Source organism: Nonomuraea indica, from assembly GCF_002850745.1.
Taxonomy (GTDB): Bacteria; Actinomycetota; Actinomycetes; order Streptosporangiales; family Streptosporangiaceae; genus Nonomuraea; species Nonomuraea indica.
Map to the genome: position 1 here is coordinate 224,055 of NZ_KZ559467.1, position 97,254 is coordinate 321,308.

86 protein-coding genes (1 of these 86 cut by a window edge) are annotated in these 97,254 nt (G+C 71.3%); 61 read left to right on the forward strand and 25 right to left on the reverse strand.

The window, feature by feature from the left end:
• The 5 genes in view from CXR44_RS05155 to CXR44_RS05175 are tightly spaced (at most 25 nt apart) and all read left to right on the forward strand, a layout consistent with a single transcriptional unit that may run on beyond the window.
• Window positions 1-1,998, forward strand: partial view of a TIM-barrel domain-containing protein gene (locus CXR44_RS05155; protein WP_101783722.1) — the 3' portion only. The gene continues 300 nt to the left of window position 1, outside the view; 1,998 of the gene's 2,298 nt are visible here — the last part of the coding sequence; its start codon lies beyond the left edge, outside the window; the stop codon is at window positions 1,996-1,998.
• A complete protein-coding gene (locus tag CXR44_RS05160; protein WP_101783723.1) occupies window positions 1,995-3,305 on the forward strand; it encodes an ABC transporter substrate-binding protein in 1,311 nt (436 codons plus the stop codon). Before CXR44_RS05155 ends, CXR44_RS05160 begins: the two co-directional genes overlap by 4 nt.
• 3 nt (window positions 3,306-3,308) lie before the next feature.
• Window positions 3,309-4,169, forward strand: a complete 861-nt coding sequence (locus CXR44_RS05165) for a carbohydrate ABC transporter permease (protein ID WP_101783724.1) — start codon at window positions 3,309-3,311, stop codon at window positions 4,167-4,169.
• Window positions 4,166-4,993, forward strand: coding sequence for a carbohydrate ABC transporter permease (locus tag CXR44_RS05170; protein WP_101783725.1), 828 nt, complete (start codon window positions 4,166-4,168; stop codon window positions 4,991-4,993). The genes CXR44_RS05165 and CXR44_RS05170 overlap by 4 nt, the downstream gene beginning before the upstream one ends.
• 25 nt (window positions 4,994-5,018) lie before the next feature.
• Window positions 5,019-7,907, forward strand: coding sequence for a glycoside hydrolase family 3 protein (locus CXR44_RS05175; protein WP_101783726.1), 2,889 nt, complete (start codon window positions 5,019-5,021; stop codon window positions 7,905-7,907).
• A gap of 31 nt (window positions 7,908-7,938) precedes the next feature.
• On the opposite strand, the gene CXR44_RS05180 is transcribed toward CXR44_RS05175, so the two are convergent.
• Window positions 7,939-8,118 (reverse strand): hypothetical protein, encoded by a 180-nt coding sequence (locus CXR44_RS05180; RefSeq protein WP_101783727.1) that lies wholly within the window; start codon window positions 8,116-8,118, stop codon window positions 7,939-7,941.
• Window positions 8,119-8,286: 168 nt separating this feature from the next.
• Here CXR44_RS05180 and CXR44_RS05185 point away from each other — a divergent pair, with 168 nt between their 5' ends.
• The 3 genes from CXR44_RS05185 to CXR44_RS05195 all read left to right on the forward strand — a co-directional run bounded on the left by CXR44_RS05185 (window position 8,287) and on the right by CXR44_RS05195 (window position 13,434).
• Window positions 8,287-9,492, forward strand: a complete 1,206-nt coding sequence (locus tag CXR44_RS05185) for an ROK family transcriptional regulator (RefSeq protein ID WP_101783728.1) — start codon at window positions 8,287-8,289, stop codon at window positions 9,490-9,492.
• 133 nt (window positions 9,493-9,625) lie between these two features.
• Complete coding sequence (locus CXR44_RS05190) at window positions 9,626-12,433, forward strand: glycoside hydrolase family 3 protein (protein ID WP_101784189.1); 2,808 nt, start codon at window positions 9,626-9,628, stop codon at window positions 12,431-12,433.
• The gene (locus CXR44_RS05195) at window positions 12,430-13,434 is read left to right on the forward strand and encodes a LacI family DNA-binding transcriptional regulator (RefSeq protein WP_101783729.1); all 1,005 of its coding nucleotides are present in this window, start codon (window positions 12,430-12,432) and stop codon (window positions 13,432-13,434) included. The genes CXR44_RS05190 and CXR44_RS05195 overlap by 4 nt, the downstream gene beginning before the upstream one ends.
• Before the next feature lie 118 nt (window positions 13,435-13,552).
• On the opposite strand, the gene CXR44_RS05200 is transcribed toward CXR44_RS05195, so the two are convergent.
• Window positions 13,553-14,932: a hypothetical protein gene (locus CXR44_RS05200; protein ID WP_180903190.1), complete on the reverse strand. Its 1,380-nt coding sequence runs from the start codon at window positions 14,930-14,932 to the stop codon at window positions 13,553-13,555.
• 135 nt (window positions 14,933-15,067) lie between these two features.
• Entirely contained in the window at window positions 15,068-16,819 is a 1,752-nt protein-coding gene (locus CXR44_RS05205; RefSeq protein WP_101783730.1) for an acetyl/propionyl/methylcrotonyl-CoA carboxylase subunit alpha, read from the reverse strand.
• 217 nt (window positions 16,820-17,036) lie between these two features.
• On the opposite strand from CXR44_RS05205, the gene CXR44_RS05210 reads away from it, so the two are divergent.
• The 3 genes from CXR44_RS05210 to CXR44_RS05220 all read left to right on the forward strand — a co-directional run bounded on the left by CXR44_RS05210 (window position 17,037) and on the right by CXR44_RS05220 (window position 20,978).
• Window positions 17,037-17,309, forward strand: coding sequence for a WXG100 family type VII secretion target (locus CXR44_RS05210; RefSeq protein ID WP_101783731.1), 273 nt, complete (start codon window positions 17,037-17,039; stop codon window positions 17,307-17,309).
• 111 nt (window positions 17,310-17,420) lie between these two features.
• Complete coding sequence (gene mycP, locus CXR44_RS05215) at window positions 17,421-18,560, forward strand: type VII secretion-associated serine protease mycosin (RefSeq protein WP_101783732.1); 1,140 nt, start codon at window positions 17,421-17,423, stop codon at window positions 18,558-18,560.
• Between the two features lie 111 nt (window positions 18,561-18,671).
• Complete coding sequence (locus tag CXR44_RS05220) at window positions 18,672-20,978, forward strand: protein kinase domain-containing protein (protein WP_101783733.1); 2,307 nt, start codon at window positions 18,672-18,674, stop codon at window positions 20,976-20,978.
• A gap of 58 nt (window positions 20,979-21,036) precedes the next feature.
• Here CXR44_RS05220 and CXR44_RS05225 read toward each other — a convergent pair whose 3' ends face one another.
• The 3 genes from CXR44_RS05225 to eccCa all read right to left on the reverse strand — a co-directional run bounded on the left by CXR44_RS05225 (window position 21,037) and on the right by eccCa (window position 26,617).
• The gene (locus tag CXR44_RS05225; protein ID WP_101783734.1) at window positions 21,037-22,197 is read right to left on the reverse strand and encodes a transglycosylase SLT domain-containing protein; all 1,161 of its coding nucleotides are present in this window, start codon (window positions 22,195-22,197) and stop codon (window positions 21,037-21,039) included.
• Entirely contained in the window at window positions 22,194-22,532 is a 339-nt protein-coding gene (locus tag CXR44_RS05230; RefSeq protein ID WP_144069864.1) for a hypothetical protein, read from the reverse strand. Before CXR44_RS05230 ends, CXR44_RS05225 begins: the two co-directional genes overlap by 4 nt.
• 86 nt (window positions 22,533-22,618) lie before the next feature.
• On the reverse strand, window positions 22,619-26,617 hold the full coding sequence (gene eccCa, locus CXR44_RS05235) for a type VII secretion protein EccCa (RefSeq protein ID WP_101783736.1): 3,999 nt from the start codon (window positions 26,615-26,617) through the stop codon (window positions 22,619-22,621).
• A gap of 245 nt (window positions 26,618-26,862) precedes the next feature.
• Between eccCa and eccD the strand changes: the two genes are divergently transcribed.
• Entirely contained in the window at window positions 26,863-28,218 is a 1,356-nt protein-coding gene (eccD, locus tag CXR44_RS05240; RefSeq protein WP_245898850.1) for a type VII secretion integral membrane protein EccD, read from the forward strand.
• A gap of 4 nt (window positions 28,219-28,222) precedes the next feature.
• Here eccD and CXR44_RS05245 read toward each other — a convergent pair whose 3' ends face one another.
• Window positions 28,223-28,669 (reverse strand): YbaB/EbfC family nucleoid-associated protein, encoded by a 447-nt coding sequence (locus CXR44_RS05245; RefSeq protein ID WP_180903191.1) that lies wholly within the window; start codon window positions 28,667-28,669, stop codon window positions 28,223-28,225.
• A 190-nt stretch (window positions 28,670-28,859) separates the two neighbouring features.
• Between CXR44_RS05245 and CXR44_RS05250 the strand changes: the two genes are divergently transcribed.
• The 3 genes from CXR44_RS05250 (at window position 28,860) to CXR44_RS05260 (ending at window position 30,504) form a co-directional block, all read left to right on the forward strand.
• Window positions 28,860-29,144, forward strand: coding sequence for a hypothetical protein (locus CXR44_RS05250; protein ID WP_101783739.1), 285 nt, complete (start codon window positions 28,860-28,862; stop codon window positions 29,142-29,144).
• Between the two features lie 10 nt (window positions 29,145-29,154).
• Window positions 29,155-29,997 (forward strand): WXG100 family type VII secretion target, encoded by an 843-nt coding sequence (locus CXR44_RS05255; RefSeq protein ID WP_144069867.1) that lies wholly within the window; start codon window positions 29,155-29,157, stop codon window positions 29,995-29,997.
• Between the two features lie 63 nt (window positions 29,998-30,060).
• Window positions 30,061-30,504, forward strand: a complete 444-nt coding sequence (locus tag CXR44_RS05260; RefSeq protein ID WP_101783741.1) for a YbaB/EbfC family nucleoid-associated protein — start codon at window positions 30,061-30,063, stop codon at window positions 30,502-30,504.
• Between the two features lie 31 nt (window positions 30,505-30,535).
• Here the strand turns inward: CXR44_RS05260 and CXR44_RS05265 are convergent, their stop codons facing one another.
• Both CXR44_RS05265 and CXR44_RS40025 read right to left on the reverse strand, forming a co-directional pair.
• Window positions 30,536-31,324, reverse strand: a complete 789-nt coding sequence (locus CXR44_RS05265; RefSeq protein WP_144069868.1) for a hypothetical protein — start codon at window positions 31,322-31,324, stop codon at window positions 30,536-30,538.
• A 49-nt stretch (window positions 31,325-31,373) separates the two neighbouring features.
• Window positions 31,374-32,675, reverse strand: coding sequence for a hypothetical protein (locus CXR44_RS40025; RefSeq protein ID WP_219601680.1), 1,302 nt, complete (start codon window positions 32,673-32,675; stop codon window positions 31,374-31,376).
• Between the two features lie 381 nt (window positions 32,676-33,056).
• On the opposite strand from CXR44_RS40025, the gene CXR44_RS05290 reads away from it, so the two are divergent.
• The 6 genes from CXR44_RS05290 to CXR44_RS05315 all read left to right on the forward strand — a co-directional run bounded on the left by CXR44_RS05290 (window position 33,057) and on the right by CXR44_RS05315 (window position 37,711).
• Window positions 33,057-33,422 (forward strand): WXG100 family type VII secretion target, encoded by a 366-nt coding sequence (locus tag CXR44_RS05290; RefSeq protein WP_180903193.1) that lies wholly within the window; start codon window positions 33,057-33,059, stop codon window positions 33,420-33,422.
• A 41-nt stretch (window positions 33,423-33,463) separates the two neighbouring features.
• A complete protein-coding gene (locus CXR44_RS05295; RefSeq protein ID WP_101783748.1) occupies window positions 33,464-33,799 on the forward strand; it encodes a hypothetical protein in 336 nt (111 codons plus the stop codon).
• Window positions 33,800-33,864: 65 nt separating this feature from the next.
• Complete coding sequence (locus tag CXR44_RS05300) at window positions 33,865-34,272, forward strand: hypothetical protein (protein ID WP_101783749.1); 408 nt, start codon at window positions 33,865-33,867, stop codon at window positions 34,270-34,272.
• Between the two features lie 11 nt (window positions 34,273-34,283).
• Window positions 34,284-35,747, forward strand: coding sequence for a WXG100 family type VII secretion target (locus CXR44_RS05305; protein ID WP_101783750.1), 1,464 nt, complete (start codon window positions 34,284-34,286; stop codon window positions 35,745-35,747).
• A gap of 31 nt (window positions 35,748-35,778) precedes the next feature.
• Complete coding sequence (locus tag CXR44_RS05310; RefSeq protein WP_101783751.1) at window positions 35,779-36,927, forward strand: hypothetical protein; 1,149 nt, start codon at window positions 35,779-35,781, stop codon at window positions 36,925-36,927.
• Window position 36,928: 1 nt separating this feature from the next.
• Entirely contained in the window at window positions 36,929-37,711 is a 783-nt protein-coding gene (locus CXR44_RS05315; protein ID WP_101783752.1) for a hypothetical protein, read from the forward strand.
• Window positions 37,712-38,146: 435 nt separating this feature from the next.
• Here the strand turns inward: CXR44_RS05315 and eccB are convergent, their stop codons facing one another.
• On the reverse strand, window positions 38,147-39,562 hold the full coding sequence (eccB, locus tag CXR44_RS05320) for a type VII secretion protein EccB (protein WP_101783753.1): 1,416 nt from the start codon (window positions 39,560-39,562) through the stop codon (window positions 38,147-38,149).
• A 129-nt stretch (window positions 39,563-39,691) separates the two neighbouring features.
• On the opposite strand from eccB, the gene CXR44_RS05325 reads away from it, so the two are divergent.
• Together CXR44_RS05325 and CXR44_RS05330 are read left to right on the forward strand one after the other, a co-directional pair.
• Window positions 39,692-40,093 (forward strand): hypothetical protein, encoded by a 402-nt coding sequence (locus CXR44_RS05325; protein ID WP_101783754.1) that lies wholly within the window; start codon window positions 39,692-39,694, stop codon window positions 40,091-40,093.
• Window positions 40,094-40,112: 19 nt separating this feature from the next.
• Window positions 40,113-41,504: a WXG100 family type VII secretion target gene (locus CXR44_RS05330; protein ID WP_101783755.1), complete on the forward strand. Its 1,392-nt coding sequence runs from the start codon at window positions 40,113-40,115 to the stop codon at window positions 41,502-41,504.
• 402 nt (window positions 41,505-41,906) lie between these two features.
• On the opposite strand, the gene CXR44_RS40030 is transcribed toward CXR44_RS05330, so the two are convergent.
• The 3 genes from CXR44_RS40030 to CXR44_RS05350 form a co-directional block, all read right to left on the reverse strand.
• Complete coding sequence (locus tag CXR44_RS40030; protein ID WP_219601681.1) at window positions 41,907-42,029, reverse strand: transposase; 123 nt, start codon at window positions 42,027-42,029, stop codon at window positions 41,907-41,909.
• 331 nt (window positions 42,030-42,360) lie between these two features.
• Window positions 42,361-42,786 (reverse strand): hypothetical protein, encoded by a 426-nt coding sequence (locus tag CXR44_RS05340; protein ID WP_101783756.1) that lies wholly within the window; start codon window positions 42,784-42,786, stop codon window positions 42,361-42,363.
• A 139-nt stretch (window positions 42,787-42,925) separates the two neighbouring features.
• A complete protein-coding gene (locus CXR44_RS05350) occupies window positions 42,926-48,460 on the reverse strand; it encodes an FtsK/SpoIIIE domain-containing protein (protein WP_245898852.1) in 5,535 nt (1,844 codons plus the stop codon).
• A gap of 835 nt (window positions 48,461-49,295) precedes the next feature.
• Between CXR44_RS05350 and CXR44_RS05355 the strand changes: the two genes are divergently transcribed.
• The 12 genes from CXR44_RS05355 (at window position 49,296) to CXR44_RS05410 (ending at window position 60,956) form a co-directional block, all read left to right on the forward strand.
• Window positions 49,296-49,961, forward strand: a complete 666-nt coding sequence (locus CXR44_RS05355; protein ID WP_101783757.1) for a hypothetical protein — start codon at window positions 49,296-49,298, stop codon at window positions 49,959-49,961.
• A gap of 1 nt (window position 49,962) precedes the next feature.
• Complete coding sequence (locus CXR44_RS05360; protein WP_101783758.1) at window positions 49,963-50,679, forward strand: CpaE/TadZ family protein; 717 nt, start codon at window positions 49,963-49,965, stop codon at window positions 50,677-50,679.
• Window positions 50,676-51,971: a TadA family conjugal transfer-associated ATPase gene (locus tag CXR44_RS05365; protein WP_101783759.1), complete on the forward strand. Its 1,296-nt coding sequence runs from the start codon at window positions 50,676-50,678 to the stop codon at window positions 51,969-51,971. The genes CXR44_RS05360 and CXR44_RS05365 overlap by 4 nt, the downstream gene beginning before the upstream one ends.
• Complete coding sequence (locus CXR44_RS05370) at window positions 51,971-52,813, forward strand: type II secretion system F family protein (RefSeq protein ID WP_144069871.1); 843 nt, start codon at window positions 51,971-51,973, stop codon at window positions 52,811-52,813. Before CXR44_RS05365 ends, CXR44_RS05370 begins: the two co-directional genes overlap by 1 nt.
• A complete protein-coding gene (locus CXR44_RS05375; protein WP_101783761.1) occupies window positions 52,806-53,726 on the forward strand; it encodes a type II secretion system protein in 921 nt (306 codons plus the stop codon). Before CXR44_RS05370 ends, CXR44_RS05375 begins: the two co-directional genes overlap by 8 nt.
• Window positions 53,726-53,947 (forward strand): Flp family type IVb pilin, encoded by a 222-nt coding sequence (locus CXR44_RS05380; RefSeq protein ID WP_101783762.1) that lies wholly within the window; start codon window positions 53,726-53,728, stop codon window positions 53,945-53,947. The genes CXR44_RS05375 and CXR44_RS05380 overlap by 1 nt, the downstream gene beginning before the upstream one ends.
• A gap of 41 nt (window positions 53,948-53,988) precedes the next feature.
• Window positions 53,989-54,381, forward strand: coding sequence for a TadE/TadG family type IV pilus assembly protein (locus CXR44_RS05385; protein WP_245898854.1), 393 nt, complete (start codon window positions 53,989-53,991; stop codon window positions 54,379-54,381).
• A 46-nt stretch (window positions 54,382-54,427) separates the two neighbouring features.
• A complete protein-coding gene (locus CXR44_RS05390) occupies window positions 54,428-54,796 on the forward strand; it encodes a TadE/TadG family type IV pilus assembly protein (protein WP_101783763.1) in 369 nt (122 codons plus the stop codon).
• Window positions 54,793-55,224, forward strand: a complete 432-nt coding sequence (locus tag CXR44_RS05395; RefSeq protein WP_245898856.1) for a TadE/TadG family type IV pilus assembly protein — start codon at window positions 54,793-54,795, stop codon at window positions 55,222-55,224. Before CXR44_RS05390 ends, CXR44_RS05395 begins: the two co-directional genes overlap by 4 nt.
• A gap of 1,100 nt (window positions 55,225-56,324) precedes the next feature.
• Window positions 56,325-59,051 (forward strand): BTAD domain-containing putative transcriptional regulator, encoded by a 2,727-nt coding sequence (locus CXR44_RS05400; RefSeq protein ID WP_101783764.1) that lies wholly within the window; start codon window positions 56,325-56,327, stop codon window positions 59,049-59,051.
• A gap of 373 nt (window positions 59,052-59,424) precedes the next feature.
• Window positions 59,425-59,871 carry a hypothetical protein gene (locus CXR44_RS38790; protein ID WP_144069872.1) on the forward strand — a complete coding sequence of 149 codons (447 nt, stop codon included), beginning with the start codon at window positions 59,425-59,427 and terminating at the stop codon, window positions 59,869-59,871.
• Window positions 59,868-60,956 carry a hypothetical protein gene (locus tag CXR44_RS05410; protein WP_101783766.1) on the forward strand — a complete coding sequence of 363 codons (1,089 nt, stop codon included), beginning with the start codon at window positions 59,868-59,870 and terminating at the stop codon, window positions 60,954-60,956. The genes CXR44_RS38790 and CXR44_RS05410 overlap by 4 nt, the downstream gene beginning before the upstream one ends.
• 252 nt (window positions 60,957-61,208) lie before the next feature.
• Here CXR44_RS05410 and CXR44_RS05415 read toward each other — a convergent pair whose 3' ends face one another.
• Both CXR44_RS05415 and CXR44_RS05420 read right to left on the reverse strand, forming a co-directional pair.
• Window positions 61,209-62,291 (reverse strand): aminotransferase class V-fold PLP-dependent enzyme, encoded by a 1,083-nt coding sequence (locus CXR44_RS05415; protein WP_101783767.1) that lies wholly within the window; start codon window positions 62,289-62,291, stop codon window positions 61,209-61,211.
• On the reverse strand, window positions 62,288-62,713 hold the full coding sequence (locus CXR44_RS05420; protein ID WP_101783768.1) for a RidA family protein: 426 nt from the start codon (window positions 62,711-62,713) through the stop codon (window positions 62,288-62,290). The genes CXR44_RS05415 and CXR44_RS05420 overlap by 4 nt, the downstream gene beginning before the upstream one ends.
• 309 nt (window positions 62,714-63,022) lie before the next feature.
• Between CXR44_RS05420 and CXR44_RS05425 the strand changes: the two genes are divergently transcribed.
• The 8 genes from CXR44_RS05425 (at window position 63,023) to CXR44_RS05460 (ending at window position 70,696) form a co-directional block, all read left to right on the forward strand.
• Window positions 63,023-63,826 (forward strand): IclR family transcriptional regulator, encoded by an 804-nt coding sequence (locus tag CXR44_RS05425; RefSeq protein WP_101783769.1) that lies wholly within the window; start codon window positions 63,023-63,025, stop codon window positions 63,824-63,826.
• 64 nt (window positions 63,827-63,890) lie between these two features.
• Window positions 63,891-64,847 (forward strand): thiamine pyrophosphate-dependent dehydrogenase E1 component subunit alpha, encoded by a 957-nt coding sequence (locus CXR44_RS05430; RefSeq protein WP_101783770.1) that lies wholly within the window; start codon window positions 63,891-63,893, stop codon window positions 64,845-64,847.
• Window positions 64,840-65,871, forward strand: a complete 1,032-nt coding sequence (locus CXR44_RS05435; protein WP_101783771.1) for an alpha-ketoacid dehydrogenase subunit beta — start codon at window positions 64,840-64,842, stop codon at window positions 65,869-65,871. The genes CXR44_RS05430 and CXR44_RS05435 overlap by 8 nt, the downstream gene beginning before the upstream one ends.
• Window positions 65,872-66,181: 310 nt before the next feature.
• The gene (locus CXR44_RS05440; RefSeq protein WP_144069873.1) at window positions 66,182-66,445 is read left to right on the forward strand and encodes a hypothetical protein; all 264 of its coding nucleotides are present in this window, start codon (window positions 66,182-66,184) and stop codon (window positions 66,443-66,445) included.
• Window positions 66,446-66,667: 222 nt separating this feature from the next.
• A complete protein-coding gene (locus CXR44_RS05445; RefSeq protein ID WP_144069874.1) occupies window positions 66,668-67,075 on the forward strand; it encodes a hypothetical protein in 408 nt (135 codons plus the stop codon).
• Window positions 67,076-67,079: 4 nt separating this feature from the next.
• Window positions 67,080-68,441: a hypothetical protein gene (locus tag CXR44_RS05450; protein ID WP_101783774.1), complete on the forward strand. Its 1,362-nt coding sequence runs from the start codon at window positions 67,080-67,082 to the stop codon at window positions 68,439-68,441.
• A 63-nt stretch (window positions 68,442-68,504) separates the two neighbouring features.
• On the forward strand, window positions 68,505-69,455 hold the full coding sequence (locus tag CXR44_RS05455) for an AraC family transcriptional regulator ligand-binding domain-containing protein (RefSeq protein ID WP_101783775.1): 951 nt from the start codon (window positions 68,505-68,507) through the stop codon (window positions 69,453-69,455).
• A 65-nt stretch (window positions 69,456-69,520) separates the two neighbouring features.
• The gene (locus CXR44_RS05460) at window positions 69,521-70,696 is read left to right on the forward strand and encodes an alpha/beta hydrolase family protein (protein ID WP_101783776.1); all 1,176 of its coding nucleotides are present in this window, start codon (window positions 69,521-69,523) and stop codon (window positions 70,694-70,696) included.
• A 66-nt stretch (window positions 70,697-70,762) separates the two neighbouring features.
• On the opposite strand, the gene CXR44_RS05465 is transcribed toward CXR44_RS05460, so the two are convergent.
• The gene (locus CXR44_RS05465; RefSeq protein ID WP_101783777.1) at window positions 70,763-72,835 is read right to left on the reverse strand and encodes a sensor histidine kinase; all 2,073 of its coding nucleotides are present in this window, start codon (window positions 72,833-72,835) and stop codon (window positions 70,763-70,765) included.
• A gap of 52 nt (window positions 72,836-72,887) precedes the next feature.
• Complete coding sequence (locus tag CXR44_RS05470; RefSeq protein WP_101783778.1) at window positions 72,888-73,568, reverse strand: response regulator transcription factor; 681 nt, start codon at window positions 73,566-73,568, stop codon at window positions 72,888-72,890.
• A 336-nt stretch (window positions 73,569-73,904) separates the two neighbouring features.
• Here CXR44_RS05470 and CXR44_RS05475 point away from each other — a divergent pair, with 336 nt between their 5' ends.
• From CXR44_RS05475 to CXR44_RS05515, 8 genes are all read left to right on the forward strand, one after another.
• Entirely contained in the window at window positions 73,905-75,122 is a 1,218-nt protein-coding gene (locus tag CXR44_RS05475) for a DUF418 domain-containing protein (protein WP_101783779.1), read from the forward strand.
• 80 nt (window positions 75,123-75,202) lie between these two features.
• A complete protein-coding gene (locus CXR44_RS41600; protein ID WP_281260246.1) occupies window positions 75,203-75,325 on the forward strand; it encodes a hypothetical protein in 123 nt (40 codons plus the stop codon).
• Entirely contained in the window at window positions 75,322-75,738 is a 417-nt protein-coding gene (locus CXR44_RS05485) for a DUF6463 family protein (protein WP_101783781.1), read from the forward strand. The genes CXR44_RS41600 and CXR44_RS05485 overlap by 4 nt, the downstream gene beginning before the upstream one ends.
• Window positions 75,739-75,784: 46 nt before the next feature.
• Window positions 75,785-76,606 carry an SDR family NAD(P)-dependent oxidoreductase gene (locus CXR44_RS05490; RefSeq protein WP_101783782.1) on the forward strand — a complete coding sequence of 274 codons (822 nt, stop codon included), beginning with the start codon at window positions 75,785-75,787 and terminating at the stop codon, window positions 76,604-76,606.
• 99 nt (window positions 76,607-76,705) lie between these two features.
• On the forward strand, window positions 76,706-77,248 hold the full coding sequence (locus CXR44_RS05495; protein ID WP_101783783.1) for a TetR/AcrR family transcriptional regulator: 543 nt from the start codon (window positions 76,706-76,708) through the stop codon (window positions 77,246-77,248).
• 298 nt (window positions 77,249-77,546) lie between these two features.
• Window positions 77,547-77,834, forward strand: a complete 288-nt coding sequence (locus tag CXR44_RS05505) for an antibiotic biosynthesis monooxygenase family protein (RefSeq protein WP_101783784.1) — start codon at window positions 77,547-77,549, stop codon at window positions 77,832-77,834.
• A 12-nt stretch (window positions 77,835-77,846) separates the two neighbouring features.
• Complete coding sequence (locus CXR44_RS05510; RefSeq protein ID WP_101783785.1) at window positions 77,847-78,488, forward strand: DUF2867 domain-containing protein; 642 nt, start codon at window positions 77,847-77,849, stop codon at window positions 78,486-78,488.
• A gap of 21 nt (window positions 78,489-78,509) precedes the next feature.
• Window positions 78,510-79,676 (forward strand): FAD-dependent monooxygenase, encoded by a 1,167-nt coding sequence (locus tag CXR44_RS05515; protein ID WP_180903194.1) that lies wholly within the window; start codon window positions 78,510-78,512, stop codon window positions 79,674-79,676.
• 59 nt (window positions 79,677-79,735) lie between these two features.
• Here CXR44_RS05515 and CXR44_RS05520 read toward each other — a convergent pair whose 3' ends face one another.
• Window positions 79,736-80,245: a winged helix-turn-helix transcriptional regulator gene (locus CXR44_RS05520; RefSeq protein WP_180903195.1), complete on the reverse strand. Its 510-nt coding sequence runs from the start codon at window positions 80,243-80,245 to the stop codon at window positions 79,736-79,738.
• A gap of 81 nt (window positions 80,246-80,326) precedes the next feature.
• Between CXR44_RS05520 and CXR44_RS05525 the strand changes: the two genes are divergently transcribed.
• The gene (locus tag CXR44_RS05525) at window positions 80,327-80,761 is read left to right on the forward strand and encodes a tautomerase family protein (protein WP_101783787.1); all 435 of its coding nucleotides are present in this window, start codon (window positions 80,327-80,329) and stop codon (window positions 80,759-80,761) included.
• A gap of 69 nt (window positions 80,762-80,830) precedes the next feature.
• On the opposite strand, the gene CXR44_RS05530 is transcribed toward CXR44_RS05525, so the two are convergent.
• From CXR44_RS05530 to CXR44_RS05550, 5 genes are all read right to left on the reverse strand, one after another.
• Window positions 80,831-81,340 (reverse strand): methylated-DNA--[protein]-cysteine S-methyltransferase, encoded by a 510-nt coding sequence (locus tag CXR44_RS05530; RefSeq protein WP_101783788.1) that lies wholly within the window; start codon window positions 81,338-81,340, stop codon window positions 80,831-80,833.
• A complete protein-coding gene (locus CXR44_RS05535) occupies window positions 81,337-82,860 on the reverse strand; it encodes a DNA-3-methyladenine glycosylase 2 family protein (RefSeq protein ID WP_101783789.1) in 1,524 nt (507 codons plus the stop codon). The genes CXR44_RS05530 and CXR44_RS05535 overlap by 4 nt, the downstream gene beginning before the upstream one ends.
• A gap of 176 nt (window positions 82,861-83,036) precedes the next feature.
• Window positions 83,037-83,978 carry an NYN domain-containing protein gene (locus CXR44_RS05540; protein ID WP_101783790.1) on the reverse strand — a complete coding sequence of 314 codons (942 nt, stop codon included), beginning with the start codon at window positions 83,976-83,978 and terminating at the stop codon, window positions 83,037-83,039.
• Between the two features lie 106 nt (window positions 83,979-84,084).
• On the reverse strand, window positions 84,085-84,285 hold the full coding sequence (locus CXR44_RS05545) for an acyl-CoA carboxylase subunit epsilon (RefSeq protein ID WP_101783791.1): 201 nt from the start codon (window positions 84,283-84,285) through the stop codon (window positions 84,085-84,087).
• On the reverse strand, window positions 84,282-85,868 hold the full coding sequence (locus tag CXR44_RS05550) for an acyl-CoA carboxylase subunit beta (RefSeq protein ID WP_101783792.1): 1,587 nt from the start codon (window positions 85,866-85,868) through the stop codon (window positions 84,282-84,284). The genes CXR44_RS05545 and CXR44_RS05550 overlap by 4 nt, the downstream gene beginning before the upstream one ends.
• A 36-nt stretch (window positions 85,869-85,904) precedes the next feature.
• Here CXR44_RS05550 and CXR44_RS05555 point away from each other — a divergent pair, with 36 nt between their 5' ends.
• The 3 genes from CXR44_RS05555 to CXR44_RS05565 all read left to right on the forward strand — a co-directional run bounded on the left by CXR44_RS05555 (window position 85,905) and on the right by CXR44_RS05565 (window position 90,969).
• Window positions 85,905-86,690: an ABC transporter ATP-binding protein gene (locus CXR44_RS05555; protein WP_101783793.1), complete on the forward strand. Its 786-nt coding sequence runs from the start codon at window positions 85,905-85,907 to the stop codon at window positions 86,688-86,690.
• The gene (locus CXR44_RS05560; RefSeq protein WP_101783794.1) at window positions 86,687-88,279 is read left to right on the forward strand and encodes a hypothetical protein; all 1,593 of its coding nucleotides are present in this window, start codon (window positions 86,687-86,689) and stop codon (window positions 88,277-88,279) included. The genes CXR44_RS05555 and CXR44_RS05560 overlap by 4 nt, the downstream gene beginning before the upstream one ends.
• A gap of 68 nt (window positions 88,280-88,347) precedes the next feature.
• On the forward strand, window positions 88,348-90,969 hold the full coding sequence (locus CXR44_RS05565) for a phosphoenolpyruvate carboxylase (protein WP_101783795.1): 2,622 nt from the start codon (window positions 88,348-88,350) through the stop codon (window positions 90,967-90,969).
• Window positions 90,970-91,022: 53 nt separating this feature from the next.
• Here CXR44_RS05565 and CXR44_RS05570 read toward each other — a convergent pair whose 3' ends face one another.
• Together CXR44_RS05570 and fdhD are read right to left on the reverse strand one after the other, a co-directional pair.
• Entirely contained in the window at window positions 91,023-92,144 is a 1,122-nt protein-coding gene (locus CXR44_RS05570; protein ID WP_101783796.1) for an epoxide hydrolase family protein, read from the reverse strand.
• Window positions 92,145-92,211: 67 nt separating this feature from the next.
• The gene (fdhD, locus tag CXR44_RS05575) at window positions 92,212-93,060 is read right to left on the reverse strand and encodes a formate dehydrogenase accessory sulfurtransferase FdhD (RefSeq protein WP_101783797.1); all 849 of its coding nucleotides are present in this window, start codon (window positions 93,058-93,060) and stop codon (window positions 92,212-92,214) included.
• 130 nt (window positions 93,061-93,190) lie between these two features.
• Here fdhD and CXR44_RS05580 point away from each other — a divergent pair, with 130 nt between their 5' ends.
• The 6 genes from CXR44_RS05580 (at window position 93,191) to bfr (ending at window position 97,117) form a co-directional block, all read left to right on the forward strand.
• Window positions 93,191-94,012: a biotin--[acetyl-CoA-carboxylase] ligase gene (locus CXR44_RS05580; protein WP_101783798.1), complete on the forward strand. Its 822-nt coding sequence runs from the start codon at window positions 93,191-93,193 to the stop codon at window positions 94,010-94,012.
• Window positions 94,013-94,046: 34 nt separating this feature from the next.
• Window positions 94,047-94,571 (forward strand): PH domain-containing protein, encoded by a 525-nt coding sequence (locus tag CXR44_RS05585; protein WP_101783799.1) that lies wholly within the window; start codon window positions 94,047-94,049, stop codon window positions 94,569-94,571.
• Between the two features lie 39 nt (window positions 94,572-94,610).
• Window positions 94,611-95,696, forward strand: coding sequence for an S-(hydroxymethyl)mycothiol dehydrogenase (locus CXR44_RS05590; protein WP_101783800.1), 1,086 nt, complete (start codon window positions 94,611-94,613; stop codon window positions 95,694-95,696).
• Window positions 95,696-96,316, forward strand: coding sequence for an MBL fold metallo-hydrolase (locus CXR44_RS05595; protein WP_101783801.1), 621 nt, complete (start codon window positions 95,696-95,698; stop codon window positions 96,314-96,316). The genes CXR44_RS05590 and CXR44_RS05595 overlap by 1 nt, the downstream gene beginning before the upstream one ends.
• Before the next feature lie 121 nt (window positions 96,317-96,437).
• The gene (locus tag CXR44_RS05600) at window positions 96,438-96,614 is read left to right on the forward strand and encodes a (2Fe-2S)-binding protein (protein ID WP_101783802.1); all 177 of its coding nucleotides are present in this window, start codon (window positions 96,438-96,440) and stop codon (window positions 96,612-96,614) included.
• Window positions 96,615-96,631: 17 nt separating this feature from the next.
• Window positions 96,632-97,117, forward strand: coding sequence for a bacterioferritin (gene bfr, locus CXR44_RS05605; protein WP_101783803.1), 486 nt, complete (start codon window positions 96,632-96,634; stop codon window positions 97,115-97,117).
• Window positions 97,118-97,254 lie beyond the last annotated feature (137 nt).

A 97,254-nucleotide genomic window follows, 5' to 3' on the forward strand; every position in this document is an offset into this window, starting at 1 on the left:
GTCGAGACCGAGCCCGGCGCGCCGATCGTCGTCGACGCCGGATCGCTGCGCGCCGAGATCAGCCTGTCGCCCTGGCACCTGCGGCTCACCGACGCCTCCGGCGCCACGCTGCTGGAGCAGGACCGCGGCCACACCGACATCAGCGGCCGGCTGCGCACGCTGCCGTTCGGCCGCTCGGCCGCCGGAGGGGTGCCGGTCGCGTACCACGAGAGCTTCGCCGCCCCGCCGGACGAGGCGTTCGCCGGCTTCGGCGAGTCGTTCGCGCCGCTGGACAAGCGCGGCCAACGGCCGGTCATGTGGAACTTCGACGCCTTCGGCGCCGAGTCGCAGCGGGCCTACAAGAACATCCCCCTGTACGTGTCGAGCCGGGGCTACGGCGTGCTCGTGGACAGCGGCGCGCCGACGGAGTTCGACATGTGCCAGTCGACGCACAGCGTGGTCCAGATCGTGGTGCCGGACGACGTGCTCGACTACTACGTGATCGCCGGGCCGACCCCGTCCGAGGTGCTGGACCGCTACGACGGCCTGACCAGCCGGCCGGAACTGCCGCCGAAGTGGGCGTTCGGCACCTGGATCTCCTCGGGATTCTTCGTGGACACCCAGGAGCGGGTGCTGGCCAGGGCGCGCACGATCAGGGAGAAGGGCATCCCCTGCGACGTGCTGCACCTGGACTGCTACTGGCAGACCGAAGGCCACTGGTCCGACCTGCGCTGGGACCCCGACCGCTTCCCCGACCCCGACGCGATGCTGGCCGAGCTGGACCGGATGGGGTTCAAGGTCTGCCTGTGGATGAACCCGTACGTCTCCCACCTCAGCCCGGCCTTCCGGGAGGCGGCCGAGGCCGGCTTCTTCCTGCGGACGCCCGGCGGCGAGCCGTACGTGGCCGACTGCTGGCACGGCTCCTACCCGCCCTGCGGGATCGTCGACCTCACCAACCCCGAGGCGGTGGCCTGGTTCAAGGACCTGCTCCGCCCGCTGCTCCGGCAGGGCGTGCAGACGTTCAAGACCGACTTCGCCGAGGGCGTGCCGCACGACGCCGTCGCCGCCAACGGCATGACCGGCACCGACCTGCACAACGTCTACACGCTGCTGTTCAACGACGCCGTCGCCGAGGTCACCCGCGAGGTCCACGGCCACGGCCTGGTCTGGGCGCGCTCGTCGTTCCTCGGCGGGCAGCGGCACAGCGCCCAGTGGGGCGGCGACACCTACACGAGCTACGCGGCCATGGGCAGCACGCTGCGCGGAGGGCTGGCGCACGGCCTGTCGGGCGTGCCGTTCTGGAGCCACGACGCCGGCGGCTTCACCGGCACGCCGACCGACGACCTGTACGTCCGGTGGACCCAGTTCGGCGCGCTGTCCCCGCTGCTGCGCCTGCACGGCACGACCAGCCGCGAGCCGTGGGAGTTCCCGGCCGTCGAGGAGCACGCGGTGGCGGCGCTGCGGCTGCGCTACCGCCTCATGCCGTACCTCTACTCGGCGGCGGTGGAGGCGGCGCGGACCGGCGCGCCGATGATGCGCGCGCTGTGCGTGGACTTCCCCGGCGACCCGGTGGCCTGGCAGGCCGACCTGGAGTACCTGCTCGGCCCCGACCTGCTGGTGGCCCCCATGACGGCACCGGAGGGGACGCGGCAGGTCTACCTGCCGGACGGCGAGTGGGTGGACTACTGGACCGGCGAGGTGCTCGCCGGCTCCCGCTACGTCCGCGTCACCAAGCCGTTGGAGCAGATCCCGATCTTCGTCCGCCACGGCGCCCTCATCCCGGTCGGCCTGCCGGGCGACACCGTGGGCACGCCGGACGCGATCACCCTTGTCGCCTTCGGGGCCGGCGACAGCCGCACACGGATCCACGACACCGATGGCGACACCGCGGTCGTGGCCACCCGGGACGGGGACACGCTGCGCGTGACCGCCACCGGGCCGAAACGGATCGCCGCGGTCGAGTTCGCCCCGGTAGCGGGTGCGCCCGGCCGGGCCGTCATCAGTCAGGAGACATCATGAGGAAGTCGAGGGGCGCCGTCAGGCTGGCCGCCGCGCTGACCGCCGGGGCGCTGGCGCTGGCGGCCTGCGGGTCGGGCGACGACAAGCCCGCCGCGAGCGGCGAGCCGCGCGTGCTCAAGCTGTGGCACTACGAGACCGCCGACAGCGCCATGGGCAAGGCGTGGGCGGAGGCGATCAGGAAGTTCGAGGCGAGCCACCCGGGCGTCACGGTGAAGTTCGAGGAGAAGGGCTTCGAGCAGATCCAGAAGACCGCGAGCATGGTGCTCAACTCCGACGAGGCGCCCGACGTCATGGAGTACAACAAGGGCAACGCCACCGCCGGCCTGCTGTCGAAGCAGGGGCTGATCGCCGACCTGAGCGAGGAGGCGACCAGGCGCGGCTGGGACAAGCTGCTGCCGGGCGGCCTCCAGGTGACCGCCAAGTACGACGAGCGGGGCGTCATGGGCTCCGGCAAGTGGTACGGCGTGCCCAACTACGGCGAGTTCGTGATGGTCTATTACAACAAGGACCTCTTCGACAAGCACGGCGTCAAGGTGCCGACCACGTTCGACGAGCTGACCGCCGCCCTCGACACCTTCGTCAAGGCCAAGGTGACGCCCATCGCCTCCGCCGGCGCCGAGTACCCGGCCCAGCAGATCTTCTACCAGCTCGCGCTGACCAAGGCGCAGCGGCCCTGGGTGGACGCCCTGCAGTCCTACAAGGGCAAGGTGGACTTCCACGGCCCCGAGTTCAGCTACGCAGCGCAGACCATGGCCGACTGGGTGAAGAAGGGCTACATCGCCAAGGACTCCGGCGGCATGAAGGCCGAGGACATGGGCGTGGGGTTCATGAAGGGCGAGTACCCCATCATGATCAGCGGTAGCTGGTGGTACGGCCGCCTCGCCTCCGAGATCAAGAACTTCGAGTGGGGCCACTTCCTGTTCCCCGGCGCCACCCTGTCTCCCGGCTCCAGCGGCAACGTCTGGGTCGTCCCCGAGAAGTCCGAGAACAAGGACCTCGCCTACGACTTCATCGACATCACGATGAGCAAGGAGATCCAGAACCTGCTCGGCAACTCCGGCGGCGTGCCGGTGGCCGCCGACCCGGCCGCCATCACCGACCCCAGGAGCAAGGAGCTCATCGAGAGCTTCAACAAGCTCACCTCCGCCGACGGGCTGGCGTTCTACCCCGACTGGCCCGCCCCCGGCTACTACGACGTGCTGGTCGCCGGCGTGCAGAACCTCGTCAACGGCAGCAAGACCCCCGACCAGGTGCTGGACGAGATCGCCGGGCCGTACGAGGACAACCTCGCCGACATCGGCGGTTAGCCCATGACGCGCACCAAGGGCTACTGGTGGTACCTCGCACCGAGCCTGGTCCTGTTCCTCGCCGTCATCGTGGTGCCGTTCCTGATGAACGTCGCCACGAGCTTCACCCGCTGGACGGGCGTCGGCACGCCGCGGTGGGCCGGGCTGGACAACTACGCCCGGCTCCTCGACGACGAGCGGTTCTGGCAGTCGTTCCAGCACAACGTGGGCCTCATCGTGGCCATGGCGATCGTGCCGACCGCGCTCGGGCTGGTGCTGGCCGCGGCGCTGTTCGACTGCATCGGCCGCTGGTTCGGCGCCCGCACGGCCGCCGCGCTGCGCGCCATGTACTACCTGCCGCAGGTGCTGCCCGTCGCGGTGGCGGGCGTGGTGTGGGGCTGGATGCTGCACCCCTCGTACGGGGCCGTCAACCAGGCGTTCGGGCTGCGGCTCGACTGGCTCGGCGACCCCGACCTGGCCCTGGCCACCGTGATGGCCGTCATGGTGTGGTTCCAGCTCGGCTATCCCGTCGTCATCTTCATGGCCGGGCTGCAGCGGGTGGACCCCGCCCTGCACGAGGCGGCCGAGATCGACGGGGCGTCGTGGTGGCGCAGGTTCTGGCACATCACGATCCCGCAGATCCGGCCGGAGACGTTCGTGGTGCTGCTGACCTGCACGATCGCCGCGCTGAAGGTCTTCGGGCCGATCTTCGTGCTGACCCGCGGCGGGCCCGGCAACGCCACCATGGTGCCGTCGTACTTCTCCTACCTGAACTTCTTCCAGAAGAGCAACGTCGGGTACGGCTCGGCCATCGCCACCGTGCTGGCCGTCGTCATCATCGTGGTGACGTTCCTGTTCCTGCGCGTGCAGGAGCGTGCCCGATGAGGGCGGCCGGGCCGGGCCGGTGGGCCGTGCTCGCGTCGCTCGCCGTGCTGGCCGTCGCGATGGTGTTCCCGTTCGCCGTCGTCGCGCTCAACGCGGTCAAGTCGCCCGCCGACTACAGCTCGGGCGGGCCGCTGAGCCTGCCGGACCAGATCCACCTGCAGGGCATCGTCGACTTCTGGAACCGCGTCGACTTCGGCGAGAAGCTGTGGAACAGCTTCGTGATCAGCGCCTCGGTGGCCCTGCTCGCGGTCGTGCTGTCGGTGCTCAACGCCTACGCGCTCGGCGTCGGCCGGGTGCGCGGCCGGCTGTGGATCCTCGTGCTGTTCCTCGTGGGCAACACGCTGCCGCAGGAGGCGCTGGCCTACCCCCTGTACTACCTGGCCAAGGAGGTGGGCCTCTACGACACCCGGCTGTCGATGATCATCGTCTTCACCGTGATCCAGGCGGCCTTCGGCACCTACCTGCTGAGCGCCGTCCTCGGCCAGTTCCCCAAGGAGATCCTGGAGGCCGCGTCGATCGACGGCGCGGGCCGCTTCCGGGCGCTGTGGCAGATCGTGGTGCCGATCAGCCGGCCCACGCTGAACGTCCTGGTGATCTTCTTCTTCATCTGGACGTGGAACGAGTTCTTCCTCCCCCTCGTGTTCCTCATCTCCAACGAGACGCAGACCGTGCCGGTCGCCCTCGGCGTCCTGCAGGGCGAGAAGTACATGGACGCCACCATGTCCAGCGCCTCGGCCCTGCTCGGCATCGTCCCGGCGGTCGCCTTCTTCCTCATCTTCCAGCGCACGCTCACCCGCGGCGTCACGGTCGGCGCCGTCAAGTAACCCCCCGCCCCCTGGAGCAGATCTCATGTCCCGACGCTTGAGGACCCCGGCGGTCCTCGCCCTCGTGCTCGCGGCGTCGCTGCTGGCCGCACCCCCGGCCACGGCCGACGACCTGCCGTTCCGCAACCCCGCGCTGCCCGTCGAGCAGCGCGTGAGCGACCTGCTCGGCCGCCTCACCCTCGCCGAGAAGCTGACCCTGCTGCACCAGTCGCAACCGGCCGTCCCGCGGCTCGGCATCCCGTACCACAAGAACGGCACCGAGGCGCTGCACGGGATCGCCTGGTCCAACGACCTGAACGACAACTGGAACCAGAAACTCGCCGCCGGCACCGTGTTCCCCCAGGCGGTCGGCCTGGCCAGCACGTGGGACCCCGAGCTGATCAGGAAGGTCGGCTCGGCCGTCGGCGACGAGACCCGCGGCTACAACGCCCAGAACCCGGCCCTGTGGGGGCTGCAGGTGTGGGCGCCGGTCGTGGACCCGCTGCGCGACCCGCGCGCCGGCCGCAACGAGGAGGGCTACTCGGAGGACCCGCTGCTCACCGGCGCGATGGCCACCGCCTACGGCAAGGGCCTGCAGGGCGACGACCCCTTCTACCTGAAGACCGCGCCGGTGCTCAAGCACTACCTCGCCTACAACAACGAGACGAACCGCAGCCTCACCTCCGCCAACCTCACGCCGAAGCTCAAGCGCGAGTACTACGAGCAGGCGTTCAGGACCGCCGTCAAGGCCGACGCCGCGACCGGCGTCATGGCCTCCTACAACCTGGTCAACGGGCGGCCCAACCACGTCAACCCCGACCTGAACGAGGTCGTCCGCTCCTGGACCGACCGGACCCTCTACAACGTCAGCGACGCGTGGGGCCCGCACGCGCTCACCGACGTGGAGAAGTACTTCGACGACAAGCCCGAGGCGTTCGCCGCCGTGCTCAAGTCGGGCCAGGACAGCTTCACCATCGACGGCAGCGACAGCGGCCCGCTGGTGACCCACCTCACCGCCGCCCTCGACCGGGGCCTCATCACCGAGGCCGACGTGGACAGGGCGGTCGGCCACGCGCTGACCATCAGGTTCCGGCTCGGCCACTTCGACCCGGACGGCGGCCCGTACAAGAAGATCACCGCTGACGTGATCGACAGCCCGGCGCACCGGAGGCTCAACCGGGAGACCGCCGCCAAGGCGGCGGTCCTGCTGCGGAACTCCGGCACCCTGCCGCTCAGGTCGCCCACCTCGGCCGCCGTCGTCGGACCGCTGGCGGACCGGCTCCACAGCGACTGGTACGCCGGAAGGATGCCCTACGAGGTGACCCCGCTCGACGGGATCAAGGAACGCGTCTCCGACGTCACCACCGGCACGGGCCTGGAGCGAGTCGCGTTCAGGCACCTGGACTCCGGCAGGTACATCACCGCCACCGGCACCGGCCCGGACGACAACGCCGCGCTGACCGACACCGCCCCCACGGCCGCCTCGCAGTGGGACGTCACCGACTGGGTCGCCGGCGTGTCCACCCTGCGCAACGCGGGCAACGGCAAGCTGCTCGGCGGCGACTGGCGCTCGCTGGACACCGACGACGACGAGCCCAGCGGCTGGTACGTGCAGCAGCAGTTCGCGCTGGAGCGCCAGGCCGACGGCTCGCACCTCATCAGGTACGCCGGCTTCGAGAACGCCGAAGGCTGGTACGGCCTGCCCGACCCGTACGTGACCGTCACCGCGGACGGCGCGCTGGGCCTGGCCCCCAAGGCGCAGGCGGCCCGCTTCGCCAAGGAAGTCGTCTCCGACGGCATCGCCGCCGCCGCCGAGCAGGCCCGCAAGGCCGACGTGGCCGTCGTGGTCGTCGGCAGCCATCCGTGGGTGCACGGCCGGGAGGTCCACGACCGCGACGACCTGCGGCTCGGCGACGGCCAGCGGCGGCTGATCGAGGCGGTGCGCGAGGCCAACCCCGACACCGTGGTGGTGCTGGAGACCAGCTACCCGGTGATCGTGGACGCGCCGACGCTGCTGTGGACCACGCACGCCGGCTCCGAGACCGGCCACGCCGTTGCCGACGTGCTGTTCGGCGACGTCAACCCGGCCGGGCGGCTCACCCAGACCTGGTACGGCGCCGACGAGCTGCCGAGCATCCTCGACTACGACCTGGTCAAGACCGGGATGACGTACCTGTACCACCGGGGCGACCCGCTCTACTCCTTCGGCCACGGGCTCAGCTACACCACCTTCGGCTATCAGGACCTGCGGGTGCGCGGCGACCAGGTGAGCGTCCGGGTCACCAACACCGGCAAGGTGCCGGGCGAGGAGGTCGTCCAGCTCTACACCCACCAGCAGCGCTCCCGCTTCCGGCAGCCGGTCAAGCAGCTGCGCGGTTTCCGGCGGATCGCGCTGGCGCCCGGCGAGTCGAAGACGGTCACCTTCCCGTTCAGGCGGGACGACCTGGCCGTGTGGGACCACACCCGCGGCAGGTGGGTCGTCGAGGCGGCCACCCACGACGTGCTCGTCGGCTCGGCCTCGGACCGCATCCGAGCCCGGACCACGGCGCGGATCGCCGGCGAGACCGTCCCGGTCCGGGACCTCACCAGGACCACCCGGGCGATGGACTTCGACGACTACTCCGGCGTGGAGTTCGCCGACGAGAACAAGGTCAGGGGCGACGTCGTGGCCGGGTCCGCGGGGGACTGGATCGCCTTCACCGGGGCCTCCTGGGGCTCGCGGCTGACGGCCTCGGTCTCCTCGGCGGGCGGCGGCTCCGTCGAGCTGCGCCGCGACTCTCCGGCCGGGCCCCTGCTCGGCACCCTCCGGGCGCCCGCCACCGGCGGCGTCTACCAGTGGGTCACGGCCAAGGCCGCGGCGCAGGCCGGGCAGGGAGACCTCTACCTGGTGTTCAAGGGAGACCTGCGGCTCAGGGACGTCACGCTCGCGCGCTGAATTCGTCGTGACTCCCAACTATTGACGCGCGTCACCGGCGCATGAGCCTCGGACCGAGGCTCATGCGCGAGGCGACGGTCAGGGTCCCCGCAGATCCGCTCACGCCCCGAAGGCTGTTCAGCATCCTGGCCGTCGCCGTCGTCGTGCTGGTGACGGCGGCGGCGGTGGTGCGGATGGCGCCGGTCTCGGCCGTCGCCTCCGACCCGTACACCTTCAGGATTGTCGGGGCAGCGCAGATCCCGGTTAGGATTAGTTCGTCTGCCCATCAAACAAATTAGAAGGGACCGTCGCCACAAGGGACCGTCCCGGTCACAGGTTGGTGAAGGGAGCCCGCGATGCGGCATGCTGGGGACACCTCCTGGCGGGAACGGGGCTGATTTTGATCACATCCACGACCGGCCCGCAGCCGGCCGACTTCGCCGACGTCCGGGCCACCAACCTCGCGGTCGTGCTGCGATTCGTGCGCGAGCACGCGCCGTGCTCGCGGGCGGACATCGCGGCGTCCACCGGGCTCAACAAGGCGACGGTCTCCAGCCTGGTCGCCGACCTGATAGACCGGCGGCTGGTGCGCGAGACCGGGCTGACGGAGAACCGGGTGGGCCGGCCGGCCACGATGCTCGTCCTCGACGGCTCGCCGTACGCGGCGATCGGCGTGGAGATCAACGTCGACTACGTCTCGGCCGTGGCCACCGGGCTGGCGGGGGAGCGGCTGCTGACCTGGCGGCGCTCGTTCGCCGGCGGCTCGTCGGTCAGCCAGGACGTGGCCGCCGTCGCCGCCGTCATCCGGCGCGTGGTGGGCCGCATGGTCAAGGAGGAGCGTCAGATCCTCGGGCTGGCCGTGGCCGTGCCCGGCCTGGTCGACGTCCAGGGCGTCGTGCGTTTCGCGCCCAACCTCGGCTGGCGCGACGCCGACATCAGCGGCGACCTGGCCAAGGCGCTGCGCGACCCGGGCTTCTCCGTCCAGGTCGACAACGACGCCAACCTCGCCGCGCTGGCCGAGCAGCGTTTCGGCTCGCACGCGGGAGCCGCCGACCTCGTCTACCTCACCGGCGAGATCGGTGTGGGCGCCGGCGTCATCCTCGACGGCCGGCTGCGCCGGGGCGCCCGCGGCTACAGCGGCGAGCTCGGCCACGTCCAGCTGGACCCCGACGGCCCGCCGTGCAGGTGCGGGCGGCGCGGCTGCCTGGAGTCGATGGCCGGCATCGCCGCCGTCCTGCGGCGCGAACCGTCACCCGCCGAGATCCAGGTCGAGATCGAGGAGGTCGTCCGGTCCGCCCGCGCGGGCGAGGCCGCCACCCTGAAGATCCTCGAATCCGCGGGCCGCGGCCTCGGCCGGGGCGTCGCCGTCATCGCCAACCTGCTCAACCCCGAGGTGGTCATCCTCGGCGGCTACTACGTGCCCCTCGCACCCTGGCTGCTGCCCGCGGTCCGCGACGAGATCGCCGGCCGGGTCCTCGCGCCGGGCGGCTGCGAGGTGGTCGCCTCGGCCCTGGCGCACGACGCCGCCGCGCTCGGCGGCGCGGCGCGGGTGCTCGACTCCGTCGACTCGGGCCACCTGCCCGGCGGCGCGTCACGCCTCACCTGACGTCACAGAAAGTCGCGACGCAGGTCTTGACCTCCGTCACACAGGCGGGCACCCTTCAGGAAACCCGCCGAAATTTCCGCGTAACTTCCCCGGCCGGTCGTCGAAGCGCTTCGACACTTTCAGAGGGATGGCCATGCACGAACCCTTCCGCGACCCCGACGTCCCGATCCCCGACCGGATCGCGGACCTGACGCGCAGGCTCACCCTGGAGGAGAAGCTCGCCCTGCTCCACCAGTACCAGGCGCCGGTCGACCGGCTCGGCGTGGGCCCCTTCCGCACCGGCACCGAGGCGCTGCACGGGCCGGCCTGGCTGGGCCCGGCCACCGTCTTCCCGCAGGCCGTCGGCCTGGCCACCACCTGGGACCCCGACCTGGTCCGCAGAGTGGGCGAGGCCACCTCGGACGAGGTGCTGGCCTTCCATCACAAGGACCCGGCCGGCGCGGGCCGCAACGTCTGGGCGCCCGTGGTCAACCCGCTGCGCGATCCGCGCTGGGGCCGCAACGAGGAGGGCTACTCCGAGGACCCGTGGCTGACGGGGCTGATGGCCACCGCCTATGCGCGCGGCCTTCGTGGGAGCGATTCCAAGGTGCTCAAGACCGCTCCCACGCTCAAGCACTTCCTCGGCTACAACAACGAGACCGACCGTTGCGTCACGTCGAGCAACCTGCCTCCGCGGGTCCTGCACGAGTACGAGCTGCCCGCCTACCGCCCGGCCCTGGAGAGCGGCGCGGCCGTCGCCGTCATGCCCTCCTACAACCTGGTCAACGGCCGGCCCGCGCACCTCAGCCCGCTGATCGAGCGGGCCCTGCGGGCCTGGGCGCCCGACGACATCCTCGTGGTCAGTGACGCCTACGCCCCCGGCAACCTGACCGGCCTGCAGCGCTACCACGACACGCTGCCCGAGGCGTACGCGCACGCCGTCCGGGCGGGGCTCGACAGCTTCACCCAGGACGACGACCGCGGCGAGGCGACGATCGGCCACCTGCGCGAGGCCGTCGCCCGCGGCCTGCTCGCCGAGGCCGACGTGGACCGGGCGGTGCGGCACACCCTGTCGATCAGGTTCCGGCTGGGCGAGTTCGACCCGGCGACGCCGTACGACGACATCACCGAGGAGGTCGTCAACCGGCCCGAGCACCAGGCGCTGGCCAGGGAGGCGGCCCGCCGGTCGTTCGTGCTGCTGTCCAACGACGGCCTGCTGCCGCTCGGCCCGGTGACGAGGATCGCGGTGATCGGCCAGCTCGGCGACACCCTCATGGAGGACTGGTACAGCGGCACCCTGCCGTACGCCGTCACCGCCCGCGCGGGGCTGGCCGAGCGGTGCGAGACCGTGTTCTGCGAGGCCGTGGACCGGATCACGCTGACGGCCGAGACCGGCCCGGTCACCGCCGACCCGGCCGGCGGGCCGCTGAGCGTCGGCGGACCGGCGGGTCCTGCCGGCGCCTTCGACCTGTTCGACTGGGGCGGCGGCGCCTACGCGCTGCGGGCCGTCGCCACCGGCAGGTTCGTCTCCGCCGACGACGGCATCCTCGTCAACGACCAGCCCGGCCCGAACGGCTGGGAGGTGCGTCAGACCTTCCGCCTGGAGGACCGGCCGCGCGGCGCGATCGCGCTGCGCCACATCTCCTCCGGCTGCTACGTCGGAGCGGGTGGTGACGGGGTGCTGCGCCTGGTGGACGACGCCGACCAGGCGCTCTGGCTGGGCCTGGAGGTCGTCAGGAGCGGCGCCGAGCAGGCGGCCGAACTCGCCGCGGGCGCCGACGTCGCCGTCGTCGTGGTCGGCGACCATCCGCTGGTCAACGGCCGGGAGACCGAGGACCGCACCAGCCTCGCCCTGGCGCCGGCGCAGGACGCCGTGGTCGCCGCCGTGCACGCCGCCAACCCGCGCACCGTCATGGTGATCAGCAGCGGCTACCCGCTCACCTGGACCAGCGCCGGCCTGCCCGCCGTGCTGTGGTCCGCGCACGGCGGCCAGGAGTACGGCCACGCCCTGGCCGAGGTGCTGTTCGGCGAGGCGGACCCGGAGGGCCGGCTCACCCAGACGTGGTACCACTCCGCCCAGGAACTGCCCGACCTGCTCGACTACGACATCATCACGGCCGACGCCACCTACCTGTACTTCCGGGGCAGCCCGCTCTACCCGTTCGGGCACGGGCTCAGCTACACCAGCTTCGACTTCGCCGACCTGCGGGTGACGCCGGCGGAGGCCGGGGTGACGGATGTGGTGTCGGCCGAGGTGACGGTGACCAACACCGGTCCCCGCGAGGGCGTCGAGGTCGTCCAGTTCTACACGCACCAGCAGCGCTCCCGGGTCAAGCAGCCGCTGCGCCGGCTGCGCGGCTTTGAGAAGGTGCGCCTCGCGCCCGGCGAGAGCCGCACCGTGCGCCTGACGCTGCCCGTCCGCGAGCTGGCCTTCTGGGACGTCACCCGGGGCCGGTTCGTCGTGGAGAGCGCCCCGCACCAGCTCATGGTCGGGCGCAGCGCGACCGACCTGCGGCTGAGCGCCCGCTTCGAGGTGGCGGGCGAGACCGTCCCGCCCCGCTCCGGGACGCTGGCGGCCGTGGACCACGACGAGTACGACGCCGTCGCGTTCGTGGACGCCGCCCGGGAGGACGGCGAGGCCGTCCGCTCGGAGGCGGAGGGCGCCTGGATCGTGTTCCGCGAGGTGGACCTGACCGGCGTGACCTCCTGCGTCCTGCACGCGGGCAGCGCCGAGGGCGGCGTCGTCTCGCTCCATCTCGGCGACCCGCTCTACGGGCCGGCGCCGGCCGCCTTCCCCGTCCCGCGCACCGACCGGTACGCCTACCGGGCGATAGAGGCGCCGCTTGCGCACGCGGCCGGAGTCCACGATCTTTATGTGGTGTTCGAGAACGACGGCATCACCCTGGCCCGCCTCGAACTCGACGGCGCCCCTGCGGGCGACGGGCCGGGAGGCGGTGCTTGAGCGGGCGCACGGTCACGATCGCCGAGGTCGCCAGGCACGCCGGAGTGGCGGTCAGCACGGTCTCCTACGTGCTCAGCGGCAAACGGACGATCTCGGCCGACACCCGCAGGCGCGTGCTCGACAGCATCAGCGCGCTCGGCTACCACCCCAACGCCGGGGCCCGCGCGCTGGCCAGCAAGCGCTCCAACGTCATCGCGCTGGTGCTGCCGCTGCGCGCCGGCATGCACGTGCCCGTGCTGATGCGCTTCGCCAGCGCGGTCGTCACCGCCGCCCGCCGCTTCGACCACGACGTCCTGCTGCTGACCGCCGACGAGGGCACCGAGGGCATCCGCCGGGTGGCCGCGAGCGCCCTGGTCGACGCGCTCGTCCTCATGGACGTCGAGCTGCACGACCGCAGGGTGCCGTTGCTGCGCGAGCTGGCCGAGCCCAGCGTGCTCATCGGCTTCCCCGCCGAGCGCGCCGGGCTGACGTGCGTCGACCTCGACTTCGCCGCCGCCGGCGCCCGGTGCGTCGCCCACCTGTCCGAGCGGGGGCACACCGAGATCGCGCTGCTCGGCGCCCCCGCCGTGGTCTACGAGCGCGGCACCGGCTTCGCCCGCCGGACCCGGGAGGGCTTCACCGACGCCGTCGCGGCGCACGGCCTCGACGGGGTGGCACTGCCGTGCGAGGAGACGTTCGACGAGATCCACGAGACCGTCGCCCGCCTGCTCGCCGACCGGCCGGGCCTGTCGGGCATGGTGGTGCACAACGAGGCGGCCGTCAACCACGTGCTCGGCTCGCTCCGCCAGCTCGGCAGGCGGGTGCCGGGCGACGTCGCCGTGGTCGCCATCTGCCCCGACGACGTGGCCGAACGGGCCAGCCCGCCGCTCACCTCGGTCCTCATCCCGGCCGAGGAGGTCGGCCGGGAGGCGGTCCGGCTGGTGATGGAGAAGCTGCGGGGCGCGCCCGTGCCGGAGGCCACCCTCCTCACCCCGCAGCTCACCGTCCGGGCCAGCACCTGACCCCTGTCAGGGGCCCAGCCGCCGGGCACGGGCTTGTAGCCCGCCCTACCGTCCGGACGAACGCGACGGGCGCGCCCCCCGGAGGGAACGCGCCCGATCGGCGGAGGAGACGGGACGGCTACCAGTCGCCGCCGCCGAAGTCACCGCCGCCGAAGTCGCCGCCGCCGAAGTCACCCCAGCCGCCACCGCCGCCGAAGTCACCGCCGCCGCCGAAGTCGCCGGCGCCCGCGTCGGCGTAGCCCTCCGCGTAACCGGCGCCGTAGCCGCCCATGCCCCAGCCGCCGCCGAGCATGCTGCCCATCATGGTGCCGATGAACATGCCGGTCATGATGTCGCCGAAGCCGCCGTAGTAGCCGTAGGCGTACGGCTGGTAGGCCGGACCGGCGTCGTAGTAGGGGCGACGCTGGCCGTTGACCATGACCTCGCGCATCTGCGGGTCGAAGCCGCGCTCCACCGCCTCGGCGTCGGCCTTGCAGGCGGGCACGTCGCGCACCGCCCCACCGGGCGGGGCCCAGCGCACGTCACGCACCGACGGGCCGTGCTGCGGGTTGAAGAAGCAGGGCGCGCGCCGCTCGGGCACCGGCTGGTTGTTGACCCGGGCCTTCACCACCGCGAGTGCGTAGCGGCCGTCCTCCAGCGTCTGCGTGACCTCGCGGACCTGGTCGGCCCGCTGCACGGCGGCGAGCTGCGTCTTGGACTTCTCGTAGGAGTCGAGCGCCTGCTGCCACTCGTCGATGTGCTGCCCACCCTGGCCGGCGAGCGTGACGTCGGTGTCGAGCGCGGTGATCTCCTCGCCGAACTTGGTGACGTCCTCCTCCACGGTCTGCTTGACCGCGGCGAGCTCCTGGGCCTCCTTGGCGGCCAGCTTCTTCTTCCGGTTCTTGGAGTAGAGGAAGTAGCCGCCGCCACCGGCCAGCGCGATGACGCCGAGGCCGACGAGCACGCCGGTGCCGCCGCCGCTGCCGCCCACCGGACCGGAGGTCAGCGCCTTGGTGCGCTGGTTGTCGGCGAGCAGGTTGACCCGCTCGACGAAGTCCTGCATGCCGGACACCACGTTGTCGTTGTGCCGGGTGGCGAGGTTGGCGGCCTGACCGGTCAGGCCCCGGCCGAAGTTGGAGACGGCGAAGAGCGACTTGCCGTCGAGCACGGCGATGGTCATCTCTCCGCTCTTGGCCTGGGAGGCCGCGGTGGCGAGCTGTTGCAGATAGGGTCCGGCGGCGGCGTTGCTGGGCAGCGTGCCGTCGGGCAGCGCGGCCACGTAGACGCTGACCTTGGAGTCCTTGAGCGTCTGGCGGATCTCCGACTGCTCCTCGGCGGTCAGCGGGGAGCCGGGCTGGACGAAGAGCGGGTCCTTCTGGTCCTTCCAGTGGGCCAGGACGGACTGCGCGTCGGGCGGAGCCGCGGCCGCCTGAACGGCGGGGGTGAGCGCGAAGACGACGAGTAGACCGGCGAACAGAGCCGCGATCGCGGCCCCCGCACGGCGCAGCGAATGGGTCATTGGCAGCTAGCCTCCTTCGCCCATGAGGACGAACGGGCGGTGGACAAAGTTCCTCACTTGGCACGCTACCCGCCTGGCGACTCCCAAGCGCGCGCTCCCGCCAGAGATCCTCGGTCCACGACGCCCGCAGTGCCGTCAAGCGTCCTTGATCTCGCAGAGAGTCGCGCCCGAGGTGACGGGCTGCCCCACCGCGGCGGTCAGGCCCGTGATGGTGCCCGACTTGTGCGCGGCCAGCGGCTGCTCCATCTTCATGGCCTCCAGCACCACGACCGTGTCGCCCTCGGCCACCACGTCACCGTCGGCTGCGACGACCTTGACGATCGTGCCCTGCATCGGGCTGACCAGCGCGTCGCCGCCCGCCGCCGCCTTCTTCGCGCCGCCCCCGCCGCGTCGCGGCCGGCGGGCGCCCGCCGGAGGCGCGGCGGTCGTGCCGAATCCCGCGGGCAGGACCACCTCCAGGCGCTTGCCGCCCACCTCGACCGTCACCGTCTCGCGCGCCGCCGGCTCGCCCTCCGGCCCCGCGACGTCGCCGGCGAACGGCTCGATCGTGTTGGCGAACTCGGTCTCGATCCAGCGGGTGTGCACCGAGAACGGCTCGGCGGTGAAGGCCGGGTCGGACACGACCGCGCGGTGGAAGGGCAGCACGGTCGGCATGCCGCCGATCTCGAACTCTGCCAGCGCCCGTCGCGAGCGCTCCAGCGCCTCGGCCCGGGTGCGGCCCGTCACGATCAGCTTGGCCACCAGCGAGTCGAACGACTGCGGCACCGTCATGCCCGCCTCGTAGCCGGAGTCGAGCCGCACGCCCGGCCCCGACGGCGGCCGCCAGGCGGTCAGCGTGCCCGGCGCGGGCAGGAAGTTGCGGCCCGCGTCCTCGGCGTTGATCCGGAACTCGATCGCGTGACCGCGCAGCTCCGGGTCGTCGTAGCCGAGCGGCTCGCCGGCGGCGACGCGGAACATCTCCCGCACCAGGTCGATGCCCGCCACCTCCTCGGTCACCGGGTGCTCGACCTGCAGCCGGGTGTTGACCTCCAGGAACGAGATCGTGCCGTCCTCGCCGACGAGGAACTCGCACGTGCCCGCGCCCACGTAGCCCGCCTCGCGCAGGATCGCCTTGGAGCTGGCGTAGAGCACCTCGACCTGCTCCTGCGTGAGGAACGGGGCGGGCGCCTCCTCCACGAGCTTCTGGTGCCGCCGCTGCAGGGAGCAGTCGCGAGTGCTGACCACCACCACGTTGCCGTGCGCGTCGGCCAGGCACTGCGTCTCGACGTGGCGTGGCCGGTCGAGGTAGCGCTCCACGAAGCACTCGCCCCGCCCGAAGGCGGCCACGGCCTCGCGAACCGCCGACTCGTACAGCTCGGCGACCTCGTCCAGGGCGCGGGCCACCTTGATGCCCCGCCCGCCGCCGCCGTACGCGGCCTTGATCGCGATCGGCAGGCCGTGCTCCTCGGCGAACGCCACCACCTCGGCGGCGCCCGAGACGGGGTCCTTGCTGCCGGCCACCAGCGGGGCGCCCACCTTCTGGGCGATGTGCCGGGCCCGCACCTTGTCGCCGAGCGCCGCGATGGCCTCGGGCGGCGGCCCGATCCAGATCAGGCCCGCGTCGATCACGGCCTGCGCGAACGAGGCGTTCTCGGAGAGGAACCCGTAGCCGGGGTGCACCGCGTCGGCGCCCGAGCGCCGCGCGACGTCCAGCAGCTTGCCGACGTCGAGGTAGGTCTCCCCGGCCGAGCGGCCGCCCAGCGCGTACGCCTCGTCGGCGACCCGCGCGTGCAGGGCGTCGAGGTCCTCGTCGGAGTAGACGGCCACGCTGGCGAGGCCGGCGTCCTTGCACGCCCGCGCGACCCGTACGGCGATCTCGCCGCGGTTGGCGATCAGAACCTTGCGCACCTGCGTCCGTCCTTCCTCCACCGGGCACTCAACCGGGCACTCAACGGAGTGTAAGCGCCGGGCTCCGTCCGGCCTCGCCTGGCCCTCGGCGTCCGGACGAGCCCTGACGAAGCCGGATGATCCTGCGCACGACCATAGCCGCTCGGCATAACCGAGGGCGATGGCCGGGGTGCCCGCCTAGGGTGAGCGTGCTATCCCGACGATCCAGGAGGCATGCATGGGCCAGAGCCTGCTCGGTGGCGACCCGGCAGAGATGCAGTCGATGGCAAGCCAGTTCACGCAGCAGTCGGAGGCGGTCCGCACCACCATGACCGCCCTCGACCGCGAGGCGGCGAAGGTCGGCACGGCCTGGACCGGCCCGGGGGCCGAACGTTTCCAGGGAGCCTGGCAGAACTACCGGACCGCGTTCCAGCGGATGACCGAGGAGCTCCAGGAGGCCGCGCGGGTCATCAACACCTACCGGGGCAACATCGAGTCCGCCACCCGCTGACCCGCGAACCGTGCGAGGCCCCGGCGCGAGCCGGGGCTTTTCGCTGTCCGGCTGGAACGCCCCTGGCGATCGACCGGAGCGGGAAACCCGGACAATATATGCTTCCCTGTCATGATCCATCGGGTCTTCCTCGCCTGCGCGCTCGCCGCCGGGTTCGTCGTCACTCCGGGTACCGCATGGGCCGAGCCCGTGCGGTGCAATCCCGAGAAGGGGTCGATGCAGGTCGCGGAGTCGTGGGCGCAGCGCCGGCTGAACGCGCGCAGCGTCTGGAAGCTGACGCGGGGCGAGGGGGTCACGGTCGCGATCGTCGACAGCGGTCTCGACCTCAGGCATCCGTCGCTGGCCGGAGCGGTGATCAAGCAGGTGGACCTCACCCGTACGACCCACCGCGACTGCATGGGGCACGGCACCGCGACCGCGGGCATCATCGCGGGGCGCTACCTGCAGGGCGTCCCCTTCCACGGGGTCGCCCCGGCCGCGCGGCTGCTCTCGTACAAGCAGACCAACGAGCAGGACGGCGACGTCGCCAAGCTGGCGGAAGGGATCATCGAGGCGGCCGACGCGGGGGCCGACGTCATCAACGTCTCGGTGCAGGCGAGCGACCAGCCCGATCTCAAGGCGGCGGTCCAGTACGCGCTGTCGCGCGACATCGTCATCGTGGCCGCGGCGGGCAACGTGGACAAGGGCGGGGTCACCTCGCCCGCCTATCCCGCCGCCTACGAGGGTGTGCTGTCGGTCGGCTCCGCCGCCCAGGACGGCAGGCTGTCCGACTTCTCCAACACCGGTTCGCGGGTCGGTGTGGTGGCGCCCGGCGAGAAGGTCACCAGCACCTGGACCGGGCGGTCGTTCCGCGGCGACCTGGAGGGGACGAGCTTCGCCGCGCCGTACGTGGCCGGGGTCGCGGCGCTGGTGCGCGCCCGGCACCCGCGGCTGACGAACGAGCAGGTGAGGCGGCGCATCGAGCGCACGGCCGACGGCGCGCACGGTGACGGCACGGGTGCCGGCATGGTGAACCCCCTGCTGGCGGTGACCGCGGTCCTGCCGTCCGAGCAGGTGGCGGTGGCGCCGCCGCCGGAGGTGCCGCTGCGGGGCGACCTGGTGGCCAAACGGCCGCCCGTGGATCAGCATGCGATCGACGTGGCGACCGGTGTCGGGGCCGCTGCCCTGGTCCTGTCGGGGCTCGTCCTGGTGCTGCGGATGGTGCTGCCGATGGGCAGGCGGCGGGGGTGGCGGCCGGGCCGCCAGCACTGAGGATGTCGATGTGGTGAACGTCCGTCAGGGCAGGCCGGAAACGGATGATTCCGGAGTGGCAGATTTGGTTCAATGACTCCTGAGTCATGATTTGTCACTGAAAGGGCGCCCATGAACTCCCTGAATCCGCGTGACCCTGAACAGTTAGGCGCTTACACCATCCTCGAACGGGTCGGCGAGGGCCCGCGCGGGGTCGTTTACCTGGGCCGCCGAGGCGAAGACGGAACCCCGTACGCGATCAAAGTGCTGCCGGCCATGCCGGACGCCGCGGACGTGGCTCAGCGCCTGAAGGGCGGCGAGCGGATTTCGAGCTCCTACGTCGCGCGCGTGATCGACACAGGCGTGTGGGAGGGACGGCCGTACGTCGTCCGCGAGCACATCGAGGGGCGTAGCCTCGCCGACGTCGTCCGTGACGAGGGACCGCTGTCCGGCGACGCGCTGGAGCGGGTCGCCGTCGGCGTGCTCACCGCTCTGACGCCGATCCACCTCGCGGGCCTCACCCACGGCGGCCTCACCCCGCAGAACGTGATCATGAGCGCGGACGGCCCCCGGGTCACCGACGCCGCGATCGGACCGCCGGTGGGCGAGGTCGGGTACCGCTCGCCCGAGCAGCTGAACGGCGAGCCGTTCGACGCCTACACCGACGTCTTCTCCTGGGCCTCGGTCGTGACGTTCGCCGCGACCGGCAACCCGCCCTTCGGCCAGGACGCGCAGGCCGTCATGAACGTCGAGCCCGACCTGGGCGAGCTGGCGGAACCGCTGCGCGGCGTCGTGCTGTCCTGTCTGGCCAAGCTGGTCGCCGAGCGGCCCACCACGTACACCGCGCTGCTGCGCCTGCTGGGCGACAACCACGCCGGTCTGCCCGGTGTGGTGCCCCCCGTCCCGATGCAGCCGATGGTGCCCCCGCAGGCCCCCGCGGGCGACACGGTGCTGCTGCCGCCCGGCCAGGACGCTCCGCCCCTGCAGGGCCTGCCGGTACCGCCGCCGCCCGTCGTCGCGCACCAGCAGGCGCCCCCGCCTCCCACGTGGGGACCGCCGCCGGCGGACGGCCAGGACCTGCCTCGGCAGACGTGGGCGGACAGTCCGGTGCAGTCGGCCGCCGCGCCGCGGCGCGCGTTCCCCGTCGGTCTCGTCGGCGCGCTGGGCGCCGTCGTGCTCGTCTCAGGGCTGGGGCTGTGGGGTGCGACCAGCTACGCGCCGAAGCAGACGCTGCAGTCGGCCGCCGCCCCGGGCGCCACGGCGACGGTCTCGTCCGCGGGTGCGGCCGAGGGGAGCGACGGTGGTCAGCCGGTCGTGCCCGGCGACGGCACGCAGCAGCAGCCGCCGGCTTCAGGTGAGCCCCAGGTGACCGTGCCGTGGGCGCAGACGCCCGATCCCACCTCGACCGGCGTGCTGCCGTTCGAGCTGCCCCGCGACGAGCCGACCGAGATGGCCGTGCCGGAGCTGAGCACCGTCCCGTCGCCGCTGCCGACGCAGCCCGTCATCCAGCAGCAGTATCCGACGCAGCCGGTGACGCAGCCCACGGGCCAGCCGACCGTCGCCCAGCCGACCGTGACCGCCACGGCCACGGCCACGGTGACGCCGACGGCCACGCCGACCCCGTCGAGCTCCCCGACGCCGGACGACCAGATCTCCGGCGAGCCGGTGCCCACCCGGTCGCACGGCAAGCCCACCCGGGACCCGGAGCCCACGTCCGAGCCCACGGAGCAGCCGAGGCCGAGCGACCCGCCGAGGCCGAGCGAGCTGCCGACGCGCAGTGAGCAGCCCGAGCCGACCGTGACGCCGTCGAGCCGGCCGACGACGGAGCAGCCGAAGCCGACCGTCACGCCGACCACTCGCCCGACCACCTCGTCGCCGAAGCCCAGCGTCACGGTGACGGTCAGGCCCACGGTCAGGCCGACGACGACGTCGCCGAAGCCGACGGTCAGGCCCACCACGACGTCGCCGAAGCCCACGGTCAGGCCCACCACGACGTCGCCGAAGCCCACGGTCAGGCCGACGACGACGTCGCCGAAGCCGACGGTGAGGCCCACGACGACGTCGCCGAAGCCGACCGTCAAGCCGACGACGGCCGCGCCGAAGCCCACCCAGACCAGGAACCCGCACACGCCGACGTCGGTGTGCGGATCCGGCTTCTACGTCCAGCGGCAGGGTTCGTTCGCGGGCGGCGTCACCTACCAGCTCTACAACAACTCCACCGGCGAGAACTGCGTGGTGACGATCAAGACCGCTGACATCGGCAAGGCGACGCCGGTCACCGCGACCCTGGAGATCCAGGGCGGCGGACGCCAGACCGACAGCGGCAACTTCGAGTACTACGCCGGCCCGGTGAAGATGCAGGGCAAGGGCAAGTGCGTCCGCTTCGAGGGCGGCGCCGGCTCCAGCCGGACCAGCGCCGACTGGGGCAACTGCGGCTGACCCCGCGCCCTCCGACGATGTGAGGACCCGCTCCCCGTGAGGGGGCGGGTCCTCCGTGTCAGTAGGGCCGGTAGCCGCCGCCGCTCTCGATCGACGCGATGCCGGGATGACGTCCCATGTCACCGTAACGGCTGTAGGTGTAGAGGACACCGGCGATGATGTTGTCCACCGGCTCCAGGATCTGCTTGTGGCCGGGCAGGCTGTGGGCGTTGAAGGTGGGCGGGATCGTCTGCATGAGGCCCTGTGACGGCACGCCGTTCTGGGCGTTGATGTCCCATCTGTTGATCGCGCTCGGGTTGCCGCCCGACTCGTGGAAGATGACGGTCCAGATGCGCTCGATGTCCTTGGGGTCGTTCGGATCCAGGTCGCTGACGTCGATGCCGCGCCGGCGCAGGACCCCGGCCATCTCCGGCGACTTGATGACGGTCAGCGCCTGCTTGATCCACTCCACCACCTCCGCCTTCGGGCGGGGCGTGGTGCCGCCCGAGGAGGTCCCGGTGTAGCCGTACGCGCCGGTGCCGCCGCCGGGGCCGTGGCTCCCCGAGCCGGTGGAGCCGCCGTTCTGGGCGAGCTGGGTCTTGCGGTACTCCTCGGGGGACACCGGCACCCAGCCGACCTTGTCGGCGACGAAATCCTGCTTGCCGGCGAACGGGATCCCGGAGAACAGGTTCGTGTCCTTGCCGAGCTGCTTGTTGATGTTGCTCAGCGCCGTGGACATGACGGTCTCGGCGGAGTCGAGGCTCTGCTGCGCGGTCTGCGCGAACGACGTGACCTTGGCGCCGATGTCGCGGTTGAGGTTCTCGGTGGTGGCCGAGGGGTCGTTCTTGGCCTGCGCGTAGGCGGTGCGGATGTCCCCGACCTGCTTGAGCAGGTCGCCGCCGAGGCGGTCGATGTTCTTCTTGGCCTTCTCCAGCTCGTCGGCCACGTCGTTGAGCGAGCCGGAGCAGGACACCAGCACGTCGTCCAGCGCCTGGCCGGCCTTGCCGTACTTGGCCATGTAGGTGACGAAGGCGTCGGCCGACTGGCCTCGCCACCAGTCGTCCACCCGCCGGACGGCGCCCGCGAGGACGTTCATGTTGCCCACGGTGTCGGCCCCGCCCAGCACCCACCGCGCGGCGATGCGCCTGATCTCGCCCGGATCCGCGTCCTTGACCTTGTCCATCACGTCGGTGAACTTCTTGCCGTTGGGCAGCTCGGCGATCTGGTCCCGCACGCTCACGACGGGTCCTGCACGGTGGAGCCCTGGTCCGCCTTCTGGATGTTGCGGCGCACCTGGTCGAGTGCCCGTTCGACGTCGTCGAGCCGTTCCCGGGCGGCGACGAGCTGGTCCGAGACCCGCTGCTCGACGTTGTTCAGCGCGGTGATCAGCCCGTCGGAGTCGGCGAGGTCGCCGAACAGGCGGGCCTCCTGTTTGGCCGGGAACGCGCCGCCGAACTCCGGCGCGCCCTTCTCCGCGGGTTTCCCGTCCTTGAGCTTGACCAGATCAACCGAACGGTCGTTGACTGCCTCCTGCAGCAGCTGGAGTGCCTTCTGACTCAGTGCGACGCCTCCCACCACGGGCCCCTTTCTGGCGGTTAGTGCGCGTTGTCGGCAAAGACGTTTGGTGATGTTACTCGTGTGACCTGGCATGCCTGAAGTGTTCAACTGCCCTCCTCCGGCGGAGCCGGGGGTGCGACGAACGCCGTCTGGGTCAGACGCGCGCCGGAACGCCGGTCCACGTAGTAGCCGCGGCCGGTGGGCAGGGGGTGCGGGCGCACGTTGCCGAACAGGTAGCCCTCGTCCTTGTTGCCGGACAGGATCACCGCAGGGCTCGCCAGGTCCTTGATCTTGGTGATGATCGGGTCGAACATGGCCCGGCCGACGCCACCCATCTGGCGGGCCAGCACCAGGTGCAGGCCGATGTCGCGGGCCTGCGGCAGCAGATCGGCCAGCGGCAGCAGCGGGTTGGTGGTGCCGGCCACCAGGTCGTAGTCGTCCACCACGATGTAGAGGTCCGAACCCTGCCACCAGCTTCGCGAGCGGAGCTGGTCGGCCGTGAGGTCGGCGGGCGGCAGCCGCTTCAGCAGCGCTCCCCGAGCGTTGTTGATCAGCTCGGTGGCGGCGGTGCTGGAGGCGGCGTAGCCGATCCGGTGCTCGGTGGTCGCCGTGTCCAGCAGCGAGCGGCGGTAGTCGATGACGATCATCATCGCCTCGCGCGGCGTCTGCCTGGACACGATGCTCTCGGCGATGAGCCTCAGCAGGTTGGACTTCCCGCTCTCCGTGTCGCCCACCACGATGAAGTGCGGGTCGGCATCGAAGTCGAGGATCACCGGCGCGAGCGCCGCCTCGTCGATGCCGAGCGCGATGCGCTTGGGAGCGCCCGGGTCCGCCGCCGCCAGCGTCTCGGCCGGCAACAGCGCGGGCAGCAGCCGCACCGGGGGCGCGGCCGGACCCTGCCAGGCGTCCCGTACGCCCTGCACCAGCGCGCGCACGCCCACCGCCAGGTCATCGGCGTTCTGCACGCCGTCGATCCGGGGCAGCGCCGACAGGAAGTGCATGCCCTCCTTGGTCAGGCCGCGGCCGGGCACGCCCTCCGGCACGGCCACGGCCGCCTTGCGATTGATCTCCGACTCGTAGGCGTCGCCCAGCTTGAACTCCAGCCGGGTGCCGAACAGGTCGCGGATGCCGGGCCGGAACTCCGACCACTTGTTGGTGGCCGCGACCACGTGGATGCCGTAGCCGAGCCCCCGCGCGGCAAGGTCCGTGATCACACCCTCCAGCGCCTCGAACTCCTGCCTGACCGTCAGCCAGCCGTCGACCACCAGGAAGATGTCGCCCCACCCGTCGCCCTCGATCTCCCCGGCGGCCACCATCCGGCGGTAGGAGGCGATCGAGTCGATGCCCATCTCGCCGAAGACCCGCTCGCGGTCCCGGAGCACTCCGGAGATCTCCGCGACCGTGCGGCGCACGCGGTCGGCGTCGAGCCTGCTCGCCACGCCGCCGACGTGCGGCAGCCCGTCCAGCGTGGCCAGCGAGCCACCGCCGAAGTCGAGCAGGTAGAACTGCACCTCGCGAGGGGTGTGGGTGAGCGCCATGCTGGTGATCAGGGTCCGGAGCGCGGTGCTCTTGCCGCTCTGCGTGCCGCCCGCGACGCCCACGTGGCCGGCCGCGCCCGACAGGTCCAGCCAGAACGGGTCGCGCCGCTGCTCGAACGGCCGGTCGATGATGCCGACCACCGCGTGCAGCCCGCCGCGCCCCGGCCAGCCGGGCGTGGACAGGCCCAGCTCGGGCGTGATCGACAGAGGGGGCAGCAGGTGGGCGAGGGTGGCCGGCTCGCTGAGCGGCGGCAGCCAGATGCGGTGCGCGGGAGGTCCGGCGCCCTTCAGCCGGTTCACCACGATGTCCAGGAGGCTGACCTGCGGGCCCTTCTCCGCGGCCGGCGCGATCTCCGCCTTCGGCTTCTCCACCTCGGGCACCGGCACGAAGGCCGGGGTGTACTCGACGACCTCGTGGATCGGCGCGTCGCCGTCGCCGGCCGCCGCCTGCCGAGGGTCGGCCTGGTACGGGCCCGACACGTACGCGGCCTTGAACCGCGTCATCCCGGAGGTGTCGAACTTGAGGTAGCCGTTGCCCGGCGCGGACGGCAGCTCGTAGGCGTCGGCCACGCCCAGCACCACGCGCGACTCCATGGCCGAGAAGGTGCGCAGGCCGATCCGGTAGGACAGGTGCGTGTCCAGGCCGCGGAGCCGCCCCTCCTCCAGCCGTTGCGAGGCCAGCAGCAGGTGCACGCCGAGCGAACGACCCAGCCGGCCGATCATCACGAACAGCTCGATGAACTCCGGCTTGGCCGTCAGCAGCTCGCTGAACTCGTCCAGGACCACGAACAGGGTGGGCATCGGCACGAGGTCGGCGCCCTGCTCCCGGGCCCGCTCGTAGTCGCGCAGCGAGGCGTAGTTGCCGGCGGCGCGCAGCAGCTCCTGCCGGCGCACCATCTCGCCGTGCAGGGCGTCGTGCATGCGGTCCACCAGCGGTAGCTCGTCCTCCAGGTTGGTGATCACCGCGGAGACGTGGGACAGCTCCTCCAGGCCGAGGAAGGTGGCGCCGCCCTTGAAGTCGACGAGGACGAAGTTGAGGATCTCCGAGGAGTGGGTGACGGCGAGGCCCAGCACCAGAGTGCGCAGGAGTTCGCTCTTGCCCGATCCCGTGGCGCCGATGACCAGCCCGTGCGGGCCCATCCCGCCCTGGGCGGACTCCTTGATGTCCAGCTCGACGACGCGGCCGTCGGCGCCCAGCCCGATCGGCACCCTCAGCTTGTTCCGGGCGGCGCGGGGCCGCCACACTTGCGCCGGATCGAGCCGGGTCGGGTCCATCACGCCGAGCAGCTCGGTCAACGTGGTGTTGGCCGACAGCACGTCCTGCACCTCGCCGCCGGCGGCGCCCGTGGACAGCCGCAGCGGGGCGAGCTGCCTGGCCAGCCCCTCGGCTCGCAGGTAGTCGAACCGGTCCGGGTCGCCCAGCCGGGTGGTGGTCTCCTTGCCCGCGTGGTCGATCTTGACCATGAAGAAGCCCTCGGGCTGGACGTCGAGCCGCAACGTGCTCCGCTCGTCGACCGGCCCGGCGCCGTCGGACAGGTCGATCACGGTCACGCCCTGGATGGCGTCCGTGCCGAGCTGGGAGTCGGCCGGCACGTGCCCGCCGTCGAGGATGAGCACGTGGTACGGCAACGAGTCGGCCGGCGCACCGGGCTTGAACCGGGCCCGTTCCTTCAGCTCGGCGCCGACGAGCCGGTCCAGCTCGGCGAGGTTCTCGGCCATGAGCCGGACCTGCCCGGCGGCGTCGCTCTGCTCCGGATGCAGGGCGTGCGGCAACCACTTGACCCAGTCCCAGTGCGGCATCCACTTCTCGTCGGCGCACACCATGATCCGCATGTCGTCGGGGGAGTGGAAGACCGTCATCTGCGCGATCATGGCCCGTACCAGGTCACGCATGGCCACGGGGTCGCCGCGCAGCTTGATCCGGGCGAACGAGCCGAGCGCCACGGCCACCGGCAGCCCGGCGACCGTGGAGTGGGCCCGGACGAACCTGCGCAGCGCGCCCGCCGTCAACGCGTCGAGGTCCTCGACCGGCTTGGAGTCCGGGGGCACGAGCTGGATCGCCAGCCGCTGCACGCCGGTGCCCAGCCGTACCGTGCCGAAGTCCTCGTCACGCGGGCGGCGCTCCCACAGGCGCGCGCTCATCGCCACCCACCAGAGCGAGTCGGGCGCGGGCCCGCTCCACTCCAGGGCCTGGCGCTGCTGCTTGGCGGCCCGCCGGGAGCGCTTCCTGGCCTGGGACAGATAGCGGAAGTAGTCACGGCGCAGGCCGTTGAGCCGGTGCTTGCGCTCGCCGGCCTGGCGGCCCATCTGGCCGATCGTCATGCCCACCATGGAGAAGGCGAACAGGCCGCTCGCCACGTACATGAGCGGGTTGCCGGTGCCCCCTGAGGTGAACATCAGCGCCATGGCCGCCCCACCCGCGATCATGGGCATGTAGGTCAGCGCCATCATGAAACCCTGGCCCTGGACCTCCGGTACCTCGGGCGGAGACTCGAGCAGGATCTCGCCGCGAGGCGGCTTGGGACTGGGGCGGCGCTCGGGGCGCCGCACGATGACGATGCTCACCCTGGACTTGCCCTCCTCGGGGGTCGGAAGACTTTCTTACCAGAGCACATGATCCGCTGTGTGCCCGATATGTTCGTCATGTCGTGTGATTCGTGGGAAAAAAGGGGGAATCAGTGAGGTCGCTGGCTCAAGGGCCCCATGGTCCCGTGCCACACGGTCCTGTGCCTCACGGTGCGGGGCCCCGCGGACCCGTCCCGCAGGGAGCCCTGCCCCAATCGGCCGCACCGCTGCCGCCGCTGTGCCACGTGACGATCGTGGCGCCCCGCAAGAGGGTGGACCTGGCGCTCCCCGTGGACATCCCGCTGCCCCACGTCATGCCGGGACTGCTGCGCGCGGTGGACGAGATCGGCGGCGACAACGCGGCCGGGCCGGGCTGGGTGCTGCAGCGGCTCGGCGGGGCGCCGTTCGACCTCGGCCAGAGCCTGGCGTCGATGGGCGTGCTCGACGGCGAGGTGCTCTACCTGCGGCCACGCGAGGCGGCGATGCCGCCGGCGCTCTACGACGACGTGGCCGACCTCGTCGCGACCGGCGTCCAGGAGCGGGCGGGCATCTGGGAGGGCAAGCACTCCCGCCGGCTCGGCCTCGGCGCCGCCTCCGCCCTGCTCTGGGTGGGGCCGCCCCTGCTGTTCATGGCCGGACCGCCATGGACGGTGACCGCCATCGTGTCGGGAGCCCTGGCCGTCCTGCTGGTCGCCACGGGGGCCATCATGTCGCGGGCGGTCGCCGACTCCTCGGCCGGCGTCCCGGTCGGCTACGCGGCGCTGCCGTACGCCTTCCTGGCGGGGCTGCTGGCACCGACGAGCGCCGCGGGCCTGTTCACGCTCGGCGCGCCGCACCTGCTCGCCGCGCTGGCCTGCACGGCGCTGATCGCCACGTTCGCGGGGACGCTCGTCTCCGACGGCGTGGTGGGGTTCCTCGGCACGGCCATCGCATCCGTGGCGGGTGCGATAGCCGCGGCCGTCGTCATGGTCTTCGGGCTGCCGGAGGCCGGGGTGGCCGCGATGACCGCCACCATCCTGCTGGCGTTCAGCCCGCTGATCCCGACCCTGTCGTTCCGCATCGCGCGGCTCCCGCTGCCCGGGCTGCCGACGAACGCCGAGGAACTCCGCAACGAGAACCAGCTTCTGGACGCTCCGGAGATCAAGGACCGGACCGTCCAGGCACGCAACTACGTCACCGGCATGATCGCCGGCCTGGCGCTGGTCGCCGGGGGCGCGCACTTCTTCCTGGCGCTCAACGGCCACTGGCTGGCCCGGGTCACGGCCGTGATCCTGGCACTGACGATCATCATGCGGGCGCGGGTGTTCGCCGGGGTGGGGCAGCGGCTGTGGCTGGTGTCCTCCGGAGTGGCGGGTCTCGCCACCCTGGCGATCTCGATGGGGTCGGGCCAGGGCAGCGTCATGGGTGCCGTCCTGGTGATCGGGCTGCTCTGGGCGGCGCTGATCGCCATGGGGATGGGAGTCTGGCTGCCGTCGGGCAAGCCGTCCCCGTTCTGGGGGCGTGCGGGTGACATCGTGGAGCTCATCCTGATCGCCGCGATGTTCCCGCTCGCGCTCGGCGTCCTGGAGGTCTACACCTGGGTACGCGGCCTGTCGGGCTGAGCCGTCACCATTCGGGACGGCGGCTGATCCGGTCCACGACCGCCGCGCTCGCGTCGACCGACCTCGCGAACGTCGACTGGACGTCCTGCAGCTGCCGCTGCAGGGCGTCCAGGTCCACCGCGGCCCGAGTCGCGTCGGCCCCGACGGCCAGGGTCAGCAGCTCCAGGCCCTGCCGCTGGACGTCCTCCTGAGCGGCTCGCACGGCCTCGCACACCTGCTCGGACAGCTCCTCGCTGCCCAGCCGCATGGCGCGCGGGTCTATCGCGACGCGACGGATCCCGCCGCCGTTGTCGACCTCCGCGCTCACCAGCTCGCTGCGGCTGCGTCCCGTGCCGGAGATCGCCTCCAGCTCCGCGGTGGCATCGGCCAGGCGGCGGACCGACTCCTCGCTCTCCCTCACCAGACGCTCGAGGTTCGCCGGATCGAGATCACCGGACGGGAAGTACGACATCGCAAACTCTCCTCGGATGAACGGGCACACCTGTCCATCCGAAGGCAAAGCGATCATGGTGAACCCGGAGGGAACGCCCCAGGTCCGTCGCGTGAAGTGATCGCTAACCCGGTCGGTGGGGGTGATCAGGTGACGTAGCGTGAGCCCGGACACTTGTGGGCTGGGGGACCGAATGGCACTGGATGTTCATGTGACGTCGCGCGGGATCGAGCATGTGGCGTCCCGCATCGGGGAGGAACTGCTCCCCGTCTTCACCACCCTGCGTGCCGCGGTGGACGACACGAACGTCCCCGCGCCGGGGTTCTCGGCGAGCGGCAACCTCGTGTTCGCCGACGTCTACCGCGACACCCAGCGGATGGCGGCCGACGTGCTGGACGACGCCGTGGAGGTCATCCAGGGGTGGCAGGACACGCTCATGGTGACTGCCCGGAACTGGCGGGTCGCCGAGGACATGAGCATCGTCAGATACCGGTAGAGGGGCGACGATGGCAGTCGATCCGCACGCGCGAGGGCTCCGGGTGCTCGGCGGAGGGGGCGCGACGGGCAGGGCCGCGGCCGGCGCCCCCCATCTGCGGCTGGTGCCGCCACCACCGGGCGGCCCGCCGCCACCCGGCCTGCAGGCCATGCGGTCGCTCGGGCGGATGTCGATCTACCTGGTGCCCGCGGCGGTGCTCGTCGCCCAGGCCTGGGCGAACGAGCGCGGCATCTCCCAGGCGGCCACCAACTGGGACGCGATGGGCAGATCCCTGGACGACGGCATCAAGTCGCTCATCCCCGACCTCAAGCAGGAACTGCGGAAGAACTGGCAGGGGCGGGACCAGGAGGCGGCCGAGGCCGCCATGACGCGCCTGTCCGGCGAGATCGGCAAACTTCGCCAGGTGCTCTCCAGCATCGGCTCGGTGACCGACGAGATCGGCAGCATCGTCCGGGGCTTCTGGGCGGACATGCTCTTCGTCGGCAGCACTCTCGCCGGCACACTCGTCGCGCTCCAGGTGCTCAAGCTCTTCCCGCACACCAGGGCGATCGCCATGGTGCGGGAGATGATGGCGGGCAAGCTCGCCCTCAGCACCAGCGCGCTGATGTTGGGCCAGCTCACCGTCATGCTGGGACTCGCCGCCAAGGCACTGTTGAACGAGGCGAAGAAGGCGCGTCAGCTCCAGGTCGTGTGGCCCACCGGCGCGGTGGCCATCGACTTCACCCAGGCACGGATCAAGACCGGTGGCCTCCCTCCGTTCCAGCGTCCGCTGGTCGCCGGAGAACTGCCGCCCGGCCACCAGAACTACGAGTGGGTGGCCCCCAAGCGCGAGCTGCCCACCACACCGTCCTGATTGCGCGGATGATCCACGAGCGCTACTTTGCTGCACGTTCATCACTCGCGGACGGAGCAGCCAGTGCAGGAGTTCGGGGACTTCGCCAACATCGACATCGACAAGCTTCTCAAGACCGCCGACGGGCAGTTCGCCCGCGTCGAGGAACTGCAGAAGACCATGGGCACCCTGGTCGGGCGGGCGCAGGACGACGACGGGCTCGTCACGGCCGAGTACGCCGCCGAGGGGCTGCGGGAACTCGACCTGCACCCCAAGGCGATGCGGCTGAGCTCCTCGGAACTGGCCGAGAAGATCAAGCAGGTGGTGCAGGAGGCCTCCGAGGACCTCCAGCGGAAGGTCAGCGAGGCGATGGGCGACGTCTTCGGCGAGGAGGACAACCCGATGCGCTTCATCAAGGACCCGGACGCGGCGCTGGAACAGGTCAGGAGTGCCGAGGCGGCCTACAACCGCACCTTCGAGGACGTCATGGGCGAACTCGACCGCATCCGCCGCCGCCTCGACCTCTGACGGAGCCCGGGCCGGGCGGCGGCGTGACGGCTCAGGTGGCCACGGTGTCGTTCGTGGGGCCGGGCGCCTGCACCGTCGTGTCCTCGGCGGTGGTGTCCCCACTCGTGGTGTCCCCGCTCGTGGAGCTGGTCGCGGGGCTGGGCGAGGGCTTGGGCAGGCCCGTCCCGGACGTGCTGTCCTGCGGGAGGCCCTCCAGGTACACCTGCGTGAAGTCGGGCGCCTTCTCCGGGGCGGTCTGCTTGGTCAACTCCTGCGCCATGTGGGAGGCGAGCATGTAGCCCGCTGCGGTGGCCACGCCCGCGCTGATCATCATGGCCTTGCGGTGCTTCGTGGCGAGCAGTCTCAGGCCGTTCAGGAACCCCTGGACGAACATGGCGGAGAGCCCCTGCACGCCGAGGGCGACCCCGAGGTTCAACTTGGAGATATAGCGGGCCGTGGCCCACATGGCCATGCCGGACGCGCCGGCGAGCGAGAAGACGGCCGCACCCTCCGACAGCTTGCTCAGGCCGCTGAGGACGTCCGCCACGCCCGTGTAGACCGCCTTGGAGTCGTCCTTGCGGGCCAGGAAGTCCTTCTTCACCTGCTGGAACTCCGGCCGGGACATCTCCTTCCAGTCCTCCTCCGGCACGTCCTTCTCCAGGGCGTCCAACTTGGCCTGGAACGCATCCAGCTTGGGCACGATCTTTCGCCATCTGTCCGACGCGTCCTGAATGTCGCTCGGGCTCGAATAGAGCGTGCCGATGAGCGTCGTCGCCATCGCACCCTTCGGGCCGAACGCAAGCTGGGAGTAGACCGTCAGGCCGATTGCTGTGAGGTACATGGTCGTGCCTGTGTCCTTGAGATCAGGCATGGTCGCGGCTCACCCTCCCCTAAGACTTGGCCGTGCTGGCCGCTTCGGCCGACTCGATGATCTTGGCGCCGTTGTGGAGCTGGTTGTTCCAGCCCTTGACCGACTGGTGTGCGGCGTCGACGTATCCGGCAGCGGTGTCCCGGACACTGCCGTGGGCGAAGGTGATCGGCAGCCCCAGCAGGCCGAACCCCGGGAAGCCGGTGGAGATCTGCTTGATCTCGGAGGTCAGGGCGTCCAGATCCTTGGCCACGTCGTGCTCGATCTTGTTGCCGAAGCTCTTCAGGGTCTCGGGACGGGCGTTGCGCCACTCGGAGGAGACGCCTTCGGCGCTGAGGTACTGGTCCCGTATCTCCTTCGGCGTCTGCTTCTTCCCGGTGTCCCCCTTGTTCTGGTCGCCGTTGTTGCCCGTCGGGCCGTTCTGACCGCCTCCGCCGGGGCCTCCGGTGCCGGTGGGGCCTCCCGTGCCGCTCCCACCTCCGGAGGGGCCTCCACCACCGCCGCCGCTGGGGACGGACGGCAGGTCGGCGCCAGGCGTGGTGGGCTCGCCGGAGTCACCCGGCTTGTCGGCGTCGGCAGGAGGCTCGGTGCCCGGAGCAGGCACGTCGGGCACGTCGGGCAGATCGGGCTGATCGCCCGGCTTCCCGTCGTCTCCCGGATCAGTGGGATCCGGGGTGCCGGGGCCGCCCGGCGAGCCGGGGTCGGTGGGATCCGGGGTCGTGGGGTCGCTCGGGTCGCTCGGGTCGTTCGGGTCCGTGGGGTCGTTCGGATCGCCCGGGTTGTTCGGGTCTGTGGGGTTGTTCGGATCGCCCGGGTTGTTCGGGTCTGTGGGGTTGTTCGGGTCTTCAGGGTTGTTCGGATCGCTCGGGTCGTTGGGGTCGTCGGGGTCTGTGGGGTTGTTCGGGTCGCTCGGGTCGGCCGGATTCGTCGGGTCGTTCGGATCGCCCGGGTTCGCCGGATCCTCGTCGCCAGAGCCGTCCTGGTCGCCGGAGTCGTCGTCGCTCTCCGGGTCCTTGGCCTCGTCGACCGTGTCGGGCTGACCGCCGGGACCGTCGCCGTCCTCGCCGTTCTCGTCGTCAGCCTCGCCGTCCTCGTCGGTGGGGGAGCCCTGCGCGGGCTCCTCCTCCTTGCCGTCGGACGGTTCCCACTGCGGATCCCCTTGGGCCGCCACCGGCTCGATCCACTCGGGATCGTCGTCGTCCTTCGAGGAGTCGGCGGCGGTCTCGGTGCCGCGCGCGTCCTCCATGCCCTGCGGGCGCTCACCCTGTACGGCCTGCCGCCCGTCCGCGAACTCGACGTCCTGGGCCAGAGTCTCGCTGGGCATACCCGTCATGGCAACAGCGGGGGACGACGCGCTCGCCCCCCAGTTGATCAAGCTGTCCACGTCCTGGCTCATGCCGCCGCCCTCCGTTGATCGCAGACGCTAGTGCAACGATGGGCGATCAGGACGCCCGCCCGCAAACCGCAACGTTCTGTTAACCGAAATTCCACGATCATCGTCAAGTGGCAGCAGGCCTCTGACCTGCGACTTTATAGAAATGTCGCTTTTGCGTCATCTATCTGTGATGTGCATGCCTGTTAGGCATGTTGCAAGTGATAGCTACCGTGCTCTTTGATTGTTTTCGTGCCGATCGTGCCCTCCGTCTGCTTGTGTGGACTCTGACGGTAGGTCGGTAGGCCCAACAAACCGGGGAGAGGAATCTCTGTGACGTACTACGGAGCCAGCCCAGAACAGGTCCAGAAGGCGGCGAACCTCGTCCAGGCCGCGGCCACGCAGATTCAAGGACTGCGGAAGGGGGTCGCCGGCACCGTGCAGGAGCTGCTCGACTCCGGGCCGGCCAAGTCGTGGCAGGGCGACGCGGCCGCCAAGTACAGGATGCACATGGCCCAGTGGGACCAGGGCGCTCAGCGGATCATCGACAGCCTGGAGCGCATCTACGACAACATGAACGTCAGCGCCGGGATCTACAGTGCTGCCGCCGCCGAGGCCGGGGACAACCTGAAGGTTCTCGGCGAGCACGTGGGAGCCAACGAGAACGCCGTTGACTCGCTCATCAACATCAAGGTCTAGGCCTGACCCGCCGCCTGGCGCCGTACGGAATGGAGATCGCTATGGCTGACAAGCTCCTGCATGACTTCACCCAGGTCAACTTCGCGCAGATGCAGCTCGCGCAGGAGGGCCTCATCAAGGTGGTGACCGAACTCGACCGGATCACCGACCAGCTCTACAAGGATGTAGCCGGCGTGCTCGCGGACGCCTGGTACGACGACGAGACCGGCCAGGGTGCCAAGTCGGAGTTCGACCGGGCTCGGGCGGTTTGGGACGCCCAGGAGAAGGAGATGGGCAACCAGCTCGCCCAGGCCGCCCAGGCCGTGGGCCTGGCCAACCAGAACTACATGAACGCCGAGCGGGCCGCCCGCGCTCTGTGGGCCGACCCGGGTAGGTAAGCCGTACTCGTCGACTCGGTCATCGCCACGAGGCGATGGCCGAGCACACGTCTTTACGGGGTGACATGACGCAGAAGGACGCAACCGAAGGCGGCCCGGACCCGCTCGACATCGACCCCGACTGGCCCGGACTCGACAGCAAGGCCACGCTGCACTACGAGGTGGGCAAGATGCGGGCGGTCGCCCGCGAGCTCCGAGCCGCCTTCGCAGGGTCAGACGGCAGCGGTAAGGGTCTCGACCACCACAAACAGCGTCTCCTGGACGAATGCCAGCTCTCGGAGGCGCACATCGGCACCTGGCACGACGCCAGCGCGTTCACCAAGACCGTCGGCGCCAACAGCGCCGGCACCAAGTTCAGCCAGGCGTACAGCGAATTCACCGAGGCCTTCGACAAGGTGATCAAGGCGATCGAGGCCAATGCCGACATCTACGCTCGTACGAACCAGCACAACGAGGGTGGCCGTGAGGCCTGAGGAAGGGCACCGTGGGTAGCCGGCGCAAAGTCCTCGTCATCCGTTCTTTCGAGGCGACGCCCGAGGGTAAAGAGGTCGAGGCGTCCAAGGCTGAGATCGAGCGGTTGCTCACCAACACCAGTCCCGCCGACGTCAGCAGCGCGGGCTCGGCCTACCGCGGCGCCGCGCAGGCGATCGACCGGGCCGTCGCCGCGCTGAACGAGCACGCGGCCACGCTCGCCAAGGCGTGGCGGGGCCCGGCCGCGGCCGAGGTGCAGAAGGCCATGCAGCTCATGCACGCCAGCGGCGTCGAGTTGTCCAGCAAGATGAAGATGATGGACGACGCCCTCGACGGCTACGCGCAGAAGGTGCCCGAGACCTTGGAGAAGGTCCGGAACATCCGCGTCGAGGCGACGAAGACCCCTGAGGGATCCGGTGGCGGCACCACCGGTAGCCCGTACCTGCAGCAGACGGACGCGCTGATCCCGCAGAGCGCCAAGACCGCAGCCGAGAACGCCCAGGCTCAGCGGGCGATGAAGGAGCTCAACGAGAAGATCGTCGAGCTGCTCGACGTCAAGGTCCCCATGGACGTGTCGTACGAGCTGCCGCCCGTCAAGGTCCCGTCGGCGCTCCCGTCGCAGAGCACCGTCGACATGAACGGCATCTCGCCCGGGTCCAGCCAGACGGAGACGGCCGGCTACGGCTCGGGCAGCCGCACCGGTTACACGGGCGTCGGCGACACGCGGGGCACGGGCGTCGGCGACGGCGGCGCAGGCTCGAACGGCGCGGGTTCGAACGGCACAGGTTCGCACGGCACGGGCCAGAACGGGACGGGCCAGAACGGCGCCGGCCAGCAGGACACGGGCCAGAACGGCACGGGGCAGAACGGCACGGGTCAGAACGGTACCGGCCAGAACGGCACGGGCACGGCCGGGACCGGCGGCAACACCGGCTCCGACGGGAGCGGTCCCGGCGGTGGCGACCCGAACGGCACCGGCACAGACGCGACGGACCCCACCGCGACGGACCCGGACCAGACCACCCGGCACCAGACGGGCGCCGATGACGGGACCGTGCCTTCGGTGATCGGCCGGGACGACCCCCGCCAGACGGAGGCGGCGAACTTCAACCCCTCCCAGGTGGCGCCGCCGTCGACGTTCACGCCCGCCACCACCCTGCCGACCGCCCTGCCGACCACGTCCATCCCGATGGCGACCACCTCGATGCCGCTCGTGCCGGCGACCGGAGTCACTCCCGGGGTTCCGGCTGTGCTGGGCGGGCCGAGCCAGTGGGGTGAGCAGGCCGGCGGCAACGCCGGGCCGCAAGGCCGTTCGGCGAACTCCGGCCACGGATCGATGTACCCGTTCCTGCCGATGGGGAGCGGCGCCGCGACGCCCATAGGCTCGGAGGATGTCACCGAATCCGGCGCGCACATGCCGGAGGACCGCGGCATCTGGACGGTCACACCCGACGTGACCGATCCGTACATCTGCTGAGCACCTGCGCCGGCGCCGAGGAGGGGGACCGATGCCTGAGAGCAATCCGTATTCGCTGGGCGATCTGAAGCCGACGGGCGTGGAGTCGTCCGGGGTCAAGTTCACCAAGGGGAGGCTGGAGGCCAACGGCAAGACCCTCAGCGGGGAGGGCGACAAGCTCGCCACGTTCGCCGGCCGTACGGGAGGCATCTCGACAGGGTGGATCGGCTACGGCGTGTCGGGTCGCGACTGCGACAACGCCCACGAGGAGTGCCGCACCCGGCAGGTGGACACGCTCAAGGTCGCCCAGCAGGTGCTGGAGTCGTGGCGGGAGGCGTTCAAGATCGCGGACGCCAAGTACGTCGAGGCGGACGAGCAGTCGACGCCCAACCCGTTGGACGACAACCAGATCCGCACGATGCCCGTCCTCAACGGCAACGGTCTCAACGGGTCCGGCCTGGACGGTTTCAACGGCAACGGGCTCAACGGCAACGGTCTCAACGGGTCCGGCCTGGACGGTCTCAACGGCAACGGGCTCAACGGCAACGGTCTCAACGGGTCCGGCCTGGACGGTCTCAACCCCAACGCGGGCATCCCCCCCACATCGTCGAACAACCCGAACGCGAACGGGCCCAACCTGCCGAACCCGGACCTACGGACCCCTGATCTGAAGAACCCGGACCTGCCGAACCCCGATGTGAAGAACCCGGACCTGCGGACCCCCGACCTGCAGAACCCGAACCTGCGGACCCCCGGCATCGACCAGCCCGGCCTGCCGACCGTGGACCCGAGCAAGGCCGGACTGGACGGTCTCCCCGACAGCACGAAGACCGACCTGGCCGGACTGGACCCGTCCACCCTGCAGAACCCGCAGGTTCGTGTCCCCGACGGACCGAACGGCGTGGACCCCGCCCGTGTCACCAACGGCGTTCCGGGCGGCGGCGCCTCGTCGAGTCCGGGCACGACCAGCGGCATGGGCAACGGCGCGGCGTCCGCGACGGCGGCGGGCATGCCCAAGCTGCCCGCCGGGGCGGCCATGGGCGGCATGGGCGGCATGCCGTTCATGCCGATGTCCCCCATGGGCGCCGGCGGGGACAAGGAGCGCGAGGGCAACGGCTCCGAACTGCTGCGCGGCGAGCCGGAGGACTGGGAAGACGAAGAAGGCGTGACGGCCGCCGTTCTCCGGCACGAGGGGGCCTGACATGGCAGAGCTGACCGGGGCGCGCAACCGGTTCATCGTCGCGGCGACGGTCTCCACCGCCTGCTCGCTGATCATCCGGAGGCCGCTCGCCTACGCCGTCGCCGTCGGCCTGGGCGTCATGGTGGCGGACCCGGACGGCATGCTCAAGGCGATGAAGGGATGGAAGACCACGGCGGAAGGCGGCGACACCGATGAGATCGAGCGCCTCGCCGAGTGGATGGTCGCCTTCAAAGACAAACTGAAGACGGACGCCAAGTGGGAGGGCGCCGCCTTCACGGCCATGGAGACCGCGGCCGACGGGTTCATCGAGGCGATCAAGGAACTTGGCACCGGGCGCAACGGCATCGGCGACACGCTCAAGTCGAGTGCTGAGCTCTACGACAAGCTGTCCTGGGTGGCGCTCGGGCTGATGTCGGCCATGGTGGTCTGGGCCGGCCTGGTGCTGGCGTCAAGGCTCACCCCCGGCACCTGGGCCCTCTCCCAGATCGCCATCAACGCGGGGCTCAAGGCCCTGTGGACCTCTCTCCGGCCGATCCTCTTCAAACTGGCGATCTTCGCCGGTGGCGTCTACGCCATCTACCAGGGCGTGTCCATGAAGAGCATGGAGCAGGCGACCAAGTTCCAGACCATGATGGCCATGCCCATCGAGCAGTACGGGCTGGGTAACGACCCCCGGACGGGTGCGTTGGTGCCCAAGACGATCCCCACGGACAGCAAGAACGGCATCGACACCAAGAACGGCGGCCTGCCCTCCGGGGGCAACATTCCCAGCAGGCCGGCCTGACCCCGCACCACGCCCCAGAACGACATCGGCCCGGCGCCCGCCCCCCGATCTGTCCAACGCGCCGGAGACCCGCAGAAAGCACCGCCACCACCCTTCACGCCGATCGGCGAGAGGCACCGCCACCACCGCGCGCCGCGCCTCGGCGAGAGGCACCCCCACCACCGCGCGCCGCGCCTCGGCGAGAGGCACCCCCACGACCGCGCGCCGCGCCTCGGCGAGAGGCACCCCCACCACCCCGGGCGTCCCGCATGGCACAAGGCGCCGCCATGCGGACCCCACAGAGCCCGCGCGCCCTCCCTACCGCCACATCCCCCGGGTCCCCCTGGCTGCCAGGGACACCCCCCGGGCTCGCGGCGGTCCTGCCCCGGCCGACGACGACCGAGGAGGGCAGTCCTCACCGCGACCCGGAGCGGGCACGCCCCCTCCCGCGGAGCCCTACTGGTTGACCTTCACCGGAGCCTGCGCGGCGGCAGGGTCGAGCCGCGACCCCTCCGGGATCATGTGCAGCAGCGGCGCCGGCAGCGGCGCCACCGCCGTGGCGTCGTATCCGAGCGTCTCCACCTGCGCCCCGGTCTGCAGCGGGAAGCGCCGGTTCTGCTCGGTCACCAGGTAGTAGGTGTTGACGGACCGCAGCTGCCCCTCGCCCGGCAGCAGCCCCACCACGGCGGCTCCGCCGTTCGGCATCACGATCTGGTCGAACTGCTCCTGGTTGCCCGTCGCCGGCGGCACCGGGATGCTGATCGTGGCCCCACTGGTGATCGTGGCCTTGGTCGAGCCGCGCTGCGTGTCCGCGTACACGGCGCACAGCGGGGCGTTCGCGGCGGGAGTGATCACCTTGGGCATCGTCGTCGGCAGCCCGCCGCCGAGCATCGACGTCTTGGACAGGGCCGCGTTCGCCGTGGCGGGATCGATGGTGATCGGCACCACCCGGCCCGAGCCGTACGCCTTCTTGCTGGCCGCGTCGTTGAGCAGCAGCGTCGCCTGCGTCACGGTGATGGGCGACAGCCCGTCCTTGAGAAGCACGTACCACCGGTCGGCCCCGCCGGCCATGCCGGGGGTCTGGAAGATCTGACCGATCCGCCGGGTGCGGTCATCAGGCCCGCGTACCGCCGCGCCGCGGTTCGGGATCGACGGGAACCTGAAGTCGCTCCCGTCCGGGATGGCGTTGATCCAGGCGGCGGGCACCTTCCTGACCACGGTGGCGCCGAGCGCGTTGATCCCCTCGCTGCCGACCTTCATCTTCTGGTCGCCCCAGATCACCCAGCCTTGCTGCTGCTCGTCGCGCACGACCATCGCGCCTTCGCCGATCGGCGTGCCGCCGACGTTCATGCCGCCCACCAGGGTCACGTACGTCTTTCCGACGCCCGCCGTGTCGGTCGTCTCGCCCACGCACACCGACCACGGCCCCTTGACGAGCTTGTCCTTGGCCGGCAGAGAGTCGGGCGCGCCCGGGATGCCCACGAGCGGGCCCCGGTCGAAGTTCGCCAGCGAGGCCGCCGAGACGTTCCGCACCTTCACGTCGGGCGTGTCGAGCAGGAGCCGCGCCGAGACGTAGTTGGCGACCGGCAGCAGCTTCTTCTCCTGCTGGCTGTAGACGTACTTCGCGCCGCTCTCGTCCTCGACCAGTAACTGGCCGGGGTCGGTCAACTTGGTCGCGTTGCCGGGTTTCAGCATGCCCCAGATCCCGAATCCCGCGGTCACCAGCACCGCGATCAGGATCCCGCAGAACATCGCCACCGTGTGCCGGCGCATCGGCGGCTCGGGCACATCCGGCTCCGCCTGCAGCAACGCCATGCCCAGACGCTGCATCATCAGGCGGTGGGCCTGGTAGAGGTCCTTCCGGGTCTGCATGCCGCTCCGTTCCTACTCAGGGTCCCGGAACATGTTACGCATGAGCGTATAGAGGGATATGTGAACTTCTGTACGTGATGGTGGTGATCCGAGTAAAGTTGCGATCAAGCACCTTGGGGAGGTTGTGTCGTGGCAATCGGAGAACACCGGGGCTGCGGGCAGAAGTGGCCCGGTCTGGATGCGGAGCGAGACGGCGTCAAATATCCGGATGAACCGAAGAAGCGCTTCGAGCAGCTCGCCACGCAACTCGAGGAAGCGCTGGACGACCTGCAGGGGTCGGGACGAGGCTCCCTGACCGACCTGACCACACAGGGCAATCTCTCCGGCTTCACCCAGCAGGTGCGGGCCATCGACCGCTGGGACGGCGGCCGTTCGTTCGCCGACACCCTTGACCTGGGCCACGACGAGCTCACCAAGATCTATGGCCAGGTCAACGAGAAGTTCGCCGTGGCCATCGCCCTGGTGCGGAGCGGCGGCGGCATCTTCCAGACGGGGGACGACGTGACCTTCCCCGGTTCCAAGCAGATCTAGGGCGGCTCAGGGCATCGTCATGGGTGACTCCACGAAGAAGACGCATTGGATCAAGACGAACTGTCCCACCTTCGGGTGCGAGACCGGTGGGCGAAGCGTGGCCGAGGTGAAGAACCTGTTCACCGCGCTCGACCCCGTCACCGTGCGGACGGCCGCCACCTCCTACACCGACGCCAGCGCCAAACTGGTCAACGCCCTCAATGCGATCGACGACGTGAGCGCCGAGCTGGCCAAGATCTGGAAGGGCGAGTCGTCCGTCAAGGCGCAGAAGGCCCTGCACCAGTTGCATGACACGATCGTCAACCTCGCCGCCGGGCTCGACCACATGGGCAAGCCTCTGGAGACGCTGAGCAGCAAGATCCGCGAGCACAAGGAGTTCGTGGAGAACGCGACCGCCACGTGGAGCAACCCGATCGGCGACCCGGGCAGCTGGGACGACTCCATGCCGGGCAGCTTCCGCACGATCGACAAGGGCTGGGAGTGGGGCTCGCAGGACGAGCTGGCCGGCCACCATCTCAAGGCGTTCACCGAGGACCTCAGGCAGATCCACACCCGTCTCCCCGACTATGTCGAGAAGGAACTGCCCGACATCGAGCCGCCTCAGGGGCCCCAGCCGGATCCCACGAAGGTCGACCTGAACGGCCCGCGCATCCCGGCCAACGTGAACCAGGCGGGTTACGACCCGTCCGACTTCAATCCCGGCCAGAACGGCAACGGGATCAACCAGTCCACGTACCAGGACCGCCCCACCACCGACCCACGCTTCCCGGACGGCTCCGACCGGCCGGGCTTCCCCGGCGGGACCGACGGGACGGACCCGAACGCCACCGACCCGAACGGCACGGACCCCAACGGCACCGACCCCAACGGCGTCGGCAACGGCACGGACCCCAACGGCAACGGCAACGGGTCGGGCATCGGCAACGGCGTGAACCCCACCGGCCGTCCCGGCATGCCGTCCACCGACCCGAACTTCCCGAACGGATCGACGACCGACGTGAACGGCAACACGGACCCGAACAGCAGGATCAACGGCAGCGACCCCCGCTCGACCTTCCTGTCCGAATCCCAGCCGCGATTCGACGGGACGCAGTTCGGCAATCCCGCGCCGACCACCACCCCGACCACCTATTCGAACCCGACCTCCTCCCCGACCACCTCGGGCACCACCCCGGTCGTGAACACCAACTACGGATCGGGCTACGGCAACGGCATGACCGCCGCCGAGGCGGCGGCCGCTCGTGGCACCAGCCTCGCCGGAACCACCGGCATGGGCGCGCCCATGGTCCCGATGGGTGGCGCCCCCGGGGGAGGCGAGGAAAGGACGAACGAGACCTCCACCTGGCTCAAGGAGGAGGACGACTGCTGGGTCGGCACATTCGACAACGTCGTCAACGACACGATCTGCTGACCCGCACCCCCACTGCCCCCGGCACCTAGCCCGGCCCCCGCGGGCCGGGCGCCCCCGCTCCTCCCGGCACCTCGCCCGGCCTCGCAGGCCAGGGCGCCCCTGCTGCCCCCGCCACTTCGCAGGCCTCCATCGGCCAGGTGTGCCCGCTGTTCTCAGCACCTGCTCGCCCTGCTCACACGGGCCAGCGTGCACCCGTTCCCTCCCAGCACCTCTCCTGGCCTCCACTGGAAAGGCGCACCCGCTGCTCCCGGCACCTCGCCTTGCTCCCGCAGGCCAGGGCGCACCCGTTCCTTTCCAGCACTTCGCCCCGCTCCTGCTGACACCCGCCGCCCCGGCCGAGGCCTCATCCAGAGACCCGGCCCACCTTGGCCGCTCGGCGCTGGTCGGGGCGTCCGAACGCAGTCATGGGCTGCCATCGACCGCCAGCACGATCCGTCCGTCGGCGACCCGCGGCAGCGGCAGAGCTGACAGCGACCGACGCAGCCGGGCCACCTCGATCTGGCCGCTGTTCAATCCGTCGTACAACGCACCATGACCGCCGATGCTCCGGAGCCAGCGCCAGATCCACCAGCGTCTTGACCGGCCCGTCGGTGCATGACACCGCCTCGGCCAACTCGAACAGTGCATCGGCCCGTGCGCTCAGACAGTCGTAGAAGTCGGTCCGGAAGCGGGACAACACGGCCAGGGACTCGACACGGACAGCCTCGTTCAGCCCACTCATCCTCACGGCCTTGGTAGTGATCGTCAGCGTCTTCAGCAACGCACATGATCAGGCCGAGGCCGTCTCGCTGTCCCGCGACCGGCCGAACCTTCGCCACGCTCGACGATACTGGCGGCGACAGATTCAAGGACCAGGTTAAGGGGCAGCAGCGCAGTCCTCACCGGTGTCGCCGATCATCACTTCCTCCAGTGCGATCAGATCGGCGTGGCTGACCGTCGGCGGCACTCCCTTCAGATGGCGAACACGCTTGACGAAGCACTCGTCCAGTGGCACGTGGTACCGCTCGACGTAGTAGGCCAGGTCGGAATGCCAAACCCATTCGCCATCCGTCAGCGCCGCCAACGGACCGATGTAGTTCGCTTCGGCAGCCAGCACATCGTGCGCCGCATCCCCCGACACCACGAACAGCGTCCCCGCCTGCAGATACCTCACTAGGAGAGCCTCATACTCCTCGCCCTTATCGCGTACGGCCGCACGCAGGGAAGGCCCGTCCGGGCGCCCATGAGGCAACTCCCGGAACTCGCCGAGAAGACGGTCCGCCCAAGAATGACGCTCGCTCATCGCCAGCAGCGTACTGATTCGTCCCCGCTCGGTAACTCTCAAACCCGTCCCAAAGCCGTGCGGACAGACCTGGTTGAACAACAAGCTGAGAGAGATCGCTGAGCTGCTCGCCGAGGCGCGCCTGCCACGACCTCGCCGATCAGAGATCTAGGACATCGTTTCCAGCGGACGTCTCTGGCAGGGCGGCCTGCACCGGGATGGTCGTGCCCGCCGATACCAGTAACCCGCGCCCAGGCGGGCCTCCGACAGAACCGCGGGGCAGCCGAATGTTGAAGAGGTCACCGTCGGCAGGGCTCTGCACGGACAGCAGCACCCCCGTACGGGACTTGCGAGCATCGGCCACGAACCCCCGGTAGGCCGTGGCCAGATCGCTCGTGGCCCCAGCGATGATCAACCCGTGCTCCCCGTCCCGGCCCGACCTCAGCACCTCCTCCAGCGCCAGCCCGAGTGGAGAGTCGGGGCTGACCAGCTCCGCATCGTCCACCAGCACCACATGCCGTTCCAGCCCCGCGACGAGATCCTGCAGCCCTGGCGCGTTTCCATCCAGAACCGCCAACGCGCCTCGCAGCGCGCGCAACGGACTGCGCCTCGGTGCAACCACAAGAACCGGGGTTCCTGACGACAGCAGGGACAGCGCAGCCGTGAGCAGCACCGACGACCGTCCAGACCGCGGCGGACCGGCGATCACAGCCCCGGGCCCCTGAGCCAGCAGATCGATCCCGACCGGCGCCAAGGCGTCACCACCGGCCCCGACCAGAGCCCACAGTGGCGATGGCGCCTCGAACCCGGGAACGAGTTCGAGCGCCTGACCCGCCGTGATCCGCATCGGCAGCGCATCCACCCGCAATGGCGGCTCCCCGTCCCACCACCAGGCTCCTCGGCCGCCACCGCGTATGCCGAGCCGTCCCTGAACCTGTCCGTCGTCGCCGGTCACCGAGGAACGATGCGGTGTCATCTCAGCCTCCGCCTCACCACCCGCCCGCGAACCACTCACCCAGTTGCCCGAGTCGTCCCCTTCGCCAGCCGCTGCCTCTTCGTTCGTATGGAGAGGGAGCCGGGAGGACGCGGTCTCTTGGCCGGTGTGAGCCGGTCGCGGAGAGCCCTCCCCATCGGCGTAGGAGGAGAGGCTGGGAGAAACGCCCCCCTCACCGGTGTGCAACGAGGGCGCGCCAGGCGCGGCCCTCCCGTCCGGGTGCACCGTGAGCTCGGCGGATGCGGCATGCCTCTCCCCGAGGGGGACAGATCGGACGCCCGGTCGTGCCGGATCGTTCCCACGGCCACCGGAGGCAGCGGAGCCGGTCCGCATCCCGTGGTGGGACCCGGTGGCCATGGCATGTCGCCGCGCACCGGCGGCCATGACACCACGTGTCATCGCCTGCAGGGCGGCGACCTGGGCCGGCCCTGCCGGATCGTCGGTGAGGAGGGCGATCTGACTTTCGACGATGCCGTGCTCACCCATCGACAGTGCACGGCCGGGTGGCATGGTCGACGGGAGCTCCTTGAGGGGGAGCCCGGCCAGCCCGTAGTCGGCCGGGTCCGCCAGCCGGAGAATCAGCCGATCTTCGAACACCGTCGAGACCTGTCCCAGCAGGCACGAGCGGTCGCCGGTCACCACGGCCCGCAGCCCGACGGCCGGCCCCTCCCGCAACAGCTGCAGGAGCGCCTCGGTCAACCTCCCGTAGTCGTAGCCCTCGAACGCGGCCACGTACCCCTCCCACCGATCCACCATGAGCACCAGCCAGGGCAGACGGTGGCCGCTCTGCCGATATTCGGCCAGGGAGGCGTGTCCGGCCTCGGCCAGCAGCTGCTGGCGACGCCCGACTTCAGCCCGCAGCCGGGCAAGCAGGCGTTCGACACGGTCGAGCTGGTCGCGGGTCACCACGGCGCCGCAATGCGGCATCGCCACCAGCGGCAGCAGCGCACCCGACCCGCAGTCGATCGCATGGACGTGCACGTCGGCAGGCGAAGCCTGCAGGGCGATCGCGCCGGCCATGGTCCGCAGCGCGGTGGACCTGCCGCTGCGGGACGCGCCGGCGATGAGCAGGTGGCCGCCGTGGGCGAGATCCAGGGCGAGCGGCTGCCGATCCTGCGTCCAAGGGCGGTCCGTGAGTCCGAACACCAGCGGCTCCACCTCGGCCCACGACCCGGGAGAGGCCAAGGCGGCTTCCCCGGGAACCCCGGGTGCCAGGCCGGCGGCCACCGTGTCCTGGCCGCCGTCGCCCGGCGGCCGGAGGACCAGGTGAGCGGGCAACGGCTCCAGCCACGGGCTCGGCTGCCGTTCCACCCTGGTCAGCCGGGCGGCCTCGATGAGCGCATCGGCGAGGAGCGACAGGTCGGTGACCGTCGACTCCTCCGCCGGCTGCCGGGGCGGAGGCAGCCCGCGGCCGAGCGACCTCCAGTCCATGTCGATCACCCGCACCCTGCGGGCGTCTCCGGGCACAGCGGCATGCGCGGCCCCGGCCATCGTCCGGAAGCCCGTGGCCGGACGACCACCCGCACGCGCTTGCCCGGCTGAGAACGAGCCATTACTGCCGGCAACGGCGGCCTGCGGGCTCCGGCCGCCGACGCGGGCCGTCTGGACTGCGGCCGCCGCACCCGCGCCCGACTTGACGTAACACCGGCCGGGCGTCGACTTGGAGATGTGGGCCGCGTCCGGCATGTCGATCACGTCCGCGGACTCCATCGGCTCGGTGACCCGGAGCGCGATGCGAAGGGAAGTGTTGGCCTGGATGTCGGCGGTCACCACGCCGGCGGGACGCTGCGTGGCCAGGATCAGATGGATGCCCAGCGACCGGCCCCGGCGCGCGATGTCGACCAGCCCCGCCACGAAGTCGGGCAGCTCGGCCACCAAGGCGGCGAACTCGTCGATGATCAGAACGAGGCGGGGCAGCGGCTCGTACCGCTTGCCCGTGGACCCGGCCAGGGCGGTGTAGTCGTCGATGTCCTTGGCTCCGGAGGCCAGTAGCAGGCGTTCCCTGCGCCGGATCTCGGCCGCCAGAGAGTCGAGCGCCCGTTGCGTCAGGTGACCGTCGAGGTCGCTCACCATGCCGACCGTGTGCGGCAGGCGTACGCACTCCTTGAACGCGGCCCCGCCCTTGTAGTCGATGAGGACGAACGTGAGCTGGTCGGGGCGGTTGGCCACCGCCAGGGCGGAGATCAACGTCTGCAGGAGCTCGGACTTGCCCGCGCCGGTCGTGCCGGCGATCAACCCGTGCGGACCGTCCACCGCCAGATCGACGGAGAACCGACCCTCGGGGCCGATGCCGATCACCGCCTCCGTCGACCCGCGTGCACGCCAACGCCCGGCGATCTCCCGGCCGGTCGGCACGCTCAGGCCGAGCAGGTCGAGCAGTCGCACCGAGTCGGGCAGGTTGCCGGAAGGGTCCTCCCTGCTGACGTCGCGGATGGGCGACAGCGCCCTGCCCAGCCGATCGCACCAGGCCGGCCCGACGAGGTCGGCCACGATCGGGCCGATGACGTCCAGACCGCCGCCGCGCAGCCGTACCAGGCCGTCGGAGCCGCACGCGGCGACCGTCGCGCACTCTTCGGGCAACAGCCGCTGGTCGTCGTCGATCGCGAGGGTGTAGACGCCTGAACGGGGACCCTGCCGCAGCACCTGGGGCATGCCCGGGAGCCCGCGCAGCGCCTGTGCGCCGTCCAGGACCACCAGCACGTCGAAGGGCCGCTCGTCATAGGTGGAGAACGCGGGCGTCTCCGGGCCACCGAGGTCGTCCCAGCCGGTGGGGATCTTGCCGAACTCGGGGATCGTGGTGTTCTGTCGTTCGTCGATGAGCGCGGCCAACTCGGCGACGCGGCGCGCCGCCGACTCCGGGTCGGCGCCGACCAGCGCCACGCAGTCCTCGCCGCCGCGCGGCGCGCAGTGCGGCAGCCAGCGCATCCAGCCCCAGCGTCGCTCACCGTCGCCGTGGGCGGAAAGGATCACGATCGCCAGATCGCGTGGGCTGTGCAGGGTGGCCGCCTGGCCGACCAGCCAGCCGGCCAGGCCGATCGCGGTGTCACGTGGACCGGTGACACCCGCGACGCCGAGGCGGCGCATGGCCAGGGCCACGGGCACGGCACGGCAGATCGGCGGGTCGATGGCGCCGCCCTGCTCCTCGGTGAGATCGAGATCGGCAGGCAGATCGGCGAGCCCCACCCGCAGGCGGAGGGCGTCGGGGTCATGGATGCGCCGCTCCCACAGCCGCCGGCGGGGACCCGTGGCCGTGAGCAGCACCTGTGCCGGATCCGGCGCTTCCGACCTGCGGACCAGCTCGTTGTGGGCCCGGGCCCGCTCGACCGCCTGCTCGTACGTCTTGAGCCGCTCCCTGTACTCTTTGATCGCTTTCTTGTGCTGCTTCTTGCCGTGGCGGCGGTCGCTCCACCACTGGCCGATCATGATGATCGGGGTCATCAGCGCGATCAGCAGGTAATACCACTGGCGCAGGGCGAAGGCCAAGGTCAGGCCGAGCGCGGCGGGCAGCAACGCGGCCAGCAATTGCAGCCGCATCCCCTCGGCCCGCCGAGGCTCACGCGGCTTCTCGAAGGCCCGCTGTCCTTCGGACGGGCGCAGCCGGGGAGGCCTGTTGTAGGCCACGCCGCCTTCGGGCCTGGGCGTGAGGTGGGCGTCCTGCGGCTCGATCGCGGTGAGGGCGAACACCGACGAGCCGCAGGTCAGCACGGCGTGCTCCGGCCAGTCGGCCTTTTCTGCGAGAGGCCGGCCGCCCAGCTCGGGAGGCGCCCAGGACCCCGACGACAGGGCGGCCGCTTCGCGCTCGGCCACCCGAGCGGTCAGCTCGGCGACCTCCTCGGCCCACCGGCCTTTGAGCTTGGGACGTGGCGTCTCCTCCGGCTGGTGCCTGCGGGCCGGCTCCACCGTGATCGCGGCAGCCGTGACGCGCATCGTCACGGCCTCGGGCGCGACGGCCGGATCGGCGACGGTGATCGCGCATCGGGGGTCGGACCCGATGACGTGAACGCCGAGCCCGAGCCGGTGCACCGCTCCGGCTGCGGGGCCGCCCACCACGCGCACTTCGGCGACCCCGCCGGGCTCGTCGACGATGGTGGCCCGCACCAGACGCGGGTCGAGCGTGACCTTGTCACCGTCGCGCAGCACCGTCCGGGCCGGAGCGCGAGGATCGAGGGCACGACCGTTGCGCCACAGCGTCGGCTCCTGCTCATCGGCCCCACCATCCCGCGCCGGGACGCTCCGCAGCATCGGGTCCCCCCGCCGCTCGGGTCTGTCGGCCCTGAAGGGCCCGGCCTCCTCGGGACGATGTGGTGAGGGGCCGCCTCCCGGCAGGCTCTTGCCGCCCTCATGCCGGGACGCGCGGAAGTCCCCTTTCTCAGAGGGGCGTGCGCCACGTGCCCGCCCGTCGAGGGGAGGGCGCTGCTCGGGGACATGCGGCTGGGCGTCTGCGGGCCTCGGCGCCGACATGCCGTACGGAGCACGCGCTCGGGTGAGCCGGACGACCTCGGCCAGCCGTGGCTGACCGCTGAGCGCCTCGCTCACCTCGGCGATGGTCGTGCCGTCATCGCCGTCGAGCACGATGTCACGGTCGCCCTGCTCGCCGAGCACGGTGAGCATGATCCGCATGTGCCGTCTCCTCGTCCGGATCTCGAGCGCCACGCTAGCGCCCGGTGTGAGATTAAGCCCGCGGGTTATCGGCAAACGCATGGAAGCCGTCGGTTGTGGATAACTCGGCCGGGCGAGGGCCGGCTGTGGATAAGTCATTCGACCTTGAGCGCCGGCGAGCTTAGAGTGCGGGCGTGGACTTCCGCTCGGGCAGGAGAATGAGACGGTCGCCGAAGTCCTGGGATTTGCGATCATCAAACCTTGCGTGACATGGACAAGCGACTCTCCAGTGCAGCTTAGGGCGATTTGGAGTGCGTTGTGTGGATATTGAGGATGAGGACTGGATACGGGCGCCCGAAACAAGGTGCTCGCCGACTGAGGCGCCAGTGGCTGCCATATGCCTGTGGCGGAGGGGTGCGGGCAGAAGCGTCAAGCAAGGGGAGTCGAGGCGAGACGTCGCACCGACGAGGGGTCTGACCTGCATCGGGCTGGCCGCCGGTCTCGCTCGGGGGCGGGTGAGGGTCGCAGAAGAGACGGGCGGCCGCCGGGCACGCTGCTGCCGGGCTGAGGACCGCCTGACGGCTACGACCTCGATCGGCCGATGTCCAGGGACGGCGAAGGCGGCAGCCGAGACAAGGCAGCCCGAAGTGAACGTGGGGACGACGATGGAAGCCGGGCGTCCAGCAAGCGCCCGCAAGGACGACTATGTCCCAAAACCGAAAAGCAAGGGGTCGAGGAGGCTGATGTGACCCTTGTGGCAGTTAGCCCTAAAAAGAGATGGCGTCAACTCGCTAGAAACAACAGGCATCGGTTATGACGAGTTGACACCATCCCACCTGCGAAACGAGCATGGTTCCTCGCATTCCAGCCCCGCCTGTGGCCATGGATGCACATAATGGCGTGAATTCGACAATTCTCTAATGGGAGCCCCCCACCCATGAGGACAAGCGAAAAGCCTGCCGTCGACACGGCAGGACTGTCCGGTCCGGCGTCGCGCAAGCTTCCCGTTCCGCCACGCGAGCGCAAGCCCGCCCTGGCGGCCCTCGCGGTGCTGCTCATCCTGGGCGGGGCGCTCGCCACGACACTGCTCGTGATGCGCAGCGGCGACCGGATCTCCGCGATCCGGGTGACGCAGCAGATCGGCGCCGGCCAGCAGTTCACCGAGCAGGCGATCGAAGAGGTGCAGATCGCCGACACCGGCATCGACTATGTCGACTGGTCCCAGCGGCAGCAGGTGCTGAAGAGCTTCGCCGCCGTGACGATCCTGCCCGGCACCCTGCTCACCAACAACATGGGGGTGCGGGCCAGCGCCGAACTGGGTCCCGGCAAGGCCAAGGTGGGGCTCGCCCTGAAGCCGGGACAGGCCCCTGCCGGGCTGCAGAAGGGCGACCGCGTCCAGGTGGTGCACGTACCGGCCCGTACGAGCCAGGCCGAGAGCCGGGTGCTGGCGCAGAGCGCGCTCGTCTTCAGCGTCGGCGAGTCGAGCCGGGCCGGCGGCAGTGGGCTGATCACGGTGATCGTGGACTCGTCGGTGTCGCCGGAAGTCCTCCGGTACGCCTCCAGCGGTGAGATCGCCGTGGCCGAGCTGCCCGGGGCTCGCTGACGTGGCGCTCATCGTGCTTGCCGCCGACAAGGGCGCGCCCGGGGTGACCACCGCCGCCACCGCGCTGGCCGCGGTGTGGCCGCGGCCGGTCCTGCTCGCCGAGTGCGACCCCGCGGGCGGTGACATCGCCTACCGGCTGCCATCCGCCGACGGCGGCGAGCTCAACCCGGGCAAGGGCCTGCTCACGCTGGCCGCGACGGCACGCCGCGGGCTCGAGCACGCCCAGATCCATCCGCACACGCAGAAGATCGTCGGTGGGCTGGACGTGCTGGCCGGCCTGACCCACGGGGAGCAGGCGGCCGGGCTCACCTGGCTGTGGGGGCCACTCGGCCGCTCACTCGCCGCGATCCCCAACGCCGACGTGATCGCCGACTGCGGACGGCTGGGCGGCCAGCCTCAGCTGGCCGATCTGCTGGCAGAGGCGGACAAGGTGGTGCTGCTCACCAGGGCGACCCTCGACCAGGTCGCCCACCTGCGCGAACGCCTGTCGATCACCAAGGCGCACGGCGTGGTGGTGATCGCCGACCCGCGCAGTTACCGCTCCTCGATCGACGACGTGCGCCGCATCGTGGGGCCGAGCGTGGGATTCGTGCACGGGCTCGCCTACGACCCCAAGGGCGCCGAACTGCTGCGCGGGCAATGGGGCGGCCGTCTCGACCGTTCGCTGCTGATCCGCACGGCACGCGATCTCGCGGGACGGCTGGTGAGTGAGCCATGATCGACCACGCGCTCGTCAAACGGTTCCGCCAGGAGGTGGGCGACCGCCTCGCCCACCAGCGCCGGCTCGATCAGGCCAACGGGCTGCCCGTGATGACCGGCGAGGACGAGAGGCAGTTCGCCAGGGCGCTGATCTCGCAGGTCCTGGAAGAACACGCGCGCAGCGAGATCGGCTTGGGCCGCACACCGCCCACGGCCGAGGAGGAGGAGGCGCTGGCGGCGGGCATCCACGCCGCGCTGTTCGGCGTGGGCCGTCTGCAACCGCTGCTCGACGACCCCGACGTCGAGAACATCGACATCAACGGCTGCGACAGGGTCTTCGTCAGCTACGCCGACGGCCAGGAGCTCATGCATGACCCCGTCGCCGAGTCCGACGAAGAGCTCATCGAGCTGATCCAGATCCTGGCCGCCTACTCCGGCCTGTCCAGCAGGCCGTTCGACACCGCCAACCCGCAGCTCGACCTCAGGCTGCCGGACGGGTCCCGGCTCAGCGCCGTCATGGACGTCACACTCCGGCCCGCCGTGTCGATCCGCCGGTCGCGGCTCGGCAAGGTGTTCCTGTCCGACCTGGTGGGCAACGGCACGCTGAGCGCCGAGATCGGCCGCTTTCTCACCGCGGCGATCCTCGCGCGCAAGAACGTCATGATCGCGGGTTCGACCAACGCCGGCAAGACGACCCTGCTGCGGGCCCTCGCCAACGAGATCCCGCCCAGCGAGCGTCTGATCACCGTCGAACGTGCCCTGGAGCTCGGCCTCGACCAGTTCCCCGAGCTTCACCCCAACGTCGTGGCCTTCGAGCAGCGCCTGCCCAACTCCGAGGGCCAGGGCGAGATCACCATGGCCGAGCTGGTCCGCAGGTCCCTGCGGATGAACCCCAGCCGGGTGATCGTCGGAGAGGTCCTCGGCGACGAGATCGTCACCATGCTCAACGCGATGACGCAGGGCAACGACGGTTCCCTGTCCACCATCCACGCCAACTCCAGCATGGAGGTGTTCAACCGCATCGCCACCTACGCGTTGCAGGCCGGCGAACGCCTTCCCATCGACGCCACCCACATGCTCATCGCGGGCGCCATCGACTTCGTCGTCTTCGTGGAGAAACGTAACGACTACCATCGCGGCGGCACCCTGCGCCGCTACGTCTCCAGCATCCGCGAGGTCAACGGCTGCGACGGCCGGGTCCTGTCGAGTGAGGTCTTCGTGCCGGGCCCCGACGGCATGGCCGTGCCGCACGCTCCCGTCTCATGCCTGCCCGAGCTGATCGCGCACGGCTACACCCCGGGAGGCTGGTGATGACGGCCCTGGATCCGCTGGCGATGTTCGCCGGCGCGGCCGCCGGAGGCGGGCTGTTCCTGCTCTTCCTCGCCCTGTACGGCATGCGCCCACGACCGGCCCAGCCGAAACGCCACCTCGTCAGGATGCTCACCACCCGCGCGGCCATCGCCGGCGTCGCGGCCACCGTCGTGCTCGTGGTGACGGGGTGGCCGGTCGTGGCGGTGGGGACCGTGCTGCTGGTGTTCGCCTGGCGCGGCCTGTCCGGCGGCGCGGCCGAGGAGCGCGACGCGATGCGCCGGCTCGAAGGACTGGCCGCCTGGACGGAGTCGCTGCGTGACACGATCGCCGGCGCGGCCGGGCTCGAACAGGCCATTCCCGTCTCGATCAGGGCCGCCGCACCGATGCTGAGGCCCCATCTGCGGGCACTGGTCGATCGGCTGCACACCAGGATGGCGCTCCCGGACGCGCTCGCCATCTTCGCCGACGACCTGGACGATCCTTCGGCGGATCTGGTGGTGGCCGCCCTGATACTCAACTCCAGGCTGCGCGGCCCCGGCCTGCGCGACGTGCTCGGCGCCCTCGCCGTGTCGGCTCGCGAGGAGCTCGACATGCGGCGTCGCGTCGAGGCCGAGCGCCGCTCGACCAGGCGGAGCGTCCAGATCGTCGTCATCACGGCTCTGGTCTTCGCGGCGCTGCTCGTCCTGTTCAATCCCTCGTACGTGAGCGAGTACGGCAGCCTGCTCGGCCAGGCGGTGCTCGTGGTCGTGGCCGGGCTGTTCGGCGCCGGCTTCGCGTGGATGCGGCGGCTCGCCCGCTTCGACAAGCCCACACGACTCCTGGTCGGAGGTGGCCATGGTTGAGGGTGTGCTGGCGGGCGGCGTGCTCGGATTCGGGCTGTTCCTGCTGCTGCGCGCGCTGTTCCCCGCCCGGCCTGGCCTGGTGGCGCGGCTGCTCGCGATCGAGGCCGTCCGCGAGGACGCGGGCACGCCGCGACTGCGCCTCGTGCTCCCCGACGAGGAGGTCAGCGCCTTCCGCCGTGGGCTCGGCGTGCGGCTCGCCCGCGTGTACGCGGCACGCGGATGGGAGGTGAGGTCCACCAAGGCCGACCTCGCACTGGTCGGCCGGTCGTTCGAAGGCTTCCTGGCCACCAAGGTGCTGCTGGCCGCCGCCGGGCTGCTCGCCTTCCCCGTGCTGCTCGGCTGGCTCTTCCTGATGGGATGGGGCACGTCCCTCGCGGTTCCGTTCTGGGCGGCCGTGGCCGTCGCGGTGGTCTTCTTCTTCCTGCCCGACCTGCAGGTCAGGCGGGACGCGGCGGCCAAGCGACGCGACTTCAGGCACGTGGTGGGAGCGTTCCTCGATCTCGTCTCGATGAACCTCGCGGGCGGCCGCGGCGTGCCCGAGGCCCTCCTGATGGCGGTCTCGGTCAGCGGCGACCAGCCCAACTGGGCGATGTCCCGCATCCGCGAGGCGCTCAGCGGGGCGCGGATCGTCGGCATCACCCCGTGGCAGGCGCTCGGTCAGCTCGGCGAGGAGATCAACGTCGACGAGCTGCGTGACCTGTCCGCCGCGCTCGGGCTGGTCGCGGACGACGGCGCCAAGGTACGCGCCTCCCTCACGGCGAGAGCGGCCACGTTGCGTCGCCGCGAGCTGGCCGAGATCGAGGGGCGGGCCGGCGAGCGTTCCCAGTCGATGCTCGTCGCCCAGTTACTGCTGTGTGCGGGGTTCGTGATCTTTCTCAGTTTTCCGGCCGCTATGAAGATGTTGGGGTCCTGATGAATCATCCCTGGATCGTCTACCTCCGCGCGTACCTCGGCGTACGCGTCCACCGCGCCCGTACTGCCCCCTCCAGGGGCGCCTCCGCCGTCGAGTGGGTGATCATCACCGCGATCATCGCCGGCGTCGCACTGGGCCTCGCCACGCTCATCAAGGCGCTGGTCGAACAGAAACAGAGCGACATCCAGAACAGCTTCGGCGGTGGCAACGGCGACACGTGATCCCGTCTCGCCTCCGGACACCTCGAGAGCGCGGTGCCACCGTGATCGAACTGGCGCTCCTCATGCCGGTCGTCCTCGCGGTCGTGCTGCTCATCGTGCAGGTCGCGCTCTGGTTCCACGGGCGTCAGGTCGCCGAGGCGGCTGCCCGGGAGGGGGCGAGGGTGGCCCGTTCCGCTCCGTTCGACTCGGGCTCCTGGGAAGCGGAGGCCAGCGCGAAGGCCACGGACATCGTCCGGGCCATCGGCCCGCGGTTGCTCGCCAACGCCACGGCGACCACGTCGGCCAAGGACCCGGACCAGCGGTTCGTCACGGTGCGAGGGAACGCGGTGCAGGTCGTGCCGTTGCTGCCCGAGCTCGCGTTCACGATCACGGCGACGTCCGGCGGCCCGGTCGAGTGCTTCCGGCCGGACAACGGGGGCGACGACTGTGAATGAGCGAGCTGAGCGCCGACGCGGGCGTGGGGCGGGGGAGAGGGGGTCGATGGCCGTGGAGACGGTCATGCTCGCACCCGTCTTCCTGCTGTTCCTCATGTTCCTGGCGGGCGCCGGGCGGCTCGTGGAGGCGCAGGGCGAGGTCAACGGGGCCGCGAGGGACGCGGCGCGGGCGGCCTCCGTGCAGCGCACGCTCGACGCGGCGGGCTCAGCCGCCGAGGCCGTCACGGCCGACGTGCTGCAGGGCACCTGCGGGCAGCCCGCGGTCGACCTGGGCGAGTCACGGTTCGAGGAGGGCGGTCAGGTGCACGCCGAGGTCACGTGCGAACTCGACCTGGGGTTCCTCGGCTTCGGCGCGACCAAGCAGATGACAGGCACGGCGGTGGTGCCGCTGGAGCAGTTCAGGAGGGTCGAGTGAAAGGCACGGTGGCACGGCGGGGCGAACGCGGCTCCATGTCGGTGTTCACCGTGCTGTTCTCCGTGGTGGTCTTCCTGCTGGCGGGGCTGCTGGTGGACGGCGGAGCGGCGATCAACGCGCGGCTGCGGGCCGCCGACATCGCCGAGCAGGCCGCGCGCGCCGGCGCCGACCAGATCGACGTCGACCACCTGCGTGCCACGGGCCGGACCAGGCTCCTGGACGAGGGACAGGTGTGCGGCCGGGCCGACGAGGTGACGGCGGCTCAGGGCGGTGACGGGGTCTCCGCGGATTCCTGCTCCGTGGAGCAGGGCGGCACTGCGGTCACCGTCACCGTGAACGTCACCTGGACGGCCTTCTTCCTCGGCGCGCTGGGCTTCCAGGGGTCCGAGATGCGGGGAGAGGCTACGGCCGGCCCCGAAGCCAGATGAGTCAGACCGATTCCAGCCACTTGGTGGATCAGGGAGCGATGAGCAACGACGCTGGACGCGAGAAGGGAGAGGCGATGCCGACGCGAGAGCCCGCGCGCCCCCACGGGCCCACGCCCGCGCACGACCGGCCCCGCCTCACCGGCCCGGACTCCGGTGGCGAGGAGGAACGGTCCCGCCTCGCCGGCCCTCCTGGCGAGGCCGGGCTGCCCGGTGCCGGCGGGCAGGGCGGCTCTGGCCCGGCTGACAGGCTGGGCGGTGCCGGCGCGGGGCCGGCGGCTCCCACAATGCCTGCGGCTCCCACAGCCTCGGGGGCTCCCACGATGCCTGCGGCTCCCACCGCCTCGGCGGCTCCCACGATGCCTGCGGCTCCCACAGGCTCGGCGGCTCCCATGATCCCCGCGGCTCCCACCGCCTCGGGGGCTCCCTCGGCCTCCGCGGTTCCCACGGCCTCGGCGGGTCTTGGGGGCTCCGCGGGGTCCGGCGGATCTGCGGCTCCCGGCGGACGGGCGGCTCCCTATGGTGGGCGAGCCGCCCGGCCTTCGGGCAGGACCTCCCGCTTCGCCAGGGATGCGGCCTACTTCCTGGAGGGGCCGGCGGCCGACGCCGGCAGAGCGCCCGCTGAGTCGAGAAGCGGGACGCCTGGTCGCGAGGAAGCGGCTGGGGATGGGAGCTGGCCAGTCGGTCCTGAACGGTTCGAGGAGAGGGTGCGGCCTGTCGGTCCTGAGGCGGTTGGGGATGGCAGGCGGTCCGTCGGTCCTGAACGGTTCCAGGAGAGGGTGTGGCCTGTCGGTTCTGAGGCGGTCGGGGATGGGAGGCGGCCTGTCGGGCCCGAAGGGTCGGGGCTGGGCGCTCGGTCCTTCGGTGCGGAAGGGGCGAGAAGGCCGGTGGGTCCGCCGGCTGGGGCCGTGGGACGTTCCGCTGGAGAGGTGGACGGCGGTGGTCGCCGGGGGCGGTACGTGGACGGGCCGCGGCCGGTCGGTCAACGGCCGGGGCCTACGGCGCGGGCGGAGGCCGCGGGCCGCCGCCCGGCAGGCGCGTACGGGCGGAGGGCCGGGCCGGCGCCGCCCGTACGGATCCCGGCCAGGCGGACCGCCGGGGACGTGCTGGCCGGGATCGGGGCTCTGGTCGTGCTGGTCGCCCTCGTGGGGGGTGTGCCGTACGCCCTGCTGACGTTCGTCGGCCCGCCGGTCGCGCCGGAGCTGCTGGACGTGGACCTGCTGTTCAGCCAGGTCGGGCCGTCCACGATCGTCGCCGTGCTGGTGCTGCTGGTGTGGCTTGCCTGGTTGCAGCTGTTCGCCTGCGTGGTGGTCGAGGTGTACGCCGGGGTGCGGCGGGTCGGGATGCCGGCCAGGGTGCCGCTCTCCGGCGGGACGCAGGCGCTGGCCAACCGGTTGGTGTCGGCCGTGCTGCTGCTGTTCACCGCCGGAGCGGTGGCGGTGCCCATCGCCAGGCTGGGCGCCCCGGCGCCCGCGGCCCCGCCCATGACCGCCGTAGCGTACAGCGCGCCGGTCGTCGAACAGGTGCTGGAGACCCAGCGGACGAAGAAGGTGTACGTGGTGCAGCCGCCGCACGGCCGCCACCACGAAAGCCTGTGGGAGATCGCCGAGAAGTGCCTCGGCGACGGGCGCCGATATCCGGAGATCTTCCGGCTGAACCAGCACAAGGAGCAGCCCGACGGCGCCCGGCTGCGGATGGCCGACCTGATCAGGCCCGGCTGGGTCCTCGACATGCCGGACGACGCGCGCAACGTCCACGTCGTCCCTGTCACGCAGGCCCGGGCCCAGACGTTGCGGGAGCATCCCGGGAAGGCGGCCACCACGGGACGGATCGCCGACAGGGCGGAGCAGACGGTCAAGGAGGAGCTCGGCAAGCGCCTGCCCGGGCAGGAGAGCCCCGACCGGCAGGGCGCCGGGGAGACCAGAGCGGACAGGCAGGGCGCCGGAGAGGCCAGAGCGGACAGGCAGGGCGCCGGAGAGGCCAGAGCGGACAGGCAGGGCGGAGGGGAGACCCGAGCGGACGCGGGCAGGGCGGCGGACCAGTACGGCAGCGGCCTCGACCTGGTCGACTTTCTCGCGGGCGCGTCGCTGGCCGCCGCGGGCCTGCTGGCGGCGCTCGGCAGGCGGCGGCGTGAGCAGCTGTGGCGGCGGGCGTTCGGGCGGCGGGTGGTGCGTCCGCGTGACGACGCCGCCTCGGCCGAGGTCGCGCTCAGGATCGGCGCTGACGCGCCGGGCACTCGCATCCTCGACGTGGGCCTGCGGTTGCTGGGCGCCGAGCTGGCCGCGCAGGGGCGTACTCCGCCGACCGTCTACGCGGCGCATCTGTCGGCCCGCAACCTCGACCTGTGGATCCACCCGCCCGACGGCGACGCCCCCGAACCCTGGACGGTCCAGGACGGCGGTCAGGTGTGGCGACTGGCCGCGCACGAGGGTCGGCTGCTGACCGAGAGCCCGACGGGCGGGGCGCCGTACCCGGGCCTGGTGTCGCTCGGCACCGACGCGGGCGGACGGGTGCTCGTCGACCTGGAGGCGGCGCAGGGTCTGATCAACATCCGGGGCCCCCAGACGACCGCGGCCCTCGCCGCGCTGGCCGTCGAGCTCGCCACCAACCGCTGGTCGGACCGCATGCGTGTCACGCTCGTCGGCTTCGGCACCGAGCTGACGGCGATCGCCCCCGGCCGCGTCCGGGCGGTGGGGGGCCTGGCCGAGGTGCTGCCCGAGCTGGAGGCGGCCGCGGCGCCCCGCCAGGAGGTGCTGACCGGCCGCGTCACCGGGAGCCCGAGGGTCGCCCACTACCTGCTGTCGGCCGTGACCCCCACGCACGACGAGGCACGCCGGCTGGCGCTGCTCGCCCGGCGGGACACAGCCGGGTACGTGGTGGCCGGTGACGTGCCGCACGCCACCTGGACCCTGGAGATCACCGAGGACGGCAAGGCGAAGATCGCCGAGCTGGGCTTCGAGGTGACCGCCCAGCTGCTGCCGCGCCGCCACTACCAGGCGCTGATCGACCTGTTCCGGACGGCGGAGAGGATGGACGGCGAGCCGCTGTCGCCGGCACGGCCGCTGGAGGACCTGCACCCGCCCGAGGTGGAGATCAGGTTGCTCGGCCCCGTCGAGATCGCCGGCCTGGGACCGCTGGAGGAGGGCCGGATGGGCCTGGCGGCGGAGATGCTGGTGTACCTGGCCACCCATCCGGGAGGGGTGCATCCTGCGGTGCTCGGCGGAGTGCTGTGGCCGCGCGGCGTGCAGACCATGGTCAGGGACGCGGCGATCGGCAGGGTGGCCGACTGGCTGGGCCCCGAACACCTCCTCGTCGACGACGCCGGCCGGTTGAGCCTCGGGCCGCGGGTGCGCACCGACTGGGCGCTGTTCCGGGAGCTCGTACGTCGTGCGGAGCGTGACCCGACCGCGCGGGTCCTGCTGCTGGAGCGGGCGCTCGGCCTGGTGCGCGGTCCGTTGCTGAGCGGGCGCCCGGCCGGCCGGTACGCGTGGCTGGCCGCGGACGACCTGGAGTACGACGTCACGGCGCTGGTGGCCGATGTCGCCCACCGGTTGTGCGAGATACGCCTGCACCAGGGGGCGCCGGAGGCGGCGGTCGCGGCGGTACGCGCCGCGCTGCTCCTGGCGGCCGACGACGAGGCGCTGTGGCGTGACCTGCTGCGCGCCACGCATGCCACAGGCGATCCGGTACGGCTGCGCGCCGTGGTGGACACGCTGACGGGGCCGCGGCGGTTCGGGTCGTACGGCGGCCTGGCCCCGGAGACGGAGGCGCTCATCGACGAGTTGCTGCCTATGTGGCGCATCCACGTGGTGAGGGAGTCGACGGCATGAGGGCGGCCGGGGCGGTCGGATCGGCCGCGGCGCGGAAGGTGAGCGCCCGGGATCGGCAGTGCCGGAGGCGGGCCCGCCGGGGCGCGGAGGAGCTCGGACGGATATTGGAGGGTGGGCGGTGAAGGCGTGGATCCAGGGGGCGATGGGGATCGCCGGAGTGGTCTCCGTCCTGGTGGGATGCGGGCAGGCGGCGCGGCCGTACGTACCGAAGGACGCTCCGGTGCCTGCGGCCGGCACCGGCCCGTCTGACGGGGGGACGACGGAGCCGTCCGCCGGGCGGAGCACGGAGCCGGGCTCGGTTCCGTCCGACGGGGACGGCGCGGCTCCGTCGGCTGTGGCGACCCTGACGCCTCCGAAGCCCGGGGTGGAGACGGTGTCGCTGGGGGACAAGGTGCGCGTCCGCATCGAGTGGCCGGCCGACGCCGATCCGCGGCTGCGGCTGGTCGCCGACTACTACCTGAGCTCGCGCCGGGCGGTCGTCACCGGCGATGACCGTTACCTCGACAACCTGGAGTCCGAGGCTGTGGGGCAGGCGCACGAGTGGGTGAGCGAGTTCGCGAAGCAGGAGCGGTCGCTGCGGGGGGTCGCCCGGCTCTACAACCTGCGTGTCCAGGCCGTCGTGGGCAGGGCTGTGCAGGTCAACACGTGCGTGGACGAGTCACGGCTACGGCTGATCTCCACGCGCACCGGCAAGGCGGTGGCGCGGCAGCCCGTCTGGACGCGTGAGCCGTACATGCAGGCCGTCGCCGCGCGCCGGGGTGACGACGGGGTGTGGCGCATCAGAACGTTCGTCCACGGCTCGGAAGGATGTGGCCGATGAATCTCGTCGTCCCGGTGCTCATGGCGGGGATGCTGGTGATCGGTGCGGGTGCGCACGCCGGCGCGGGCCGTACGGCGGCAGCCGGCGCGTACGCCGAGCGGGGTGGGCACGGCGTGTACGCCGAGCGGGGTGGGCACGGCGCCTGGGCCGGCCGGACGCCGGCCGGTGGGGCGGTGCTGGGCGCCCAGACCGGTGCCCGGGTCGATCCCCGCGATCCCGGGGGGAAGTCCGGAGCCACGGGGGAGCAGCGCGGTCGCACGACATCCCTGACGCTCACTCACTCCAAGATCGTGGTCACGGGCAACGGGGTCAAGGGCGGCCGGAGCGACGGCTACCGGCTGACGAGCCCCTGCTGGTACGAGCCCGGTCCCACACCCGAGGAGATGCTCAAGGCGCAGCAGAACTCAGCCGACCACTTCGCCCGGATCAAGGCGGACGAGGAGAGCTTCCTGCGCTACCTGGAGCAGTTCAAGGACAAGATCGGCAAGCCGGGCCGGTGGTGGACCCCCGCCTACAACGCCGCCGATCCGCGGGGCACGGCCTGCTGGACGGACATGGAGCTGTTCGTCTTCGTGCCCCCGAACACCACCCCGCCGCAGGGCATCACCCTGCGCGAGCTGGCCGACATCGCCAGGGCCGCGCTGACCGTGCCGGAGCCGAGGGTCAGGCTGAACCCCGACGCCAAGAGCTACGTCAACCTGCCGACCTGGGTGTGGCTGGACGGCCTGGGCGAGACGACCCGCACGGCGACGGCGTCGATCCCCGGCGTCATGAGCGCCACCGTGGTGGCGACGCTGAAGAGCATCAAGATCGACCCGGGGGTCGGCACGGACCGGGCCGAGGTGAGTGACGACTGCGGACCGTCCGGCAGGCCGTACGTCAAGGGCGGGGCGTTCCGGTGCGGAGTGCGCTATCTGCGCGCCTCCCTCGATCAGCCGCGCGAGGTCTACCAGCTCACCGTGACGACGGTCTGGCCGGTCGAGGTGGCCGACAACGTGGTGCCGGTGCAGTACGCGCCCGTCGAGGTCGGGGTGACGCGGGACGTTCCGGTCGGCGAGGTGCAGAGCAAGGTGACGAACTCCTGATTCTCGGGGGCCGGGCTGCGGGACGGCTGCCGTCAGACCTCCGCCAGAGCCTGCCGCCGAGGGTCGTCGCACCGCCCTGGCGTGCGCGCACCACGCCCGCGCCGCCGGGGGAGTGGGGCGCCGCCGCGCGCACCCCGCCCGCCTGATCATCCCGTCGGCCGTCGACCCGCCCGCAGGGGAAGCGGGCCAAGGCCCCCGGTACAAGATCCAGACAGCGGCGGTCATGTCCGGCCATGGTGTGCCGTCCGGCGGTCACCCTGTGAGCAGCCGCACCACGGCGTCCACGTCCTCTTGGTTGTTGAAGTAGTGGAAGCCGAAACGTACGCGATCGCCCAGCGTGGTGGCCCGGATCCCACCGTGCCGCAGCCGTGCGGCGGCCGTGTCGGCCTCGTCCATCTGCAGGACGACGATCTGCGACAGGCCGCCGTCGTTCGGATGCCGCAGCCCGATGTCCTGCGCCCTTTCGATGAGCTGGGTCGCGAGCGCCAGGCAGTGTCTCTCCACGAGGCGGGCGTCCAAGGAGAGCATGAGCCGCAGCGCGGCGCAGGCGCCCATCCATGACAGCCAGGCAGGAGAGGCGTCACACCTGCCGGCGTCCGCAGCCAGTCGCAGGGAACCGGCGAAGTAGCCGTACGGAGGGCCGGTCGATCTCCAGCCAGGGACGAGGGGGCGCAGCTCGCCCACCAGGTTCGGCCTCGTGACGAGCCAGGCCGCGCCGCGCGGGCACAGCAGCCACTTGTATCCGTGGACCGCGAGGTAGTCGGGGCGGACGGCCGCCCAGTCGAAGGAGAGTGCTCCCAGCGACTGGGTGACGTTCACGAAGAGCCGCGCCCCCACGCGGTCGGTCGCGGCACGGAGCGCCGGCAGGTCGAGGCGCTGCCCTTCCCGGCTGGTGACCTCGCTCACCGCGAGCAGTCCGGTGTCCTCGTCCAGCGCGTCGATCAGGTCCTCCAGCCTGGTGATGCCGTGTCTGGGCGGCACGGCGACCACGTCATGTCCGGCGGTCCACGGGAACAGGTTGCTGCGGAACTCCTGGGCGGGAACCACCACGCGGCAGCGGGGGATCGACGCGGCCACAGTGGCCGCGGCCTCCCCGAGGGAGCCGACGGCCGACACCGTGGCGGGGTCCACGCCGATGAGGCGGGCGAACAACGTGCGGGCCTCGGCCACGGCGCCGTCCCATTCGAGCCAGTCGAAGCCACCACCGGACCAGGCGTCGAGGGCATCCCGCAGGGTGTCCACGACGGGCTGGGGCCCGGGTGGCGCGCCGGGGGTGTCCAGCCAGACGGTTGACCGCAACGCGGGAAAAAGCGCGCGGAACTCCTCCGGTCTCATGCCCGCGGCTCCGCCGCGGGCGGGATCGCGGCGACCGCCTCGACCTCGACCACGATCTCCGGCGCGGCCAGGGCGCTGACGACGATCAGGGAGTGCGCCGGCCAGCCCTTGTCGGGAAACCAGTCCTTGAACACCTCTGTTCGCGCCGCCCGGCATCCGGGCAGGTGCTCCGTGCCGGCCACCATGGTGAACAGCTTGACCAGATGGCGCGGCTCCGCCCCGGCGGCCGCGAGCAGGGCGCCGATGTTGGCGAACGCCTGCCGGGTCTGCGATTCGGCGTCGGGGCCGGAGAGCACGCCGTCCTCCCGCACCCCCACCTGGCCGGAGATGAAGAGCAACCCGTGTGAGGCCGGAACGGACGCCAGGTGGCTGTACTGGGCGACCGGCGCCCCGACCCCGGCCGGGCTCCAGCGATGAATCATCTGCACTCCTTCTCGGTGCGTCATGACCTTCGCGCATGCTAGACAGGCACCTGCGCTCTCAAGCGCCCCTCAGGGGACAGTTTTCAGATAATCGAAAAATGACTTCATTCTGCTAACGCCACCACGCCTGTTCGATGCACCGTGGGACCACGGGGGCCTACGACCCGCTCGTCGTGGCGCCGGCCTCCGCTCAGCGTGATCTCGCGGGGTCGGAGTCGTTGACGGGCTTCACCGCGGGATCGGCTGGACGGGTACGGGAAGCCGTCAAGGTGCCGGCACGCGCTTGGCCGAGGATGGAGGTGAACGGGCGTGGACGCTGAGGGGGAGAAGGGCCGCGGAACCCTGCTGCACACCCTGGACCGCGGCCTGCAGGTCCTGGAGGCCGTTGCCGCGTCCGAGGGCGGAGCCACGGCCAAGGCGCTGAGCAGGCAGCTCGAGATCAAGATCGGGACCTGCTATCACCTGCTGCGCACCCTGGTCGCCGCCGGGTACGTCGTACGGCTGACCGGCGGTGTCTACGACGTCGGGCCGCGGGCGGCGTCGCTGAGCCGGCATCTGCAACGTCGCGCCGGCCCCTCCCCGGAGCTGTCCGTCATCCTGACCCGGCTGCACAACAGGACCCGGGAGACCGTCTACCTCTCGGGCTGGCAGCACGGCACGCCAACGCTGCAGCACTACCTGACGGGAGAGCACGCTCTGCGAGTCGGCGCGCTGGACGTGGGCTATGTCGGGAACATGCACGCTCGCGCCTCGTGCAAGGCGATCCTGGCCCACCTGCCGGAGGAACAGGTGGCGGCCATGCTCAAAGGCGTGCCGCTGGTGGCGCTGACACCCAACACCATCACCGACTTCGACGAGCTCACGGTGGAACTGGCCAGGGTCCGCGGCCGCGGTTACGCGCTCGACCTGGAGGAATTCCGCCCTGGCGTGGTCTGCCTGTCGGCGGCGTTCTCCGACGAAGGCGGCATCCCCGTCGGCTCCTTCACCGCGTCGGTCCCCGTCACCCGGTTCACCGAACGCCAGGCCGGTCTCGCCGCCCAGGTGCGGGAGGCCGCGTCCATGGCCACCACCCTGCTGCGCACCGGACGCATCGTCGTCCCGTCCGCCGGCTGACCCCGACCCCGTCATCCCTCACCGGCCCCGCCGGAGATCTCAGGAAAGGAGCGTGGGTACACCCATGCCGGAAACCGCCGCCACGCAGCTCGATTTCCTCGAATCGATGCTGCGTATCAGGTTCTTCGAGGAGGAGGTCGGCCGGCTGCGCGCCGAAGGTTCGATCGTCGGCTCGGTCCACCTGTGCAACGGTCAGGAGGCAGTCCACGCCGGGGCGTGCGCCGCTCTTGATCCGAGCAGGGACGCCGTGTTCCCGACCTACAGAGGGCACGGCTGGACGCTGGCCTGCGGGGTTCCGCCGTACGCGCTGTTCGCCGAGTTGCTGGGCAGGCAGACGGGCGTCAACGGTGGCAGGGGCGGGTCGGCGTACCTGACCGCCCCCGAATACGGCATGTACGGCGAGAACTCGATCGTCGGGGCGGGCGCGCCCATCGCGGCAGGCGCCGCGCTCGCCGCCACGTTCGACGGGTCGGGGCGGGTCGCGCTGGCCGCGTTCGGCGACGGCGCCATGAACCAGGGGGCGGTGCACGAGGCGATGAACTTCGCCGCCGTACGCGACCTTCCGGTGATCTTCCTGGTGGAGAACAACCACTACTCCGAGCTGACGCCGATCGCGTCGATGGTGCGTGGCGACAGGCTCTTCGCACGCGCGTCGGCGTACGGGATGCCGGGCGGGCGGGTCGACGGCAACGATCCCGCGGCGGTGCGCGACGCGGTCGCCCAGGCGGTGGAACGAGCACGAGGAGGTCACGGCCCGGCCCTGATCGAGGCCATGACGCAGCGCATCGTGGGCCACTACATCGGTGACGCGCAGCACTACAGGCCTCCGGGCGAGCTGGAGGCCGCCCTCGCCGACGAGCCGATCGCCCGCCTGCTCGCCACGCTGCGGGAGACGATTCCGCACGCCGAGCTCGACGCCCTGTCGGAACGCGTGCGAGCCGAGATCGCCGACGCGTCGGCACGAGCCCAGGCGGACCCGCCGGCCGACCCTTCCACCGTTCTGGAGCACCTGTATGCCTGAGACCAGGGATTTGTCGTATGCCGAGGCCGTGAACGCGGCCCTCGCCCGGGCCCTCGACGAGCGTCCGGAGACCCTGCTGTTCGGCGAGGACGTCGCGCTGCCCGGTGGCGTGTTCGGCGTCACCAAAGGGCTGCGCAGGAGGTTCGGCGAGCGGGTCTTCGACACGCCCATCTCCGAGTCGGCCATCATCGGCGGCGCGGTCGGCGCCGCGATGTTCGGCAGGCGCCCCATCGTCGAGATCATGTGGGCGGACTTCTTCCTCGTCGCCTTGGACCAGGTCGTCAACCAGGCGGCCAACGTCCGGTATGTCTCCCGCGGAGCCGTCACCGCGCCGATCACCATCCGCACCCAGCAGGGCAGCGCCCCTGGCGCGTGCGCCCAGCACTCCCAGAGTTTGGAGGCCGTTTTCGCGCACGTGCCCGGCCTGCGGGTCGCCATGCCCGCCACTCACCAGGACGCGTACGACCTGCTGCTGGCAGCAGTCTGGTGCGACGATCCGGTGATCGTCATCGAGAACCGCACCCTGTACCACACCGGCAGGCGGCCCGTCGGCGTCAACGGCGGGATCCAACCGGCCGAGGGCGCGCTGATCCGCCGCCCCGGTGCTGATGTGACGCTGCTGACCTGGGGCGCGATGCTGCACGCGGCTTTGGAGGCGGCCGAACTCGCGGCGGGCCGGGGGATCGACGCCGAGGTGATCGACGCCCGCTGGATACGCCCGCTCGACCTCGACACCGTGCTCGCCAGTGTGGAACGCACCGGACGGCTGGTCGTGGCCCACGAGGCGCACACCACGGGCGGGGTCGGCGGCGAGGTGCTCGCCGCCGTCGCCGAATCGGGCGTTCGGCTGCGCTCCGCCCCGCTTCGCGTGGGTGCGCCCCCGGTACGCATGCCCGCCGCGCCGGCCCTGGCGCGGGCCGTCGTCCCGAACGCCTTGACCATCGCCGACGCGCTGATCCGGTCTGCGGCCGGCGGCAGCGTGGGCGCGGCCGCGGAAGGAGCGGCGGACGTCCCCCGGCGCTGACCGCCTCCCGGACGGCGGAGGTGCGCCGACCGTACGGAGCGGGCCGTGGCGCCGACGAGAGACCGATCACATGGGGTGCATACCATTCCGTATGGTACATTACGTGATCAAGAAACGAGGGGACGCCGGTTTCGCACCTCGTCGAGGCCGGAGGACATCTCCCAGGCAAACGAAATAAATCCACTGAAAGGCTCTTGCCCATGCAGGTCAGCACCCGGGCGGATGCCGATCTCCGTAGCGTCACCCACGACTTGGACAGGTGAATATCATGCGTTTCTCTCGACCCGCTCATTCCTCCATGCTGGGGTGTGTGGCGCTGGCCCTGACTCTCAGCCTCGCCTCCTGTGGCAGCGGCGTGGACAAGGCGAGCCTCGTTCAGAAGATGAAGACTGAGCAGGACATCCAGGGCATACCCGAGTCGACCTTGTCCTGCCTCGCGGACGTCGCGCTGAAATACGGCGACATGGAGAGCCTGCAAGGCTACCTGGACGGTTCTGTCAAATCGATCGATGACGTCAAGGGCCTCAAGGAAGGCAAGGAGGTCGAGCAAGCAGGCCAGAAGTGCGCTCAGTGACCAGGCCGATCGAACCTGAGTTTCGGTCTGGGCTTCCAGTCCCTGCCTCACGCGCACCGGATGCGCCGCTGAAGGCCGGTGACTGAGGGGTCCGGCGCGGGAACGCCCGGCGTTGCCGCGCCCGCCCACCGGGAGTGCGCGCACGCATCGCCGGACACGGCGGTCAGCGGTCTGCGGCCCTTCCAGCATTGCGAGTGATCGAACACCCCTGAGGAGGGGGACATGGCGCCAGAACCGGTACCGCTCGAACACAACTGGCCAGGCCTGGACGCGGAACGAGACGGCGTGGTCTTCGACGCGAAAGCGATCGCGGGATCCGCTCAGGCGCTGAGAGACGCGCTGAGGCGGTTGACCGGCGAGGGCGGCGAGGGGAACGACCGGCACGCCCCCCAGGGCACCATCGACGACCTGACCCAGTACACCACGCTCAGTCATCTCCGGGCGCAGTTGCAGAGCGTTCCCCGCTGGGAGGGCGGTCTCACCTTCGCTCAGATGCTGGAGACCAGCCACGAGGAGTTCGTCGCGATCTACCGGGAGGTCCAGAAGTCCTTCGACACCGCCATCGCGCTGGTCGACGCCGCGGCCGGCAACTACAGGGCCGTGAGCGACCTGAACATGGGGGAGGTCTAGCGCCATGGCCGAGGAGAAGGTCAAGAAGACGCATTGGCTCAAGCCCGCCCGCGGCGACTGGACGGTCGAACACGAGGACCGCACCGTGGCCGAGGTCAAGGATTTCATCAACGGCATCAGAGTCAAGGAGATCGAGGATGCCGGAGCCGCGTACGTGGACGCGTACGCGGTCGTCCACGACATCCAGTGGGCGCTGGCTCAGGAAGCCCAGGCGCTCGCGAGGGTCTGGGACGGGAAAGCCTCCGTAGCGGCGCAGAAGGCCCTGCGGACCCTCTACGTGGCCCTCGGCGAATTCGCCGAGAAGCTGCTCGAGATGGGCCACCCGCTCGTGACCCTGGCCGATGTGGTGCGCCAGCACCAGGAGTACCTCGACGGTCACCTTCGGGGCGCGATGAACGGTGATGCGCGCCTGGCCCCGTGGAGTGATGACGGCCACTGGCTCGGCGCCTACGCCGTCTTCAACGGGGCCATGCCGCGGTACGAGGACGCCGTCGTGCAGGGAGGCGGGTACAGCCTGACCGGGACCCTCGGCACTTCCCGGGACGAGCTGGCAGGACTGCATCTCAAGACATTCAACGAGGACCTCAAGGCGATCTACGACAGGATGCCCGGCAAGGTGGAGAAGGAACTGCCCGCCATCACCTATCCGGTGGAGCCGACCGTGGAACGCACGTCGCTCGATCCTCGCTTCGGCAGACCCACGTTCGACGGTCCTTCGGTCCGCTCCGGCGCGGACCCCGTCCATGCCGGCCCGACCGGCCTCTCGGGCGGCAGCGCCGACGCCCTCGGTGAGCGTGCGACTGCTGCCGAACACCCCACCCTCCCGGACGTCCCGCGTCTCGGAAGCCCTGACGTTCCCGCTCGTCCTGACGACCGGGGCGAGCCGGATCTCGACCGAGGGCCGGACGTCCCATCGCCCGGCGCAGCCCCGGGCGCCAGAGACCCGTACGGCCACGCCCCGTCGCCCGGCGATCCCATCCGGAGCCTGGATCAGCCGACACGGGTCTTCGGCCAGCCCACCGGCCCGCATACCGAACTGGCCACCTTCCAGCGCCCCGCCGACCCGCACAGCACCCCGTTTCACTCCACCCCGGCGAGTCCGACCCACTCCCTCCCGACGGGTCCGAACCACTCCCCGGTCACCGCCTTCGGCGTTCCCGGCACCGGCCCGAGCATCGGATCGGGATCGATCAACGGCGGGGCCACCGCCTTGAACGGCATGGGCGCACCCTTCATGCCCATGAGCGGGGCGAGCGGCATGGGCGGCCAGGAGGAGAAGGACCGGGAGTCCGGCACCTGGCTGCACGAGGACGACGACGTCTGGGGCGGCGACGTGGACGGTGTGGTCGACAGCAGACTCGGCTGACTACAGGGGGGAGGAGGGCCACTGGATCCTCACGCCCCCGGGTCGGGGCGTAGGGTCCCGGCTGTGAACGGGACAATCGCGGCATCGGCGGTCAGATACCTGCTGGCCGCGAGCGAAGACCCCGAGCGGCTGGCACGGGAAGCCGGCCTGTCCGATCACGAGTTCCCCTCCCGCGTCCCCGCTGACGCCGTGGACGAGCTGTGGGCACGTGCGGCGACGCTGAACGGTGACCCCCAGTTCGGGTTGACGCTCGGGCGCTCGTATCGGCCGGGCACGTTCGGCTTGCTGGACTTCCTGTTCCTGAGCTCGGACACGCTGGCGGATGCTCTCGGCTCCGCCGTACGGCATGTGGGGGTGCTCTCCACGGGAGGGTCGTACGGCTGGAGCGAGCACGACGGGCTGGTCACTCTGAGCCGGAGCCTCCCGACGGAGAACGGGCACGCGGCCACCTTCCTGCTGGGCTGGCAGCTCGCGCTCGTCCGCGTGGCCGCCGGAAAGCCGATCACGCCGGTCAGGATCGAGTTGGCCATGCCCGCGCCTCCCCGTCACGGAGATCTGATCGAGGCCTACGGCCCTCGCGCCATCGACTTCGGGCGTCAGGCCAACTCGCTGACCTTCCGTCGCTCCGAACTGGAGATCCCGCTGGTCGGGGCCGATCCGGTGACGGCAGCGATGTTGCGGCGCCGGGCTGCACAGCTCCTTCCCGCCGAGAGGAGCTGGCGGGACAAGGTCCGGGCCTTCCAGGCGGAGCATCTCGGCGACCTGGACGCCGCGGCCGCACACTTCGCGATCAGCCCGCGCAGACTCCAGGAACTGCTGAAACAGGAGGGCACGAACTGGCGGCGTGAGCTCGAGACGGTCCGCGGCGACCTGGCGGTGGAACTGCTGAGCGACGGCAGACTGCCGACAGCGGTCATCGCGCGGCGCCTGGGATACTCGGACGAGCGGGCCTTTCGCCGGGCCTTCAGACGCACACACGGAATGTCGCCCCGGCAGTATCGCCGGGGCGCGTGAAAGGTCCCCGGTCACACGCCTCCGGTCCTCCTGCCTGCCCCGGCGCCGGACGTACCTTCGTCCACATGACGCAGAACACCAAGCTGCAGCGCAGCAACGCGACCCGCTACTTCTTCGACGACCGCGACATGGACTTCATCTTCCAGTGGTCGTTGGGCGCGGCGAAGACCGGCGGGCTGGACTGCGGCGAGCTGTTCCACATCGCCTCCCGGATCAAGGACGGCGACACCGCCAGCTGGGTGGAGGAGTTCGAGGGCTTCGGCGACGGCCAGCGGGCACTGGCCGAGCGGTGGGCCGGACGGGGCCGGAACCGGAGCGCCGGAGAGGTCATGATGAAGGCCTACTACGCCTATCGGCAGGCCTGGCAGTTCGCCGGTCGCGGGGAGAGGTTCCTCCCGCTGATCTCCAAGTACGAGGAGGCCTTCAAGCGGGCCGTGGAACTGCTCGCACTCCCGATGACCTCCATCGAGGTGCCTTTCGAGGCTTCGTCGCTGCCGGGCCTGCGGATGGACGCCGGCCCCGGCACACCCACCCTGATCGTGATCGGCGGAGGAGACACGAGCAAGGAGGACATGTATCACCTGGCCGGCCGCAACGCCTGGGAGCGTGGCTACACCACAGTCATCGTCGACCTGCCGGGGCAGGGCAGCACACCGCTGCGCGGGCTGCACCTGATGGCCGAGACCGAGCGCCCGGTCGGCGCGATCGTCGACCACCTGGTGCAGACCTACGGGCAGGACACCGCGAAGCTCGCGATCATCGGGTTCTCCGGCGGCGGCTACATGATCAGCCGGGCGCTGATGTCCGAGCGCAGGATCGCCGCCGGCATCGCCAGCACGCCGATCCTGAACTTCGGCGAGGTGCTGCCCGCGGAGGTGGTCCGGGCGATGGCGAACGACGGGGCGATGAAGGACAGCTTCCAGATGTACCTGTGGCGCTCGGGCCTGTCCGAGCCCGTCGACTTCGCTCATCTGCTGCGCACCTTCACCACCGACCCGAGCGAGATCCGCAGCGCGTTCCTGTCGATCACCGGGCTGAGCGAGTCGCCCGTCCTCATCGACCAGACGCGGCGATTCCACGAGAAACTGCCGGTGGAACGCAAGACTCTGCTGGAATTCGACGCGGCCTCGGGAGCCGACGCGCACTGCCAGATCAACAACCCGACCCGGCTCGCCCAGGAGGCCATGGACTGGCTCGACGAGACGCTCGGCGTGCGGGCCGTTCCGTCCACCCGCGAGTAGGCCGCCGGAGGCATGCGGCGAAGTGGAGGCCGGCTCACCGAGCGACCTCAGCAGCATGATCGAAAACTATCCCGCACCGGGCGCAGGTGACGGCTCATCACCCATGCTGTCCATCTCCCCCGGGTGGGGACGACACGGCAGGAGCCGTACGGAGCCTTGGACGGTCGCGCCCCTGCCGGGAGCGGAGCTGACCGTGAGAACGCCGCCGACGGCCTCGAGCCGGTCCTTCATGTTGCGCAGGCCGCTGCCCTGACCGGGAGAGCGCGGGTCGAAGCCCGGGCCGGAGTCGCGGACGGTGAACTCCAGCCACCCTTCGCCGCCGGCGAGCCGCAGCAGCGGGACGCTCCCGCCGGCGTGCTTGGCCGCGTTCTGCAGGGCTTCGAGACAGCAGAAGTAGACCGCCGCCTCGATCTCGGGAGCGAAGCGTCCCAGGGATGAAGGCAGGTCGGCCTCGGCCCCGGCGGGCAGCTTGGCGAGGTGCGCGCGCAGCGCCGGGACCAGGCCCTTGTCAGCGAGAATCGCCGGGAAGACGCCGCGCGCCAGATCCCGTACGGTCTCCAGGGCCGACTCCGCCTCCGCGCCGAGCTGTTCCAGCAGGGGACCGACGTGCGCGGGCTCGGTGTCGAGCAGTTGCCGGGCCAGCCGGAGCTTGAGGGCCAGAGCCACCAGGTTCTGCTGGGCGCCGTCGTGCAGGTCACGTTCGAGGCGCCGGCGCTCGGCGTCCTGGGCCGTCACGATGCGCCGGCGTGACTCGCGCAGCTCCGCGGCCCGCGCGACGTCGCGGAAGGCGATGGCGGCGTGTGCCGCGAGGTCGGCCACGAGCTTGGCGTCCGTGGCGGTCGGCGGTTCGCCGGGCGGCTTCGTCAGCGCGATGGCCCCGAGGAGGGCTTCGTGGGTGCGGACCTCGGCGACCGTGTGCCCGGGGGGAAGCCGCGGAAGGGCGTCTTCGACGACGTCCAGCGGCGCGGCGGGCTCGGCGGCCGGTGGATGCGAGGCGGCCGGCTCCAGCCGTCCGCCGACGCGCACCCAGACGTCCGTCCGCAGCGCTCCGGTGGCCTCCGCGAGCGCCCTGGCGAGCGATGGCAGGAACTCCTCGATGGACGAGGTCGTGGCCAGGCGCTCGGACAGGCGTGACAGAGTCTCGTACGGCGTGGCCCTGGCCCCGTGGACGAGGCGGTCGGCCAGCCGTTGCGCCCGGGTCCGCACCCCGCTGAACCCCAGTGCGGCGATGGCCGTGGCGACGAGCGGAAGGAGCATCCCGCCGCCGGTGCGTGCGCCGACGGCCGAGCCCACTCCGACGACGACGGCGAGGTAGACCGCCGTGATGAACCCGGCGAGCACGGTGTAGCTGAACGTCCGGTGGATGACGGCGTCGATGTCGTAGAGGCGGTACTTGACGATGGCGACCCCCATCGCCACCGGGATGCCGGCCGTGAGGACCAGCAGACTGGCGCGCCAGTCGGGGCGTCCCGTCGGGGGGACGAACTGCACCACGACGGCGGCCGCCGCGACCGTGACGCTGAACCCGAACCACTTGAGCTGCTGCCGCTCCTCACCGCCGGCCCTGCTGTAGCGCACCAGGCTGGCCGCCGCCGACGCCAGGGCGAGGGCGCAGAACGCCGCCGCCGGGACGGCGAGCAGCAAGTGGTCGGCGAGCCCGGTGAGCGCCGGCTCGAACGCCGGCGGCGCGAAGCCGGTGGCCAGGACGGCGGCACAGACCACCACGACGACCAGATCGGCCGCCGCCAGCCAGGCGACGGGACGCCAGCGGGCCGACGGCGGCCGGCCGTCGGGGAACAGCAGCGGCAGGAAGGTGCCCGCGGGAACCACGACGAGAACCCACAGCCATGACCCGGCCCAGCCGGCCACCTCCCCGCCGGGCAGCGAGCCTGGTCTGGTGATGAGGGCATAGGCGGCGTAGCCCTGGCAGAAGCTGGTCGCCGCCAGCGCCAGGCCCATGCCGCCGAGCAGCCAGCCCATCGGGTTACCCGGCGACCGGGCGGCCACCAGTGCTCCGACGGCGGCGAACGCGACCGCCATGAGGGATGCGCCGAGACCGTAGCCCATCCCGGGCCCGTCGTCAGGCCGGTTGAGCACGGCGAGCATGGCGTTGGCCGCGGCGAGGGTCACCGTGCTCACCCACAGAGCCTGACGGAGCCGGCCCGTGACCCTCAGGAACGACCAGGATCTCTCAGCCGGAGCCAAGCAGGCCCTCGTGGTGGAGGAAGGCCAGGACCGCCTTGACCCTCCGGTGCACGGTCAGGTCTCCGGCGATGTCGAGCTTGGCCAGGATCGCGTTGATGTGCTTCTCCACGGCGCGGAGCGACACCGTGAGCTCCGTGGCGATGCGCGCGTTGCTCTTGCCTTCGGCCATGAGGGCGAGGACCTCGCGTTCCCGCTCCGAGAGCCGGCCCAGCGGTGAGCCGGCCGCCCGCCGCCTGTCCGCTATCAGGGCGGCGACGACCTTCGGGTCGAGGGCGGAGCCGCCACGCGCGACGTCCTCGAGGGCGCGCGTCAGCTCGTCCAGGTGGGCCACGCGCTCCTTGAGCAGGTAGCCGACGCCCTCCGCGCTGTCGGCCAGCAGGTCGTAGGCGTAGTCGGGCTCGATGTGCTGGGACAGCACGACGACTCCGACCTCCGGGTGCTCGGCCCGGATGCGCCTGGCCGCCTGGATGCCCTCGTCCGTACGCGTCGGGGGCATGCGGATGTCGGTCAGGACCACGTCGGGCCGGTGCCCGCGCACGGCCGTGAGCAACCCCGGGAGATCGTCCGCGGTGGCGACAACCTCGAGGCCGTCCACCCGGTCCAGCAGGCCCCTGACCCCCTCCCGCACGAGGTAGTCGTCGTCGGCGAAGACGACCCTGAGTGCCATGGCAGAAATGATAGGACCTGGGGGATCTCGTGCCCGCACCAGTGGTCATGGGCGCTTTTCCGCAGCCAGGTGTGGTGCCCGCCTGATCGTCGTCCGGCGGCCGGCTCCGTAGCGTCCTTGTGACATGACGAGCGTGGCAATCCACGTGGCACACGGCAGCCGGCGGTCCGGCCGCCGCGGCGTCGCCGGCCATCGGCACCTGGATCTCGGTGCGGTGACCGTACGGCGGTGCGGGGACCTGCGACGGACTACGCGGCCCTGACGACGGACCATGAGATCTCTGCCAGACCGGGCGATCCGGTTCACCTCGACCCGTGACAGGAGATTCGCTCCCCCATGGCGCCCACTGACGCCCCGATCCGCGGCCCGGTCCAGGCCGGCGAGCGCGCGCTCGCGCCCGACCTGGCCCGCGGCTTCATGCTGCTGCTCATCGCGGTCGCGAACACCCCCTGGTACCTCTGGGGCCGGGAGTTCCGGGCCACCACGATCCACCCGCCGGGAGGCTCGGTCCTGGACCGGATCACCCAGGTGGTCGCCATCGTCGGCGTGGACTTCCGCGTCTATCCGATGTTCGCGTTCCTGTTCGGCTACGGCATGGTGCAGCTCCTGCTGCGCCAGCAGGCCGCCGGGCACGCGGAGCCGGCCGTTCTGGCGCTGCTGCGCCGTCGCAGCCTGTGGCTGCTGGTGTTCGGGTTCGTGCACGCGGCGCTGCTGTGGCAGGGGGACATTCTCGGCGCGTACGGCGTGGCCGGTCTCCTCTTCGCCGGGCTTTTCCTGCGCCGGAACGACCGCACCCTGCTCACCTGGGCCGCGATCGGCGCCGGCGCCCTCGCGATGGCGACCCTGCTCGGCATCGTGGCCGCCTGGCTCGCCGCGTCCGCCGAGTCGCCTCCGGAGCCGGTCAACCTCCTGGCCTTCGGGGCGGCGGGCAGCGGGGAGAGCGACCTGCTCGCCGCGGCCTCGGCGCGCCTGGCCTTCTGGCCGCTGATCATCTTCGGCCAGGGGCTGCTCGCGCTGGCTGTGCCGATCGCGATCGTCCTCGGCTTCTGGGCGGCTCGGCAGCGGATCCTGGAGCGGCCGGAGAGGCATCTGCCACTGCTGCGCCGCGTCGCCGTCATCGGCATCGCGATCGGCTGGTCGGGCGGCCTGCCACACGCGGCCGCGGTCATGGGGGTGCTGCGAGTCCCCGGCGAGTCGATGTTCGTGTTCGAGGTCTCCCAGATCGCCACCGGCCTGCCCGCCGGCCTGGGTTACGCGGCGGTGTTCGGCCTGATCGGGCACCGGCTCGGCGGCCGGCGGAGGCCGGGGCGGGTGTCCACCGCGGTGGCCGCGGTGGGCAAGCGGTCGCTGTCGGCCTACCTCACCCAGTCGGTGCTGTGCGCCCCGGTGCTGGCCGCCTGGGGCCTCGGCGTCGGGGTCCAGTTGCACAGTGCCGCCATGGCCGGATACGCGATCGGGGTCTGGCTGATCACCGTGATCGCGGCCTACCTGCTGGAGCGTCGCGGCAGCCGGGGACCCGCCGAGGTGCTGCTGCGCCGGCTGACGTACCGGTGAGCAACCGCTGGAGCCGGGAGACGGCGGCGGAGGTGGCGATGAGACCGCAGGAACCATACAATCTGGTATGGTACGGGCCGGTGGCCCGTCCGATCCTCATCGGCGCCCAGCAGGCCGTCCCGCCCATCCCCGCGCCCGACCTGCGTGACATCTCCGCCCCAGCCCTGCGCCTGGCCCCGAACGAGTGGGAGTACACCACATGAACGCGTTGACCCGATGGGTCCCCCGCCTGATCATCGCGCTGGCGATCGTGCACTTCGCCTACGCGCTCGCCACTCCGAATGCCTGGTCCGCCATGGCCGGCGACGGCTTCTGGGCCTCTGCCGCGGACAGCGACGCCTCCGACTACTACGAGCGCGAATTCACGCTCTACTTCTTCGCCGCCGGCATCCTGCTCCTGGCCCTCGGCACCTTGGCTCGGCGGTTCGTCCACATCGCCGGACATCTCCCGGGCCAGATCGGCTGGTATCTGATCATCAGCGGTGCGCTGCTGTGCGTGATCGAGTTTCCGATCACCGGCGGCTGGCTGATGGTCGCCATCGGCGTCCTCGGCCTTATCGCCTCACGCCGCACCAGCAGGACACGGGAGGCCGACATCAAGCCGGCCCGGACATGATCTCCCGCACGGAACAGCCCATCGCCGACAGGAGAGCCGTACCCCCGTGGACGACTATCGCGGCATCACCGCACTCGTCACCGGCGCATCGAAGGGACTCGGCGCGGAATACGCCCGCGACCTGGCCCGGCGCGGCGCCGACCTCGTACTCGTGGCACGCGACGGCGACGCTCTGGCGGAGCTCGCCGCGGAGATCCGGGCCGCGCACCCGGTGGACGTCCTGACCCTGCCCGCCGACCTCACCGACCCCGGCGGCGTCACGCGCCTGGTCGCCGAGCTGGACGAGCGGGACCGCGCCGTCGATCTGCTGGTCAACAACGCGGGCGCGGGCACGGTCGGGCCATTCCTGGCCACGCCGCTGGACCGCGTCGTGCGCACGGTGGAGCTGAACGTCGTCGCCCTGGTACGCCTGACGCACGCGCTCGGCGGCCGGATGGCCGAGCGAGGGCGCGGCGGGATCATCAACCTCGGCTCCACGGCCGGCTTCCAGGCGATGCCGTACCAGGCCGGCTACGCGGCGACGAAGGCGTTCGTGTTGTCGTTCACCGAGGCGCTGGCCGAGGAGCTTCGCGGCACGGGGGTCAGGGTGATGGCCGCCCACCCCGGCCCCACCGCCACGAGCTTCTTCGACGGCACCACCGCGACCATGGTCCCGGCGCTCACGGACGCCCCTGAAGGCGTCGTGACCAGGACGCTCGACGCCTTCGCCCGGGGCGCCGTCAACTCCTACCCGGGCCGGCCGCTGCACCGGGCCGTGACGTGGATCGCCCGCGTCCTGCCCCGTACGACCGTCACCCGGCTGGCCGCCCGGCTGAACCGCAGCGCCGGTCACCACCGCGCGCGGGAGCTCGGCGACGCCCGGCGCTGACCATCCGGGCACGGTCGCCAGGTGACCTGCTCGGGCGGTGACCGTGCCATACCTTATGGTATGACCCGAAGGGGATGTACTGTGCGGTACGGTACGGGAATGGCGTCCAAGCGTGAATGGCTGGAGGCCGGGCTCGCCATCGCGACCCGGGACGGCATCCGAGCACTCACGATCGAGCGGCTGTGCGCCAGCCTCGGCCTCACCAAGGGCTCCTTCTACCACCACTTCAAGGGCATCCGCGGCTACAAATCCGACCTGCTCGCCCACATCGAGGCCGAGCACACCGGCAGCTTCATCGCCGGTGCGGAGGCCGCCGGCGCGAGCGGGCACGACAAGATCCAGCGCCTCCTCGACCTGGTGCTGGAGGCGCACGCGGACGGCCGGGACCTGGAGACGGCCGTACGCGCCTGGGCCCGGCAGGACGGTGACGTCCGCGCGTTCCAGGAACGCGTCGACGGCATGCGTGTGGACTACCTGCGCTCGCTGTGGCAGGAACTCGGCGGCGAACCGGACGAGGCCGAGGGCATGGCCAAGCTGCTCTACCTGATCCTGGTCGGCGCGCAGCAGATCGTCCCGCCCGTCACGGCCGAGGACCTGCGGGGCGTCTACGCCCTGGCGATGCGCTCCATCTCGCCCTGCTGACGGTCCCGGCCCTCGCGCCGCGACTGCGCCGTCCCGAAAGGCGTGCGACCCGGTCGAGGGCCTCGTCGACGCTTTCCCGTTCCCGGGTGTCCAGCATCGCCTCCAGCAGTGCGTTGCGGTCGGTGAAGTAGCCGTAGAAGCCGCTTCTGGTCACTCCCGGGGTCTTGGCCAGTGCCTCGTGGGGTGCGCAATGCGCCCGGCTGTGTCCCACCTCACCCTCCCAGTCGGTTGTACGCAGCCGTATAACGGGTCTAGCGTCACGTTATACGGCACCGTACAACTTGAGGAGAGCACCGTCGTGTCATTCGGTTTCGTCGCCTTCCACTACCCGGCCCCCGAGCACGTCGAGGAATTCGTCGCCCGCTGCCACCAGGTCGCCGAGGTGTCGCGGGCCCAGCCGGGCTTCCTGTCCGTCGGCGTCTGGACCACCCCGGACGGCGACGCCGTCGTCACCACGGGCGCGTACGAGTCCGAGCAGGCATTCCGGGCGGCGTCCGGCATCGCCCGCGAGATGGGCGCGACGCCCGACGGCTTGAGCGACCTCGAGGTCAGGCCCCGCGAGGTCCACTTCCTCGTGTCGCGGTGACGGGCGGCCGACATGTCAAGGAGACTCCCTGTCACCGAGCACACCTCGCGCCCGTGGCGGATCCACGAGATCGCATCGGACTTCCGCGTCGAGGATGTGTGGGCTTTCCGCACCCCCGGCGCCGGCCCTGATGACTTCCCGGCGATGCTGGCCGCGCTCCGTTCCCGCACGGCCCCGCAGTACCAGACCTGGCCGGTCCGTGTGCTCTTCGAGATCCGCTGGAAGCTCGGCGCGATGTTCGGCTGGGACGAGCCCGGCGCCGGCCTCGGCGGGCGAGTCGGCTCCCTGCGCGACCGCCTGCCGGACGATCTGCGCCTGGCTCCCGGTGTGAAGGATCCCAACATCCCGTTCACGCCGCTCTATGAAGTCGCCGATGAAAGCGCCCAGGAACTGGCCAACAAGACCGTCCACACCGTCTGTCACCTGGGCTGGGTACCGGCCGGCGACGGTGAGCACGAACTGCGCATGGCTGCCCTGGTCAAGCCCAACGGCCTGTTCGGCAAGGTCTACATGGCCTTCATCAAGCCGTTCCGCTACCTCATCGTCTACCCGGCCATGACCCGCAGATGGGAGCAGGCCTGGCGCGACCGCGATCACACCGGCACCGGCGGCCACGCCTCTGCTAGCCTCCATACCATACGAGATGGTATGTGAGTAACGTCGAAGGGAAAGATCGTGACTTCCACGTCTGCGCTCGTCGTCGGCGGCGGCATCGGCGGTCTGGCGACCGCGATCGGATTGCGCCGTCATGGCTGGCAGGTGACGCTGCTGGAACGCGCGCCCTCGTTCCGCCAGCTGGGCTCCGGCATCACCTTGGCGCCCAACGCGGTGCGCGCACTGGACGCGCTCGGGCTGGGCGCCGAGCTCCGTGCCAGGGGGATGGCCCAGGGGGCGGCCGGGCTGCGACTGCCATCAGGACGCTGGCTCATGCGGGCGAAGGTCGAGGCGCTGGAACACCGGATGGGTGTGCCGGCCTTCGCGCTGCACCGGGCCGACCTCCACGACCTGCTGATCGATGCGCTCCAGGGCGTCGACATCCGGCTCGGTCACACGCTCACCGGCATGCCGGGACCGGACACGGTGGCGTTCGAGGGGCCGGACGGTCCCGGGACGCTGACCGCCGACCTGATCGTGGGGGCGGACGGCATCCGCAGCAAGCTGCGCCGGATACTGTTCCCCGCTCATCCGGGGCCCGTCTACGCCGGCTACGTCACCTGGCGCGGTATCGTCCCCGCTGATCGCACCCCCGCCGGCATGTCCCGGTCCATCACCGAGAGCTGGGGGCGCGGACGGCGCTTCGGCGTGATTCCCCTCGGTGACGGACGCGTCTACTGGTACGCCACCCAGTCCTGTCCCGAGGGCGCCGGCGCAGGCGTCACCCTGGCCGAACTGGCGGACCGGTACGCGAGCTGGCACCGGCCCATCCCCGAACTCCTCGCGGCCACCCCCGAGGACGGCATGATCAGGCATGACATCCACTTCCTCGTCACCCCTCTGGAGTCCTACGTCTCGGGCCGGGTGGCCCTGCTGGGCGACGCGGCGCACGCGCTCACACCCGACCTCGGCCAGGGCGCCGCCCAGGCGCTGGAGGACGCTGTCACGTTGACGGCGTTCCTGAGCTCCCGGAGCGACGTCGAGGAGGCGCTGGCGCGCTACGACCGGGCAAGACGGCCACGGGCGCAGCAGGTGGTACGAGCCTCGGCTCAGGTCGGGCGCATCATCCAGCTACGCAACCCCGTGGCCGCGGCCGTACGCGACACGCTGGCCTCCCTCCTGCCGGCCGGCACCTACCTGAACGCGACCGTCCGTACCCTTGACTGGCATCCGCCCTGCCCCGCGTGATGCCGTCACAAGGCGCGCCGGCCGGCCGAAGCGTGGAAGCGACACCGTGATCTCGCCGGTCACGCATCCTCGCGTGCGAGGCCACTGCGCCGGGCCAGCACCGTGGTCCCCGGTCCCGAGGCGGCGCCCGGACCGGGCAGCGCCGTCACATCGGCCGTGGTCACCGGTTTCCCGCACACCGAGCAGCAGACCCGCGGCGTGAATTCCGCACCGCATTCGTGGTGCACCAGGCGCACCGGCGGGCCACCCGCCGGTGTCGCCCATTTGTCGCCCCAGGCCATCAGCGCCATGAGGACCGGTACGAGGTCACGGCCGGCCTCGGTGAGGTGGTACTCGTGCCGCAGCGGCCGCTCCTGATACGCCCGGCGCTCCACGATGCCGTCGTCGACCAGCGTCTCGAGCCGGCGGGTGAGCAGGTTGCGTGCGATGCCGAGATTCTCCGCGATGTCGTCGAACCGGTGCAGGCCGAGGTGGATGTCCCGCACGATCAGCGGCGTCCACCACTCACCCACACGTTCCAGGGACTGCCCGATCGAGCAGTGCATCTCCGCGAAGCTGGTCCGTCTCATGACCCCCACTCTAGAGGGTTGCTTCATTCAACTCACTCTTGTACGTTGTCGAACAGGAAAGTTTAATGAAAGGACTCACTGATGCCGTTCGTCGAGCTGTTCGTCCCCAAGGGCTCGTTCGACCAGGAGCGCCGCGAGAAGATCGGCGGGCGACTGGTGTCGGAGGTGATGATCGCCGAGGGCGCCCCCGACACCGAGGTGGCCAGGTCCATCTCCTGGCTGGTGGTGAACGAGATCGACGCCTGGTTCGTGGGCGGCCGGCAGCTGCCCGCCGGAGAGAAGCCGAAATACGTGGTGCGGGTGGGGGTCCCCGCCGGCTCGATGAACGACGACAAGCGTCGTGACATCGTGCGACGGGTCACGCGGGTGCTCGCGGACGCCGACGTGGACCCGGGGCGGTTCACCCAGGCCACCGCCGCCTGGGTCCACATCAACGAGGTCCCGGAGGGCAACTGGGGGGCGGGCGGCGAGATCGTGCGCATCGAGGACATCGCGGCCATGGTGACCACCGGTTAGGTCATCGACCCGGACGGCGCCGCGGTCTCCGGCATCGGCAACCTCGTCGGTCGCGTCCGAGCCGCGGTGTCAGCTCAGGGTGAGGCGGCCGGACTCGTGGGCCAGCAGCCACTCCTTGACCGGGACGCCGTAGTAGTAGCCGCCGTAGCCGCCGGTGCTGGGCAGCACGCGGTGGCAGGGGACGAAGGGGGCGATCAGGTTCTGGGAGCAGGCCGAACCGGCCACCCGCGCCGCCGTCCTGGGCAGTCCCGCACGCTCGGCCAGCTCCGCGTACGACACGGTCGTGCCGGGACGCACCTGACGCAAGGCCTGGTGGAGCCGCTTGCGGGTGGCGCTGCCGGGCTGCTCGACGGGGATGTCGTCCAGGGCGTCGAGGTCGCCGCGCAGGTAGTCGCGCACGGCCTGCGCGGCGGGGCCGAGATCGTCCACGATGGACAGCCCCTCGGCCTGCAGTTCCGGCGACAGCCGGGCGTACATCTCCTTGGGCTCGGCGGTGAATCCACCGGCGACGAGCACGCCGTCGCGCATGAGCAGGGAGAGCGGCCCGATCGGGGTGGGCAGGACCTGTGCGTCGATCATGATGAGCTCCAGAGGTGCAGGGCGGCGTAGGCCCGCCAGGGCCGCCACCGTTCGATGTGGTCGTCGGGGATGCCCAGGGCGGCCATGCGCTTGGTGAGCACCAGGTCGCCCGTGGGCCAGGCGTCGGGGTCGCGCAGCGCCCGCAGCGCGATGTAGCTGGCGGTCCACGGGCCGATGCCCGGGATGTCCACCAGCTCGGTCACGACCTCGGCGGGGTCCTGGCCGCCGTCGAGGTCGAGCCGTCCGTCGGTGGTGCGGGCGGCCAGCTCCTCGAGGGTGGCGACCCGCCGGCTGGTCAGGCCCAGCCCTTGCAGGTCGGCCTCCAGGAGTTCGGCCGGGCCGGGGAACAGGCGGGTCGGCGCAGGTCCCGAGCAGAGGGGCGGCGGCGGTGGGACCAGGGGGCGGCCGGCCCGGGCCACGATCCGGCCGAGCAGGGTTCGCGCCCCGGCGACCGAGATCTGCTGCCCCACCACCGCCCGTACGGCCAGCTCGAAACCGTCGAACGTGCCCGGCACCCGCAACCCCGGCCGCGCCTCCACCAGCGGGGCCAGCGAGGTCTGCCCCAGCGCGTCGGCGATCGCGGCCGGGTCGGCGTCGAGGTCGAGCAGACGGCGGCACCGGGCGACGACGCGGGCGAGCTGCCGGGTGTCGTCCACGGCCACGTCCAGGGCGATGTGGCCGGCCTGGGGAGTGAGCGTGACGGTCCCGCCCGGTACGGCCCGGCTGTAGGAGGCGCGGTCCGCGACCTCCAGTCCGGGGACGGCCCGGGAGGCCAGGAAGGCGAAGACCGCCTCGGCGTCGTACGGCTCGCGCCGGTGCAGGCGGAGCCGGAGCGGGAGGACCGGCAGCGAGGCCGTCCCGGCACCCGCGCCGGGCCCGGCCGGCGAGGACCCGGCCGGCGTGGCCCGGGCGACGGGCGAGTGGGAGGCGGCGGGCCGTCTGGCGGGCCCGCCCGCCGTGGCCCGCAGCTCGCTGGGCGTGAACCCGTACGTCTCCCGCATAGCCGCGTTGAACTGCCGCACGCTCCCGAACCCCGCCGCGAACGCCACGTCCGTGACCGGCAGCGCCGTCTCCGTCAGCAGCTGCTTGGCGAGCAGCAGCCGCTTCGTCCGGGCCACCGCCAGCGGGCCGACGCCCAGCTCGGCCACGAACAACCGGTGCAGGTGGCGTTCGGTGATGTGCAGCCGGGCGGCCAGCCCGGACACCCCGTGGTCGTCGGCCGCGCCGTCGTCGATCAGCCGCAGGGCCCGGCCGATGAGGTCACCGCGCAGGTCCCAGCCCGGGTCGCCGGGAGACAGCTCGGGCCGGCACCGTTTGCAGGGCCGGAACCCCGCCGCCTCCGCGGACGCGGCGTGCCGGTAGAAGCGCACGTTGCGCGAGGCCGGGGTCCGGGCCGGGCAGATGGGCCGGCAGTAGATGCGCGTCGTCGTCACCGCCGTGTAGAACCGCCCGTCGAACCGGGCGTCCCGGGCGGAGACCGCCCGGTAACAGGAGTCGAAGTCGAGCTCGAGTGGTGACATGCCCTCGACGTTATGCGCTTCCCGGCCGGCCCGACTGGCGGAAATCGGACCTTGCCGTGAAGGCGTAGGTCAGCAGGTCCGTACGGGTGACCGGCGGAAATCGGACAGGCGGTCGGGGGAGGAGACGCCCGGACCCCCACACCTCCCCGAGCACCCCGGCGAGCAGTCCGCCCAGGTCACTTCGAGGAGACCCCGACCCCCAGGTCGAACTCCCGGTAGACGCGCGCCCAGAAGCCGTCGCGCAGCCACACGCGCGCCTCCGGGAACGGCCGCAGCGAGTGGCCCAGCTCCTTCTCGGCCTCGATGAGCAGCTCGGTGTCGATGACGGTCGGCAGGATCGGCCCCGGGAGCAGGTCGCGGATGTTGTCGCGGCCACGGGTGAGGATCCACTTCTGCGCCACGTGCTCGCCGACGTCCTCCACGCGGGGACGGCTCGGCCCGAGCTTGGCCACCTGGCCCGGCTTGACGTGCGGCTTGGCGGGCGCCCGTCCGGCGAACACCTGCGCGGGCGACGGCGCCGCGGCGGGCGGCGGCACCGCCACGGGCTGCGGTGCACGGCTGAAAAAGGGCCTCAGGAAATCAGCGGAGATCACTTCGACGGTGTCGGACTCCCACACGAGCCGCTCGGCCTGGTTGGTGCCGTACGGCGGCTCGACGCCCCACAGGTGGATGCGCACCCCGTAGGCCTGGGCGGCCTCCACGGCGGGCACCATGTCCTCGTCGCCTGCCAGCAGTATGGTGTCGGTCACCGCGTGGTGCCGGGCCAACGCCTCCAGGTCGCTCCTGATCTGCGCGTCCACGCCTTTCTGCTGGCCTCGCGCGTTGAGGTTGCCAAGCCGGACCTTGACCCAGGGAAGCTGTGCGATCACGCGCTGGTCAACGGTGGGCACACGGTCGCGGGCCGCGTCATACCAATAGATCCGCAGGAGTTCGCCGGAAATGCGTTCGGTCGCGTGTTTCTGCAGGCTCTGGATCAGCTCATCGGCGGCCACCCGGTATTCCTTGCGTTCCTTGGCCCCCAGCAGGACTTCTCCTGCGGCGGCATACAGATAACCGACATCCACCAGGACGGCGTACTTCGCTGCCACAGGATGCGGCATGAGGTCTGGGATGCCCATGATGTCCTCCAGGCCGCGGCGTTAGTTGATCGGCCGACTATATACTCCTACTTTTCTAGATAGTCCCAACTCCTCGGGAACTTGACACCCGTTTCCTGGGATCCATCTAGGGGAGGGCGCTCGTCCGCCAAGCCGACTTCCCTGGGAACAGGGGCTTACGCATCTGCCGGGCGGGGTTTCGCCACGTTCGCGCGGGCGGCGCGGCGGGCGCCTCCGGGGCCGCCCGCCGGGCGGTGAGCACCGCCGCGAGGGCGGCGATCTCCTCGGGACTCGCGTCGCCGCGAACAATGCGCAGATGTCCACTCATAGCGGGATGTTCCCATGCTTCTTGGGTGGCAGGGAGGCCCGCTTGTTCCGCAGCGCGCGCAGCGCCCGGACCACCTGCGGCCGGGTCTCCGACGGCCTGATCACCGCGTCCACGTAACCGCGCTCGGCGGCGATGTACGGGTTGGCCAGCGTGTCCTCGTACTCGGTGACGAGCCTGGCCCGCTCGGCGTCGGGCTCCTCGGCCGTGGCCAGCTCGCGCCGGTAGAGGATGTTGACGGCGCCCTGCGCGCCCATCACCGCGATCTGGGCGGTCGGCCAGGCGAGGTTGACGTCGGCGCCGAGGTGCTTGGAGCCCATGACGTCGTACGCCCCGCCGTACGCCTTGCGGGTGATGACGGTGATCAGCGGAACGGTCGCCTCGGCGTAGGCGTAGAGCAGCTTGGCGCCGCGCCGGATGATTCCGTTCCATTCCTGATCCGTGCCCGGCAGGAAACCGGGAACATCAACAAATGTCAGAATCGGGATATTGAATGCGTCGCAGGTGCGAATGAATCGGGCGGCCTTCTCGGACGCGTCGATATCCAGGCATCCGGCGAAATGCATGGGCTGGTTGGCCACCACCCCCACCGGCTGCCCGTCCAGCCGCCCGTACCCCACCACGATGTTCGGCGCGAACAGCGCCTGCACCTCCAGGAACTCGCCGTCGTCCAGCACGTGCTCGATGACCCGGTGCATGTCGTACGGCTGGTTGGCCGAGTCGGGGATCAGCAGGTCGAGGTCGGGGTCGGGCTCCAGATCGGCGGCGGCCTCGAACACCGGCGCCTCGTCCAGGTTGTTGGACGGCAGGTAGGACAGCAGCGCCTTGACGTATTCCAGCGCGTCGTCCTCGTCGGCCGCCTGGTAATGGGCCACACCCGACTTCGTGTTGTGCGTGTGCGCGCCGCCCAGCTCCTCGAACGTGACCTCCTCGCCGGTCACCGTCTTGATCACATCGGGACCGGTGATGAACATCTGCGAGGTCTGGTCCACCATGACCACGAAATCGGTCAGCGCCGGAGAATAGACGTGGCCGCCGGCCGCCGCGCCCATGATGAGCGAGATCTGCGGGATCACGCCCGAGGCGTGCACGTTGCGTTTGAAGATCTCCGCGTAGAGCCCGAGCGCGACCACGCCCTCCTGGATGCGCGCGCCGCCGCCCTCGTTGATGCCGATGATCGGGCAGCCCGTCTTCAGCGCCATGTCCAGCACCTTGACGATCTTCTCGCCGTACACCTCGCCGAGCGAGCCGCCGAACACCGTCACGTCCTGTGAGAACACGCACACCTGACGGCCGTCCACGGTGCCGTGCCCGGTGATCACCCCGTCGCCGTAGGGCCGCTTCCGGTCGAGCCCGAACATCGTCGAGCGGTGCCTCGCCAGCTCGTCGAACTCCACGAAGGAGCCCTCGTCCAGCAGCGCCAGAATCCGCTCACGCGCGGTCATCTTGCCCTTGGCGTGCTGCTTCTCGACCGCCGCCGCGGACCCGGCGTGCACGGCCTCGTCCCGCCGGCGCTCCAGATCGGCGATCTTCCCGGCGGTGGTGTGGATGTCGGGCTCGGCGGGTGTGGGCTCGGCAGCTGTCATGCGCGCAAGGGTAATCCCTCCTCCTACAGTGGTTCCATGACGGACGCGGTGCGCACATCCGGGCTTTTCAAGCGCTACGGCCCGCAGGTCGCCGTCGCCGGGGTCGAGCTGGTCGTTCCCGCTGGCAGCTTCGCGGGACTGGTCGGCCCCAACGGAGCCGGGAAGACCACGACCCTCGGCATGGTCACCGGGCTGCTCCGGCCCGACGGCGGCCGGGCCGAGGTCGACGGGCTCGACGTCTGGCGCGACCAGGTGCGGGTCAAGGCGCGCATCGGGGTCCTGCCCGAGGGGCTGCGGCTGTTCGAACGGCTGTCGGGCCGCGAGCTGCTGCACTACAACGGCCGGTTACGGGGCATCCCCAGGGCCGACGTCGAGCGGCGCGCCGACGAGCTGCTGAACGTCATGGACCTGGCCGGCGCCGCGGACAAGCTCGTCGTCGACTACTCCACCGGCATGCGCAAGAAGATCGGCCTGGCGGCCGCGCTGCTGCACAACCCCTCCGTCCTCTTCCTCGACGAGCCGTTCGAGGGCGTCGACCCGGTCAGCGCGAGCACGCTGACCGAGGTGCTGCGGCGCTTCACCGCCTCGGGTTCGACCGTCATCTTCTCCAGCCACGTGATGGACCTCGTCGAGCGGCTGTGCGACTGGGTGTCGGTCATGAGCGCCGGCGCCATCGTGGCGCAGGGCCCGCTGGCGGAGGTCCGCGGCGGGCGCAGCCTCAACGAGGCGTTCCTCGCCCTGGTCGGCGGGCCGCGCGGCACCGGCGACGCCGGCCTCACCTGGCTCGGCGCCCACCCCTCCGCCACGGAGGAGCCGCGATGAACGAGCCGCCGCCATGGAGCCTGCCGGGCACGGTGGAGCTGTTCGCCCGGCTCAAGCTCCGCCTGCTCGCCGGCAACCTGCGCGGCGCCGTCGAACGCAAGCTCGGCTTCGTCTTCACGCTCGTCATGGCCGCTTCGCTGACCGCGGTGGGTTTCGCGCTCATGGCCCTGGTCCGGCTCGCGCCGCGGGACGTCGCCGTCGATCTCGTCATCGTCGTCCACACCGTCCTCCTCATCAGCTGGATGATCGTGCCGCTGCTGGCGTTCGGCCTGGACGACACGCTCGACCCGGCGCGGCTGTCGCTGTTCCCCCTGCGGACGGGGCAGCTCGCGGTCGGCATGTTCACCGCCTCCGCCACCGGGGTGTGGCCGCTCGCGACGCTGATCGTCACGGCCGGCGGGCTGGTCGGCCTGGCCACGGGCGCGGGGGGCGTGCTGGTCGGGCTGGTGGCCGTGTTCCTGCAGTTCGCGCTCTGCCTGGTGCTGTCCAGGCTGGTCACCACGTCCCTGTCCGGCGCGCTGCGCACCCGGCGCGGCCGGGACGTGCTGGCCGTGGCGGCCGTCTTCGTCGTGCTGCTCGCCCAGCTGCCCAACCTGCTCGTCAACGCCGACCTCGGCGATCCGCGGGCGGTGCTGCACGGTGTGGCGGGCGTGCTCAGGTGGACGCCGTCGGGCATGACCGCCCACGCCATCGCCGACGGCGGCCTCCTCGGCCTGGCCGAGCTGCTCGTCGTGGCGCTCGTCGTGGCCGGGGCCGCCTGGCTGTGGATCAAGGTGCTGAACCGGGCGCTGGTCACGCCCGACGCCTCGACGCGGGCGGGGTCCGTGCGCGGGGGCAGCGGCCTGGTCGACCGGCTGCTGCCGGACGGGCCGCTGGCCGCCGTCGTCGGCAAGGAGCTGAAGTACCTGCGCAGGGACCCCCGGATGCGGGTGATCTGGTTCACCGCCGTCGTCGTCACCGCGGTGCTCGCCTTCAGTCTGAGCGGCAACTCGCAGGAGGCGCCGGGGCCGTGGCTGCCGGTCGTGCTGACGAGCATCGGCGCGGCGATGATCGCCCTGCAGTCGGGCAACGCCTTCGGCATCGACGGGCCGTCGTACTGGATGAACGTCGTGGCCTGCGGCTCGGAGGAGCACTTCCGCACCGACCTGGCGGGGCGGCACCTCGCGACCACACTGGTGGCGACGCCCGTGCTGGCGGTGGCCGCCACGGCCACCGCGCTGTTCGCCGGCCACCCGGCGATGATCGTGCCCGCCGTGCTGACCGCGTGGGGCGTGCTCGGCGTCGGCCTCGCCGCCGGGGCGGTGACCAGCGTCACCATCCCCTACACGGTGCCCGAGCGGATGAACGCCTTCACCGGCGCCGCCCCGGGCCAGGGCGGGCAGGCGTTCGCCTCGTCCATGGGCGCGCTGCTCGGCGTCCTGGCCGGGTCGCTGCCGGTGGTGCTGCCGGTGGTGCTCGGACCGGCGTGGGTCAGCGTGGTGGCGCCGTTCTACGGGCTGCTGGCCGCCGCGCTCGGCCGCCGCCTCGGCGCGCGGATCGGCTTCGCCCGGATGCCCGACCTCCTGGCGGCCGTGTCCAGACCCGCGTGACCAGTGGTCTAGTCCAATAGGTGAGACCCCGATACGGCCGTCGACGGTGACTGGATACCCTTCGAGACATGATTGACCAGGGGATCGAGCGTCGAAGCGCCGCCGTCACCGAGATGCCCGAGGAGCTCCGCCACGATGTGCGGCTGCTGGGCAAACTGCTCGGCCAGGTGATCGCCGAACAGGGTGGCGAGGACCTGCTGGCCGATGTCGAACGGCTGCGCAAAGCCGTCATCGCCGCTCGCCGGGGCGAGGCCTCGGCCGACGAGGTCAGCGCCATGGTCGCCGAGTGGGAGGTCGACCGGGCGGTCCAGATCGCCCGCGCCTTCACCTGCTACTTCCATCTCGCCAACCTGGCCGAGGAGCACTACCGCATCCGCACGCTGCGCGAGCGCGACACCGAGGGCGGCGTGCAGCGCGAGTCGCTGGCGCAGGCCGTGCACGAGCTGGGCGCCGAGCGCGTCACCGAGCTGGTGGAGAGCCTGGAGCTGCACCCGGTGCTCACCGCGCACCCCACGGAGGCGCGCCGGCGCGCCGTCGTCACCGCCATCCAGCGGATCAGCGGTCAGCTCACCGAGTACAACACGCCGGGCCGCGGCGCCTCCGAGCGGGCCGAGAGCCGAAGGCGGCTGCTGGAGGAGATCGACCTGCTGTGGCGCACGGCCCATCTGCGCCCCAGCAAGCTCGACCCGCTCGACGAGGTGCGCACGGCCATGGCCGCCTTCGACGAGACCCTCTTCCGGGTGGTGCCCCAGGTCTACCGGTCGCTGGACGTGGCGCTCGCCGAGGGGAGCGGCACCCGCCCGCCGCTGGCCAGGCCGTTCATCCGCTACGGGAGCTGGATCGGCGGCGACCGCGACGGCAACCCCAACGTGACCGCCAAGGTCACCCGCGAGGCCGTCCAGATCCAGGCCGAGCACGTGCTGACCGCCCTGGAGACCGCCGCCACGCGCATCGGCCGCACGCTCACCGCCACCGCGCAGTTCGCCGCGCCGTCACCCGAGCTGAGGGCCGCGATCGCCGCGGCCGAGGACGCCCATCCCGAGCTGGTCTCCGAGCTGGCCACCCGCTCGCCGCGCGAGCCGCACCGGCAGTGGCTGCTGTTCGTGGCCGCCCGCATCGCGGCCACCCGCCGCCGTGACCTCGACCTGGCCTATCTGTCGCCCGACGAGCTGCTCGCCGACCTGCGCCTGGTCCAGGACTCCCTGGCCGGAAGCGCCAGGCGGCAGGCGTACGGGGAGCTGCAGCACCTGGTCTGGCAGGTCGAGACGTTCGGCTTCCACCTGGCCGAGCTGGAGGTGCGCCAGCACTCCCAGGTGCACGCGGCGGCGCTGGAGGAGGTCCGGGCCGGCGGCGAGCTGTCGGAGCGCACCGAGGAGGTGCTGGCCACGATCCGGGTGATCGGGTGGATCCAGGAGCGGTTCGGCGCGCGGGCCTGCTCCCGCTACGTGGTCTCCTTCACCCGTGACGCCGCCGACGTGGCCGCCGTCCACGAGCTGGCGCGGCACGCGCTGGGCTCGCGGGCGCCGGTGCTCGACGTGGTGCCGCTGTTCGAGTCGGGCCAGGACCTCGCCAACTCCCCGCGGGTGCTCTCGGGCATGCTGGAGATCCCGCAGGTCCAGGAGCGGCTCGCCGCCACCGGCCGGCGCATGGAGATCATGCTCGGCTACTCCGACTCGGCCAAGGAGCTGGGGCCGGCCGCCGCGACGCTGCGCCTGTACGAGGCGCAGGAACGGCTCACCGCCTGGGCCGCCGAGCACGACGTGCGGCTGCGCATGTTCCACGGCCGGGGCGGCGCGCTCGGCCGCGGCGGCGGCCCGGCCAACCGCGCCGTGCTGGCCCAGGCGCCGGGGTCGGTCGCGGGCAGCTTCAAGGTCACCGAGCAGGGCGAGGTCATCTTCGCCCGCTACGGGCACACGGCGATCGCCCGGCGGCACATGGAGCAGGTGGCCAACGCCGTCCTGCTGGCCTCCTCGCCGACGGTCGGAGCCCGCACGGCCGCGGCCGCCGACCGCTTCCGCGCGCTCGCCGAGCAGGTCGCGACCGCTTCGGAGCAGGCGTACCGGTCGCTGACCGAGGCCGCCGGCTTCCCCGAGTGGTTCGCCCTGGTGAGCCCGCTGGAGGAGCTCGGGTCGCTGCGCCTCGGCTCCCGGCCGGCCCGCCGCGGCCTCGGCGCGCCCCGCTCGCTCGACGACCTGCGCGCCATCCCCTGGGTGTTCGCCTGGGCGCAGACCCGGGTCAACCTGCCCGGCTGGTACGGCCTGGGCACCGGCCTGGCGTCGGTCGCCTCGCTGGACGAGCTGCGCGCGGCCTACCAGGAGTGGCCGCTGTTCAACGCGATGCTCGACAACGCCGAGATGTCGCTGGCCAAGACCGACCGGTCCATCGCGGAGCGCTATCTGGAGCTGGGCGGCCGGGCGGACTTCACCGAGCAGGTGCTGGCGGAGTACGACCGGACCCGGTCCCTGGTGCTCCAGGTCACCGGTCACACCCGCCTGCTGGAGAACCGCAAGGTCCTCTCGCGGGCCGTCCAGCTCCGCGACCCGTACGTGGACGCGCTGTCGCACCTGCAACTGCGCGCCCTGCGCGCGCTGCGCACGGGCACCTTCACCGACCACGAGCGCGACCGCCTGTCCACGTTGCTTCTGCTGTCGGTGAACGGCGTGGCGGCGGGTCTGCAGAACACGGGCTGACAGCCGGAAGCCGCGGCCCTCCCGGTGGGGGCCGCGGCGGTCCGGTCCGAGGGTCACAACGAGGCGAAGAAGGTCCGCACGTCCTCGACGAAGGCGGCGGGCTGCTCGGCCGGCAGGAAGTTGCCGCCGCGCTCCAGCTCCGTCCAGTGGACGACGTTGCTGTCACGCTCGGCGAAGCGCCGGATGGCGACGTCGGTGCTCAGCGCCACCGCCACGCCGGTGGGGACGGTGCCGCGCTCCTTGGGCGCCCAGGCGGAGGCGTCGTGGGCCATCTCGTAGTAGAGGGTGGCCGACGACCCGGCGCTGCCGGTGAACCAGTAGAGGCTGACGTTGGTCAGCAGCAGGTCGCGGTCCACCGCGTCCTCCGGCAGCTCGCGCTCGGCGTCCGTCCACTCCTTGAACTTCTCCACGATCCAGGCGAGCTGGCCGACGGGGGAGTCGTGCAGCCCGTAGGCGAGGGTCTTCGGGCGGGTCGACTGGATGACGTTGAAGCCCATCATGTCGTCGCGGAAGTTCTGCAGCCGGGCCAGCCGCTCCTGCTCCGACTCGGTCAGGCCGGCGAAGTCGGCCGGGTCCTCGGACGGGAAGGTGACCAGGCCGTTGACGTGGACGCCGACGACCTTGTCCGGGGCCTGGCGGCCGATCTCGATGGCGGCCCACGCGCCGCCGCCCTGCCCCTGCACGCCGAAGCGGTCGTAGCCGAGCCGGTCCATCACCTCGACGAACGCGCCGGCGATCCGGCCGATGTTCCAGCCCGGGCCGGCGAGCGGGCCGGAGAAGCCGAATCCGGGCATGTTGCCGGCCACCACGTGGAAGTCACGCGACAGCTCGGCGATGACCTCGCTGAACACCACGAAGGACGCGGGCCAGTCGTGCAGCAGCAGCAGCGGCGTGGCGTCGGGGTTGGCCGAGCGCACGTGCGCGAAGTGGATCGGCTGGCCGTCGACCTCGGTGATGAACTGCGGGAACGCGTTCAGCCGGGCCTCGGCGGCGCGCCAGTCGTAGCCGTCGGCCCAGTAGGTGGCCAGCTCGCGCAGGTAGCCGGTGGGGACGCCGCGGCTCCACCCCTCACCGGGCAGCTCGGCGCTCCAGCGGGTGCGGCGCAGCCGGTCGCGCAGGTCGTCCAGGTCGGCCTGGGGGATCTCGATGCGGAAGGGGCGGATCTCGGTGCTCATGGTGGACCCTTTCGGCTGAAGAAGCGGAACGGCTTGTTCTGTTCCCAGAATACCAGAACGGAACGCTTTATTCCACTGCTTCGCGCACGCGGTCGTACCCCGCGTAGACGTTGCACCGGCGGCCGCGCAGGAACCCCACCAGCGTCATCCCGAACTCCCTGGCCAGCTCCACGGCCAGCGACGACGGCGCCGACACCGCGCACACCACCGGGACACCGGCGGCCAGCGCCTTCTGCATGATCTCGTAGCTCGTCCTGCCGCTGACCATGAGGACGTGCCGGTCCAGCGGCAACCGCCGGTTCAGCGCCGCCCAGCCGACCAGCTTGTCCACCGCGTTGTGCCGGCCCACGTCCTCCCGCACCGCCACCAGCTCGCCCTCGGCGGTGAACAGGCCCGCGGCGTGCAGCCCGCCCGTCTTGCCGAACACGCCCTGCGCCGCGCGCAGCCGGTCCGGCAGGCCGTACAGGACCTCGGGGGTGACGACGACGGAGCCCGGCAGCAGCGGGTGGCAGCGGTCGCGCAGCGTGTCCAGGCCGGCCGAGCCGCACACGCCACAGGCGCTGGAGGTCAGGAAGTGCCGGTCGAGCGACGGCAGGTCGGGGACGGGGCCGCGCAGCCGCACGGTGACCGTGTTGTAACGCGCCTGCGCCGGCACGTCCTCGTCGGTGCAGTAGCCGATCGCCGCGATGCCGTCCGCCGCCGCCAGTCCCTCGCCGTGCAGGAAGCCGGCGGCCAGCTCGAAGTCGTGGCCGGGGGTCCGCATGGTGATCGCGACGGTCCGGCGGGCGCCGTCGGGGGAGGCGACGCGGATCTCCAGCGGCTCCTCGGTGGCCAGGTCGTCGCGGCGGTCACCCGCCGTGGCGCCGGTGAGACGGCGGACGCGGACGCGGGTGGTGGGTCCCGGGCGGCCCGTCATGGCCGCCGCGCGAGGGGGGAGGTGATGGGGAGTGTGAGGTAGCGCACCCCTCCATCTTCGCCGCACGGCGGAGACACGGCCGGGCGGGGGCGGGTACGGAGCGCCCCGCGAGGTCCGCCAAGATGGGAGGGTGCCCGACTCCCGCTACTCCGACCTGGAGCGCCCGCCTCTCTCCGAGGCGGCGCTGAACCGAGCCCTGGTCCGCCCGGGCAGTGTGTGGACGGGCGTGACCGTCGTCGAGCGCACCGGCTCGACCAACGCGGACCTCGCCACGCTGGCCCGCGAGGGCGCCCGGGAGGGGGCGGTGCTGGTGGCGGAGGAGCAGCTCGCCGGCCGGGGCAGGCTCGGCCGCGTCTGGACCGCCCCGCCCCGCTCCGGGCTCATGGTCTCCGTGCTGCTGCGGCCGCGCCCGCCGGTCGAGACGCAGGGCTGGCTGCCGCTGCTGTTCGCCGTCGCCGCCGCCACGGCCGTGCGGCGGCTCGCGGAGCTGGACGTGCGGCTCAAGTGGCCGAACGACCTGCTGATCGGCGAGCGCAAGCTGGCCGGGGTGCTGGCCGAACGGGTCGAGGACGCGGTCGTCATCGGCATGGGCCTCAACGTGTCGCTCAGGGCCGACGAACTGCCTGTCGAGACCGCCACGTCGCTGGCCGTCCAGGAGGGGGCCTGCCTCGACCGTGACCCGCTGCTGCGCGCCGTGCTGCGCGAGGTCGAGTCGCACTACCGCGACTGGAGCGAGGCCGCCGGCGACGCCGACAGGTGCGGGCTGCGGGCCGCCTACCAGGCCTCCAGCGCCACCATCGGCCGTGACGTGCGGGTCGAGCTGCCCGGCGGCCGGTTCCTGAGCGGGCGGGCCGGCGGCATCGACCACGCGGGCCACCTCCAGGTGACGGCCGAGGGCCGCCGCTACACCCTGAGCGCGGGCGACGTCGTCCACGTGCGGCCGGGCGGGTAGCCGCGCGACCCGCCAAGGTGGCACCATCTGCCCCATGAGCATCCCTGACCACCAGCTGACGGAGGGTGAGCGGCGCGTCAGGTCCTTCCACCCGCACTGGCGGATGCTGGCCGGGCCCTGCGCCGCGCTGGTGCTCCTCGCCCTCGCCTCGGGCGCCGGGATCTGGCTCGTCCCGGGCACGTGGGAGTACGCCGGCTACGCCAGGATCGCCATCTGCGCCGTCGCGCTGGCCCTGCTCACCGTCTGGTCGTTCGTCCCCTACCTGCGGTGGAAGAACACCGGCTACGTGCTCACCACCCACCGCTTCACGATCAGCACCGGCGTGCTGAACAAGTCGACCGACGAGATCCCGATGGCCAGGCTTACCACGGTCAGCTCCGACCAGACGCTCATCGAGCGGCTGCTCGGCTGCGGCACGCTCACCGTCGAGTCGGCGGGCGAGCGCGGCCGGCTCGTGCTGCGCGACATCCCGAGGATCCAGGAGGTCCGGAGCGACCTGTTCCGGCTCCTGGAGGACGCCTCCGACGACCGGCCGGACACCGGCCCGGCGGGCCGGTGAGTCTTGCGGTGATCACCCTCCTGACACAAGATGGCTGCCATGCCGTACGAAGTGCAGGGTGTCATCGCCCGAGGTAAAGGCAGAGAAGTTTCCGTCGAGACGGTGATCGTCCCCGACCCCGGGCCGGGCGAGGCCGTGGTCTCCGTCCAGGCCTGCGGTGTCTGCCACACCGACCTCCACTACCGTGAGGGGGGCATCAGCGACGACTACCCGTTCCTGCTCGGCCACGAGGCGGCGGGCGTCGTCGAGGCGGTGGGCGACGGGGTCACGGGGCTGGAGCCGGGCGACTTCGTCATCCTCAACTGGCGGGCCGTCTGCGGCCAGTGCCGTGCCTGCCTGCGCGGCCGCCCGTGGTACTGCTTCGCCACCCACAACGCCACGCAGAAGATGACCCTGGAGGACGGCACGGAGCTGTCGCCCGCGCTCGGCATCGGCGCGTTCCTGGGCAAGACGCTGGTCGCGGCGGGCCAGTGCACCAAGGTGTCGGCCGAGGCGCCCGCCGAGGTGGCGGGGCTGCTCGGCTGCGGGGTGATGGCGGGCATCGGCGCCGCGATCAACACCGGCGGCGTGACCCGGGGCGACACGGTGGCGGTCATCGGCTGCGGCGGCGTCGGCGACGCGGCCGTGCTCGGCGCCTCGCTGGCCGGCGCCGCCACGATCGTCGCGGTGGACGTGGACGACCGGAAGCTGGAGTGGGCGCGCGGTTTCGGCGCCACCCACACGGTCAACTCGCGCGAGAGCGATCCGGTGGAGGCGATCCGCGACCTCACCGGCGGGTTCGGCGCGGACGTGGTCATCGAGGCGGTCGGCCGGCCCGAGACGTACCGGCAGGCGTTCTACGCCCGCGACCTGGCGGGCACGGTCGTGCTGGTGGGCGTGCCGACGCCGGAGATGACGCTGGAGCTGCCGCTGCTCGACGTGTTCGGCCGGGGCGGCGCCCTGAAGTCGTCCTGGTACGGCGACTGCCTGCCGAGCCGCGACTTCCCCATGCTCATCGACCTGTTCCGGCAGGGCCGGCTGCCGCTGGACAAGTTCGTCACCGAGACGATCCGGCTCGACGAGGTGGAGGAGGCGTTCGCCAAGATGCACCGCGGCGACGTGCTGCGATCGGTGGTGGTCCTCTGATGCTCGACAGGGTCATCACCTCCGGGACGTTCTCGCTCGACGGCGGCACCTGGGACGTCGACAACAACGTGTGGCTGGTCGGCGGCGCGCGGGAGGTCCTCGTCATCGACGCCGCGCACGACGCGCGGGCCATCGCCGACCGCGTCGGCGGCCGCACGGTCAGGGCGATCGTCTGCACCCACGCCCACAACGACCACATCAACGCCGCCAGGGAGCTGGCCGCCCTCACCGGCGCGCCGATCCGCCTGCACCCCGCCGACCAGGTGCTGTGGGAGCAGGTCTACGGCGACGAGGTGCCCTACCAGCCGCTCGCCGACGGCGAGAAGCTGGAGGCCGGCGGGATCACGCTGGAGGTGATCCACACGCCCGGCCACTCGCCCGGCGCGGTCTGCCTGCACGCGGCCGACCTGTGCGCGGTGTTCAGCGGCGACACGCTGTTCAAGGGCGGCCCCGGCGCGACCGGCCGCTCCTACTCGTCGTTCGAGACGATCATCGAGTCGATCCGCGACCGGCTGCTGACGCTGCCCGGCGAGACCGTGGTGCACACCGGCCACGGCGACTCCACCTCGATCCGGGCGGAGGCCCCTCACCTGGAGGAATGGATCGCCAGGGGACACTGACGCCTGACCCGGAAGCCCGCGATCTGTGGCGCGGCTAACATAGGCAAGCCTTACCGAAGTCGGTTACATTAGGCGTGCCTAACCTAAGCGGGCTTCCGATGTGTTGAAAGGCGCTCCCCCGATGTATGTGTGTGTCTGTCGTGCCGTGACCGAGAGCGAGGTCCACGACTGCATCGCCGCCGGTGCCAAGAGCGCGCGGCAGGTGCGCGACACCACGGGTGCCGGGGGGGATTGTGCCTCTTGCGTGCGGAAGATATGTGCGATCCTGAAACGGTCTGAAGAACTCACGACCGCCTAGGTACGAGGGGCCCGTTCATGCAGGGCGACAAGCAGATCATCGAACTGCTCAACGAGCAGCTGACCGCCGAGCTGACCGCGATCAACCAGTATTTCCTGCACGCCAAGATGCAGCAGAACTGGGGTTACACCAAGCTGGCCAAATACACCCGCGACGAGTCGATCGACGAGATGCGCCACGCCGAGGTGCTCACCGATCGCATCCTGTTCCTCGAGGGGCTGCCCAACTACCAGCGGCTGGGCACCCTGCACATCGGCCAGACCGTCGAGGAGCAGCTCCGGGCGGACCTCGAACTCGAGCTGGGAGTCGTGCAGCGGCTGCGGCCGGGCATCCAGCTCATGCGGGAGAAGGGCGACGTGACCTCGGCCCGCATCTTCGAGGAGATCCTGGCCGACGAGGAGCACCACATCGACTACCTCGAGACCGAGCTGGCGCTGATCCACAGCCTGGGTGAGCAGCTCTATCTCGCCCGCTACACCGAACCGTCGCACAACGACGACTGACCGGGGGCCTGCCCCGCGGTCACCGCACGCGCCGCGCTCGCCGGAGCATCCTCCGGCGAGCGCGGCGCGTCGTGGTTCCGGCTGCCCGGGCCGGCGCCCCGCCCCCCCCCCCCCCCCCCCCCCCCCCCCCCCCCCCC

Bases quoted from the DNA above. Each gene is read 5' to 3' on its own strand.
- CXR44_RS05160 (WP_101783723.1), top strand. From the start codon at position 1,995: ATGAGGAAGTCGAGGGGCGCCGTCAGGCTGGCCGCCGCGCTGACCGCC.
- CXR44_RS05165 (WP_101783724.1), top strand. From the start codon at position 3,309: ATGACGCGCACCAAGGGCTACTGGTGGTACCTCGCACCGAGCCTGGTC.
- CXR44_RS05170 (WP_101783725.1), top strand. From the start codon at position 4,166: ATGAGGGCGGCCGGGCCGGGCCGGTGGGCCGTGCTCGCGTCGCTCGCC.
- CXR44_RS05175 (WP_101783726.1), top strand. From the start codon at position 5,019: ATGTCCCGACGCTTGAGGACCCCGGCGGTCCTCGCCCTCGTGCTCGCG.
- CXR44_RS05190 (WP_101784189.1), top strand. From the start codon at position 9,626: ATGCACGAACCCTTCCGCGACCCCGACGTCCCGATCCCCGACCGGATC.
- CXR44_RS05200 (WP_180903190.1), bottom strand. From the start codon at position 14,932: ATGACCCATTCGCTGCGCCGTGCGGGGGCCGCGATCGCGGCTCTGTTC.
- CXR44_RS05210 (WP_101783731.1), top strand. From the start codon at position 17,037: ATGGGCCAGAGCCTGCTCGGTGGCGACCCGGCAGAGATGCAGTCGATG.
- mycP (WP_101783732.1), top strand. From the start codon at position 17,421: ATGATCCATCGGGTCTTCCTCGCCTGCGCGCTCGCCGCCGGGTTCGTC.
- CXR44_RS05220 (WP_101783733.1), top strand. From the start codon at position 18,672: ATGAACTCCCTGAATCCGCGTGACCCTGAACAGTTAGGCGCTTACACC.
- CXR44_RS05245 (WP_180903191.1), bottom strand. From the start codon at position 28,669: ATGTCGTACTTCCCGTCCGGTGATCTCGATCCGGCGAACCTCGAGCGT.
- CXR44_RS05255 (WP_144069867.1), top strand. From the start codon at position 29,155: ATGGCAGTCGATCCGCACGCGCGAGGGCTCCGGGTGCTCGGCGGAGGG.
- CXR44_RS05265 (WP_144069868.1), bottom strand. From the start codon at position 31,324: ATGTACCTCACAGCAATCGGCCTGACGGTCTACTCCCAGCTTGCGTTC.
- CXR44_RS40025 (WP_219601680.1), bottom strand. From the start codon at position 32,675: ATGCCCAGCGAGACTCTGGCCCAGGACGTCGAGTTCGCGGACGGGCGG.
- CXR44_RS05295 (WP_101783748.1), top strand. From the start codon at position 33,464: ATGGCTGACAAGCTCCTGCATGACTTCACCCAGGTCAACTTCGCGCAG.
- CXR44_RS05300 (WP_101783749.1), top strand. From the start codon at position 33,865: ATGACGCAGAAGGACGCAACCGAAGGCGGCCCGGACCCGCTCGACATC.
- CXR44_RS05310 (WP_101783751.1), top strand. From the start codon at position 35,779: ATGCCTGAGAGCAATCCGTATTCGCTGGGCGATCTGAAGCCGACGGGC.
- CXR44_RS05315 (WP_101783752.1), top strand. From the start codon at position 36,929: ATGGCAGAGCTGACCGGGGCGCGCAACCGGTTCATCGTCGCGGCGACG.
- eccB (WP_101783753.1), bottom strand. From the start codon at position 39,562: ATGCAGACCCGGAAGGACCTCTACCAGGCCCACCGCCTGATGATGCAG.
- CXR44_RS05330 (WP_101783755.1), top strand. From the start codon at position 40,113: ATGGGTGACTCCACGAAGAAGACGCATTGGATCAAGACGAACTGTCCC.
- CXR44_RS05340 (WP_101783756.1), bottom strand. From the start codon at position 42,786: ATGAGCGAGCGTCATTCTTGGGCGGACCGTCTTCTCGGCGAGTTCCGG.
- CXR44_RS05350 (WP_245898852.1), bottom strand. From the start codon at position 48,460: ATGCGTTTGCCGATAACCCGCGGGCTTAATCTCACACCGGGCGCTAGC.
- CXR44_RS05355 (WP_101783757.1), top strand. From the start codon at position 49,296: ATGAGGACAAGCGAAAAGCCTGCCGTCGACACGGCAGGACTGTCCGGT.
- CXR44_RS05365 (WP_101783759.1), top strand. From the start codon at position 50,676: ATGATCGACCACGCGCTCGTCAAACGGTTCCGCCAGGAGGTGGGCGAC.
- CXR44_RS05370 (WP_144069871.1), top strand. From the start codon at position 51,971: ATGACGGCCCTGGATCCGCTGGCGATGTTCGCCGGCGCGGCCGCCGGA.
- CXR44_RS05375 (WP_101783761.1), top strand. From the start codon at position 52,806: ATGGTTGAGGGTGTGCTGGCGGGCGGCGTGCTCGGATTCGGGCTGTTC.
- CXR44_RS05380 (WP_101783762.1), top strand. From the start codon at position 53,726: ATGAATCATCCCTGGATCGTCTACCTCCGCGCGTACCTCGGCGTACGC.
- CXR44_RS05390 (WP_101783763.1), top strand. From the start codon at position 54,428: ATGGCCGTGGAGACGGTCATGCTCGCACCCGTCTTCCTGCTGTTCCTC.
- CXR44_RS05410 (WP_101783766.1), top strand. From the start codon at position 59,868: ATGAATCTCGTCGTCCCGGTGCTCATGGCGGGGATGCTGGTGATCGGT.
- CXR44_RS05415 (WP_101783767.1), bottom strand. From the start codon at position 62,291: ATGAGACCGGAGGAGTTCCGCGCGCTTTTTCCCGCGTTGCGGTCAACC.
- CXR44_RS05420 (WP_101783768.1), bottom strand. From the start codon at position 62,713: ATGATTCATCGCTGGAGCCCGGCCGGGGTCGGGGCGCCGGTCGCCCAG.
- CXR44_RS05430 (WP_101783770.1), top strand. From the start codon at position 63,891: ATGCCGGAAACCGCCGCCACGCAGCTCGATTTCCTCGAATCGATGCTG.
- CXR44_RS05435 (WP_101783771.1), top strand. From the start codon at position 64,840: ATGCCTGAGACCAGGGATTTGTCGTATGCCGAGGCCGTGAACGCGGCC.
- CXR44_RS05445 (WP_144069874.1), top strand. From the start codon at position 66,668: ATGGCGCCAGAACCGGTACCGCTCGAACACAACTGGCCAGGCCTGGAC.
- CXR44_RS05450 (WP_101783774.1), top strand. From the start codon at position 67,080: ATGGCCGAGGAGAAGGTCAAGAAGACGCATTGGCTCAAGCCCGCCCGC.
- CXR44_RS05460 (WP_101783776.1), top strand. From the start codon at position 69,521: ATGACGCAGAACACCAAGCTGCAGCGCAGCAACGCGACCCGCTACTTC.
- CXR44_RS05470 (WP_101783778.1), bottom strand. From the start codon at position 73,568: ATGGCACTCAGGGTCGTCTTCGCCGACGACGACTACCTCGTGCGGGAG.
- CXR44_RS05475 (WP_101783779.1), top strand. From the start codon at position 73,905: ATGGCGCCCACTGACGCCCCGATCCGCGGCCCGGTCCAGGCCGGCGAG.
- CXR44_RS05485 (WP_101783781.1), top strand. From the start codon at position 75,322: ATGAACGCGTTGACCCGATGGGTCCCCCGCCTGATCATCGCGCTGGCG.
- CXR44_RS05495 (WP_101783783.1), top strand. From the start codon at position 76,706: ATGGCGTCCAAGCGTGAATGGCTGGAGGCCGGGCTCGCCATCGCGACC.
- CXR44_RS05510 (WP_101783785.1), top strand. From the start codon at position 77,847: ATGTCAAGGAGACTCCCTGTCACCGAGCACACCTCGCGCCCGTGGCGG.
- CXR44_RS05520 (WP_180903195.1), bottom strand. From the start codon at position 80,245: ATGAGACGGACCAGCTTCGCGGAGATGCACTGCTCGATCGGGCAGTCC.
- CXR44_RS05525 (WP_101783787.1), top strand. From the start codon at position 80,327: ATGCCGTTCGTCGAGCTGTTCGTCCCCAAGGGCTCGTTCGACCAGGAG.
- CXR44_RS05530 (WP_101783788.1), bottom strand. From the start codon at position 81,340: ATGATCGACGCACAGGTCCTGCCCACCCCGATCGGGCCGCTCTCCCTG.
- CXR44_RS05535 (WP_101783789.1), bottom strand. From the start codon at position 82,860: ATGTCACCACTCGAGCTCGACTTCGACTCCTGTTACCGGGCGGTCTCC.
- CXR44_RS05540 (WP_101783790.1), bottom strand. From the start codon at position 83,978: ATGGGCATCCCAGACCTCATGCCGCATCCTGTGGCAGCGAAGTACGCC.
- CXR44_RS05545 (WP_101783791.1), bottom strand. From the start codon at position 84,285: ATGAGTGGACATCTGCGCATTGTTCGCGGCGACGCGAGTCCCGAGGAG.
- CXR44_RS05550 (WP_101783792.1), bottom strand. From the start codon at position 85,868: ATGACAGCTGCCGAGCCCACACCCGCCGAGCCCGACATCCACACCACC.
- CXR44_RS05555 (WP_101783793.1), top strand. From the start codon at position 85,905: ATGACGGACGCGGTGCGCACATCCGGGCTTTTCAAGCGCTACGGCCCG.
- CXR44_RS05560 (WP_101783794.1), top strand. From the start codon at position 86,687: ATGAACGAGCCGCCGCCATGGAGCCTGCCGGGCACGGTGGAGCTGTTC.
- CXR44_RS05565 (WP_101783795.1), top strand. From the start codon at position 88,348: ATGATTGACCAGGGGATCGAGCGTCGAAGCGCCGCCGTCACCGAGATG.
- CXR44_RS05570 (WP_101783796.1), bottom strand. From the start codon at position 92,144: ATGAGCACCGAGATCCGCCCCTTCCGCATCGAGATCCCCCAGGCCGAC.
- fdhD (WP_101783797.1), bottom strand. From the start codon at position 93,060: ATGACGGGCCGCCCGGGACCCACCACCCGCGTCCGCGTCCGCCGTCTC.
- CXR44_RS05585 (WP_101783799.1), top strand. From the start codon at position 94,047: ATGAGCATCCCTGACCACCAGCTGACGGAGGGTGAGCGGCGCGTCAGG.
- CXR44_RS05590 (WP_101783800.1), top strand. From the start codon at position 94,611: ATGCCGTACGAAGTGCAGGGTGTCATCGCCCGAGGTAAAGGCAGAGAA.
- CXR44_RS05595 (WP_101783801.1), top strand. From the start codon at position 95,696: ATGCTCGACAGGGTCATCACCTCCGGGACGTTCTCGCTCGACGGCGGC.
- CXR44_RS05600 (WP_101783802.1), top strand. From the start codon at position 96,438: ATGTATGTGTGTGTCTGTCGTGCCGTGACCGAGAGCGAGGTCCACGAC.
- bfr (WP_101783803.1), top strand. From the start codon at position 96,632: ATGCAGGGCGACAAGCAGATCATCGAACTGCTCAACGAGCAGCTGACC.